We start from the raw sequence: 115343 nt of genomic DNA, 5'->3' as shown, positions 1-115343 counted from the left end.
AATATGGTGAAAAAACCATTGAGCAAATCAAAGCAGATTTTCTCAGTTATACCAAAATCAGCTATAAAGAGCCTGTGTTATCGCAATTAAATAATCTATGGACACGTTATATCGATTACAGAAGTAAATTAGGCGATTTACCAGCACCCACTGCAGATAAAGAAAGTGCAAAGTACTATCAGCAGATCTTGGTCAACACTCAAAACTTAAGAAAAAAATTCTTCTCAAATTATGAAATTCAAGGCTTATTCGGTACACAGGACACCTATGACCAATATACCGTAGACCGTCTAGAAATTATGGATAATCAAAAATTATCTACGGCTGAAAAAGCGCAAAAACTCAAAGAACTTTTCGAGCAACTTCCAGAAGACTGGAAAGAAAACTTAAAACAACTAAATCAACTTGAAGACTTAAGAAAATTGACAGCGGAGATTAAGGCACGTGGTGGTTCTGCGGAAGAGCTTCGTCAAATGCGCACCAATCTAGTGGGACCAGAAGCGACACAACGCTTAGAAACACTTGATGTACAAAGAAGTGATTGGAAAGGCAAAGTTAATCAATACCTTGCTGCGCGTGACAACATCCTCAAAAGTAATCTGAGTGACTCAGCCAAACAGCGTGCTGTAGAACAATTAAAAGCACAACAATTTGCAAATCAGCAAGAACAACTCAGATTACAAACTTTCGAAACAGTGCATGACCAAGGAGGCAAACTACCTTTTGCGAATTAGTCTATAAATATTTAAAGCAGCCATAAAATGATAAAAAGGCAGAAACAAAAAATATTTAATTCTGAGTTTATGCCACATTCTACGTCTTTGATTTTAAATCTAAGCGTAAGAATTTTATGGAATTTCACATATCAAAGATGCTGTTAAATTTGATGGTATAAATTTGAAAATAATATTTATGACAATCTCATAGGAGGGTTAACAAAGACTAGAAATTTGTTAGGGATTAACAAAGCTTTAATGCAACTCGCACTTTTGGTTTCGGGTAATAATGAAAATGATGACATACCCATTGCTTGAAATCATAAGGGTTGTAAGCAAATTTTAGCTTGCAACATAGACTACTTGTTGATCAATAATTCACTTAAAACAAAAAGAGTATTTTAAAATGAAATTTAACATCAATATTCTCGCCCTAAGTTTAATCATTGGACTCAGTTCGATGACTGCATCTGCGTCTGGATTACAAACGGTAAACCCACGTTATGTTAGTTCAGACTATGCAAAAACTAAATACCCCATTGTCTTTAATCATGGAATGTTCGGTTTTACCCGTCTTGGAACCTCATCCTTTGGCTTAGATTATTTCTATCAGATCCTCCCTGATTTAGCCCGTAATGGCGCAAAAGTTTATGCGACTCAAGTTTCCCCATTGGAATCGACACAAGTTCGGGGTGAACAGCTCTTACAGCAAGTCGATGAAGTGATCGCACTGACTGGCTCGCCCAAGGTCAATCTTATTGGGCATAGTCATGGTGGACCAACAATTCGCTATATAGAAATCGTTGCACCAACAAAAGTCGCCTCTTTAACTGCTGTTGCTGGAACAATTAAAGGCTCTAAGTTCGCTGACGATATTGTAAATAATCGAGGTGTAAATGCGCTTCTCACAATTCTCGGTCAATATATCTTAGCACCTGTGATTACACTGCTTGAAGGTAATCCTTCCCTTTCTATAAGCCTTAATAACTCTTTACAAAGTATCAGTGAGAAAGGCTCTGCTGAGTTCAATGCAAAATATCCAAGTGCTGCAATTCCAAAAGACTGTGGCGATGGTCAAAAAGTGACAGCCAATGGTATTTATCATTATTCTTGGACGGGTACGGCTCAATTCACCAACATTTTGGATGTTGTTGATGGCGTAATCTCTACGCTGGCACCGTTGTCTTATAAAAATTTAGATAATGATGGTTTAGTTAGTCGTTGTAATAGCCATTATGGGCAAGTAATCCGAGACAATTACCGACAAACTCACTTGGATGAAGTCAATCAAATTTTAGGACTACATGGCCTATTTTTTGCGCCAAACCCGCTTGATCAATACCGTCAACATGCCAATCGTCTGAAATTACAAGGCTTGTAAATATTGCCGATGAGAGGCGATAAAATGTACTGTTCATTCAGTCTATTTTATAGTTGAATAGTTAATGATTCTGGAACCATTTTTGATACTCAACATCGTATTGAATTTCGAATTCCAGAATCTGATTTGAACTTAGATTTAAAAACCGAAGAAACCAAAGTTACAATCCCAAAAAACATGATCAAAATTAATATATTACACTCAATAAATTTAAGATTGAGGTATTAAAACCCCCAAATAATAAAATAGATGGAGCTTTAAAATGAAATATGGACGTATTATCGCCAGTCTACTTCTGACGAGTACATTAACAACTGCACATGCATCTAATGCGCAACAAGTGACTGTTAGCAAAGTAAATTCTGAGTATGCAAAAACCAAATATCCTGTGGTATTTGTGCATGGTATGGCTGGGTTTATTCGTGTTGGCGATGTTTTAGGATTAGACTACTGGTATCAAATTTTACCAGATTTGGCTCGTAACGGCGCCAATACGTGGGCCACACGAGTATCTCCTTTTAATTCTACCGAAGTGCGTGGTGAGCAATTGGCACAACAAGTGGAAGAGATTCTAGCAATTACTGGCAGTCAAAAAGTCAATCTGATCGGACATTCTCATGGCGGTCCAACCAGCCGCTATGTCGCAGGTATTATGCCTAATCAAATTGCTTCTGTCACAGCTGTTGGCTCTCCACAGAAAGGCAGTCCTGTTGCAAACCTAGTCTTAAGCGTAGAAGGCACACCGATCCAAGGCCCATTGGTAAGTATCGTAAACTTATTTTCAAAAGCAATTGTCTGGGCACAAGGTCTTAATCCCAATGAACTCCCTCATGATGCCTTGGCGGGTGGGAAAAGCTTAACTATTGAAGGTTCTGCACTCTTTAACAGTAAATTTCCCATGGGTGTCGGTAACACAACTTGTGGTGAAGGGGCATATCAAGAAAAAGGAATTCAATTTTACTCATTTACCGGCAATACGGCTGTTACAAATCTTCTAGACTTGGATTCTGCTCTACTTGGTACAAGTCTATTGATTAACGCTGGTCGTGATAATGATGGTTTAGTCTCACGATGTAGTGCTAAATTTGGTAAAACTATTCGGGATGATTACCGCTGGAACCACTTAGATGAGGTCAATCAAGTTTTAGGATTACGTGCAATTTTTTCACCAGACCCAGTGCAGGTCTACCGTGAACATACCAATCGTCTAAAATTACAAGGGCTTTAACAGAAGCAAGTAATAAAAAAATGCGCCATTTGGCGCATTTTTTAGCTGTAAAGCAAAGTTAAAATTAACCTTGTTTACGTGCTGGTAATTTTTCACGAATACGAGCAGCTTTACCAGACAATTCACGTAGGTAATAAAGCTTAGCACGACGAACGTCACCACGACGTTTCACTTCGATTTTAGCAACGATTGGAGAGTGAGTTTGGAATACACGCTCAACACCAACACCGCTAGAAATTTTACGTACAGTGAACGCAGAGTTCAAGCCACGGTTTTTCTTCGCAATTACTACGCCTTCAAAAGCCTGAAGACGCTCACGCTCACCTTCTTTTACTTTTACTTGAACGATAACTGTGTCACCAGGAGCAAAAGCTGGGATATCAGTTTTTAACTGTTGGTTTTCAATTGCTTGAACTAAAGGATGTTTACCACTCATTGTGGGAATCTCCGTTTTGCGGGACAGAAGAGGTCTGCACAACCGCTGGGGATAGAGGCTAAATCGCGTATCAACCCGTTTATCTTTCCCTTTACTTCTGATGTTACTCAGATCAATAAAGAGCCTAATATAAGTACTTAAAAATAAGTATTTTCTCGAAGCCGACTTCTTATGGAACTTAAATTCCTCAGGGCAATAATCATGAATTATTGCTATTTCCTGACTTAGAAGTACAGCTTCTGACTCGCGTTCAAACAAACATAATCAATGCTTGCCTACCCTCGCTCATCTTTTAGCCATTTTTTTTGCTGCTTGGTCAACTCAACTTGTTCCACCAACTCAGGTCGGCGTTCTAAAGTGCGTTGATAGCGTTGCAAAAACCGCCATTTTTCAATATTGGCATGGTGCCCTGACTTAAGTACTTCAGGAACATCCAAACCTTCAAAATGATCTGGCTTGGTATATTGTGGGCAATCTAAAAGACCATCCACAAAAGAGTCCTGCACTGCAGATTGTTCATCTGACATGGTATTCGGCAAACGTCGAATAATACTGTCTAATAAAACCATCGCAGGGAGTTCGCCACCTGATAATACGTAATCACCTATTGACCATTCCTGATCAACATATTTTTGGATCAAACGCTCATCAACACCCTCATAACGTCCACACAGTACAATTAATCCATCATATTCAACAAATTGCTGTACTGCTGGTTCATTTAAGGTCTGTCCTTGCGGTGACATATACACCACAGGAACCTGAACTGCACCTGCTTGCTTTGCAAGTTCTTTCGCATGGTGGATGGCTTTTGCCAATGGCTCAGCCATCATCACCATACCAGGACCACCACCAAATGGACGTTCATCCACTCGTTTGTAGTTACCTTCAGCAAATTCTCGCGGATTGATACAATGAACTTGTACAATGTCACGCTTTGCTGCTCGCCCGCTAATTCCGTACGCTGTAATCGCTTCAAACATTTCAGGAAAAAGCGTAATGACTGCAAAAAACATCGCAGACTCCTCTATTTTCCTGCTGCGCCAATCCTTATCGGATTAGAAATCTACGCCCCAATTGACATAGATACGACCAGCTTCGAGATCAACGCGTTGTACCACATCTTTATGCCATGGAATCATTCGCTCTTCGCCATCGATGCTATCTGCTGTTGCACGAACAACCATGACATCATTGGCGCCTGTTTCAAACAATTCATGGATTTGACCAAGATTTACTTCCTGCTCTTCATCATTCAGACCTAATACGATTAGACCCTTTAAATCAGACCAGTAATACTCGTCCACGCCTGCTTGAGGCAGTTGCGATTTTGAAATCCAAACATTAGCACCAACTAAGTTATCTGCTGCAGTGCGATCACTCACACTTTTCAACGAAACAACCAAGCCTTTGCCATGTGGTTTCCAACGTTTTACGTCTACAATTTGCCAACCTTCTTTGGTCTCAATGTACCAAGGGAGGTAGTCAAATATGTTGCTCATAGGTTCTGTATTGGAATAGACCCAGAGCCACCCATTTAATCCATATGCTGAACGTAGCTGTCCAATCTGAATACGATCTTCGGGCACATTCTGTGCTGGTGTCATGGGCTTACTGCCTAATTAAAGGTTTAATTATGCAGTAGCTGCAGCTTTCTTAGCTTGAGCAGCTAAAGAAGCAACACGTTCAGACGGTTGAGCGCCTTGAGCAACCCAGTGAGCAAAACGGTCAGCATCTAAACGAAGTTTTTCTGCTTTACCTTGAGCTGTAGGGTTAAAGAAACCAATACGTTCGATGAAACGACCGTCACGCGCATTGCGGCTATCAGTTACGATTACTTGATAGAACGGACGTTTTTTAGCACCACCGCGTGCTAGACGAATTACAACCATGATAGAACCTTATAGTTTTTACGGATTATCCTTGTACCGACCATCGATACATTTCAAACCCCTTTCATAGAGGGCAATATTTTACGTTATCTTTGTCATGAAAGAAAGATCAAATTTTATTTATCCACAATTTTGAATTTAATTTTTATTTGCCGTCCCAGTTTGTGGTTGCTGATGGAGTGCAAGTGGTGCCTTTGCTCCAACATTTTTGGCCTTGGCTATCTAATCCGACATCACCATTTCCGGCTTGCTGAGAACCCGCTATTGGAGCAGCATTTAAAGACCAAGTTAAATTATCTTTAGAAACTTCTAATTTAACTTTATATTTTGCTTCTCCAACACTTGGATAATCTTCTTCAAATGCTCCATTTTCCAATTTGGCATCTTTAAATGTCCCTTTCGCCATTTTATAATTGGATAAATTTCGGGCAATTTGAAGCATTTCACTTTGTGCATCAACTCGGTTTGTTCGAACAATATATTCTTGATATGACGGATAAGCGATTGCAGCTAAAATTCCTATAATTGCCACAACAATTAATATCTCAACTAATGTAAATCCTTTCTGCTTCATACTTTCACCATGATGTAATCTCACTACCTGTACAAGCTGTAAAAGTAACACTGTCTTTGGTTTTACAACGCAGTCCCTCACTCGTCATAAGTAGATTATAGTTTCTAACATCAGTACTTTCAGCTTTGATTGCCCAATTTCGACCTCTATTTGCATCATCCTTTAAAGACAATTGTTTCCCACTTATTGGATCTTGTAGGGTGATTGTGTATTTTACCTGATCACCACTTGCTCCTTTCGGTAAAACAATTTCAGTCATTGCCCCAGACACACCATAAATATAATTTGGATCAAAACCTTTATAAGTGAAATTTTTGGCTTTATACCGCTCTAGCTGCTCAGCAACTTTCTGCATTTCCTGCTGAGCAGCTGATGTAGAAGCTTTCCGGGTATACTCCGTATAGGCTGGAAAGGCTACGGCAGCTAAAATGGCAATAATTATGACAACGACCATTACTTCAATCAAAGTAAAACCAGATTGAGCACTTGATTGCTTACTGTAAATGTCAGTAGGCAAATTAGTTTCGAACTTAGCTTGCTGAAACATATTTTTCATACCACCGTATCGGATTTAGAATGCGGGTACATTCCCATTTACCAGAGCCTTGAATATTTCCAAGCATGGTTAAACTTCCACAACTATTTGGTTTATTTGAGTTTTCACCAGGTCCTAAAGTAATCCCTCGGATACCCGCCCCAATAACATTTGTATTTTTACCATTCAGAATTTGAAAGCCTGACTTTTTATCTTCATCTATATCCTTTGTACCATCTAATTTCAAACATACACCATATGGCAAACAGAACTGTTGGGTATTACTTTCACCGACAATGCGTGGTTTGCATGGATCTTGTTGTGCCACACCAGTTCCTTCTGGATCATATGTAGGTACAAATAAATAGTTAGTTAAAGCAATAGGTTCTTCTTCAAACGCCTTTATACCACCTGATGTTCTTCCTGATACATCATTTCCCGTATAATCGCTAGAAAGAGAACGATACCAACCTTGTAATCCTGTTTTATTATATGGAAAAAAGCTTGATGCAATTGCCCCAGATAGCGTTTGCGGATTTTTCTTTAAATCTGTCAGGACTAAATTAACTGTTTTTAAATCACTATCTGCAATCGTCATTAATGCCTTATTACTAAAATCACGATCAATTAACCCATAAACATTATTCATAGGTCTGTTTGGTATTGCTTTTGCAGGTAAAATTCCTTCTCGTCCAGTTAATGGCGTTACATCTAAAGGTGTACTACGATCACCTGAAGCAATCCCAACTAGAATAAAAGTGTCTGAACCTTGGGTATGCTTTGTTAAGGTTGGCGGTTGATAGAAGCGTGGTTGGTCTCCATCCATTACTGTTATACTGCCTAGATTTGCCAATCTTACAACCCGTTTACCAAATCCAGAAGCAGGTGTTCCTTTTGCATTATTTAAATCCGCTCTAAATACTTGTCCACCTAAATCACCAAAATAAAGATGATCAACCAGACCATCACCATCACGATCAACGGTACTTATACGACTCACAATACTATGCGTCATAGCTGCATTATTAGAGTCTGCGCCTGCATTACTTGCATACCACAGAACAGAACCATCATTCGCATCTATCATATAGACAGCATTACCATCTGCTTGTGCTTTCTTACAGGCAGCGCCACCATACTCCGCTGGATTTGCAGTATTTAATTTAAATCTTGGATTTTCATAGCACATATCATAACCACCGCCGATGATCATCACACGTTTGAATTTATCGCCATAACGTACATTTGCAAGTACAGGTTTAGACCAGGTTTGCCCTATGCGTGCATATTTTCCACCTAAATCAGGTCCAATTCTAAATAAAAATTTTGGTGAATTAGGATTCAGTACATTTAATCCGTAATAACTTGTCCCCCCCATCCGCATACCACCATACACATTCATTTGCTTCGCTCTTACAGATGTTGTGTTTGAGCTTGTGCCAAATTCATATGCCGGATCGGCAACCCATGCACCATCTATTCCATAAGTGGCATCACCGGCTTCACTTCTGCGTAAGGCTCTTGAAGCATCATCTTTTTCTAAGATATCTGCTGGAATAAAAACCATTTGTTCAGCACCTGTTGATCCATCAACAACACGTAAGCCCCCTTCCATACTTGAATAGAGTACAGATTGTGAGCGTACTGCTGTTAAATCACCATCTGCATCTAAATCACCAGAATAAGTCAGTTGAACAGGGAATGAGTGAATACTTGCCCCCATAGCAGTGAATGGGGAACTTGGTGGTGTTAATGTATCAGGTAAAGTTGTCGTTGTTGCCAAATCTAAGTCATAGCCAAGATAATTTAATATTTTAATCTTAAGTGGAGTTGAAAAATCTTTTACAACAGCTTGTGTCTTAAACCCTGTCAATAATGCTGCATTATTTGTAATTGGTTTATTTGTAACAGCCAATAAATTGCTATCTTTTGCAGAGATTTTTACAAGCTTCCCATTACTTACACTAGATACGTCTGTAAATAATGGTCTAAATAAATTAGGATTATCTGTTGTTGGCAAAGCTAATTTTGAATAAACTCCGCCTTTTTCAACAAGACCTAAATCAAATGAATTTGAAGCATTAAAAAGGTCTTTAGTATTTTTATTTAATGCACCTAGGTCATTAAAAATTGTTGTTGGTCCATCTTTTAAGGCTCCGCCATTAATTCCATACTTCTTTAAATTACCTTGCCAGATTAAATAATTTTTTCCAGGATCAGGTTTTAAAGCACGTAAATATCCATATGGTTGAAAACCATTTGGATTTAATGCGTCGACTGGCACAGAGATAGCACCTGTAGATAAAGGATCTGGTGGAGTATCTCCTAAAGAGTTGATAAACTGAATAACACTTAATGTAATATCTGTTGCTTTTGAGGCTTGGAAAAATCCGCCATTGCCGAAACCACCATCATAGTTATAGCCATCACTTCTTCCTGTTCCTAAGTTATTTTCAGTCGGTTTTGCAACTGATAAACTCCCAGCATATCCAGGTGAACACTTATCGTTAGGTTCTGCACCTGTTGCTGCATCTTTATATGCACGAGAGCTTATTCGACAAGCATTTTGAATATCTGTAGATGCATTCAAAGGATCACCAGCAAACTCTGTACCAAACCCAACAAAAGCTGTTTGAATAGATACCCCTTTAGGATTCGTTACAGGATTAAACAATGACTTCGCAAATGCTCCCATACAACGCCAAGCACTGCCATCTGCAGTGTTTGATAAGTCATTAGAACAAGAAAATAAACTTCCTTTATCATTTAAAGCTTGCTGCATTAAGGCTGCAGCACGTTCATCGCTGGAACTATTTGGCTGTCCATCTGATAAAAAATAAACCCCCTGACCATCACATGATGCACTCTTATTTGCATCTGGTAATGGCGATTTATATGATGCATTAACATTTTCTGCTGCTCTATCAATTACGATATCAGGGTATGTAGCATCTTTTATAATTGAGTTTGGTATACCACTATCAGCATTTGGTATTATATAGTCGTAATAATCCCCAGAATAAAAAGTATCTGTATAGGTATCGAGCCAACCACCATTTGGTTGAATATTAGGTTGATTTTCCCAAACGGGTGAATTATTAGTTATTGCTCCATTGGTCCCCCCATAAGTCGTCGTAGCGCCACTCCAATACTTACATGTTTGCGCTAACGTATTAAGGTTTAGAGCATTTAGAGACTGACAATAGTACGTTTTATAAGTATATGTATAATTATATCGTCTGGAAGAACCGGAGCCTGTTGATAAAACTGTATAACTCCTAGTCATATATTGCATATCTCTTTTTATTCTATATTTTTTTTCTGAATATGTCGTTGTACCCATTAAATATGAAGCTGCTTCAGCATAAGCGGGTGCAGAAGGTGTACCACTCCATGCAGTCAATCCAGCAATTGCTGTTTTAAGAGCTTTACGTTGATCGCTTTCATTCTCTCCTAGTTTTTTAGCAGGGACTAAAATTTGTGCAGTTCTACCATCTCCTCCAGCTGAAAAGTTGCCAACACCAACATAAGCTGTTGAAATTTTTGCACTACTGCCCTTTAACAAACTTTGTGCAGCTGAATCAGTACTATCTAAGAACTGAAACATTCCATCTTTTAATCGAGTTATTCGATCATAACAACGGTATGCACCATTGGATTGTAATTCACACCCAGTTACTGTATTTGTGACTTTTGGATTCGTTGCGGCACTGTTTTTAGTTATATAACAAAAATTACGAGCATATTGAGGCGTTGTATTTGATAATACTGAATAAATTTTACCATTGGTGTAATTACTACCGCTATTCATGGTATTTGTATTACTACAAACACCATAATCCTGAGCCAAACTCATATCTTTGATTTGACTTGAAGCATATCCATCCCCATACCCCATACTTCCAGATGTATCTAGCATCATGATAATTGTTTTTTGCCCAGCTGAAGGTGCAGCATAAATCTGCAAGTCAGTCGCTTGAACAACACTAGATGAAAACAGGAAGGTACAACTGAAAGCCAAACTAAAAGCTGTAAAGTTTTGTTTTTTTAAATACCACACTTTTTTTATCAATGAGGTACTTTTAATTGAGTTTCTCATGTTAATTCCCCCAAGAATTATGGTTTTTCCGTTTGTGTAAATAAAGTTTGCAAATTGAATTCTTGCGTTTGGCTATTTACAGGAACACCTAAATCAACTAAACAATTTGCAATAGTTTTAAAATCTTTCGTTTCCACATCAGTATTATCACTAATATAACCAGGATTAGCGCTATCAATGCCTACACAAGCTTGGGCAGCTTTAATGTCTTTAGCGAATGCTGGAAAAATAGAAGTTGTCGTTACTCTTACTCTTTGTTGCTCGACTACATTTTTGGGTAGAATCGTTCCCGCACTTACGTTTGTTCCTTCACCCAATAAAGCACCTGGTGGTAAATCGGTGACTGCGTCATTTGGAATTTTTATTGCAACTTGAGTGACCACAGCCTCCCTATTACTCCCAAAATCTTTTGTTAAATCACAAAATGCAGCTGAACCACCTGAGGCAACTGTTGGTTTTGCAGTTTTATTTGCTGGTGGGCGAAGTGTTGCGACACTTTGTGATGCACCAAACTTTACTTTTGAGGTAGGTCTATAACAAAAAATATACTCATTGCCTGGCTCTAATTTACTATCTTGCAAGGCAAAGCCCACGACCCCGCTTAAGTCCACCATTTTGGATAAATCTGATGTATAAAATTGATTTAAAGGAGTATCTGCAGTTTGACTTAAGAACTGCCCCACCTGTGTATTTGTTGCAATGTTCAATGATGTCATTGCAGTACGAATAGCAAAAACACCAATCAAAGTAATAAGTATCAGCATGAATAAAACAACAATCAAGGTTGCCCCTCTTTGGGACGAAGCCAACAACATTTTACTCATAGTGGCTCTCCCATCGCATTTCTTAATGCTATTGTTGTTGTGTATTCACGTCTTAAATACTTGCTGCTTGTATTTTTTAACTTAACCGCTTCATTTAAAAAATTTATACTTGCTGTAGGATCAATTAACGTACTTTTCGTATCATCTTTTGAACGGACTAGTACTCCAACTTTAATTGAGACAACTCTTGGTGGTTTTTTATTTGCAGCTGTTGCAGTTTTGGCATCACTCATATATTTATCAATCGAGTAATAGCTTAGATTTGTTTTATTATTATTTTGTGTACCTAAATAAAATCTTAAATGATCTACACGGGGCATGATGATTTGACTACGTTCACCCATCCCCTTAATTTGAGCAATAGATGTCGCTGGTGGTGTATTTGCATCACAAGCCAGTGCATAGTCTGTATCATTCTGACCATTATCATCCTTACGTAAAAAATAACGTTGAAGAATATATTCCCCTGCTGCAACTTCAGCCCCTTCACAATTAAACATTTTATTTGGCGCTATGAATAAAATTGTTAATTGATCACTTGCCGCATTTACATTTGATACCCCACCTGCAGTCGTTAAAAACTTTGTATCCAAAGCAATAGGTAAATTAACGTTTCCAGTTGCTCCACTGGTTAAAACAACACCACCTTGATTAGTTTTATCATTTAACTCTGGATTATTTATGTTCCCATAATTCGCAAGTCTTATATCATGCGCCATATATTCCAACCCAAAAACACCACTATCTTGCAACTCAGCACCTGCTTGTTGTAAGCGAGTCGTGATCAGGCCACCTGTAAATAGTTGTAGAGCAGCAGCACTAATGATTAATCCTAAAGCTAGGGCAACGATAAGTTCAACTAAAGTAAAACCTTTTTGTAATTGATTTTTCATACTAATAAGCCTCCATCATGAGGCATTTGGCATTATTTACATATATTCCAGAAGAATCCATACAGGCTGTATAATTCCCGGCAGAGAATTTTGTTCCATTCCAACCCGCGAATAGACACTGCCGGTTTGTAGATTGAATACCAGGGCAAGTCGCCATCGTTATATTTATTCCAACATTAGAAGCAGATCTTGCAACTAAAAATGCATCATAAGTAGCCATTTGTTCAGCAGTGCATGTTGTATCAATACATGATTTGGGCTCACTTGGACTACTCGTAATCCCTGCATAACTTTGTACTTTTGCAGGGTAAAAAGATTGACCATTTGGATTAGCGCGAATGCTTTCAGTTAAACCTCTCAATAATAATGTCGCTTGAGATCTAAGCAGCGCTTCTTCACCCGCCTCTACCGCTTTGAGTTGTAAAGCAGCAAAACCCAAAACACCTATAGCAAGTAACACTAAAGCCACCAATACCTCAACCATTCCAACACCTGCTTGCTTATTTATAATTTTCATGAACAAGTTCCTAATGAAATATCAGATGCACCAGTAGAAGCGACAGTAATACTTTTAGACTTACTTTTTGCACACAAAGTAAATGTTTTTACACTTTCAACATTACCCATGGGTAAAAAAACTACTCCTGATACTGTTGATGTTACATTTGTACTGTCTGCTATATTTGCAAGAATTACTCTATTTTGAGCAATAAATTTATCACTATCCGCATTAGCAATAGTTTTTGTTACACATTGTTTTGCCGTAATTTGCGTACCCGCATTGTCTTTATTTGGGCAGACAACAACAGTTGAACGCAACGCAATAGCCCTACTTCTCCCCTCATTTAGAGCAAAGAGTATTTCTCTAGCACTATTATCTAAATTTTGTCTGGTAATATTCTCTGAAAATGAAGGCGCTGCAATCGACGCAATAATCGCTAAAACAGCAATCGTCACCATCAACTCAATTAAGGTGAATCCTCGATTTTTTTGCATTGCTCCCCCCATTGCAACAAAACTTTACCCTATTAAAAATCATAGCTTAAATACTTACAAAACCAATACAAGTTGGACGAAAGGCATAAAAAAGCAGATAACTGAAATCTCAGCTATCTGCTTAAAAAATAAAGTTTAAATTTAAGCTTGAGTTACATGAATCCGTAGCTCTTTTGGCAAACTAAATGTGATGTTTTCCTCACGACCATTTAATTCTTGTGGCGCGGTCGCACCCCAGTCCTGTAAACGTTGAATTACTTGCTTAATTAAAATCTCAGGTGCAGATGCTCCTGCTGTCACACCAACCTTATGATTTGAGTTAAACCATTCTTGCTGTAACTCATCTGCATTATCAATAAGATAAGCATGCTTGCCCATACGTTCAGCCAACTCACGTAAACGATTCGAATTTGATGAGTTTGGAGAGCCAACAACCAACACCACATCACATTGTGTGGCTAAATCTCGCACAGCATCTTGGCGATTTTGTGTGGCATAGCAAATATCATCTTTACGAGGCCCTTGAATTTGAGGGAATTTATTGCGTAAAGCATCAATCACTTTGGCCGTATCATCTATAGATAAGGTTGTTTGGGTCACAAAGGCTATTTTTTCAGGATGATGTACTGTTAATGAAGCAACATCATCTTCATCTTCAACCAAGTAAATTTCACCACCATTTTTTTTGTCATATTGACCCATGGTACCTTCAACCTCAGGGTGACCTTCATGACCAATTAAAATCGCTTCAGTTCCTTCACGGGCATATTTCGTGACTTCAATATGTACTTTGGTGACCAATGGACAGGTTGCATCAAAGACTTTTAATCCACGGCGCTCTGCTTCTTGTTGAACTGCCTTAGATACGCCATGTGCACTAAAAATAACAATATTATCGTCAGGCACTTCATCCAACTCATCCACAAAAATTGCACCACGCTGACGTAGATCGTCAACCACAAATTTGTTGTGAACCACTTCATGACGTACATAAATAGGTGGATTAAAACATTCAAGCGCACGATTGACGATGGCAATTGCACGATCTACACCTGCACAAAATCCACGCGGATTAGCCAATACAATTTCCATAAAACCCTCAATGCTCACTTCAATGGTTGGATATATTTTATCGATTAAACACAAACAATGTGTAAAAACAGTTTTGTTTGTGTTCGCTCTACTCTAAAATAGAGAAGATATTTTATCATATCAGGAAAAATATCATGTCGGGTCTATTGTTTGTCGTTTCTGCGGCATCAGGAACAGGCAAAACATCTCTCGTTAAAGCGCTGCTTGAGCGTGTGAGCAATTTACACGTTTCTGTTTCACATACGACTCGTGGTCAGCGACCTGGCGAACTCGACGGTGTTCATTATCACTTTACCTCTAAAGAAAACTTTCTTGATCAAGTGAATCAAGGTGGTTTTATTGAATATGCAGAAGTTTTTGGTAATTATTATGGCACTGCGCAAACAACGGTAAGAGACCAATTGGCGAAAGGCCATGATGTGCTACTTGAGATCGATTGGCAAGGTGCAGAACAGGTTCGTAAACTTTTTCCTGAATCTAAACAAATTTTCATCCTCCCTCCTACTCAATTTGATTTACGTCAGCGTCTTTCAAATCGTGGTACAGACTCGGTTGAAGTCATTGAGCATCGTTTAAGTTGCGCGGTGGAAGACATGCAACAATATGTCAATTTTGAGTACATCATTATCAATGATGATTTCAATAAAGCGTTACATGATTTGGAATCTGTGATCAATGCCAACCGCTTAAAAATAGATCAACAGGCAAATCGTCATCAAGCTTTAATTACCAAACTGATTACACCCCAGTCTTAATCGTATTTCAATGCTTTCTAAATAAGCTTCGATTAAAACTTGAGTCTATAGTGAAAGCATTTTATACTGCACAGTCTATTTAAAAAATTTGTATTCAAACGAGAACTCTTATGGCACGCGTAACCGTTGAAGATTGTTTAGACCATGTGGACAACCGCTTTGAGCTTGTACTAGTGGCAAGCAAACGCGCGCGTCAATTGGCACGTCAAGGCATTGAACCGACTGTTGAGTGGGACAATGACAAGCCGACTGTTGTTGCATTACGTGAAATTGCGATTGGTCATGTGACTAAAGATATCTTGAAGCAACGTGATCAAGATTACCAAACGTCTAGTCTTGACCTTGCTTTATCAGCAAACAATCTTAATCTTGAAGGTTTTTCTTTCCAATAAGCTAAGCCTTTATAAAAAGCCTAGTTTTTCAACTAGGCTTTTTTATTTCAGTTATTTTGCAAAAAGTTTTGCCAATCAATCGACAAAATTCAAATTATTTGTTAAAAAAAATAGATATATTTGATGTCTAGAAATTGACAAGCGGCTCAATATGCTTTTCATTAAAGCATTAGGAAAAATATTTCAAATTTGTAATTTAAGATAGGTGTTCTATGCCAGGCCAACAGGTCAGCCAATCCAAGCAACAGCTGAATGTAATTATCGACGCTTACTTAAAACCAAGCGATGTCGAGCGAGTACTTGTGGCTTGTGATTATGCTGATATTGCGCATGATGGTATTACACGTAAAAGTGGTGAACCCTATATTTTACATCCGATTGCAGTGAGTTGTATTTTGGCACATATGCGTATGGATGCTGAAACACTCATGGCAGCACTATTACACGATGTAATTGAAGATACTGATTTTACCAAAGAAGATATCTCTGAAAAATTTGGTAAAACCGTGGCCGAATTGGTCGATGGAGTTACCAAACTCAGCCATTCCAGTGATAAAGAATATAATAAAGCAGCATCTTTTCGTAAGATTCTACAAGCCACCTTACAAGACCCACGTGTCATTATTATCAAACTCGCTGATCGTTATCATAATATGACAACACTGGGTGCTCTACGCCCAGATAAACGAGCACGAATTGCGCAAGAAACCTTTGATATTTTTGTTCCCATGGCACGCCTTGTCGGTATGAATGAGATGGCGGATAACTTAGAACATTTGTGTTATCAAAATCTCGATCTCGATATGTACAATGATGTACAAGAAAATTTACTCAAAACCAAACCAGAGCGCTGTAAATATCAATCGGTTTGGGAACAAAACTTAGCTGAACTGCTCAATAATTATAATATTCAAGGACGCATCAAAAAGAAAAATAACAATATCGAACTATTACGCCACTTTGTAAAAAACGAAATTGACTTACAAGAACTCACCCACAGCCACGCTTTCGAAATTATTTTACAAAGCATTGCCGATTGTGACCGATTGGTTGATGCCTTACGAGAAAATTTCCAAGTCATCGACTATGAAGACCACATCCGTCGGCCATTACCAGGCGGAAACCAATCTTTGATGATCAAACTCAAAGGTGAGCGCACAACATTGTCTTTAACCATTCAAACCGAGCTGATGCGCAAAGCTGCGCGCTTTGGGGTGGTTCTTGGTGAAAACGCTCCACAGGCATGTCGTTCAGCGATTCAAGCGTCGATGAAAAATTTAGATATCCTTGTCGGGGGAGAGTGTGCAAAGACTACATTTAGTGACCTCCTTGATTATCTACATCAAGAAAAAATCTGGGTCTATACACCACACGGACAGCTACATGAATTGCCTCAAGGTGCTACAGCAGTTGATTTTGCATATTCAGCAAGTCTGTTTTTAGGTAACCATGCTGTTGGTGCTAAAATTAATGGTGAAATTAAACCCCTTTCAACACCTTTAGTCAGTGGTCAGGTGGTTGAAATTATTACCGATGTATTGGCAACACCAAATCCAGACTGGTTAAGTTTTATTAATACCCAAAAAGCACGTCGTGCGATTCAGAACATCTTGCGTGACCAAGATCCCGATGAACAACGTTTAGTGGGGCAACAAGCGCTTAACCGTGCTTTAAAATTATTTAGTCGCTCAACTAAAGACTTGTCTGAAGCTGATTGGAAGGATTTATTAGAGTGGCGCCACGTAACTAATAAAGACACCTTATTTGAACAAATTGCAGTCGGTGACCTGCTACCGCAACTGGTCGCCAATCATTTATTTGCTCAATCCAAAGCCACTGAGGAACACGCTTCTAAGCGCTTGATTCAAGGTACCGATGGTGTCGATGTTAAGTATGCACACTGTTGTAACCCTGTATTGGGAGATCCAATTCAAGGACATTTATCTCGTCGTGGTTTAATTGTACATCGTGCACGTTGCCATAATTTATTGCATGAGCAACATTTACACCCAGAAAACATCATGTCTTTGCACTGGACGTCGGAAGAAGAAGACGATGTTAACTTCAATGCTTATTTGAGTATTGACCTTGTTTTAACTGATGAACAAATTTCAGAATTGATTTACTTATGTCGTAAAGCAAAAACTGGGGTTGAATCAGTCCGTTCTCATGAAGATAAAACTTATGTGAATATCGTGGTCAATAATCGTAAACAAATTGCGCAAATCATTCGTGAATTACGTATGCAATTTGGTTTTCCTCGAATTAGTCGGATGTCCATGCCCGTTTCAATTAACGAGGCGCTAAAAGCAAAAGCGTGCTAAATTAAGATCTGTAATGTTTATCGAGAGTCTTCGATGCACTTTGCATGCTATTCATCCTTTATGATGAAATGATTTGAAATCAAGGAGAAATCAATGTCCCGCCAAGTGATCCATACTGAAAATGCCCCTGCTGCAATTGGTACTTATTCACAAGCTATTTTAGTAGACAATACATTATATCTATCAGGGCAAATTGGCTTAGATCCGTATAGCATGGAGTTGGTTGAAGGCATTGAAGCGCAAATTCGACGTGTTTTTGATAATTTAAAAGCAGTGTGTGAAGCCGCAGGTGGTTCTTTAGCAGATATTGCAAAGCTCAATATTTTTCTGACTGATTTATCAAACTTTCAATTGGTTAACCAAATCATGGGCGAATATTTTGCTCAACCTTACCCTGCTCGTGCAGCATTAGGTGTTGCATCATTACCTAAAAATGCGTTGGTTGAAATGGATGGTATTGTCATTATTCCTCAATAATAGCAGTCAAATATTAAACATTTGATTTTAAATAATTTAAAAAATAAAACTAAATACTACCGATCAGGTAGTATTTTTTTATTCAAAAAGCCAATAAAGATTAATGATATTTCAAATTAATTCCATTGACAAATGATAACAATTATCAATAATATTAGATATCGCATTTAACCTTAGGGTTGAGTTTCATGTACGTTTGTTTATGTCGTGGTATTACAGATCAAGATATCAAAGATGCAATGGCAAATGGTGCAGAGAGCTACCGTGAAGTACGTGAATTATTAGACTTAGGCACGTGCTGTGGTCGCTGTGCTCCTGAAGCAAAAAGCATTATCAATGAAGAGCTATCACTTATTGCAGCACGTATTTCTGTTGCCGCATAGTTTTAAATCCAAAGATTCAATCATAAAAAGTTTATATAAATAACGACAATAAATAAGTTTTTTAATGATCCCCAGATCATTCTCCTCCCCCGCTTCGACTCAAGGCGGGTTCGTTTTTTAATCAATCTCTTTTAGCCAAAACGACATCCCTACTGTTTTTGATTGCGATTTTCATTTGCCGTTCCATAAACTACTCGTAACCCTCTAAAAAGTTGATTAATATAGAGCCATATCGAATTACCTTAATCATTAAATTTCAATGACTCAGTTTAAATTCACATTAAGGTACACAATTAGAATGGAGTTTTAGCCATATGCAAGGCAATCGAGATGTAATTAATCAACTCAATCAAGTGCTTTACCATCACTTGACTGCGATTAACCAATACTTTCTACACTCGCGTATGTTTAATGATTGGGGAATCGAAAAACTTGGTTCGGCTGAATACAAAGAATCTATTCGCCAAATGAAGCATGCGGATAAGATCATTGAACGTATTCTTTTTTTAGAAGGCTTGCCTAATCTTCAACATTTAGGAAAGTTGTATATTGGTCAACATACGGTTGAAGTTTTAAACTGTGATGTACGTAAAGTAAAAGAAAACATAGATGCATTGAAAACAGCTGTTGAACTGACTGAAAGCAACTTAGATTATGTGACTCGTGATCTTGTTCAAGAAATTCTTGAGAAAGAAGAAGAATTTTGGGATTGGACAACGACCCAACTAGATCTCAGTGAAAGTGTTGGTATCGAAAATTATATTCAAAGCCAACTCTAATTAATTTTTAAATATCACAAAAGAATCCCCCAATTGATTGGGGGATTTTTTATTTTATTTCAAAATGTAGCGATGCAAACACTACAGTCATCACAATTCACTTTTATGAAAAGGTATTATTTTCCTGCAACAGATACAGGTAATAGATCCTGATATGATTTCTCTTGCCCATGCAGTGTCTTTAGAATCCATAACTGATGTTCAGCTTCAGCTTTTTTACCATTAAAAGCCAAGACCTGTGCATATTTCTGAATATCATATGCCGAAGCTAAGTTTGCCACCATACGCCCCATATATTGCAACTGCTGATCCGACATTTTGCTATATGGATTTAGACCAATCCACCAGACACGTTCTTTAAATTGCGTCAGCAACAAAATATCTTGATTCATCACTGCTTGCTGTGAAGCACTTAACGGTGTTTTCTTATTTACGAATACACTTTGTTGGCGGTATAAAATATAGTCTCGATAAATCACTCCCACCAAGACCAAACCAATCACAATAATACTCACTGTAACCGCAGACTTTAAGTTCTCTGTAGGCAAACGAGCATACTGAGCTTGGATGATCCCCAATAAAAAACCTAAAGGAAGTAAGAAATATGCATAGTGAATTGGATATTCCAATAAAGCATGAATCAAAATGGCACAGACCATCAAACCCGCTGCAATTGAAACCGCATCTTTAATGCCTTTATTTAACCAATACAGCCAACATGCGACATAAACAATAATCAATCCACCAATCGGGATACCATTCCAAATCAGTAAATCCAAAATCACGTTATGTGCTGTTTTATACCATTCATGTGATGGATATAAATCAAAAGCGGCGATTTGCGCCATCCCTGTTTGATTCCAACCGTACCCAAACCACGGCTTTTCTAAAATCGCGACTAGGGCTTGATTCCACATATCTAAACGGAGATAACCTGAAGATGCTCGCTCGACTACTGAAGCTGTCTGTGTTACTTCTTGTGTTGATACAGATACAATCCACTGATTCAGCATGGGTAAGCATGTAATCAACGCAATAAATACGCCAGACCATGCGAGTAATTTTACAAACCCAAAGCGTTTAGTTTGACCGAATTGCTTAATGGTCAAATAAATCAATGTGAACAAACATACCACCCAGGCAGTACGAGATTGGGTTAATGCAATGGTCAATAGAAAAATAAAAGTTGATGGCCCGAGTATGTAGTTTGGTAGTATTTTCTTTTCATAAAAATATAAACATGCAAATACCCCCATACACATAAACGTTGCCAAATTATTCGGCTGGGCAAAGTTTGCATATGGACGGTTTTCGCGTAACCTATTCATTAATGGGCTAAAATAATCGTTTATATTTAACCATTGGCAAATTGCAATAAAACTTGAAAGCATCGCACCCGTAAAAACCACAAGACAAAACAATTTAAAGACTTGTTCTCTTTGACCTTTTTCACCTACGGCTAAGTTATAACCGACAATCAGCATCATCCAAAACATGACAATATAGGCTGTACAGAGCAATGCATTACTTAAATACAAAATCTCGCCAAAGCCCCATTGAATCAATGGAATTGCCAATACAGGTAATATAAGCAATTGCGGTTTTGGAATTTTTAAGTCTTTATTTAGAAAAGCACTGAGCAACACTAAGGTCGATAGAAAAGTAAGTGCTTCACTACCAAAGGTTGTCCAAGGCATTTTATGGATCGGTAAAAGCCAAGCAAGTAAAAGCAATAAAGCTGAAAGAAGATAAGGGATGGCTTTCATAGAAAAAGTGAATAGAAAAACTGAGCCTATTATAGCGTTTCTAACATTTTTTGTTTAAGGAATGATTGTACAGTTTGCACATTTACTTATGCGATATTCACTCCTGCAAAGAAGATTCTACATGCTATATTGGTTAAGGCTGTTGAGTTGATTGCAATTGATGTAGGGCTAGATACTCTTTCTCTTGCGCAAAATGTTAAAGAAGCAAAAAAAGGACCAAAAAAATCAAAAGTGAATATGAGCATTTAAAGTAAGATTATGAAAAATTAATGGAAAAAGCAAATTTATTGTTATTGAAAAATTTTTGAGTTAAAATAAAAAACGCACCTATGTTAGATGCGTTTCAGCCTTGTTTTCTATTATGAGGTTTTTAGAACACATTTACCAGTCGCAATAGTACATTCAGCTGTTTTACTTAAGCCCTTACCTACTGCTATTGTACCAACAATAACTTTTGCGTCATCTGCAGGTTTAGCAACTGTACAATGATTTGTCGAAAAATCATCTGCATCTGGTTCTGGGGTTGCAGTAGCTCCAGTTTCTGGATCATTTTTCCAAAGATTATATTGACTAGTGTAGTTTTGAGCCGATGCAAGACATTGGTTGTCAACAGCACGTTTCGTATAGTTTTGATACGCAGGAATCGCAATCGCAGCAAGAATACCGATAATTGCAACAACGATCATTAATTCAATTAGGGTAAAACCTTTTTGAGCATTCATAACATTTCTCCAATGTTTTAAAAATTTTTATAGCTTTTAGAGCAATTTATATGGCTGTTCTTTTTGTGGAAAAAATCAACAACCAATCGAGACTCTTTGATTTTAGAGAGAATGTAATGCTTTACAAGGTTTTTTTTACTGCTTATATTTTTACGTAATTAAACGTAAAAAAGTGACATTTATTGTCACCAAAAATAAAATTAATTCACAATGATTGGATTGTTTGATAATTCATTTACATTATTAATTTGACTATATTTATTCCCATAAAATAAATTTAAAATTTGACCAATTTCTAAAACACCATTACTCACTGCAGTTCGATAATTTTTGTTTTTAAGTTCAGCAATCATCACATCACAAATCTGTTGCCACGTTTGCTGTGTAGTAGCTTGATAAATACCACGATCTATCACAATTTCGACTGCCTTTTCACATAAGTTTAAATACAGCAATACACCACTATTATACTCAGTATCCCACACGCCCAACTCAGCAAACAATTGGTGTGCCCTTAACCGTGTATTTTGATGATATGCCTGATGACTTGGAATATGCCCCTCGATCACCACTTGTATTTCACCGACATGGCCTTCTTCTGCTTGCTTCACCGTTTGTGCAATTGCATGCTGATCTTGCTTTGAAAAATAGCGTTTCGAGGCAGGCATATATAAAACGTGCTTTAACCAACGTTTAAAGCTCGGTTGTACCTGTTCCTGTAACTTCGGTTCAGTCACAATTGCTGTTGTATCTGTTTTTGTTACCATGAGCCTGATGCTCCTCCACCGCCGAAACCACCACCGCCGCCACTATAGCCCCCACCACCGCCAAAACCACCACCGCCACCGCTCCCACCACGTCCACTACCAGATAAAAACATTTGGAAAATGAGTTGTGCCAGTGATGTAATCAACAAAAAGAATATACCAAAACCCAAAACTAAGCTCATTACAATCCCTGAGCCATAAATAAGACCCGCAGCGGTTGCTGTTACACCTGCAACTGCTGCACTTAAACGATTACCGACGATAAATGATGCAAAGATACCAATCACCAAAATCACCATAGCAGTGGTCAAGGTTCGATCCTTTGCTTCTTGTTCTTGCAACGCTTGATTTTGACGCTCTTTTAGCTCATCTGCGGCTTGTTTGGCAATTTCAGGGTCAAGGTTTAAAATACGCTCAATTTCATTGACAGCCGCCAGTAAACCTTGAGCATATTGTCCTTGCTTAAAATCCGGTGTGATCTGATTGCGTATAATCCGACTGGCCACAATGTCAGGGAGTACACCCTCCAAACCATAGCCTGTTGCAATATGGATTTTATGATCATTGACTGCAACTGCGATCAATAAACCATTGTCTTGTTTTGCTGAACCTAACTTCCATTGCTCAGCAACACGCATTGCAAAATCAAAAATACCTTCTTGCCCTGTAGTTGGAACAATGATAATCCCAATTTGTGCTTTACCTTGACGATAAATATCACGAATTTGTTGTTCTAAATTTTGCTTTTCAGCTGCCGATAAAACATTGGCTTGATCAACGACAGGCTGGTTTAATGTGGGAATATTTCGAGCACTTTCACCCTCGGCCATATCATTGGCAACTTGTGGTAAGTCTTTTGAGGAAGTTTGAGGTGCTTGCTGTGTGGTAGTTGTTTGTTTTTGAGCATCTGTGGGTTTTGAGCCGATCACATTGGGCAAATTGGCATTGGGTACAACTTTACCCAAAACAATTGCGTCTTGTACCTCTTGCTCATCTGTGGCCGTAGCTGTTTCAGCCCAAACACTCGATTGAACAGAAAGCATCAGTCCCAAAAATACAAATAATATTGTACTCATGTTTTTCATTACTGATTTTTCTCGCCATTCAATCATAGTTCACCTTTTATTGAATAATGAAAAATATTCTCACTATCTTTTATCTCAAGCGTTAAAGACAGAGAAATAAAATCACATCATTAATTAAAATTAACTGTTGGCGCTTTCGATGCACCTGCTTCAGCACTAAAGTTCGGTTTAGCTTTCATACCAATCACTTTAGCAGTCATTGCCTGAGGGAATTGACGCACATAGGTATTGTAATCTTGAACAGATGCAACATAACGTGTCCGTGCAGTACTAATACGGTTTTCAGTCCCTTCCAATTGAACCTGTAAATCACGGAATTGTTCATTGGCTTTTAAATCTGGATAATTTTCTGTCACCGCTAAAAGACGTGATAATGCACCTGTCATTTGTGATTGTGCTTCTTGGTATTTTTTAAACAATTCAGGATCGTTCAATACTTCTTTGTCTACTTTTAAACCTGCGACATTGGCACGTGCCTCAGTCACCTCAGTTAAAACTTTTTCTTCGTGGGTTGCATAACCTTTGACCACATTCACCAAGTTAGGGACTAGATCTGCACGACGTTGATATTGGTTTTCAACTTCAGACCATGCCGCATTTACAGACTCATCTTTAGCTTGCAAAGTGTTATAGCCACAACCTGAAAAAGCTAAGGTGCTTGCCAGTGTAAGTGCAACTAAACCTTTTTTCATTGAATTCATCGCCAATTCCTCAAAGATATTTATTTGTATTTGTTGATATCTCTGCATTCTATACAGTTTAAGGCAAAGTTTTGTTTAATTTCTGCTACCTAGCCAAAGACGAGACAATTAAATTTTTGCATGTTTGATAGAAATTGTTGAAGAATGCCTTAAACCAAAACCTTTTTAAATGTTTAAAATTATCTAGACCTGACTAAATTAACTTTGCATTGCTATCGCCCAAATATTCTGCGGGTTGATCAAGCTGATCTAGTGTTTTACTCATGAGATTATAATCCGATCATCAGCAGATAAATTTTTAGCTTTATTTTTTTTATTTTTTTTATTTTTATTTAAATTATTCACTTAGAATTTAAACATCTTTTAAAGATACAAAAAAGCCACCCTCAGGTGGCTTATTGTTTAAGTTTACTTTTCTTCTTCGTCTTGTTGCTCAGGCAAATCTTTCACTGCTTCTGCAATTAAACCAAACATATAGTTACCATAGGCATTGGTTTTATCATAATGAAAGCGCAAACGAGGCGTTATACGAGTTTTGATACGACGACCTAATTCGTGGCGTAAGAAACCAGATGCTTTATTTAAGACATCTAAAGTTTCTTTATTTGCCACTTCACTTTGCTCATCGCCAAGTTCACGCCCCATCACGGTAACGTAAACTTCTGCATAACCTAGATCTGGACTCACTTTCACCGCAGAGATGGTCACAAGACCACCTAAGCGAGGATCTTTAAGCTCTTGGCGAATCAGTTCTGACAACTCACGTTGTACCGTATCCGCCATACGCTTAAGACGTTGACTACCCGCCATTAAAGACTCCGTTTAATCAACTGAACATCATACACTTCGATTTTATCCAGTGCTTTGATGTCTTTATAACCTTTCACTGCAAGACCACATTCCATACCAGCACGAACTTCTTCAACCACTTCTTTATAGCGACGAAGAGATTCAAGCTCGCCTTGGAATACCACAACATCATCACGTAGTACACGGATTGGTTTATTACGATGCAATACACCTTCGAGCACCATACAACCTGCAGCAGCACCAAACTTACTTGAGTGGAATACTTCACGAACTTCTGCAACACCTAAAATTGTTTCACGGTGTTCAGGTGCAAGTTTTCCGCTCATTGCTGCTTTCACATCATCAATAAGTTGATAGATGATTGAGTAGTAACGAATGTCGATACCATCTGCATCTGCTTTTTGACGCGCGGTATTGTCTGCACGTACGTTAAAGCCAAGAAGTACTGCTTCTGAAGATTCAGCAAGGGTCACATCAGACTCAGTGATTGCACCCACGCCCGAACCGATTACACGTACTTTAACTTCGTCAGTTGCAAGATCAGCAAGTGCAACATGTAGCGCTTCCAAGGTACCTCGTACATCAGTTTTAAGAACAACATTCACAATCGGCACATCTTTCTTGCCCATTGATGCCATGATGTTCTCAAGACGCATTGCGCTTTGACGTTCAAGACGTTTTTGACGCTCACGGTCCATACGCGCATCAGCAACTTCACGTGCTTTTTTCTCGTCATTAACAACAAGAACTTCATCACCCGCCATTGGCGCTTCTGGAAGACCTAAAATTTCAACTGGAATTGAAGGACCTGCAGATTGAATACGTTGACCATTCTCATCGGTCATCGCACGAACACGGCCGTAAGATGCGCCAGCAAGAACCAAGTCACCTACTTTCAGTGTACCGTTTTGAACAAGAATAGACGTTACCGCACCACGGCTATTGTCTACACGTGCTTCAATTACAACACCTTGTGCCGCACCTTCTTCAGACGCTTTCAACTCTAACATTTCAGCTTGAATTGAAATCAAATCTAGAAGTTCGTCGATACCTTGACCTGAGTGTGCTGAAACCATTGCAACTGGTACATCACCACCCCATTGTTCAGGCACGATTTCTTTGGTTGTCAATTCATTCAATACGCGATCTGGATCAGCTGATTCTTTATCCATTTTATTGATTGCAACAATAATTGGAGTACCCGCCGCACGTGCATGATCAATTGCTTCCGCAGTTTGTGGCATTACACCATCATCCGCTGCAACAACAAGTACCACAATATCAGTCGCTTTAGCACCACGTGAACGCATTGCAGTAAATGCAGCATGTCCTGGCGTATCTAGGAAGGTAATAATTCCTTTATCCGTTTTAACGTGATAAGCACCAATATGCTGTGTAATCCCGCCCGCTTCGCCTTGCGCAACTTTGGCACGACGAATCCGATCCAGTAACGATGTCTTACCATGGTCAACGTGACCCATGATTGTCACAACTGGCGCACGTGTTGTTTGCGCACCACGTGCTTCTTCAGCTGCTTCAAGTAAGTTATCTTCAGCTTGTGTATCAGATACACGAACTGGGTTGTGACCCATTTCTTCAACAATTAATGCCGCAACTTCTTGCTCAATGGCTTGGTTCTGAGTAACAAGCTCACCCATTTTCATCAGTGATTTAATTACTTCACGAACTTTAACTGCCATTTTTGCTGCAAGGTCTGCAACAACAATAGTTTCTCCAATTTCAACGTCATAAACTTGCTTTTTAACTGGTTTCTCAAAACCATGTTTATTCGCTTGACTGGTTTTTAAACCACGTTTATGCGGGTTATGGCTGAAAGATTGCTCTTCCTGACCACGACGACCACCTTTCTTAGGAGAACGTGTATTTGCAGTATTGGTACCACGTTTGATTTCACGGTCTTCTTTTGCAAATGAGTCTTCATATGCTTGACCAACCAAACCTGCAGCCAACGGTGAATCATCAACTACACGAATCGTTGTCGCAGTTTCATCAGAAGAATACTTAGACGCCATTTGACGCATTTGCTCAAGCGTACGCTGTTGAGCTTCTTCTGCCGACTTACGACGAGCGGCTTCTTCAGTCGCTTTCAGTTGTGCTGCTTGAGCTTCACGTGCACGTTTCTGCTCAGGGGTTTCAATTGTTTTTACTGTTGCTTTAGTAATCGGCTTATTGGTCGATTTACGTTTTACAACAACAGCTGCTTTTGGTGTTTCTTTTGCAGCAGTTTGTTGTTTAGCAGCAGCACGCATTTTTTCTAAATTCGCTTTCGCTGAGCTTTCAGTCTTTTCAACTCCAGCCACAACAGTATTTTGCTGTACTTTTTGAGTTGACGTCGCTTGAGCATTTGCTTGAGCTTTAGCCAAAGCTTCCGCTTTGATTTGTTCAGGATCTGGCTTAGTAAACGTATGTTTCTTGCGAACTTCTACGTTAATTGTCTTCGCTTTACCTGAAGTACTCGCAACTTTAGCCGTACTTGTCGTTTTACGTTTCAACGTGATTTGTCCTGCTTGTCCCGTATCTTGACCATGTGCTTTTTTCAAATGGTTCACGAGAACATCTTGCTGTTCAGTAGAAATTTTATCTTCAGCCTGTTTTTGTGGCAATCCAGCTTCACGCACCTGATCAAGGAGCTTTGCAACAGGAAGTCCTACGCTGACCGCTAACTCTTGAATTGACTTATCCGTCATGTATTACCTCCTAGTTAAACCATGATTCACGTGCTTTCATAATCAATTGACCTGCTTTCTCAGCGCCTAAACCGTCGATATCAGAAATATCATCCGTTGCTTGGTCAGCTAAGTCATCGATTGTTACCACACCACGTGCTGCTAAAGCATGCGCAATTTCAGAAGTCATTCCTTCCATAGCAACAAGTTCTGGACTTGGGTCCTGAATATCTTCTTGTTGCTTTAATGCATCAGCCAAAGCTGCTTCTTTTGCACGACTTTGTAGCAATTCAACTGTATCTGCATCTAATTCGATTTCATCGAAAGTTTCCGCAGGCACATAAGCAATTTCCTCAAGTGAGGTAAAGCCCATTTCTACTAAAGCCATTGCAAGATCTTCTTCAATATCAAGACGTGTTACAAACATGTCTAAATACTGTTGAGCTTCACTTTGTTGACGAGCACGGTACTCATCTTCAAGCATCATATCTAATTTATAACCCGTAAGCTCTGATGCTAAACGGACGTTTTGACCTTGTGATCCAATTGCTCGCGCAAGTTGATCACTGGTTGCAAAAATAATGTCTGCTGTACGTGCATCTTCATCAATCACAATCCCGGATACATCCGCAGGCTCTAAAGCACTTGCGATATATTGAGCCGGATCATCAGACCACACAACAACATCTATACGTTCACCATTTAATTCAGACTGAACCGCTTGGATACGTGTACCACGCATACCAATACACGCACCGACTGGATCGATACGATGATCGTTGGTCTTAACCGCAATTTTTGCACGTACACCTGGTTGACGTGCTGCTGCTTTAATCTCAATGATTTCTTCAGAAATTTCAGGAATTTCTTTTTTCATTAATGCAATCAGCATTTCAGGTTTAGCACGTGACAACAATAATTGCGCACCACGACCTTCACGGTTCACATTATAAAGAATTGCATTCATACGCTGTTTAGGGCGAAGAATTTCTTTAGGAATCATTTCTTCACGTGCTAAATAGGCTTCTGCGTTATCACCTAAGTCTATAATGAAGCCATCTTTGGTTTGTTTTTTCACTTCACCGTAGATCAGTTCACCCACTTTAGCTTCATAAGCATCCGCCACTAAAGCACGTTCAGCTTCACGAATTTTTTGCACAATTACTTGTTTGGCAATCTGTGCTGCAATACGACCAAAATCAATTGATGGTACTTCTAACTCACGGATATCACCAATTGACCATTGAGCAGGATCAACATCAGAAATCGCATCTTGACATGCTGGCATTTCATGATCTTCATCAGCAACAACTTCCCATTGACGGAAAGTGCTGTAATCACCTGTCTTACGATCAATTTCTACACGTAACTGAGCTTCTTCCGAATTCGTTCCTTCGTAGAATTTCTTTTTTGTCGCTGCAACCAAAGCCTGTTCAAGCGCTTCAAAAATTGCTTCACGACTTACACCTTTCTCATTACTTACCGTTTCAACGACGGTGAGAATTTCACGTGCCATAAGTCACCTATTTATTCAGATTTCTATTTCTGGATTAATCCTGAAAGATCAAATTCGCTTTGTCTATATTGTTGCTATCGATCTCAAGTACGTGCTGTTGTTCAACTTCAACTTGAATGAATTCATTTTCTAAATCTACAGCAATTAATTTTGCTTGGAATTTACGGCGATTTTCAACTGCAGCAATCAAACGCAATGCAACTTGTTGTCCGATGTATTTTTCTAACTGTGCCAACTGGAAGAATGGTCGATCCCAACCTGGAGATGATACTTCTAAAGCATATTCGCCTGAAATTGGATCATGTACATCTAATATTGCACCAACTTGCTGAGTCACACGTACACAATCTTGTACGCCAATACCACGACCCAATTCTGCTTCACCATCTTCATTAATCGTTGGTTCAGCATTTTCCACCACATCTTTATCGATATAAATACGCAATAAAGAACGCTTACCTTGAGGAATAAATTCGATCCCCCAAAGTTCTACATCACAAGCTTGCACTGCAGGAGTGATTAAGTCTTGAAGTGCTTGAGTTTTATTTGATAGCTTCATTTACTCTCGTCATATTTGTGCGATTCAATCGCTCATCGGACTAATTCAAACTTACTATAGTGAAGCATGTCTTTTTGACCAATTGATGTCCACACCACACGATAGCCAATAAAAAAGGGCGTAATCGCCCCTATTATCGCACAGTAAACCGAAGTTCACTATGCAAAAAAGACCCACCTATCTGTGAGCCCTTTTAGAAACTTGGTAGCGGGAGCTGGATTTGAACCAACGACCTTCGGGTTATGAGCCCGACGAGCTACCAGACTGCTCCATCCCGCATCAGCGTTGCAAAATTATACACAAGAAATTTAATTTTTTCAATCCATCATTGACAGATACATTGAATTTCTTGCTTGATTAAGTTGCACCTTAATCAAAATGGTAGCGGGAGCTGGATTTGAACCAACGACCTTCGGGTTATGAGCCCGACGAGCTACCAGACTGCTCCATCCCGCAACAACATTGCAAATTCACACATAATATAAATTTTTCAACTTACATTATCATTAACTAAGTTGCATCTTAATTAAATTGGTAGCGGGAGCTGGATTTGAACCAACGACCTTCGGGTTATGAGCCCGACGAGCTACCAGACTGCTCCATCCCGCATCAATGTTTTTTTCAGCTGCTAACACCAACAATCTGGTTCATTGTTGGTGCGGAAGGGGGGACTTGAACCCCCACGCCCGAAAGCACTACCACCTCAAGGTAGCGTGTCTACCAATTCCACCACCACCGCAGCTGTGACGCATTCTAGTCGCATCATTCAGAAAAAGAAAGAACTAAATGGCATTATTCGCCAGTTTTTGGTGCAGTTGGTGAAGTTTCACCCGTATTGGCGGGTGCAGGTGCTGTGGTTTGAGAACTGCTCTGTACAGATTTTAAACCATAGGCATCCGATGTTTGTTTTTTAGCAAACACCGCTAAACTTAAACTGGTGATAAAAAACAAAGCCGTGAGAATTGCAGTTAAACGGGTTAAAAAGCTTGCAGAACCCGAGGCACCAAATACAGTTGCAGCACCACCGCCACCAAATGATGCACCTGCATCTGCACCTTTACCGTGCTGAACGAGGATCAGCCCGATCATCAAAACGGCCAAGATAATATGTACAACCAGCACAAATGTATGCATGCTGAACTCCTATTCTTCTGTTTGAGCAAATGCTTGAGCAATTTTATAAAATGACTCAGCATTAAGTGATGCACCACCAACCAGTGCACCGTTGATATCTGGACATGCAGCTAACTCTACTGCATTTTCAGGCTTGACACTACCACCATACAAAATCGCAGTATGTTGAGCTTGAGCCGTAATTTGAGTTAAACCTTCACGAATTTTTGCATGCATTGTCTGTGCATCTTGCGGAGAAGCAGTCTTACCTGTTCCGATTGCCCAAATCGGTTCATAGGCAATCACAATATTGTGCCATTGTTCTACTTTTACAACTGCTGCGAGATCGCAAATTTGTTGTAAAACCACTTGCTCTGCCTGCCCTGCTTCACGTTGTTCTAAGCTTTCACCCACGCAATAAATCACGCGAAGCCCTGCATTTAAAGCACTGGCTACTTTAGCTTTAATTTTTTGAACATCATCGCCAAAAATTTCTCGGCGTTCTGAATGCCCAATCAATACATAATCAATATGACTGTCTTTAAGTAACTCAGCACTGACTTCACCGGTATAAGCACCTGTGCCTGCCATTTGAGAAAGATCTTGTGCGACAACTTTGATGGGTGAATCTGCATCGTTAATTAATTTTTGTACAGACAATAAAGCAATAGAAATAGGTGCAACACCAATATGACATTGTTGTTCTGTAATCGGTGTTTGTTGTAAATACTGATTTAAATCTTGAATGAGCTGTTGCGAATTCGCTTGCATTGGGTTCATTTTCCAATTGCCGACAACCCAAGGAGTAATAGTCGAACTCGACATACATCTAACCTTTTATCGAAAATGTGCACATTCTACACGGAATTTATATTTTTAAAGTATTTTTTCTTTATCAATTCAGTCATCCTATTTAAAGTCATGTTTTAATAACAACGCAAGAAACATAAAACATTTCAAAGATAATGCTAAAAAGCCTCATTGGCTCAAATTATTGTTAAATATGTTTCTATAAAAATACGTTTAATTCTAGATATTTCTAAGGATCATCGTATAATTTTCGTATTCCAATTATAAAATGAAATTTAATGTGTTTTGGGGATGTCTATGCAAAATGGTTCACCTAAGTTTTCGGGGTATATCCGTCGCTTAGTCGACGAAGGTTTTTTATCTGCCCAGCAAATGAAAGATGCGTTCAGTAACGCTCAAAAAAATAAAGTGAGTATCGTTGCCTATCTCAGTGAAAAATTAAATATACCACCACTGATCATTGCCGAAATGATCTCCGTTGAGTTTGGAGAGCCTATTTTTGATCTGGACAGCTTTAATCCTGAAATGCTGCTCAAAGAGATTGTTGATCCAAATTTAGTCACCAAACATAAAGTGATCCCTTTGATACAACGCGGTAATATTTTATATGTCGCCACCAGTGATCCGACCAATATAGAAGCATTGGATGCCATTCGTTTTAACTGTGGTCTGAATATTGAACCGATTATTGTTGAGCACCATAAATTAGAAAAACTATTAGAAAAACACTTTACGGTAGAAGAAAGTTTTAACTTTGGCGATGAAGATTTTGATGTTGATGTCATTGCTACCGATGACCAACCTCCATCTGAAGATGATGATGAAGCATCTGAAGAAGAAGCACCTATTGTTAAATATATCAATAAACTCTTGGTCGATGCGATTCGCATGGGAGCATCAGATTTACACTTTGAGCCTTATGAAAAAAGTTATCGGGTACGTTATCGAGTAGATGGTGTGCTTAGAACCATTACCAATCCGCCCTTACAACTGGCAAGTCGTTTGGCATCACGCTTAAAAGTCATGTCCAGAATGGATATTTCAGAAAAGCGTGTCCCGCAAGATGGTCGGATCAAATTAAAACTCTCAAAAACCAAAGCAATTGATTTTCGTGTAAATTCATTACCTACCTTGTTTGGTGAAAAATTGGTACTGCGTATTCTTGATCCATCAAGTGCCATGCTGGGTATTGATGCGCTCGGATATGAGGAAAAGCAAAAAGCTTTATTTATGGAGGCTTTAGAGAAACCTCAAGGTATGTTACTGATTACGGGGCCAACAGGTTCTGGTAAAACTGTTTCCCTCTATACTGGCTTAAATATCCTGAATACAGAAAGTTCAAATATCTCCACGGCTGAAGATCCAGTTGAAATTAACTTGGAAGGCATCAATCAAGTCAATGTCAACCTCAAGGCCGGTCTCACTTTCTCAGTCGCACTAAAATCGTTCTTACGTCAAGACCCTGACATTATCATGGTCGGAGAAATTCGTGACCTTGAAACTGCTGAAATTGCGATTAAGGCTGCTCAAACGGGTCATATGGTGATGTCTACGCTACATACCAACAGTGCGCCAGAAACGTTGACCCGTTTACGCAATATGGGAGTACCCTCATTTAACATTGCCACTTCGGTGAATCTTGTGATTGCACAACGATTGGCAAGACGCTTATGTAATCATTGTAAAGCACCTGTTGAAATTCCTAGACAGAGTTTGTTAGAAATGGGCTTTACTGAACAAGACTTAAGTAATCCTGAATTACAAATTTTTCAACCTGTAGGCTGTAGTCAATGCCGTGAAGGCTATAAAGGGCGTGTCGGGATCTATGAAGTCATGAAAGTAACACCTGAGATTTCAAAAATTATCATGGAAGATGGCAATGCACTTCAAATTGCAGCGGCATCAGAGAAATTGGGGTTTGATAATCTAAGACGTTCAGGTTTAATTAAAGTCATCAATGGCTTAACTTCTTTACAAGAAATTAACCGTGTGACCAGCGAATAAATATAATCAATATTCAAGGAAATTATGATGGCAGCTAAAAAAGCTCAAATGATGCCTACATTTGCTTATGACTGGGTTGATCGCAAAGGGATCAAGGTTAAAGGAGAATTACCTTCACGTAATATGGCACTTGCCAAAGTCACCCTGCGCAAACAAGGCATTACCATTAAAACCATTCGAGAAAAAAGGAATAATATTTTTGAAGGTTTAATGAAAAAAGGCATTTCTACTTTAGATATTACCATTTTCACTCGTCAACTCGCCACAATGATGAAAGCAGGTGTCCCGTTAGTACAAAGCTTTGAAATCGTTGCAGAAGGGCTAGAAAACCCCTCTATGCGAGAAGTGGTACTGGGAATTAAAAATGAGGTTGAAGGAGGCAATACTTTTGCTGGGGCTTTAAGAAAATATCCACGCTATTTTGACAACTTGTTCTGTTCATTGGTTGAATCCGGAGAGCAATCCGGTGCCTTAGAAACCATGCTTGATCGTGTGGCGATCTATAAAGAAAAAAGTGAATTACTGAAGCAAAAAATTAAAAAAGCCATGAAATATCCAATTTCTGTGATTGTCGTCGCTCTTATTGTCACGATTATTTTAATGGTCAAAGTGGTACCCGTTTTTCAGGATTTATTTAGCTCCTTTGGTGCAGATCTCCCCGCATTTACGCAAATGGTAGTGAATATGTCCAATTGGATGCAAAAATATTGGTTTATTCTGATTCTCTTTATCGCTATTGTGATTACTGCTTTTTTAGAAGCAAAAAAACGCAGTCAGAAATTTCAAGATTTTCTAGATCGGACAACACTGAGACTGCCTATTTTTGGCGATCTGGTCTATAAAGCCATCATTGCACGTTATAGTCGTACACTTGCAACAACGTTTGCTGCTGGGGTACCACTCATTGAAGCGTTAGAATCAACTGCAGGCGCGACCAATAATGTGGTTTATGAACAAGCGGTAATGAAAATCCGTGAGGATGTCGCCACTGGACAGCAACTGAACTTTGCCATGCGCGCAACAAATAAGTTCCCTTCTATGGCTATCCAAATGGTGGCGATTGGTGAAGAATCTGGCGCATTGGATGCAATGTTAGACAAAGTTGCAACGCATTTTGAAAATGAAGTCGACAATGCTGTGGATGGATTAACCTCAATGATGGAACCGTTAATTATGGCGATATTAGGGGTATTGGTTGGTGGCTTAGTCATTGCCATGTATCTGCCAATTTTCCAAATGGGTTCAGTGGTTGGTGGGTAATGATGAATATGTTCCATGATTTGTTAAATTTTGTGATTCAATCACCAACAGCACTCTATCTGACTGTTGGTATCTTAGGGCTTTGTATTGGTAGTTTTTTAAATGTGGTGATTTACCGCACACCCAAGATAATGGAAAAAGAATGGCGACAGGATTGGCATGCTGAGTGCCAATTACTGGGGGGTTCACAACAGATTGTGATTGATGAAGAAAAACTCAGTCTCAGCCAACCAGCCTCTACCTGTCCCAAATGCAAAACCTCGATTCGCTGGTACCAAAATATACCCGTCATCAGTTGGTTAGCTTTAAGAGGGAAATGTGCTTCATGCCAAAATCCAATTGGCATGCGTTATCCATTTGTTGAGCTTTTAACTGCGGTGTGTTCATTGACAGTCGTTGCTGTTTACGGCCCAACACTACAAATGGTTTTTGGTGTACTGCTGACTTGGGTGCTGATCACGCTGACATTTATTGATTTTGACACTCAATTACTTCCAGACCGCTTTACTTTAACCTTGGCTGCCATAGGTTTAGGTATTAACTCATTTCATCTTTATACAACAGCAAGTGCTGCTATTTGGGGGTATATTATTGGTTTCCTCTGTCTCTGGATTGTCTACTATCTATTTAAAATAGTCACAGGCAAAGAAGGCATGGGTTATGGTGACTTTAAGCTACTTGCTGCACTTGGCGCTTGGATGGGACCCTTGATGTTACCGTTAATTATCCTACTTTCTTCTGTGGTGGGGGCGATCATTGGTATTATTTTACTTAAGATTCGTAAAGAAAATGTCCCTTTTGCTTTCGGTCCTTATATTGCCATCGCAGGATGGATTGCATTTCTATGGGGTGAGCAAATTATGAAAGTATATTTGGGTCAATAATTTCAACACAGTATTAGGAATGCGCAATGACGTTTATCTTGGGTTTAACAGGTGGAATTGGTAGTGGTAAATCCGCAGCAAGTCAGTGGTTTGAAACCCAAGGGATTACAGTGGTTGATGCAGATATTGTAGCAAGAGAAATTGTTGAAAAAGGACAACCTGCACTTCAAAAAATTAAACAGGTTTTTGGGGATTGGGTGTTATTAAGCAATGGTGAACTTGATCGTCGCGCATTGAGAGAACATATTTTTAAAGATCCACAGGCACGACAACAGCTTGAATCGATTACTCATCCAGCAATTCGCACTGAGATTATTCAACAATTACAAGCAGCAACCAGTCCTTATGTGATTTTGGTTTCTCCCCTGCTTTTTGAGACCAACCAACATGAACTCACTCAACGCACGCTATTGATTGATGCCAGTGAAGACATGCAAATCTTACGTGCTTCACAACGAGATGGACAATCCATCGAACAAATTCAGAAAATTATTGCAGCCCAAATGCCACGTCATGAAAAGCAAAAATTAGTAGATGATATTGTGCTCAATGATGGGCATATTGATCATCTATACGCAAAATTAGAGTCTTTACATCAACAGTATCTCAAACTCACAACAGCTTAGTAAATAATTGAAGCTTTCTGAATCAATAGACTACTTGCATCAGTCAAAATGAGTATTCAATACTTTTAAATATTGATGAAACATAGATGGGGTATCTATCGTGAGGCGACATTTATGTCGCCATACTGGCTGGACGTACCGGGCGTACAGAACGCTCCCCTTACCCAACATGAGTAAAAACAAAGCACGGCTTTGTTTTTAGTGCAAGGTTTAGCATCGCCTACACAAAGCGATTTAAGCTTTAAATGTTAAGCGTGGCAATGCAAATTTGATATTCATGCACTTAATTTCAATGTAAGGGTAAAAGTTTCATGCTTGATAAAGCTTAATCACATTTAAAAATCATCCCAAAGCTTATTTTCGTAAGCTCTAATGATGATTAATTAAAAATGGCTTATTGATTTGGTTTATTCTCATCCAACTGCTGCTGCAAACTGTCTTTATGGGTAAACCAACGCCAGGGCTGTAAAGCGCCAATGCCCATACCAATCAAACCACACATCATTGCGAGGCTTATAGGTTCATTTAATAAAGGTACGGCGATAATTGCGGCAATAAAAGGCGCAAGTGTGACAATACTGCCTGTTTTAAAAGCACCTAATCTTTTAATTGCTTCAACATACGCCAAAGTCGCAATGATCACCACAAAAATACCGTGAAAAAGCGTTTGCATGACCAAATGTGGTGTGGACACTTGATCTAAGTTTTTAGGTAAAAACAACAAATAAATCGGGACATAAACGATCGCCGACCATATCGCAACACCTGCCATGGCGTGCCATGCGGAAAGTTGCCATTGACGCAGTAATACAGTGAAACTCCCCCACCAAATTGCACTGATAAAAAACAATAAATCCCCAATACCGAAAGCAACACCTGTTTCGGTATACATCAGAAAACTCATTGCAGAAATGGCAGCCAGCATGATGCTTAAACTGATCCATATATGTTTATCAAACGGCTGACGATAAAGTAAAAAACCAGCTAAAGCTGTGCACAATGGAATGCAGCCATTTAAAAAAATGGCTGCATGTGCCGCGGGCACAAAGTGAAATGCGCTATATGAAGTTAAACAATATGCAACACCACCAATCATCGCCAAAATGAAGGGTTGTTTGTTCAATAGAAAAGCTGTGTCTTTTTTATAGATTAATATCGGCATCAGTATACAAAATGCCAATGAAAAGCGTAATGCCGTAATATCCCATGGGCTGATATGCCAGATTGCATTCAGTCTTGAAGTAATCGTAAAACCTCCCCAAATACACATTGTGATGGCTACATAAATGTAGCCTTGAGTACGGGAGGTCATCATGATGCTTCTCTAATTTTACCGATACAATTTAAACTAAATCATTCACTTTGTTGACGTTGACGGCATGCCTCATATAACGCCATACCAGTAGCCACGCTGACATTTAAACTTTGTAAATTTCCAGCCATCGGGATAAATACGGTTTGATCACATTGTGATTGAGTAATTGGACGTAACCCTGTGTCCTCTGCGCCCATCACGATACATACTGCTGTTCCGGTAAAATCAAACTTCTGGATAGGGAGGGCTTTTTCATCAAGCATGGTCCCCACCACACGAACATTATAATTATCTTTGATTTGTCCAAGCGTACGCGCCAAATTGGTCACTTGAATAAACTTCACCTTTTCAGCACCACCTGCTGCAACTTTGCGTGCAGTTGGAGTTAATGTTGCCGCACGGTCACGCGGTACAATCACCGCCTCTACACCCATAGCTGCTGCTGTACGGATACATGCACCTAGATTATGTGGATCTGTAATATGATCCAAAGCCAATATCAAAGGTTGCTGGGTTGACTCTAAAAGCTGATCTAAATCTTTTTCATTCAATACAGGATGCGGGCGAACAGCTGCGACCACACCTTGGTGAAAAGGTTGACCTGCCAACTTTTCCAAGCTATCTCGGCTTGCTTTTTGCACACTGATACCAAAAGGCTCTGCAAGCTGAAGAATACGTTGTAAACGTTGATCATCACGACCTTTTAAAGTAAATAAGGTTAAAACACGTTCAGGTTCTAACTCCAATAATGACTCCACTGAATGAACGCCATAATAATATTCGGACTTCGCCATGAACAACCTCATTAACAACAGGATGATAGAAATGAAAAATCCTGCAAAGCCAACTTTACAGGATTTTATGTGATGCTCTAGTTTAACCGATTTAGCGCAAAAATTCTTTGCCTAATTTAAAAACAAAAGCATAGCTTTACTTTAAGCAAAGCTTTTTAATTAACCTTCTAAATGGCAAACGTAGTCTAAAACATCATCCGTTTCAATCTTAAAACGACTATTACCAGGCACATAAAATGACTGACCTGCACGGAACAACTCACTTTCTTCACTGTCTGCGATTTTAACGCGACATTCACCAGAAATAATTTCCATGCGTTCAGGCACATGTGTTTCAAATGTTAAAGCTTCTTCTGTTGGAAGAATGACCCCTAAAGTCTTTTTGGTTCCGTCTTCAAACTGCACAGTGTGGCTAATACATAAACCGCCAAAATATACATTAGATTTTTTAACTACTGATACATGATCGTACTGAGCTGACATGCGTATTCTCCAGATAATGCGCATTTATAAAAATTATGTTCGATGTAGTTTAATGTTGCTCTGCAAACTAATCAATCTATGTTTTTACTGTTGAGCTGTTTCTATTTTTGTCTGCTTTATCAGACCGCTTAGATCAAAGCTTAAGCTTCCTTAACAATAAAGACCAAAACCACAATACTTGTCAGCAAAAATGCCACCCTATGTATGCTCAATTTATTTCCTACTTAGAGTGAAGAAAAGTCTTGTTTCAAGATTGGCCCATCTCTATAAATTAAAATTACGTCTTGCTTTGGAGGAAAACGAGGATGAGCATATGCTGATTTATGTATTAGTCAAAATGAGCATTCAATACTTTTAAATATTGATGAAACATAGATGGTCTTTCTATCGTGAGGCGAGATGGATGTCGCCATGTTGGGTGGAATTACAGGACGTGCCTTTCACCCAACATGCACAAAAACAAAGCATGGCTTTGTTTGCAGCACAAGGTTTGGAACCTCCTACAAAGAGTGAGGCATCGCCTACGCAAAGCGATTTAAACTTTAAATGTAAAGCGGGGCATTGCAAACTTGATCGTCATACACTTCATTTCTATGCAATGGTAAAAGTTTCATGATTCATAAAGCTTAACCACGTTGAATAAAACATCCAAAAGATTATTATCAGAAGCTCTAATGTATATGTCTAAAATTCAAGATACATTCAAATATAAGCTCAATGCAGGATAGACTGTGACGTTGATAAAAAATGTAGATATTTGCATCATTTTTTTATTTTATACAATAACCTTTATCTATTTTGATGTTTTTACTGGCATATTCAGCAAAGGAAATTACATTTTCATATTAAAATTATTTAGAATGCTTAAAATTACTTCGTATTAGAATACGTTCTGACTTGTGACCACAACAAAACTTCACTATCTTAGAACTTCACCGTTCGCAGCTTGGATGCGTTTATGCTGACACACTTAAATCTGATCAATTTTGCTTTAGCCGATAACCTTGCTATTGATATCGAGCAAGGGTTCAACGTGCTTACAGGTGAAACAGGTGCGGGTAAATCATTATTATTAGATGCGTTGTCAGCCTGTTTAGGGGAACGTACTGATACCAATTATGTGCGTTATGGTGCCGAAAAAGCAGATATTACCGCTGTTTTTAGCTATCAAGCACAGAGTCCAGAAGCAAATTGGCTCAACACCCATGAATTAGATGATGAATCTGGTGAAATTCATTTAAGACGGGTGATCTTTGCAACAGGTCGCAGTAAGGCATGGATCAATGGTCGTCCCAGCAGCCTCGCTGAATTGAAAGAACTTGGACGTCTCTTGGTACAGCTATACAGTCAGCATAGCCAACAACAACTGCTTGAGCCACCCTACCCGAAGCATTGGTTAGATCGTTATAGTAATTTTTATCAACCTGCTCAAGATGTGCGGGATGCATATAGCACTTGGCAAAAAAATATTCGTACACATCAAGCGGCGATTGACGCACAAGCCAATCGCCTACAACGCATTGACACTTTAAAATTACAACTTGAAGAACTCGAAGATGTCATTCGTATTGATTATAAAGAAATCGAACAAGAGTTTGATCGCTTAAGTCACCATGAACACATTATGCAAGACTGCGGCTATAGCTTAAATGTTCTTGATGAATCTGAACAAAATATTACCCAAGAAATTTCTTCGATTATTCGACGTTTAGAATCCCATGCTGGACGTAGTGAACTTCTGTCTGAAATTTACAATTCATTGATCAATGCACAAAGTGAAATTGATGATGCGACGGCAAATTTACGTCAGTTTATAGACCGTCAAAGTTTTGACCCTGAACGTATGGATGAGTTAAATACGCAACTTGAAGTCTTTCATCGCTTGGCACGTAAATACCGTATTCAACCCGATGAACTCAAACAGCAATATGAAACATGGCAAAATGAATTAGAGCAACTACACCAACTTGAAGATCCTGAAACCCTCGCTGAGCAAGTTGAACAATCTCATCAAGTGTTTCTCGAGAAAGCACAACATCTAGATCAGATTCGTCGTGATGCCGCTGAACCTTTAGCCAAGCAACTGACTGAGCAAGTCAAACAACTGGCGCTACCAGAAGCACATTTTGAATTTAAATTTGAACCGCTGGAACAAGTTTCTGCTGAAGGTCTAAGCTTTATTCAGTTACTCTTTACTGCCAATAAAGGTATTCCACCTCAACCACTGGCACGTGTTGCTTCTGGTGGAGAGCTGTCACGTATTGCACTGGTCATGCAAGTGATGAATGCTGAAAAAACTGAAGCAGAAGTCTTAGTGTTTGATGAAATTGATGTCGGGATCAGTGGTGGTACCGCTGAAATAGTCGGACGCTTATTGGCAGGCTTAGGACAACATGTTCAAATTTTATGTATTACCCACCAAGCTCAGGTTGCGGCCCAGTCTGATCAACACCTATTGATTAAAAAATTACAAACAGATCCTGCTAGTAGTACCATCGTTGCACTAGAGGAAGAGCAACTTATTTTAGAATTGGCACGAATGACAGGTGGCATTGAAATCGGTGAAACCACCTTGCAACATGCTAAACAATTAAGACAGTTGAAATTTCAACATTCTTAAGACATTTCATAAGAAAGAACACTCAGTTAAAAGCCCTATTCGCTGGCACAGTTGTCAGCGCTTTTATTAGGGTTTTGAGGCACATTTTTATTTGGATACCATTTTGTTCATATTTTATACATATTGATTGAAAACTTAGGCTGTTTTTGCAGGCTTTTGAAATATTCACAACCTATTGATATTAATTGTGCTATTTATATAGATATAGATTTTATTTGAACAATTAAAATTATTTAAGCGGATTGAAAAGGAGTTGCATATCGGTGCCAAAACAATATCTTTCTCATCGCTGCTTGATTGCACCACCTGATCTTGCTGATGATTTCTTTGCCAATACAGTAATCTATCTTGCTCGTCATGATGAAGATGGTGCGCAAGGTATTATTATCAATCGACCTTCAGGTATTCAAGTCAAAGAACTTTTGAATGACTTAGAAATTGAAGCAGATAATGTGCATCCGCATGAAGTCCTACAAGGTGGCCCATTACGCCCTGAAGCGGGTTTTGTGATTCATACAGGACAACCAACCTGGCATTCATCGATTGCCGTAGGTGAAAATCTGTGTATTACCACCAGCAAAGATATTTTAGATGCGATTGCACACAACGAAGGTGTCGGTCGTTATCAAATTGCATTGGGCTATGCCAGTTGGAGCAAGAATCAACTTGAAGACGAAATTACCCGTGGTGATTGGCTGATTTGTGATTCAGATATGGATTTGGTCTTTAATTTGCCTTATACCGACCGTTGGGATGCGGCTTATCGTAAAATAGGGATTGATCGTACTTGGTTATCTTCTGAGATTGGACATGCCTGATTTAAATTCCCCACAACTGATTATTGCATTTGATTTTGGTACACAAAAAACGGGGATGGCTGTAGGTTCTTCCATTATTGAAAGTGCAACACCACTTGCACTTTTTCCAATGAAAGATGGCATCCCCAATTGGGATGAACTGCTGAAGATCATCAAACAGCATCAACCGAACTTATTTCTAGTCGGCTTACCATTAAATATGGATGATTCTGAGTCAGAATTATCCACACGCGCACGTAAATTTGCACGACGTTTACGTCATCAAACCAATATTGAAACATTCATGGTCGATGAACGCTTAACCACACGTGAAGCACGAGATGAACTGGATCATTACCAAGCTCAAGGACGAGCAAAAAAATTAGCAGCGGATAGTATTGCAGCTGCTTTATTTATTGAAAGTTGGTATCGAAATCCTGAAGGAATTACCCCTTAAACTGAGCATTAAAATGTCTAAAACCTATGTCATCTACGGTGTAAGCAAAGGCTTGGGGCAAGCCATTCTACGCGCAGTACCTCAAACACAAGATCAGATTTTTGGTATTTCACGTTCTCAACCTAAGTGTGACCTTGCTCATTTTAAATGGATTTCTGCTGATTTATCAAAACCTGAGCACGCTCGGGATTTAGTTAAAAATCAAATTCAAAATCAGCGTATAGATTTTCTGATTTACAATGTCGGGATCTGGGAGACAAAAGCCTTTCAAGCAGATTATGACTTTGAACAATGCACTGACCTTGAAATATCAAATTTGATTCATACCAATATTCAGTCCTGTATTTTGGCAATTCAATCCTTGATTGAGAATCTTAGACTGTCCCCAAATGCAAAAATTATCTTGATTGGTTCAACGTGGGGACTAGAAAATCATAGTGGCAAAGAAGTGGTTTTTTCAGCCAGCAAATTTGCCCTCAGAGGCATTGTCCACGCTCTCCGAGAAAGTTTACGCAAAGACCAGATTGGGGTGAGTATATTAAATTTAGGCTACTTAGCGACTGAGTTTGATCTGGATACATCTGTAGATGAAGTTTTACAACAGAGTGGTCATGAGTTAATTCCCTTACAAGATGTTATTCTTGCGATTAAATTTATATTATCGACCAGTCGAGCCAGCTGTGTTAAGGAAATTCATATGCCCGCTATGGCAGACCTAAACTTATAAAAAACCCATTTTTCAATGGGCTTCAAGATCAAAGTTTAACGATGGATGCTAGTTATTTTTTTACTTGTTCTAAAATATGTACCGTCACGGTACGCCCTGCGACAAAGGCTAATGAATCATGGGGCACTTCATCTAAAATAATCTTCACAGGTACCCGTTGGGCCAAACGTACCCAGCTGAATGTTGGATTTACATTGGCCAATAGACCCGATGAAGTGGTACGTTCACGATCTTCAATCCCTGAAGCAATCCCTTGAACATGGCCTTTATATTTCAAAGAATCGCCCATGAGTTGGACTGTTGCAGGATCACCTAGATGTATTTTATTGAGTTTGGTTTCTTCAAAATATCCCACAACATAGAGATGTTTACGATCAAGTAAAGCGGCAACAGCCTGCCCAACTTTGACATAATTCCCTGCACGCAAATCAAAATTTGATAATGTTCCATCTGCAGGTGCAATCACTTCTGAACGTTGCATATTCAATTGAGCCAAATGCACACTACTGGTTGCTGCCTCAATCAAGGCTTTTTGTTGTTTGATATTGGCTTCTGCTTGTTGTACTGCAGCTTGCAATTGCTGATGCTCTGCATGAGACTGATCTCGTGTAGCAAACATTTGATCTTGTTCTTGTCTAGAGATCGCACCATTCATCAGGTCTGCATATCGATGTGCATTTTTCTCCGCAAGGTTAATATTGGCTTTTGACTTCACAATATTGGCTTTTGCCTCAGCAAGCCCCGCTTCTGCCTCTGCCAGTCCTGATTGAGCCTTTGCAAGATCTGATTTTGCTTGTTCCACATCTAAAGCTTGACGTGCTAAATCTATTTTAAAAAGTACCTGCCCTTTTTTTACCGTTTGGTTATCTTGAACCATCACCTCTGTGACTAAGCCTGCAATATCAGAAGACACTTGAATGACATCACCACGTACACGTCCATCACGTGTCCAAGGTTCTGCGTTGTAGTAATTCCAAATATGAAGCGCACAAAATATCGCAATAATCACCACGATAGCCAATGATATAGGCCGTATTGCCTTACGTATATCAAACGTATTCATTTCAATTTTCCAATCATTAAACTTAAAAGTAAATCAGCTATACTCAATGACTAAGTGGTCACCTGAATAAACACCCAATGAATCGACCATAATAAAATCAAATAGATACAGATATTAAAAATTCCAGGTAATGCAATCCATTCTTTTTCAACTAAACGATCTGTGCCAATACAGACCACTTTCCAAATCATGAATGCCAAAATTGCTTGAATTAAAAATATTGGGACATATACGCCATAAATGTTGAGCTCACCCATTTTTATGCTCCCAATAGAACAGTTGAAGGTTGGGCATCAACCAGATGAATATGACAGATGCTATTGCGAATATTATTTACAGAAATCTCTATGCGCTGTCGAATATCTTGGTCGCCTACCGCTTGAGCTTCCTCTAGGACATGAGCAAATTGCTGAATCAGTGCTTGTCGTAAGTTGTTATCAGGCTGAGCTAGTGCTTTTTCAATTAACCACTGATTGAGTAAGCGCTGTAATTCAAAAATTGCACTGGTTGTTGCAGATTCAGGAGACAATTTTTTGACCAACTCCTGCAAACGGGTTAAATCAATAGCAGCACTTGATTCAATCAAAGCATTATTAATTTCAATTTTGAGTTGTTCTGACTGAATCAATTTGGTATTTAACACGCCAATACGATCAAGCATACTGCGTAAATGAATTCTAAAGCCTGTTCCATAAGACATCGCAATACTTTCACGCAAAGCTTTATAGTGTAAAGCCAACATCCGCTTTACTGTCATTTCTGGTGACATTGAACGTACCATTTGCATGATACAAACCGTGATAATCGGCCCAATCACGGTCGCAATTGAAGCATCAAAAAATGTGATCTGGTCCATTAAATAGCGATTTTGTAGATTTAATCCCATGATGGTACTCATAATCAGAGGTAAACCCAGTACATGTAAAGGCGGATGCAAATACAACATCACGCAGAACATAATAAACGGTGCTAATACAACGGCCAATTCCCAAAATGCTGTGATATGGGGGAAAATCCCATAAGCATAAATAAAAACCAAAATAGCGGCATAAATACTGGAGCGGATAAATACTTTTAATGCAGGTACTGGGTCATCTAAAAAGGTCAAAATACATGCTGTAATTGCGGCCATTTCTGCCACCATAAACCCCATTTTCCAACCACTTAAAATCCAAAATGCACAAGCAATATTGGTTGTTAAAAATGCCGATACTCCGCCACGCACGGCTATTCCATAGTCACGATGCAAACTTGGATAGGTCGTGGTTAACGGTACTATTGACTCAGGTAAGCTATGATTGCCTTGTTGCATACATTGCCAAATAAACTCCACTGCACGAACATTTTGAATAAAATGGCGAATATCCATTTTTAAACTGCCCAACATTACCTGTTGTTCAGCTGTTGCATGCTCAGTGATCGTTTGAAATTCTTGGTCAAAATATTCAGGCAGATGCTTAAGTTCATTCTCAAGAATGGCATGTTTATTTGCTAAAAAGTCATCAACTTTTTGGTGAAACTCAAGCAGATACGGACGATAATTTACATCAATTTGATCCAGTTGCTTTATTCGTTCTGACATTGCGACCAAGTTAGCCACTAACATGGTCACTTGATGTAGCAACTCTTGTAGTGGCTTGGTTATGCCTTTAAATTTTGAAGTTTCATAACTTAAATGCACAGCCATACTATGAATATCTGTCGTATCACGAGTGATATTGGTCAATAGTTGAGTGTAATTATCCGAATGTGCAGGATCAGACAAGATTGAGTCAAAAGCCTGTTTGGTATCTTGCATAGTTTTAGTGACACGTAGCTCCACCACAGGCCCGATATGCATAGGAAATATGGTGGCAGATACCACTGCACTACACACAACACCCAATGAAATTTCTAAGAACCGCCCAACAGCCATGTCAAAAATGGACACTGTCTCAATATAAAAAATTGAGTTAAAGCAGATAATCACTGCGGTATAACCCGCTAACATCACCACATAACTGCGTGGTGATCGATCAATTAAAGATAAATAAAGACAGCCCCCCACCCAAGTTGCCAGTACAAAAGTAAATAACCAAGGTGTATTGACCAAGTGGGGCATCACTGCGATGGCAAAAATTGCTCCGATCAAGGTTCCTAAAATTCGATAGATACTTTTAGACGCCATCATCCCTGAGTAAGGATTGGCTATCACAAAGACAGTACCAATCGCCCAAATCGGATAGCTCAAATTAAGTTCAAATGCAATATAGAGTGCCAGCATTCCTGCAATGAAAGTTTTGCTCGCAAAAATCCAATCGAGTTTATTGGGTCTAAAAGCCAATAAGGGTTTGATCAGTAACATGCAAGCAACTCACTATAAATTCAATTTCATTGATTTTCTCTTTCATATCTAGCTCTGTAAGATCTAGAAAGCTAATATTCACCACTTTTATGAGGGTTTGTTGTGTACATCACATTTCTTTTCTTAGCGACCAAAAAACCGCACTGCTTAGTCAAATAAACAGTGTGGTTTAAAAAAAGATGTGAATAGAAGAACAAATTTAGGCATTTGTTCAAATACAACGATTGAGTAGAGAAGGACTCAATTTATGATAAAAATTTACACTTTTAAAAAAAGTATAGATTCATCATTGGATATTCATATGAGCAATAATCTCAAAAAAAATGCAATTAATCAATAAAAATATCCCATATTGATAATTTGTTAGAATAAAATTTATTTTAATGTTTAAATATAATGCTTTTTCTCAAAATAGCTACTAAAGTTAAAAATGTAGAATCATTTGCATTTACAATGCAAATTCCGCTGTTTTTTCTTGAACAATTTGTTATAAAGTAACATTCATTATTTATTTTTTTTTGATTCTCACTAATTGAGTAGGTCATCAATGGCACTTTCCAGTTTTGGCAAAATTCTCACCGTATTGGATTTATTTTCGGTGTCTCGCCCAGTAATTAATGTCGATGTGATTTGTGAAGAGCTTGGTTTATCAAAACCAACTAGTTACCGCTATCTGAAAGAGTTAGTTTCGGCTGATATTTTGCAACGCTTAAATGGGACTTCAGGTGATTACACCCTTGGACCTAAAATTGCTGTGATGGACTATATTTCTAGAACCACAGATCCACTGGTTCAAATCAGCAAACCGTTTATGCAAGAAATTTCAGAGCGCACAGAACTTTGCTGTTTACTAACACATTTAAATGATGACTATTGTATTGATGTTCATCATGAAGTGTATCGTGATGAAACTTTACTATCTTATGGTCGTGGTTGCCCTCGTCCCGTATTCATGGGCTCTTCGCCTAAAGTGATCATGGCGCATTTATCTAAGCAGAAAATTCATGAGTATTACCTTCGCTTTGCAACTCAATTAACTGAAGTTGGTTTTGCTGAAAATGAAGAAACCTTTGTCAATAAAATGAAAAAAATAAAAAAACAAGGATATTATTTTTCACAAGGCGAACTTGATCCAAATGTTTCTGGCTTATCTATCCCAGTGAAGTTTTCAAGTAAAGAAGCTCCTTTAGCGCTGACCGTGCTTGCTTCAAAAAATCGTTTTGAATACGTCAACACTCCAAAATTGATTGAAACACTGCAAGAGTCTGCTGCGCAGATTGAAAAACGCTATCAGGCACTCTCTGCAAATGACCAATTATCTGAATTTCACCCATAAATGAAATAGGGTTGATAATTTAACATTTTGTAATGTTTTTATATCTTGATAATGTTTTTATATTCTCATAATATGATTATGTTCTTCAGTAACCCATGATTTTTGGATATTGTTTTTACGGAAACAATTCCTCCTCAGAGTAAAAAAGCCTATGTGTTCATACATAGGCTTTTTTATTTGCACATCTTTTATCCATCAAGTTTACTTTTGAGCCACTAAAAAAATAATTAGAGTAATTGGCGAATCATTTTCATTCGGGAATAATCTAAAGCATCCAATAACAATGATGCATAATTTTAATTAAGGAATGCTATGAATATCCTCATCGTGCATGCACATCCCGAACCACTTTCGTTTACTACGGCCATGAAAGATCATGCTGTTGAGGTCTTGGAAAAATTAGGACACCACGTTGATGTTTCAGACTTATATGCCATGAACTTTAATCCAATCGCATCAGGTGATGATTTTTTAGAATTGAGTAATCCAGAATATATGAATTATGCTTTGGAACAACGTCATGCTTGTAAAAATAAGCAGATCTCTGAAGATATTCAAATTGAAATTGAAAAAGTACAAAGAGCAGATTTAGTCATTTTCAGTTTTCCCATGTACTGGACATCTGTACCTGCAATTTTAAAAGGCTGGATTGATCGTGTATTCGTTTCAGGTATTTTCTATGGTGGCAAACGTTTTTATAACCACGGCGGCATGGTCGGGAAAAAAGCCTTATTAAGCTTTACCTTAGGTGGTCGTGAACATATGTTTGGTGATCATGCGATTCATGGTTCAATTGAAGACTTATTACTGCCGATTCAACGTGGAACTTTAGCTTATGCAGGCTTTGACGTACTGCCTCCATTTACGGCTTACCATGTCCCATATATTTCTAACGAAGCACGCCAACAAATCCTGCTAGATTATCAGCAATATTTAGAGAATTTAGAAAATTTACCTGCTTTAGTGTTCCCTAAACTTGAACAATTTGATGACAAACTTTACCCACTTGGATAAAAATAACGAAAGGTCAAATTTACACGAGGCGCTAAAATTCGCGTGGATTTAGCGAGGGTATGTTTCCAATAACGTTGGGTCTGCCCTTGCATCACAATCAACTGACCACTATGTAAAAGTAAATCTACTTTTTTAGCTTTCCACTTGTGCTTAAAACTGAATTTTCGAGTAGCACCTAAACTCAATGAAGCAATCACCACATTGTGGTTGGGCGCTTCCAGTGATGGCTCATCATCACTATGCCAACCCACGCCTTGTGAGCCATTTTCATATAAATTTGCCAGACAGGAATTATAAGTGTGCCCTGTGAGTTGCTCGATATGCTGTTTGAGTCGATATAAAGCAGGATTCCAGATATGGGCTTGTTTTGCCATACCTGAATAATGATATTGGTAATCCTCATCGCCATACCACACCACTTTGCGCTCAGTTTTATAATATTGACCATGCAAATAAACTTCATCATGTTGCCAAGCCAAATGCTGTAGAAAATAATTTAAATATTTTTGACTTTGTTCATGATCCAAAACTAAGCCAAAGTCTTTTACTACCCCATCATAAGGCAGTAAATTATCTTGTGCTTCAGGTTCAAATAAATCTAAATTCATTGTGTAAAATGAGCTACTGGTTCATCCAACAATGAATCAATATTGAACATGAAACAAGTCATTTTTAATCAAAATTGAACAACTTTAATATGAAGAATAGCAGTTCATATCAAGGCGTCTAAGCCTATTTAGCCAAATATGGCGAAGTCCCACCTCCATGGAATTTGCACTAAAATACCATCCTTATTCAATAGGATGGAGAATGGGAAAAAGAGAATCACATATGATGTATTTAGATGAATTGATGAGTCAGCAAAAATGAGCTTTGCTGAAAAAGTCAACTATTTGTATGGTTATCCAGTAGCACCAGGTTGGTATCAATGGCTTTCACTTTTTATGGGATGATCATCCATATGATATGGAAGATGAAGACTATCTCAAGTATTTTGAAAAGCTTAATCAACTCGGATTTAAATTAGCAGATCAATTTCAAGAGGATTTTAATCGTGAAGATTTGGACTAGTATAAGACTAGCATTAAAATCTTTCACAATTCAAAACATAGCAATCACTTGTAGCAAAGTTTATTCAGCTTTAGACTAAAACCAAGCTGATAAAAAGCAAAAACCTATGAATTTATGGCAATTATTTCAAAAATTACGCCCCTTTGTACGTCCCTACCGCTGGCTTGTCATCGTCACCTTAGTGTTAACGTTGATTGGTTCACTCACCGCTCAGGTCAATGCGCTCACACTTAAATATGCTGTAGACAGCATTAACCAACTGATCCAAGCAGGACAAGGCCTAGCGGATGGATGGCACATTATCATTACCATTACCGTGGTTTTATTGGCCAAAGAAGTCATCAATGCAATTGTTCAATTTGGGCAAAAATCATTCGGTGAAAAACTCAGAATTTTAATTTCACAGGACCTATCTCAAGGCATTATCGAAAAATTTATTACCTATCGATTGGCCTTTTTTGATCAGAAAAATAACCAAGCAGGAAAATTACAAACTCGTATCGACCGTGGAGTTAGCTCACTCACTCGACTGGTGCAAATATTTTTTATTGATATTTTACCTTTATTTACCAGTGCAATTATTGCTTTAGCCCTAATGTATTATGCCAATTTTTGGGTAGGTGTGGTTGCGACAATCATTGTACCAATTTACTTTTGGCTGACCTTTAAACAATCACAAAAACTTTCTGGCAAACGTCGAGCCTTGCGCGATAACATGGAAAAGAAGAATCAAGGTATTTTGAGTATCATTAACTCAATTACAGTGATTAAATCTTTTAATAAAGAGGCTGTTGAATCCACTAAGCAACTGAATTTACAAAAGTCACTGACTGAAAATCAGATGCAAACTCGACAAACCAGCTATATTTTTGATGGTCTAAAAACCTTTATCGAACAAGTTGGTGTAGTCCTGATCATTATTTTAACTGCTTATTTTGTTTTAGATGGACAAATGAGTATAGGGATGATCATGTACCATGTATTGCTGTTCAATAACGTGTCTGCACCGATCCGTTCTTTGCATCGTATTTATGATGAAATTAACTCGGCAATGATCTACTCAGAAAGCTTCTTTGGCATCTTAGAAGCAGATCATGAAATCGAAGCCAGTGGTTTAATGAAACCTCAAATTCATGGCAAATTTGAATTGGAAAATGTTGATTTTATCTATCCCAATGGTCATCAAGCCTTACATCGGATTAACATGACTATTCAACCCAATAAAATCACGGCCTTAGTCGGCTTATCAGGTGCAGGGAAATCAACCTTAATCAGTCTACTGGATAAATTTTATGCCCCGAATTCAGGCTGTATCAGACTCGATGGAATTGATCTAGGGCAACTCGATACACACTATCTAAGAGAACATATTGGCTTGGTATTGCAAAAGAATCATATTTTCCAAGGCTCAATTTTAGAAAATATTCGTTATGGTAAGCCCCATGCAAGCAATGAAGAAGTCATCGCAGCTGCAAAAAAAGCCTCGATTCATGAGCAGATTTTGAAACTCCCACATGCCTATGAAGCAGATGCCTTGCTGTTGTCTGGCGGACAACAACAGCGTATCGCACTTGCTCGAATGTTCCTCAAAAACCCGCCAATTATCTTTTTAGATGAGCCCACAGCGAGTTTAGATGCCATCGCTTCAGAGCAAATCAAACAAAGTTTAGATGAGATTAAGCAAGGCCGAACTGTGATTATGATCTCGCATAGCCTTTCACAAATTATTGATGCCGATTACACCTATGTGATGAAAGAAGGACAAATCGTTGAGCATGGTGAACATCATGATCTTTATCATCAAGATGGTGCTTATAAGGAAATTTTTGATGCGATGGCTAAAAGCTTAAATATCGAAAAAATTGCACGAACTTTTGAAGATGATAGTGAGGAAGAAACCCATAGCTAGGGATTGTTGGCATTATTTTATACCAGCTCACACATTAACGTTAACCTAATTTCGATGTAAATTTTTTGATCAAATATGATACTCGGAAACGTCATTCGCAACTGTCTGAGGCAGGACTTCATCCTTAAAGCGTTGTTTCTGCGATTCATTGAATGCATTGCGGGTTGTCTTCGAGTTTTGCGGTGAGCAGCGATGTAGCTACGCAAGATAGTTGCCCTTGTGGAGCTTAGCTCCTCATGTTAAAACCAAAGTGGGGCGAGCCTAAGGCTGATCCTGAAATTGAATGAGCACTTAACAAGACTCCGCCAAGAGCATTGCTTTTCAATAAGTTAAAGACAGAGTTAGGTCGAACCCATGTTAAGGTTATACTCTTTCAATCACTTGCACTTTTGGTATCGCTAATCATTCAACATAAGTCTATCAGATAGCGATATACATTATCTTTTATGGACTGTTATTCTCTCATACAAATAAAAAGCCATTCTATGTTCTAGAATGGCTTTTTTCTTTTTAAAGTAATGTGTTTAGAGGCAAATCATTTCCATTTTACTGCTTGGACTTCAACCTTTTTAGGATTATCCGTTTCAGCACTACTACAACCACAACCGCCACCACATCCACTCACCATCGCAGGCTGAATCCATTTGGCTAAACGAGTCCAACCTTGCGACTGACAAAATTGAGCCAGCTTAGAAAACACCGAATAGGCTGACTTTGGGAAGACTTTCTTAAATACAAAAATTGCACTCCAAATCACCAATACCGCAATAATCAATAATTCAATCATCTCTAGCTCCTTTGCTTCAAGATTTTGGCTTATAGACCAAAATAACGTGATGCAATTTGATAAGTGAGAAAAGCCATTAAATAAGCCAAACCAAATAAATAAACCGTCATACCCGCAACAGTTTTCCAAGAACCTGTTTCACGTTTCACTGTTGCCAATGTTGCTAAACAATGTGGTGCATAAATAAACCACACCAACAAGGATAAACCTGTTGCAACTGACCAACTTAAATCACCCTGACTGATCAGATGCGATAAACCCTGCGCCACTGCATCATCATCAGTTGCAGATAAAGCATAGACAGTCCCCAATGCCGCAACCACAACCTCACGTGCTGCCATCGCTGGGATTAAAGCAATACAAATTTGCCAATTAAACCCAAGTGGTTCAAAGATTGGGTGCATCACATGCCCCAACATCCCGGCAAACGAATAGTCAATTGCGGGTAATGTTGCACCTTCTGGCGGTTGAGGGAATGTACATAAAAACCATAACAAAATAGATAAAGCGAAGATAATTCCACCAACACGCTTTAAGAAAATTTTGGCACGGTCCAGTAAACCAATCCACACACTTTTTATATCTGGGATGCGGTAACTTGGTAATTCCATCAGTAAAGCATGTTGTGATTTATCTTTCTGGAAAAATTTCAGCACAGTCGCAACAATGAGCGCACTCACAATTCCCGCCATATATAAACCAAAGAGCACTAAACCTTGTAGATTGAGAAATCCCCAAACCATTTTTGATGGAATAAATGCTGCAATCAGTAAGGCATAGACAGGCAAACGCGCTGAACACGTCATCAATGGCGCAACAAGTATGGTCACCAAACGATCCCGTGGATCACTAATACTTCGAGTCGCCATAATTCCAGGCACAGCACAGGCAAAGCTGGATAATAAAGGAATAAAAGCACGACCACTTAAACCAGCTTTAAACATTAATTTATCAAGTAAAAAAGCTGCACGCGGTAGATAGCCAGATTCTTCTAAAACCAAAATAAAGAAGAAAAGAATTAAAATTTGTGGCAAGAATACCAGCACACTTCCTGCGCCTGCAATGATCCCGTCAACCACTAAACTATTGAGCAAAGGTTGGGAGATAAATTGCCCAATCCATCCACCAAACCAGCCAAAAAACTCTTCAATACCGTCCATAAAGGGCGCAGCCCAAGCGAATACTGCTTGGAAAACAATAAACATCATCAGCGCAAGACTGAGAAGTCCTAAAACAGGGTGTAAAAAAATCTTATCGAGAAAATCAGTCCGTTTATCTTCATGATCTAAAAAAATCACCACATCTTTTAAAATTTGGTCAATTTTTTCATGATTAGAACCTGAAAGTTTAACATCACTCAATTCTGTGCTTGGGGTATGGAATTTTTCATTTTCCAAAGCACTCATCAAATTTTCAATACCAGTATTTCGTACAGCAACCGTTTCCACTACGGGAACACCTAAACGCTGTGATAATTTTTGTGTATTGATCTGCATACCACGACGACGTGCTTCATCCATCATGTTTAATACAAGCAGAATCGGTTTGCCTTGTTCAATGATTTCAAGGACAAGCCCCAAATGTAGTTTTAAGTTGGTAGCATCTACGACACATAAAATCGCCTGCTGATCTTTCTCTTCAGCAATTTTACCCAAAACTACATCACGGGTAATTGCTTCGTCAGGACTGGCTGCATTGAGGCTATACGTCCCTGGCAAATCTAGAACACGAACTGCACGACCAGAAGGTAAGTTAAATGTACCCACTTTACGTTCAACAGTTACCCCGGCATAGTTAGCAACTTTTTGACGTGTGCCTGTTAAATGATTGAAAAGTGATGTTTTACCGCAGTTAGGATTTCCCACTAAAGCAATACGTAAAGTTTCGCTCATGCGGGAGCTCCTTCTAATGCCTGATGTATCTCAATTTTCTCGGCTTCAATCTTGCGTAAAGCAAATCGAGTAAAACCGACTTGAATTAGAATCGGATCACCACCAAAAATACCTTTTGTGATCACTTGTACACGTGTGCCAGGCACAAAACCTAGTGTTTCTAAACGACTCGCCACTAAATCTGGCTGATTGACATTATCTTCTGAGGTACGATTGACCTTTGCGATAATGGCAGTTTGCTTTACTTTCAAGTCTGACAAACGCACTGCAATTAACCCTAAAATTTACACGATAGACAGATTATTATACATACAAATGAGAATAATTACCAAGTAAGGTTCGATTACAATTCTCATTCAAACAAAGTATTCGACTTATGTTTTCTTTTAATCTACATTCCATCAACAAATAAGTTTTAAACTTCGCTTAAGGCCATGCTAAATAAGAAACCGCGTATCCCTACTGCTGTTACTATTCCTGAAAATTTAGGCTTTTTACAGGGATTCCGTGATTATTTAATTGCGCAAACGGTCAGTCCCCATACAAGAAATGCCTATTTATCCGACTTAATTCAATGTAGTGAATGTGTAAATTCTTACTTACCTGATTGGTCGCATGAAGACATTTCTGATGTTCTTATTGAACTCACCAAACAAGGTAAAAGTCCTCGGTCAATTGCACGTTCGCTTTCGGCATTACGTTCATTTTTTAAGTTTTTACGGGAACAAAAAATTCGCTTAGATAATCCTGTGGCGATACATAAAACCCCAAAAATCGGACGAGCCTTACCTAAAGATTTATCTGAACAAGACGTTGAAGCCCTGATTCAAGCACCCGATGTTACTACGGCGCTTGGTTTACGTGATCGCGCTATGTTTGAAGTGCTTTATGCTTGTGGTTTACGTGTTTCAGAGCTACTTAATTTAAGATTAGATCTGATTAATTTAAAACAAGGCTATTTAAGAATTACAGGTAAAGGGAACAAAGAGCGCCTAGTTCCTTTAGGCGGGATAGCTTGTGAATGGGTGGAAAAGTATTTAACTGAATCTCGTCCACAACTATATAAATCATCTACCGATTATCTATTTCTAACTCAACATGGCGGTATTATGAGTCGTCAAAACTTTTGGTATGCCATCAAGCGTTATGCCTTACAAGCCGGGATCCAAGCAGAACTATCACCGCATACTTTACGTCATGCTTTTGCAACGCATCTTTTAAATCATGGCGCTGACTTACGGGTTGTACAAATGCTTTTGGGTCATAGTGATTTATCAACTACCCAAATTTATACCCATGTTGCACAAATCCGTATGCAACAATTACATGAAAAATATCATCCTCGTGCTTGAAGACTTAGAATGAAACGTATATCGGCAATTTACATCCCTTAATCAAGTTTTAAAGTACAGTATTCAAAATTTTGTTATGCTAATTCCCTCAAATCATGCTGAAGAAACATAAAGAGTTATTTATGCAATTGAATCGTTCAAAATTGATGTTGGCTTGTCTTATTGCAAGCACGATGGCAGTGAGTGCTTGTTCAAAAAACTCAGACTCAAAAAAAGATGACACTTTAACTGCGACAGCACCTGCAACAGGTGAAGCATCGAATTTAACTGAGCGTGATGCAAAACAACGTTTAATCCAAACATTACAAGCCAATTTCAAAAAAGCAGGCGTAAAAGCCAAAATTTTAGATGCTAAATCAACAGAGATGCCAAATCTTTATTGGATCAGCATGGAAGGAATGAGCTCCGTCTATGCAACATCTGATGGTAAATTTCTGATCCAAGGCGATGTGATCCGTTTAGGTGGTGATAAACTCACTAGCATTGGTGACAAAATACAAGCTACAGAAAACAAGAAATATCTGGCTGACTTAAATATTAAAGATCTCTTGGTCTACCCTGCTCAAGGCAAAGTTAAACATGTGATTTATGTATTTACCGATGCAAGTTGTCCTTATTGTCATAAACTTCATGAACATATCAGTGAAATCACCGCTAAAGGTATTGAAATACGTTATATCGCATGGCCACGTGGTGAACAATTTATACCGACTATGGAAAGTATTTGGTGTAGTGCAGACCGTAGTGCTGCATTTAATCAAGCCATTGCAGGTACTGCGCTTCCACCAGCTAGCTGTAAAAATCCAGTTCGTGATCTCTATGCTTTAGGTCTAAAAATGGGTGTGAATGGTACACCTGCAATCTACAATGCAGAGGGTGAATATTTAGGTGGTTACATGACTGCTGATGAAATTGAAAGCCGTTTAAATAAATAATTTTTATCAGTAAATTTACTATTATTTATAGCTCAATATAAAGATGCGCCAGACTCTAGAGTCTGGCGCATTTTTTAGCTATGATCTAAGCTTAATATAATTTATATACATAATTGGAGTGTGACGTGAAACCAGTTCGTCTGGCAATACTCGGTCTTGGAACCGTAGGCGGTGGTGCCCTTAAACTACTACAAGAAAACGCTGCTGAAATTAGACGTCGCACCGGTCGAGAAATTGAAATTACCCACGTAGGCACTCGTCGTCCACGGCCAGATCTAAATTTACCAGCTAGCATTAAACAAAGTGCCGATCTCTTAGACATTGTCCGCCAGCCTGATGTTGATGTTGTTGTTGAAGTCATGGGCGGTATTCATCCTGCTTATGAAGTCATGATGGAAGCCATTAAACATGGCAAACAAGTCGTAACAGCAAACAAAGCATTACTTGCAGAACATGGAAATGAGCTATTTAAAGCAGCCGATGACCACCATGTCCAAGTCGCATTTGAAGCAGCAGTTGCCGGTGGCATTCCAATTATCAAGGTCATTCGTGAAGGTCTAGCAGCCAATAAAATTGAATGGCTTGCGGGTATTATCAATGGTACAGGCAATTTCATTCTGACTGAAATGAGTGAAAAAGGCCGTGCCTTTGCGGATGTACTGACAGAAGCACAAGAGCTTGGTTATGCCGAAGCAGACCCAACTTTTGATGTTGAAGGTATTGATGCTGCACACAAGCTGACCATTCTTGCATCATGTGCATTTGGTATTCCTTTACAGTTTGACAAAGTTTATACCGAAGGTATTACCAAGATTACTGCACAAGATGTGAAATACGCTGAAGAGCTTGGCTATAAGATCAAACATTTAGGTATTGCGCGTCGTTCTAGCAAAGGTATCGAACTTCGTGTACACCCAACCCTGATTCCAGAAGAAGAGCTTCTTGCCAATGTAAATGGTGTGAAGAATGCAGTTTTGGTTCAGGCCAATGCGGTTGGTCCTACATTGTATTATGGTGCGGGCGCAGGTGCAGGCCCTACTGCTTCTGCAGTCGTGGCAGATGTGGTCGATATTGTCCGTGATATCATTTACACAGAAGATGGTTCAGGCACAATTCCTCAGCTTGCCTTTGAAGCACTTTCCGACTTACATATCTTGTCGAGTGATGAGATGACTACAGGCTATTATTTGCGTTTAAATGCTGAAGACCAAACTGGCGTACTCGCAGATGTAACAACAATTTTAAGTCGCACGGGTATCAGTATTGATGCCATCATGCAGCAGCCCCGTTTAAAAGATCTGATTCCTATCGTGATTTTGACTGATCCGATCGTAGAATCGAAGATGAATGAAGCGATTGCACAAATTCAGGCCTTACCTGCTATACATGGCGAAATCGTACGAATTCGTTTAGAATTGCTCGATAACTAATCGGGTTTTTAAACTCCTCTAAATTTGCAGCAACTGCATGCAAAGCGTCATTCAATGAATGGCTCAGCCTCTCAGAATAGAGGCTTAGAGGTTAAAAGAATATCTTATTTGCTCTACACTACACACAATTGGAACACCATCATGTCTAATGCCAATCGCTATACAGGACTTGTTGATCGCTATCGTGACCGCTTACCAGTATCGAAAACTACACGTGCTATTTCTTTAAATGAAGGCAATACACCTCTCATTAAATTAGACAATATTCCTGGTATTATTGGTAAGAATGTTGAAATTTATGTGAAGTATGAAGGTTTAAACCCGACAGGTTCGTTTAAAGACCGTGGTATGACCATGGCAGTGACCAAAGCGGTAGAAGAAGGCTCTAAGGCGATTATCTGTGCATCTACAGGTAATACCTCTGCTGCTGCTGCTGCATATGCTGCTCGTGCTGGCATCAAAGCATTTGTGTTAATTCCAGAAGGCAAAATTGCCATGGGTAAAATGGCACAAGCGATGATGTACGGTGCAATCACCATGCAAATTCGCGGTAACTTCGATGACGGTATGCGTTTGGTCAAAGAAGTTGCTGACCAAGCGCCTGTAACGATTGTTAACTCAATCAACCCATACCGTTTACAAGGTCAAAAGACCATTGCTTATGAAATCGTAGAAGCTTTGGGTCGTGCACCTGACTACCATTGCTTACCTGTAGGTAATGCAGGCAATATTACTGCGCATTGGATGGGTTATACCGAAGCAGTTGCTAACCAACCAGTTGAAGCATTTGAACAAGTGGTTTATGACCCTGAAACGGATAAGTTTACAGGTCCAAATCCTGAAGGTCGTCCGATCATGGTTGGTTATCAAGCTTCTGGTGCTGCACCATTTTTACGTGGTGGCCCAGTTGAAAACCCTGAAACCGTTGCAACAGCAATCCGTATTGGTAATCCTCAAAGCTTTAATCATGCTAAGGCGGTCGTTCGTGATTCAAATGGCTGGTTTGATGAATTAACAGATGCTGAAATTTTAGAAGCGCAACGTTTGCTTTCTATGTATGAAGGTGTATTTGTTGAACCTGCTTCTGCGGCATCTATTGGTGGTGCAATCCGTGACATCAAAGCCGGTAAAATTGCGGAAGGCTCTGTGATTGTATGTACAGTGACAGGTAATGGTCTAAAAGATCCTGATACTGCAATCAAACAATGTAAAGATGCCATTATGTTGTCTATTGATGCGACAATGAATCAAGTGAAAGACTCTATTCTTTCAAATATGTAAAACAGACTTCAAAATAAAAACCAGTTGTTCGCAGCTGGTTTTTATTTGCGCAATTTAAAAATTATTATTCTTCTTCATATGAGTCATAGTTCAGATCTGATCCGCTCGCACTATAATCAAGCTGTCAAAAAACTCAGACGCAAGAATATAATTTCTCTTAATTAATATTATCAATTAAATCATTTATATAGAAAAATAAACTATTTGATTATAAAAAGACCTGCAATGCCACACCTTACATTCAAAGTTTAACCATCTTTGCGTAGGCGATGACCCACTTTTCATAAGAGAGGCCAAACCCTGCGCTGCAAACAAAGCTGTACTTTGTTTTTGCTTATATTGGGCGCGGGTACGACCTATACTCCCGCCCAACGGCGACATCTATGTCGCTACACAGTAGGATAACCATCTATGATTCAAAAATACAAAATATGAGCTTTTTTTACGATCAATAACTTGACAGAAATCACTTATATGGATAATTAGGTGGTTTGACTACTTCTGTCTTTAATATCAATTGCTTTGTCTGCAGGATTTGTAAAGCGCCACCCAAACTCTGGCATTGCAAATTTACACATTTCATAATCTATTTTTTATGCTTAATTTAAACAAAAAAAGCGCTCCATATTTTGAAGCGCTTTTTTAATTTGGATGGATAACTTCAGTGACAAACTGATTAGATACGTTTCGGTAAATTACTCACCCAGTTCAATAAATTGGTTGCATCATTGGTACGTGCCTGAGAAGAGCTTGCACCTAATAATACCACCACAGCCGGACGACTATTTACAGTGGTATGCATGACCACACAACGCCCTGCTTCATTGATATAACCCGTTTTGGAAATATTAATATTCCACCCACCATTACGTACTAGAGCATTGGTGTTGTTTGATTTCAGCACGCGATAACCCAAATTAAAGTCATAATGCGCTGTTGTTGAAAATTGGCGGATCAAACCATATTGTGATGCAGCACTGACTAAAATCCCTAAATCTCGAGCAGAAGAAACATTACGTGGATCCAAACCAGTAGATTCAACATAATGGGTTGAATTCATGCCCAATTGACGTGCTTTTGAATTCATTGCAGCAAAGAACGCTTGGCGACCACCTGGATAAGTACGCGCTAAAGCTGCTGCAGCTGGATTTTCAGATTTCATCAATGCCACAAGTAACATTTCAGCACGATTCATAGTATCGCCAACTTTTAAAGTTGAACTTGAATTCTTACCACCAGCACCCGCAAAATCGATTTGTTGCAAGGTAATGTCTTCAGACATATTTAAACGGGCATCTGCGGTAATCACTGCTGTCATCAATTTGGTAATTGATGCGATAGGTAACGCCATATTGGTATTTTTACTAAACAGAACTTCACCTGTTTTTGCATCCATTACCAATGCAGCACGCGCATTTACCGATGGTTGGCTATTATAGGTATTGGTGTCATAAATCTGTACAGACTTATTGGTCAATGTTGTCGGTGCAGCATTTGATGCACGAATTGTTGTGGTTAACGTGGTTGAGCCTTTTGGAGAAATATCTTCGCCATCATCATCCAGAGAATCACCATTGAGTAACTGGCTGGCATCTGAAGAAGACCAATTTACAGTTGCTTGTCCGCTCCCCCCCGATGAGTTCATAATGATTTCAGCAAAACCAGTCGAACTCAAACTGAGTAGTACTGACAAACTCAGCACATGCATTAACGTTTTTTTTGGTTTTTTCACGATAACTTACTCACCTCAAGGAGGTATTCACAAACTTGCTAATTACCTCAAATATGACTTACATTTACACTCAAACGTGACTATATTAAAACAAATATTTCAATCACGCCGTATTATGCGTAAATATTGAATGGATATTAGGAATAGGATTGCCAATTTTGTTATGTCTTTGCAAGTCTTTTTTGCTTTATGTAACAAAAATGTCGATATTGAGAAATTTAAGGAGGTGTAAGTGATTACTGTTTTAATGGTAGATGACCATGAATTAGTAAGAACCGGCATCTGCAGAATGTTAGAAGATCAGACCGATATTCAAGTCATTGGACAAGCAGAATCTGGTGAAGAAGCAATTACGATTGTAAGGCAACACCATCCCAATGTGGTTTTATTGGATGTCAACATGCCTGGAATTGGTGGTGTAGAAACTACCCGTCGTTTGTTACAAACCGCACCTGAGACCAAAGTACTCGCTGTGAGTGGTTTGGCTGAAGAACCCTATCCGTCGCTGTTATTGAAAGCTGGTGCTCGTGGTTATATTACCAAGGGCGCACCAATCACTGAAATGGTTCGTGCAATCAAAAAAGTCATGCAAGGCGGTAAGTATTTTAGTGCAGATATTGCTGAACAACTTGCAAGCTCTTATTTATCCGATACACAAACCTCACCTTTTGACGCACTGTCAGAACGTGAAATGCAAGTTGCCATGATGGTGGTAAATTGCGTAAGCGCACAAGAAATTTCTGACAAACTTTTTGTCAGTGTAAAAACGGTCAATACTTATCGTTATCGTATCTTTGAAAAATTAGGACTTGATAGTGATGTAAAACTCACTCACCTTGCGATACGTTATGGTTTAATTAAGCCATAAATTGATTAAAACAATAATTTATCTTGAGTACGATTATGTCGCCTACGGTAACGGTTCCTATTTATCAAACAATTTACCGTCTAGGCACACTGTATTCAGGTTATAGATTGGTTATTGCTTTTTGCTTAGTCATTATTTTTCTGATTACTCTTGAAAACCAACCCGTACATTACGAATATCCCAGTTTATATTTTTATTCTCTAACCGCGTTTACTGTAATCGCAGCATTACAAATGATGCTGCTCAAATTCTATCCGCATGGTGTGGGGCAGCAATTTATTGGTTTTTTTATTGTTGATATTCCATTTCTAAGTACCTTGGTATTTGCCCTCAATGGGCCAAATTTAGCCATCAGCATTTTGTTTGTCATTGCCGTTTTTACCGCGAATTTTCTGCTTAGTAAAAATAAAGCGCTATTCGTAACACTGGTTTCTGTGATTGCAATTATTTACCAACAGTTTTTAGGCAGCTTCTTCGATTTTTCAAATTTAAATAATATTAGTAACAGTGCCTTATTGGCTTTTTTATTTTTTATGGTTTATGGCATTGGGCAGATTGCAATTAATCGCTTCCAAGTTTTAGAGTCGTTAAATACCTATCAATCTCTTGAATTATTTAAGTTACAGAACATTAACCGCTATATTTTAGAACAGATTGAAGTCGGTTATTTGGTGCTCGATGAAAAGTGCAAAATTATCGTCAGTAACCCTGCAGCCTGTTTACTTTTGGGCATTTCACCACTTTACGCACATGAGCAATATCATTTATCCAGCTTTCAACCGGACTTATATGAAATTTTAAAAGATGCCATGTTACGTGATGGTGAACGCTTTCAATTTGAATCCCATCAATCCTCGTATACAGTCGATATTCGCGTACAAAAATTGATTGTTCCGCATCAAGCACTCACGCTTTTAGTCCTCGAAGATGCACAAAAAATTAATCAAAAGGTACAACAACTCAAACTTGCCGCACTGGGTCAATTATCGGCCAGTATTGCCCATGAAATTCGCAATCCGCTTGCCGCCATTGCCCAGGCCAACGACCTGTTTATCAGCAGTGACCCAGAACAGCAAACCATTTTAAATCAAATGATTACCAAACAGACCATCCGTATCAATAATATTATTAAAGATACCTTAGATATTGCAAAAAATAAAAAGATCCATACCTCAAAAATTAATTTTCAAGAATTTGTTGATGACTTATTACGCCATGATTTAGGGGATGCTCAGGAAAAAATCAAATTAGAAATTCAAGCTGATGTTTGGATCTATTTTGATGATTCTCATCTTCGACAAGTTCTAATCAATTTAGTGCGTAATGCATTACGTCATAATGATCAAAATGCTGAACACATTTTAGTACAAACGTTTAAAAATGAATCACACGTATATATCGATGTGATTGATTATGGGAAAGGCGTCACAAAACAAGATCTTTCGCAATTATTTCAGCCATTTTTTAGTACCGAAATCAATGGAACTGGTTTAGGATTGTACCTATCGCAGACGATATGCGAAGCGAATCAAGCGAAACTAATTTACGTAGAGCAAAAACAACAAGGGGCATGCTTCCGTATCGAATGCCCACTCATGGATTAGATTAGGTTTTTGGGGATATGACTACACGACAACCATTGGTTTTACTTGTAGATGATGAACAAGATTTATGTATGTTAATGCAAATGAGCCTTTCTCGAATGGGCATCAAAACGCATATGGCACACCATTTACAACAAGCCAAATATTTTTTTAGTGAATATAAATATGATGCCTGTATTACCGATTTAAACCTCCCTGATGGCAGTGGTTTAGATTTGGTTAAACATGTATCGCAGCATTATCCTAAAACGCCTATTGCAGTCTTAACTGCATATGGAAATATGGAAATTGCGATTGCCTCTCTCAAAGCAGGTGCTTTTGATTTTGTCAGCAAACCGATTAACCAATTACATCTGCAACAGCTTTTACAAAAAGCTTTGCATGTACCACAGTTAAGAGAAACGATCAGCGATGCGCCGCTTGAGGAATCAATGCTCATCGGCGATTCACAGGTGATACGTAAGTTAAGAGAATCGATTAAAAAAATTTCCCGTTCACAAGCACCTGTGTTTATCACCGGTGAATCTGGAACAGGCAAAGAGGTTGTTGCTAATCTCATCCATCTACTCAGCAACCGCAGTGATAGCCCTTTTGTTGCGATTAATTGTGGTGCAATTTCTGAAGACTTGATGGAGAGTGAGCTGTTTGGGCATAAAAAAGGCTGTTTTTCAGGTGCAACTCAAGACAAACAAGGTCTTATTCAAGCTGCCAATGGTGGTACTCTGTTTTTAGATGAAATTGCAGAACTTTCTTTGGCCATGCAAGCCAAACTGTTACGAGCTTTACAAGAAAAGAAAATTCGTCCTTTAGGCAGTGATACCGAAATCGAAGTTGATTTCCGTATTATCAGTGCTACACATCAAGACATTGAAGCATTCGTTGAACAAGGCAAATTCCGCCATGATCTGTTCTTTAGAATTCATGTGATGGATATTGTCCTGCCACCATTGCGCGAACGTGATTGTGATATTCTGATTTTAGCCAACCATTTTCTTCAGCAAATTTGTACAGAGTGGCGTATTTCAACCAAGTCTTTTACTGAACAAGCCAAAGCTTTTCTTTTACAACAACATTACTCAGGCAATGTTCGTGAATTACGCAATATCATTGAAAAAGCCATTACCATGAGTGATGAAGACTATATTGATATTCAACAGCTACAACCTGCTCCACATCGTGGTATCAACAAAGTCGAATCACGTGATCCTATCCAAAGTCAAGTCTTGCCTATCGTCACCGCGAATAAAGCCCAAAACATTCCAGAAGAAGGGTTGGAGCAATATTTGGAAAAAGTCGAAAAAGAAGTGTTGTTATCTGCATTAAATCAAACCCATTGGAACCGCACTTTAGCTGCTAAGAAATTGGGCATGACATTTCGCTCTTTACGCTATCGTTTGAAAAAGTTTGGTTTAGATACCGATGATGATGAATAGAAGCAACCTATAGCCATCAACATCATAATATCAACCAACTCAAGCGCTTTTGCTTTTTACATGGTTACAGCGTGGCGACATGGATGTCGTCGTTGAGTAGAAGTACTGAATCCAGCGCTTACTCAACATAAGATTTGGTCATGTCCAGTCTGAGCAACAAGCAAGTATTTGATTAGTATACAGTACAAGCTAAAGGATCACCGAAACAACGTGATTTAAATACGTAATGTCAGATGTAGTAGCACAAACTGCTACAGTGTTATGAATTCACTTTTACATTCAACTTTATCTATCACGATGTTTTAATAGTTGATCTGCAACATTATTTAGATAGGTTTCTTCTTTTTGATCTAAAGTCCATGGATATTCCAAATTAGGCCGAATACCCTGCCCATCAATCATATTGCCATTTGGCGTATAATAATGCGAAACCGTCATTTGCAAAGCAGCCCCATTTGGCAATGGAAATAACTTCTGTACAACGCCTTTTCCATAGCTTTTTTCACCTATAACCCAAGCACGTTGATGTTCTTTCATTGCAGCGGTAAAGACTTCAGCTGCAGATGCTGAACGACCATTAATCAAAATACCTAATTTAGTATTGGACGACTCATCACCCGGTAAGGCTTGGAATTGTTGATTGCCTTCTGAACGACTTTTGGTAGAAACAATCGTTCCCTGAGTTAAAAAAAGATCAGCCGTTTCAACAGCGGCTGAGAGTAAACCACCTGGATTATTACGTAGGTCGAATAATACAGCTTTCATTTTTTGGGTACTGTATTCTTCAATTAAACGTTTAATTTCATTGGCTGTATCTTGTTGAAAAACTTTAACTTTAAGCACTAAAACCTGATTATGCAACATAATCGGCTCTATATCAGCCACTTCTAATTTGCGATTTCTAACCACCGTGATTGCTGGGCTTTTTTCATTCAGTTGCAACTGAAAAGTTGAACCAATTGAGCCATGTAATAAATCTTCGACTTGTTGGGCATTTAAATTTTTAAGTTCTTGATTTTCAATTTTAAAAATGGTGAATCCATTTTTTAAACCGAGTTTAAATGAGTCTGAATTATCGCGTAAATTCTTGACTTTCCATTGATGAATATGACTATCAAAAGCCAATTCAAAGTCAGCAGTCGCAAGGTCACTTTCCGTATATTGCATCAACTGTTTATATTCTTCAGGACTTAGATAACGCGAATAGCGATCTAAACCACCCACCAGCCCTTTGATTGCCTGCAAAAACAGAACATCATCAGGTTTTTCCTGAACATAATTGTCTTTGACGATGCCGTAGATTTGTACAAATTGCTCAATCGATTCAATGGGCACTTCAGCAATACTTTCTTCGACATCACCATCAAAATCAAGTGCGGCAGCATTTTCTGCTGCCCGAACGGAATGGCTTCCACAGGCCAACAATCCTGTTAATACAGCAATATATTTCCAAGCTTGAGCCATTCACACACCTAGTTTTTAATAATGATAATTTTATGCTTTCAATGTAATCAGATTACGGCCTTGCATTTCTGTCGGTACAGGGAGATGCATTAAACTTAAAATAGTCGGTGCAACATCTGCTAAAACCCCACCTTCAGCAATCGTGGCTGAGGTTGGTCCAACATAAATGAAAGGTACAAGTTCAGTGGTATGCTGCGTATGTACTTGACCACTTACATAGTCCTGCATTTGCTCTACATTACCATGATCAGCAGTAATCAACATATGACCATGCTTTGCCATCACTGCTTCATATAAACGACCAAGACTGATATCAACAGCTTCAACAGCCTTCACTGCTGCATCAAACACGCCAGTGTGACCTACCATATCGCCATTGGCATAGTTCACCACCAAGAGATCAAACTCACCTGAATTGATTGCATCAACCAACTTGTCGGTGACTTCTGGTGCGCTCATTTCAGGTTGTAGATCATAAGTTGCAACTTTTGGTGATGGGATTAGAATCCGTTTTTCACCTGAATACTCATCTTCACGACCGCCACTAAAGAAGAAGGTCACATGTGCATATTTTTCTGTTTCTGCAATACGTAACTGAGTTTTGCCTAAAGAAGATAAGTATTCGCCAATTGAATTTTTTAAACCTTCTGGCATATATGCCACTGGTGCATCTATCGTCGCTTGATAACGCGTTAACATCACAAATTTAGATAGATGGGGTACAACTTTGCGTTCAAAACCTGCAAAGTCTTTTTCTACAAATGCTTTAGTAATTTCACGTGCCCGATCCGCACGAAAATTCATAAACACCACACTGTCGCCATCTTGGATTTTGGCCATTTCACCAATACGGGTTGCTTTAACAAATTCATCATTTTCATTGGCTGCATAGGCTTGCTCTAAGCCCTCAACGGCTGAATCAACAACACGTAAAGCTTCTCCTTCAGTCATCAGGCGGTAAGCTTGTTCCACACGATCCCAACGATTATCACGATCCATTGCAAAGTAACGTCCAATCATGGTGGCAATACGCCCCTGATTTGGATACTGTGCAAATACCGCATCGAGTTTTTCTAAAGAAGGTTTTGCACTCCGTGGTGGTGTATCACGACCATCTAAGAACGCATGTAAATAGACTTTTGCCCCACGCTTCAAAGCAAGCTCACACATTGCAATAATATGATCTTGGTGAGAATGGACACCGCCCTCTGACAATAATCCCATAATGTGCAATGCACCATTTGCCGATTTGGCTTTTTCTACAGCATCAATCAGAATTTCATGCTCGAAAAAATCGCCGGTCCGAATATCTTTGGTAATACGAGTAAAATCTTGATACAGCACACGACCTGCACCCAAGTTCATATGACCAACTTCAGAATTACCCATTTGTCCATCTGGCAAACCGACATCTTCACCTGAACCAGAAATTAAACTATGCGGATGCTTGTCTTGCATCATGGTTAGATTCGGCGTTTTTGCTGCTAAAAACGCATTATCTTCGACCGCTTCACGATGACCCACACCATCCATAATCACTAGAACGTGAGGGATTTTGCCAGCAGTTGCATCCGTCATGATTTACACTCTTTACTGTTTACAAATTAATCGTTACATCTTACCGTTTTTTTACGGCAGACTCTATCCTCAGATTATGGCAAAAACAAGTTGCCATGATCTAAACTTCTTATCTATCTGAAAGATCATTGTTCAAAAAAACAGATCCATTAAGTTATCTTGCTCTATACAACAAATAACTTCCGATGCCAAACATCAATATAATTGGTAAGAATACAAACCAAGCAGGAGAAGGTGCATAGACCAAACTTGCATAACCCAAGAAGTCTTGTATGTAATAAAAACCTAGACCAACAAATAATGCGATCACTAAGCGAAAGCCCATCGATTGTTGACGTAATGGCCCAAAAATAAATGAACATGCAATCAAAACCAATGCAAGCAAAGCAAATGGTGAACCGACATTTTTCCAAAAAGCCAAAAGATAAGTCTTTGGTACTTGACTGTATTCATGCATATATTGCATAAAACTCAATAACTGAGTGGGTGCTAAGTCTTCTGGATTAATGGTCACCATATGCACATATTTAGGTTGCAATGCGAGCGCTAAATCCTCTTGATTTTTATTTACAACTTGAGCTTGACCATTGGCCAATAAATTGACTTGAGCACTTTGTTTTAAATTCCATTGTCCTTCTTTTAAGAACTGCCCTTCTTCTGAATTTAACAAAGATTTCATTCGATAATTATCGTCAAAATCGACAACTTGAACTTGTTTTAATGTCCCTTTTGAATTGGCATAATCAATATAAATAAAGCGTTGTCCTTCGCGTGTCCAATAGCCTTTCACCTCTCCTAGCGCTGCTACACTACGATGGCTTTTAATACTTTTCGCCTGTTCATTGGTATAGGGAATAACGAATTGAGTTAATAAAAACGAAAGGATCACCAAAAGCATAGCAGAACGCATGACCCAACCGACAATACGCCATAAGCTAATGCCTGCTGCTCGCATCACAATTAATTCACTGTTCGAAGCCATTGAACCTAAACCCAGTACAGCACCGATCAATGCTGCAATAGGAAGAATCTCATACAAATAACGAGGTGCACCCCATAAAACATATTGCAATGCATTCCAAGCCGTATAGCCTTGTTTTAGATCACCTAACTCACCCAAATAGGTGAATAAAATCTGTAAGCTAGCCAGTACTGCCGTAGCACCCAACATGGCAAGCAATGTGGTTTTAGTCACATGTTTTGCGACAATTCTACGTGCTAACATTATGATTTTACTCGCTGTATTTGCTTTTTAATTTTAGGTGCTAATTTCTGCTTTCTTGAAAATAGAGCGGCAGCGGCAGCATAGAATAATAACACTGCAGGATATGCCCAAACACCCACCTCATCTTTACTAATACGGGTTCGTATTGCCATGAGCGCCACAATTAAACTGGCAAAAATTAATAATGCTGGGAAAAGTTTGAGATAACGACCTTGTCTTGGGCTTACTTCACATAGTGCTGTTGCTAACATTAAGGCGACAATGATAGAAAACGGAACAAATAAGCGCCATCCCAATTCACTTGCCACAACAGGGTCATTTTTATTTTCAAGCAATTTACCAAAAGTTAGCCCTTCTACTTCATCACTTTCAAACTTAGCTTCTTTATTATTTTCTAAACGCAAACGATAAGTTTGGAATTCAGTTTGACTGTATTTTGGTGTTCCAGGGTAAATTTCATAACGGCGGCCTTGAACTAAATCGACAACACTTGCTGTTTCATTGGCAATTTCAATTCGTGTTGCTTCCTTCGCCAAAATCATAACATCAGGTTTACCTTCTTTTTCAGCACGTTGATAAAAGAAAATATCTTTAAGATTTTTGCGATCTTCGGATAAAGAGCCGGCATAAATTGTATAAGCCCCTGAGGAAATAAACTCACGTGGCCGAACCAAATCAAAGCCCGTTCGGACTGCTTGGGTAGAAATCAGTTGCTCATATTGACGGATTCCCCACGGAGACATCCAGATCATTAAAACAGTTTGTACACACAAATAAATAACAGTCAGTGGAATCAATAATCGAGCGACTTGAATACGGCTAATACCACTACCGTTCAGTACAGCCATTTCATGATCGACATATAATCGGCCAAAAACCAGCATCAATCCAATAAAGAAACCCAAAGGAAGAATTAAAGTCAAAAACTCAGGTAAACGAAAACCGATAATACTCAACAGAATACTCGGATCTACACGCCCCATAGCAGCTTGACCAAATCGTTTAATCAATTGCCCACCCATCATAATGACTGTCAATAATGTGACAACCACAAGAGAGGTCGAAACGACTTGTTTGACAAGGTAACGTCGAATAATCAAATTAATCTTCCAAATAAGGGTAATATCGTGATGTAGCGCTAGTTTACCCGAAGTTAAAATTATAAAACTAGATTGAAATTCTACCATTTGAAGTGGTTCAATGGTTTAATGATTTGAAATGTACAAAAGGCACAAAGACAACACATGAAACTTACGATCAATACGTCATTTTCAGCGTCTACATCTAGCCAGTCGTTATTTATTCTGGTGGATTCTGAAAACGCTAAACAAGCTCAAGAAATATATAAAATCAATGACTTGAGCAACATAATTGAAAACACTCAATTCAAAGCAAGTTTAAACGAAACTCTACCACTTATCGGAAAGCTAACTCAAGTTACGCAATGTACTTTAGTCGGCATAGATAAAGCCTCCGAAATTAAAGCCGCGAAATTAGCAAAAATCGCACAAACCATTATCAAAGCTTCACAAAAAAAATTCCAAAAAATCAGCATTGATATTTCGGCTTTGCCGTCTGAGTTACATTATCTATTTGCATTAAATTTGACGCAAGCTGCGTATGCTTATGATGAATTCAAATCGAAGAAGAATGAATTTACTTTAGAAAATATTGAATTTATTGCAACGCAATCGAGTCTGAGTGCAGAGCAGATCACGCTTATTCAAGCTGTTCAAAAAGGACAAAACTTTGCTCGTGACTTAGGCAACTGCCCTCCTAATATTTGCTTCCCTGAATATTTAGCAGAACAAGCACATGCTTTAGCAGCTGAATTCCCTGAGCTTTTACAAGTGACTGTACTTGAAGAACAACAACTTGCTGATCTAGGCATGCATGCTTTTCTTGCGGTAAGCAAAGGTTCTGATCGTCCAGGACGTGTGATTACGCTTGAATATAAAGCCAATCCTGATCAAGCACCGATCGTGCTCGTGGGTAAAGGTGTGACTTTTGATACAGGTGGTATTTCATTAAAACCAGGCTTAGGCATGGATGAAATGAAATTTGATATGTGTGGTTCAGCATCTGTACTGGGTACGATTCGTGCACTTTGTGAAGCGAAACTCCCAATTCATGTTGTCGGTGCAATTGCCGCTGCTGAAAACATGCCTTCTGGTCATGCAACTCGCCCTGGTGATATTGTAACCACCATGAGTGGGCAAACGGTTGAAATCCTGAATACTGATGCCGAAGGGCGTTTAGTCCTTTGTGATACCTTAACCTATATTAAGCGCTTTAACCCTGCATTAGTGATTGATATTGCAACACTGACTGGTGCTTGTGTGGTGGCTTTAGGTTCAGTCGTTTCTGGTTTATTTACACCAGATGATGAACTTGCAGAAGAAATTACAGCAGCAGGACACACTGCATTTGACCGTGTATGGCGTATGCCCGTATATGACGATTATCAAGAACAACTTGATTCGCCATTTGCCGATATTGCCAATATTGGTGGTCCAAAAGCTGGCGCAGTTACAGCAGCCTGTTTCTTACAACGCTTTACCCGTGACTATCGTTGGGCGCACTTAGACATCGCTGGTACAGCATGGAATTCTGGTGCAAATAAAGGTGCAACCGGCCGTCCAGTACCATTGTTGATGCAGTTAATAGCCAACCGTGTACAAAAGAATGGCTAAAATTAGCTTTTATTTATTTGAAAAAAGCCCTGAGCGACAGGTAGAAAGTGCCTGTCGTTTATGTCGTAAAATTTTACGAAATGCAGCCAAAGTTTGGTTGCATTGCCCTGATGTAGAAATGCAGCAACAACTGGATGAACGTTTATGGAGTTTTGATCCGACCAGTTTTATTGCGCATGGAATTGATCAAATTGATGCACCGATCTGTATTTCTTCAAGATTACCTGAGTCTTTAGACTGGATTGTGTTTAATTTTAACAATCAAGCACTTGAACAAGTGACACAATTTAGTCACATTATAGAAATTATTGAAAATGCTGAATCAGCAAAACAAATTGGTCGAGAGAAATATAAAGCCTATCGACGAATGGGTGTTTCGCCTCAAACATTTAAACTTTAATTCTTCATTCTCATTTTATATCAAGGAGATGCGTGGTGACATTAAATGTCGGTCAAGATTTTAAAAAGCGCTGGTTAGATACGCCTGAAGCCGTACGCCAAACTTTTGTAGATGACCTTAACCGCATCTGTGACCTTCTCAGCCCTACAACAAATGTACAGGACTGGCTAAGTAATGACCAACGCCAAATGCAAGTGGCGCAACTCCAAGTTGAACAAGCCTATGCTGAGCTAAAAGCCCAGCTGATTGAAGAAGCACGTATCCGTAGACAATTGGCACTTGAAAAATCTTTAGCTGAAAAAAGAGCATTACAGCACGCATATAATTTAGAACTACAACAAGATGAAATTCAGCAGTTTGAACATCAAAAATTGACCTTACAAAATTTACGTCAACAAATTGATATTGAAATTTCAGAATATAGTGAAAAATACACTAAAAATCCTGATTATCCAGCAATAGATTATGCCAATGGGCAATTCCGCATCACAGATGCACAAATGACTTCAGAGTTGGAAAGTGTTCGTCTACGTCTTGAGTTAGAAGCAGAAACGCTAATCGAAGAGAGCTTAAATGCTTTACGTAGCAAACTGCAAACTGCGGCAAAAGAAGAGATTGAATATATTTTGGCAAATTCGAATTTCTCGGCAGACAAAAAATAATAAAGTTTATTTATTTTAATCGGATATCCAAGTTTACTTGTCACGAAAATGCAATATTAATGTCACATGATAGTCATCTCGGATGGCTTTAATGCTTATGTGTACAGGTTAAAAATATTTTAAGTGATCAATTCAGTGAATTTTTATTTTCAAGATAAAAATTTCCAATCACTTGAATCAGGATGAATAAAATGGATCTGCTTAACCATATTTCGAACCAAATTGCGCGACTACATTCAGGTGAAAAATGGACTGTTTCTATACAAGACTTACTGATTAGCCGTGTAGATTTTCAATCACTTTCAGTATTTCTTTCTCGGGAGTCTGAAAAAGGGATGTTCTCACTGACAGATACACACAAACTAAAATCACGCTTTGAACATACCTCTTTGACCATTATCAAAAACTAATTAAGCCTGATACTTTGTCTCTTTCTCAAAGCAAATTCTAAGATAAACCAAAGTCTCATTTCGGCTTTGATTTATCTAAATGTAGTGTGGAAAAACAAGACCTCAACAGATAATTTTTGAAATTAGCTTTGCTTCAACCCTCAAGGTCTCATTGTTGTTTTGATCAATTTCAACCAAATATTTTCCATTGGAATAAAAAATAGAATTGTCTTTTAAAGCAAAACTCATCACACCTTTTTTTAATACAATCATTTCACCAGAAGCTGTCATTTTGATCAACTCCCACGAATTTGGAATCATCCCAGGATATTTTTCGCCCGCCTTCTGATTACGTTCTAAATTTTGCTGAGCCTTAATCAAATTACCTTCAACAAATAGTTCTTCTTCTGACTTTTGCTGCGATTTGGCTGGATTATTTCCAGACGTTGTTTTTAATGATTCACCTGTATAGCGTTGAGTAAAGAAATCTAACCACCCTACAATCGCACGAATAATTTTAAAAGGAGCAACAATAATATCTTTAAATGTCGTTAAGGGAGATTGAGGAGAACCATCACGGGAATAGGGGCGTTTAATAAAATACAAATTACCCAGCCCATCCATTTTTGGTTTAAAGAAATCAAACTTTGGATCTGAAGCGATTGTTTGCAACGCGCCTGTTGCCATATCCAAATGAAAAATTTCTTTGGGACTATAGGCAATACGGTATTCACCATAGGCTAAACCACACGAATCATAATATAACTGCATGGTATCTCGTGGATCAAAACATGGATTTGAATCCTGACAATCTCCTTCGGTCAAATACTGTGTTCGATTGGCGTCTAAAGGTAGAATACAAATATGTCGTTCATAGCCCTGTGTGTTAACAGATAGTGCTAAACGCTTTTTGGACTCATCATAAGCCATGTCCTGCACCACAAAATCATTCTTTCTTAACACTAAGCCTTCGGTTTCTTGTAAATCTGTCAATGATTTGATGTTGATCGAAGTGCCTTCTTGCAAACAAGCAGTATAAATCATTTTATGATCAGCGGTCAGAGCTACATCTGTTGGGAAAATATGGGTTAAATCCACCTCATCATCTTGTGAAGATGTTCGCATGAACTGTGCACCCGTACCTTTGGTTTTCCAATCTTTACGTTGTTGAATCTCAACTAAATTCTTTTTATATAAGTCAATGGATTGGCATTGAACCGTAATACTTTTATTTCCATCCAATAAATACAAATTTTGATTCGATAAATAAAGCAATGCTGCCATGTATATTCCTTAATTTTACCTGCACCTGCAATGACGTGTTTCTCAATATTCCAGTTACAGTGTTTCTTGTAATTTGATTAATTTTCAATATAGCACAAGGTGATGTTTAGCGATTTGTATTGGTTTTCATCAATCTTTCTATTGTACTAACTTTCAAGCGCAAAAAAAGCCTTTCACGAGAGAAAGGCTTTGATCTATATACTGCATTATATTGCGCAGATTAAGGCTGTTTTAAATATGGCCACGCTGCTTTTAAATAAATAAACATCGACCAGAGTGTCAAAATGACAGCGGTATATAACAAAGCATAAGCCAATATTTCAAGCGGTTGCCAATTTAATAAAAACACCGTGATCGCAATCATCTGAAAGGCTGTTTTATATTTACCTACCGTGGAGACTGCTACATTGGTACGCGCACCTAATTCAGCCATCCATTCACGTAGTGCTGAAACTGTAATTTCACGTGAAATAATCACAATTGCAGCAAATGCCATAGTGATTGATGGTTGCCACTGCACTAACACAATCAGTGCTGCTGCCACCATTAATTTATCTGCAACTGGATCTAAAAACCGCCCAAAAGCTGAGGTCTGATTTAAAGTTCTTGCTAGATAACCATCAAACCAATCTGTGACTGCAGCAACAACAAAAATTGCAGTCAAGATAATATGACGCGTCATACCACCTGTATGTCCAGCCACTCCAATTGCAGGTGGCCAATAGGCAATAATTAAAAAAACAGGAATTAACGCGATTCGAGCAAGCGTCAAGATATTTGGAATATTCAGGATACGACCTGTAGTCATAGACACCGCCAGTGAGTCCCCTACTTACCCGAATGAAGGTAAATAATAATTTAGAGTAAAGCTCTATTTCCTTAGTACTTTAAACGATTCACATTAAACTGTCGACTAGGTAAATACCGTAACCGTCTGTCTTGCAATCGCAATGAGTCGATTTTGTTCATCCCAAAGATAGGCATGTTCAGTTGCATATCCATGCTCAGCAAAGTCTGTAAACACTTTATACTTAAACCAATCATTCAACTGATTTTGTAAAGGATGGATAAACGTCACATGCCAAGTTAGTGTACTTGCAGGTGCTGGCAATTTAAACATCGGCAATACACCAGGTGGCCAAACATCCATTAAGGTCATGATATCTGAAACATTCATTGCTCGATTGGCATGTAGCTCAGGGTCAAAACGACACCAACCTGAAAAATCAGGCTGCTTACTGCCTGACATTGGATAATTCCCTTCAGTCCATGCCAGCTGGAAGTTCTTTACACACTCAGGAAAGGGTAAATATTTAGGGACAATATTAATCTGGTCAAGTGGCGGAAAATCAGGGGCTTGAGGCTCTAAAGATACTTGAATTTTAGAATCGCGTTGGCTACCAAAACTTGCAATTAAAATACTTTGCACAGCCTCATTCTGCCACAGTCTGACTTCAATTGTAGTGACTGATTTACCCTGTCTCAAGATTTCAGCAGTTAATTTCACTGGTGTTTCTTCAACAGGCCCAGCAAAAGTGACACTACAACTCAACAACTTTTTAACTGGATCGTGAATGGTTGCAATTGCTTTATAAACCAACATACCCGCTACAAGACCGCCAAAGATCGTGCGCCCCTGCAACCACCCTTGAGGAATATCAATCCACTCTTCTTGTTCAATCTGCTGAAATAGTGATTCTAATGACATGATCCGTCCAATTTTTCGATCTTTGCTGTACTGTTTCATATTTGACGCGAGATGAAAATGATCAGTGACTCATGCGTCAATGGTTGTTTTGGCAAATGCTACTCATCATCGAGAACAATAACGACGTTATTCATGCAACACTTTATAAATCATTCGTGCCATAACATCACCCAAACCTGGAACATTTTTTAAATCATGTTCAGAAGCTTTAAGTACCCCCTGAATCCCACCAAAATGAGTCAGTAAATCACGACGACGTTTTGGACCTAAGCCCGGAATAGCCTCAAGTACCGATCCTCCACGACGTTTATCTCGCTTAGCACGATGCTTGGTGATTGCAAAACGATGCGCTTCATCACGGACTTGCTGAATCAAATGCAGTGCTTTATGGTCTTCGGGAAGCTGAATCTTAGTGCCGTCGGTAAAATGTAGTGTTTCTAAACCGGGTTTACGTCCTTCACCTTTGGATACACCCACCATAAATGCATCTAAGCCAAGCTCTTGCATAACATCCATCGCCATATGAAGTTGCCCTTTGCCCCCGTCAATCAGTAACAAATCGGGTAACATGGCTTTTTTATAACGGCGTGTTAACGCTTGCCGCATCGCGGCATAATCATCACCACCTGTAATATCTTCAATTGCAAATTGACGATAATCTCGCTTACGTGCTCCGCCTGCATCAAAAACTACACATGATGCAATGGTCGCTTCGCCCATCGTATGAGAAATATCAAAGCATTCAATACGATCTATAGGACGACCACAGACTTGTTCTAGTTGATGAAAGCGTTCATTTAATTCTAAATGATTGGCTAGTTTTCCTTTAATCGCATGCTGAACATTCATCTCAGCCAATTCCAGCCATTCAGCACGAGTTTCTCGAACATTATGTTTAATCTGAATTTTCTTTTCAAATTGCTGATGTAAAGCTTCTTCCAATTCTTTTCGATCTGTAACATTTACATTAACAATGAGTTCGGCTGGAACCTCGTCTGCAACTTGGAAATAGAAATTGGCGATAAAATCAGACAGCATTTGACTCAAATCATCATCCAACATATCTGGAAAATAACTTTTCCCGCCCAGCATTTTCCCATTACGTACATGCATAATCTGTACACATGTCACACCCGCTTGATAGGCAATCGCAAGAATATCAGCTTCACCTTTGACTTTATAAATGGCTTGTTGTGCTTGTACATCACGGAGTAAGGCCATACGATCCCGAAAAAAAACTGCTTTTTCAAATTCTAGATTTTCTGCTGCCTGTTCCATTTTTTGGATCAATTCTTGGTTCAGCTCTTTGGTATCACCATTTAAAAAACGAATCGAATTTTGTACATCTTCATTATAGGCTTCAGGTGAAATCAAACCCACACAAGGCGCAGTACAACGTTTAATCTGATATTGTAAACATGGACGTTTGCGTTGTGAAAAATAGCTATTTTCACATTGCCGGACATTAAATAGTTTTTGTAGTACTAAAAGTGTGTCTCTTGCATTATAAGCACTTGGATAGGGTCCAAAAAACTTACCTACTTGATGTTTGCCTTTGCCTCGTCCTGAAGCAATCCGTGGATAAGGTTTATCTGCGGAGACAAAAATATAGACATAAGATTTATCATCGCGCAACATAATGTTATACGGTGGGCGATGCAGTTTTATCAGATTCTGTTCGAGTAATAAGGCTTCAGTTTCAGAACGGACTACGAGAGTTTCAATATTATAAATACGTGCAACCAAAGCCTGTGTTTTCGGGTGTTCAATGGTTTTTACAAAATAACTCAGTACGCGATTTTTTAGATTTTTGGCTTTTCCGACATATAATAATTCACCATCTTTTCCCAGCATTTTATACACACCAGGTAGCGTCGTCATATTGGCTAGAATCTTTTCGATATTTTCACGTGCGTTTTCGTTCACAGTAGGCTTTTAAATTTGGACTATAAATGGATGATGTAGTTAGATCATGCATTTTTCAAGTCTACTTGAGTGAATTACTTTTTCTTTCTATTGAATAAGATCTTGATTTTTATTTTTCAAATGACTGATAGATAAGCAACTTATCCTTAATATTGCAACTAAAATCTAAACAATCGTATTACTGTTGATCTGACAGATTAGATTATGAATATCTTTTGTGATCGATTCACATAAAACATCAACTTTCTTATAGAAATGAAATAAAACCAAAATTTCGAGAAATATAACCACTCTATAAATATTTGAGTTCTTCAGTATCAAATGTTACTCATCCACTAAAAAATATTTCATCCAATGACCAAGGAGCATAAATATAAGAACTCCCTCTCTAGTCAGATAATATTATGCAGCTCCTTCTGTAGAAGTACTATTAACCAAAAGCTTTCTGCCATTCATATTGTATTTTTCCGCTATTAAACCTTCATATCGGAAATGTTTTGTTTGGTATATTTATGTGCAAGATTCAAAAAAAGGATTATTTACAACCTTACTGAAAGCCTGCTGATCTCTTGGAGAAACAAGGACCTGTTTAATTTTCCCATCCTTGATATATTCAATTTTCAAACGATCTAAAGATAATGCAGGTGATGAAATCGAATTATTAGTTTTACTTATTTTCTGAATATTTGCCAATGGAATACGCCATTTTAAGAATAGACTATGAATCGTCAGTATTTCATCTTGAATGATATAACGTGTATTTAAAACTGGCCACCAAATCACCGCAATGGTTAAAATATAAACGACCGAATGCTCAGGATATTCAACCATTGTGCCCTTAGCATACATGGTAAAGAGTAACTGAATGAGTAGGCCTGTCATCGCGATTATAAAGCCTAAAATCCACCAATCAATTTTAGTATGAAATTTTTGCATAATGTGCTTCAAAGTTCCCCCATACAAAATACTATTTTACCTGAATTCTGACTAAAACATGACTATAAAATCATTGATTTACATAATAGAAAACGCCCTTACGAGCGTTTTAATTCTTGACTAAATTTATAAAAAATCAATTTTTCAAATAACGATCAAAAATTTCAGAAAAATCATAATTTTCGATTTGTCGAATACGCTGATTCGCATAGTCTTCAACTTGTTGTGCAGTCTGGTTAATGATTTCAGGTAAATTTAAAATTGCCTGCTCACTGAGCTCTCGCAAGTTAAACATTTTCTGAACATTGTCAGTACTTTGTAATAGTACATTACGTTTACGATTGATTTCTTTGCAGGTCTCACCAATGGTGAATAATGCTTTATATAGATCACGAATTTTCTCTATTTGCTTTTTATCAATATCAATAGAGAAGTGCTGATCACCTAACTGGAACTTAATTTCAGCATCTAAATCCACGGTACCTGCTGTTTCTAAAAGAACATTTTTCACAGGATTATGTTTGTACAAATAGCGGTACAACATGCGCTTTTTACTGATTGCACTTTTACCATCGAGATGCATAAAGGCGACATTAGTAAAGCAATATTCATCTGTTTTACTTTTGATTACAAAGAAAATTTTCTCGTTATCTTCATGAAAAATATAATCATCAATATCTGTTTTATTGAAATCATGCGGTTCAATAATTGTTCCAATATCACTCATACCCATCATTTCTGAGGCTAAATTTTTAAACATTTTGTGTTTTCCAGCACTTTTATAAATTATGAAAGTAAATTAAAAAAATCGAGCGTTAAACTCAAGTCAAAATTTGTTATTAAAAAACGCCCTGACGGGCGCTTCAAATCAAATCATTTTTTCAAAAAATGCAATGATCTGTGACATATATGGTCGAATAAAAATCAGGAAGAAAATCCCTAACATCAAGAACCACTTTAAAAAGTAATACAACTGACGATTGGATTTTTTCAAGGCTTTGGCTTTAATACGAATTTGATACACATAACCAAAAACTTTGTTTAACCCTCCTGTTTGATCCCCTGCTTCATTTGGAGAGCTGGCAGCAGTCATCACTTTTTTACCGAACCAGTGATTAAAGCGCTGCATAAATCTTGTTTTTAATGGGCGCTCTACATCAGCAAAAAAGATAATACGATTTTGGTCTGTAGTATTTTCTGCATAATGAATATAAGTTTCATCAAAAACCACACTTTCACCATCACGCCATGAATAACGCTGACCATCTACATCAATAAAGCAACGATCATCATTTGGCGTAATGAGCCCCAAATGATAACGTAATGAACCGGCATAAGGATCACGATGGCGTACTAATCGACTATCAGGTGCAAGCTCCGTAAACATTGCCGCCTTGATAGTTGGCAAATTTTTCAGCAATTCAGTTGTTTTTGGACAGAGTTCTGTTGCTGATGGATGCGCTGAATCATACCATTTTAGGTAAAAACGCTTCCAACCTGTTTTAAAAAATGAATTAAAGCCTAAATCATCATATGTACTTGAAGCCTTAATTCCACCTTTGGCATATAACGCTTGCGCCTCTTCACGAATCATTTCCCAGTTTTCATCTAACACTTTTAAATCTTTAAAATGTTGCGTGTCGATATACGGTTGATTCGGCACTTTTGAAAACATATACATGAGAAAGTTAATTGGTGCGAGTATCGTTGAATGGTCAAAAAATTGACGATAAAACGAATGTCGCACTTTACCGCGATTTTGGATATACAAAGCAGAAATCACAAAAATCGCCAATATGATCCATTTAATCATACAGCACTCTTATCATTAATCAGGTTAATCAAGCAACATGTGCTGATAGAATTTTAAATCTCAAAAAGGGAGAATGTTTCTACAAATTATAACAAATCTATAAATCAAAAAGCCAATCGCATTAAAGCCTAAACTTTATAAACTACCTTACACAGCTTAAAATTGTTTAATAAAACACTCAATTGACCAAAATGACTAAAAATTCATTGGTAAAACCAGTCTATTACAATGTTCTTTTTCGATATAAAAGTCTTATCTTATGATTAAAAAAATTAATTTAAACATATGCTTCATTACATCATTTGAAATAACTACCTATTCAACACATAAATGGATAAGTTTCTGCAACAAAAAAATTGATGACCCTTGCGTCACGGCTTGATACAACTTGTTAGGTTATTTTTAGATATAGTTATCGTAAGATTAGTGAAGTCGAAATGTGTGCGGGAATTGCATACACACTTCAAAACATCAACTTAAGAAGTCCTCCAAAAAAGGAGATCAGGGCATGATCCACGCTGGCAATGCCATTACCGTCCAATTGCTTTCGGACGGAATTGCAGAATTCCGCTTTGACTTACAAGGTGAGTCGGTTAACAAATTCAACCGTGCAACGATTGAAGACTTTAAAGCTGCTATTGAAGCTGTAAAAAATAACAGTGAAGTGAAAGGTCTAATCGTAACCTCTGGTAAATCAACATTTATCGTTGGTGCAGACATCACTGAGTTTGGTGAAAATTTTAAGCAAGGTGAAAGTGCAATTGTAGAATGGGCAATGCCTGTTCACGAGATTTTTAACGCTTTTGAAGATCTAGAGATTCCTAAAGTTGCTGCGATCAATGGTATTGCATTGGGCGGCGGTTTTGAAATGTGTTTGGTATGTGACTACCGCGTAATGTCAAATGCTGCAACAGTTGGCTTACCAGAAGTTAAACTGGGGATCATTCCTGGTTTCGGTGGTACTGTTCGTCTAAGCCGTTTGATTGGTATTGACAATGCGGTTGAGTGGATCGCGACTTCAGCAAACAAACGTCCAGATGCTGCACTGAAAGACGGTGCTGTAGATGCAGTGGTTGCGGCTGACAAACTCCAAGAAGCTGCGATTGATCTTGTTAAACAAGCAATCTCTGGTCGTTTAGACTGGAAAGCAAAACGTCAAGAAAAATTAGAGCCTGTTAAATTAGACATGCTTGAACAAATGATGGCGTTTAACTCATCTAAAGGTGTAGTCCTTGCGAAAGCAAACCCTGCTCAATACCCAGCACCAAAACTTCTTCTTGATTCACTTCAAGCTGGTGTAAGCCAAAAACGTGATGAAGCGTTAAAAATTGAAGCCGAAGCGTTTGCTAAAGCTGCTATTACCCCACAAGCTGGCGCATTGATCGGTTTATTCATCAATGACCAAGTTGTAAAAAAAGCATCTAAAAAACATGAGAAAGGTGCTCACCCGGTTAACCAAGCAGCTGTTTTAGGCGCGGGTATTATGGGTGGCGGTATTGCTTACCAAGCGGCAAGCAAAGGCACACCAATCATCATGAAAGACATCGGTAACCCACAGCTTGCTTTAGGTATGTCTGAAGCAAATGGCTTATTGACTAAACAAGTTGAACGTAAAAAGATGACACCTGCAAAAATGGGTGAAACACTTGCACGTATCCGTCCTACTTTAAGCTATGACGAGTTTAAAGAAGTCGACATCGTGATTGAAGCAGTCACAGAGAATCCTAAAATCAAGGAAGCTGTGTTACGTGATACAGAAGCAAAAGTTCGTGAAAATACGATCATTGCTTCAAATACTTCTACGATTTCAATCACGCGTCTTGCAAATGCATTGACTCGTCCTGAAAACTTCGTAGGCATGCACTTCTTTAACCCAGTTCACATGATGCCTTTGGTTGAAGTGATCCGTGGTGAGAAAACATCTGAAGAAGCAATTGCGACAACTGTTGTTCTTGCTCAAAAAATGGGTAAAACACCAATCGTTGTAAACGATTGTCCTGGCTTCCTTGTAAACCGTGTATTGTTCCCTTACTTTGGTGCGTTTGACCTTCTGCTTAAAGATGGCGCAGACTTCCAACAAGTTGACAAAGTCATGGAAAAATTCGGCTGGCCTATGGGACCTGCTTATTTGATCGACGTTGTGGGTATCGACACTGGTGTGCATGGTGCTGAAGTTATGGCTGAAGGTTTCCCAGACCGCATGAAGCCTGACTACAAAGGCGCGATCGAAATCATGTACGAAAACAAACGTCTTGGTCAAAAAAATGACATCGGTTTCTACAAATACGAGCTTGATCGTAAAGGTAAGAAAGCGAAATCTATTGATCCAACTGCGTATGAGCTTGTTGCAACGATGGCAACAACTGAAAAGCACGAGTTTGATGCTCAAGAAATTATTGACCGTATGATGCTCGCGTTCTGTAACGAGACTGTTCGTTGCTTAGAGGACAACATTGTTTCTACTGCTTCTGAAGCAGATATGGCAATGATCATGGGTGTAGGTTTCCCTCCATTCCGTGGTGGTCCAGCGCGTTACATCGACCAAACAGGTGTTGCTGAATATGTTGCGCTTTGCGACAAATATGCGCACTTAGGTAAGGCTTATGAAGCGCCACAAATGTTGCGTGACATGGCTGCAAACAACAAAAAATTCTACGGTTAAGGAGCAACGTGAATGGCTACTTTAAATCCACGTGACGTTGTCATCGTTGATGGCGTACGTTCTGCAATGGGTAAAACCAAAAACGGTATGTTCCGCAATGTACGTGCTGACAGCTTATCTGCTGAATTGGTTCGTGCTTTAGTTGCTCGTAACCAGTTTGATGTCAACGAAGTTGAAGATTTGATCTGGGGTTGTGTGAACCAAACCCTAGAACAAGGTATGAACATTGGCCGTAACATCGTGTTATTGGCTGACTTGCCGAAGACTGTTGGTGGTCAAACTGTAAACCGCCTCTGTGGTTCTTCTATGCAGTCAATCCATACTGCTGCGGCGCAAATTGCAACCAACCAAGGTGATGTATTCATCATCGGTGGTGTAGAGCACATGGGTCACGTTGGTATGATGCATGGCATCGATCTTAACCCAGAAGCATCTAAGCATTATGCGAAAGCATCTAACATGATGGGCTTAACTGCTGAAATGTTAGGTCGTATGAACGGCATTAGCCGTGACGAACAAGATGCGTTTGGTGTTGAATCTCATCGTCGCGCTTGGGCTGCAACTCAGGAAGGCCGTTTCAAAAACGAAATCGTGGGTGTTGAAGGTCATGATGCCAATGGCTTCAAAATCCTTTGCGACATCGACGAAGTAATTCGTCCAGATGCAAACCTTGAAGCATTCAAAGCGTTACGTCCAGTATTTGACCCTAAAGGTGGTACTGTGACTGCTGCGACTTCTTCTGCATTGTCTGATGGTGCATCAGCAATGTTGTTGATGTCGGCTGAACGTGCTCAAGCTTTAGGTCTTAAGCCACGTGCTGTGATTCGCTCTATGGCGATTGCAGGCTGTGATGCTGCGATCATGGGTTATGGTCCTGTTCCTGCAACACAGAAAGCGCTTAAACGTGCTGGCTTAACGATGGAAGACATCCAAACCATCGAGTTAAACGAAGCATTTGCTGCTCAAGGTCTTTCTGTAATGAAAGGCTTGAACATCTATGACAAGCAAGACAAGATCAACTTAAACGGCGGTGCGATTGCATTGGGTCACCCATTGGGTTGTTCTGGCGCACGTATCACCACTACATTGTTGAACGTGATGGAACAACAAGATACGCAAATCGGTCTTGCAACCATGTGTATCGGTCTTGGTCAAGGTATCGCGACAATTATCGAACGTGTTTAATTCTTAATTAAATACCAAGATATAAAATCCCCGCTTAATGCGGGGATTTTTTTATTCATAAAATTATTCCCAAATTGGGAATTTTGTTTTACTATATTCCCAAATTGGGAACTTATCTTTAAGGGTTGTATGAGATTACTGGGGAGAATCAATAGAAACCATTTATCTGAAATAGCACTTAAGTGGATTTCTATTTTTGAAAATGAAGTCTCACAAACTTCATGGCGCCAACCCGATGACATTTTTAGAATGTACCCTCGCATGGAGCACCTCCAAAATAATCTTTATAAAATTTCCATTTTGGATACCAATTTATATGTGATTCTTAAAATATGTCTCACTAATGAAATCGTTATTATTAAAGAAGTTAAGAGTTCTGATTAATGTCTATAGAGATTAAAGTCATCCGGACAATCGAGCAATACAAGGCTTACTTAGAACAAGTTGAAGCTTTAATAGATGTCGATACATCTAAAGATCAAACTGCCAAAGATCATTTAGACCTATTATGTTTATTAATTCAAGATTATGAAACAAAACACTTTCAGCTAGATATTCCTGATCCAATCAATGCAATTACTTTCCGTATGAAGGAATTAAATCTTAAACAAGCTGATCTAGCTCCTTATTTTGGGACAACAAGTCGTGTTTCAGAAGTGTTAAATGGAAAACGAAAATTAACTGTTGAAATGATTAGAGCTATCTCTATAGGTTTAAATATACCTGTTGAAACTTTAATTTCACCAACACATGCAAGATCTTCTTCTAATTCAGAAATTGATTGGAAAAAATTTCCAATCAAAGAAATGGAAAGTAGAGGATGGATTAAAATTCCAAACAAAGAAAAAATCGCAGAAATAGTTGGCGAATATTTAAACAAAAGTGGTTTAAATTTTTCATCTACTTCATATAAGAGAAACTTAAATGGTGAAGCATATTCCCCAAATACAAAATTTGCTTTACATGCCTGGTTATCTGGAGTGGTTCAAAAAAGTAGATCACATAAATATTCTACTAAAGTTTTTAAAAAAGAGTTAGTCACTAGAGATTTTTTAAGAGAAATAGCCCAACTAAGCTGGTTGGAAAATGGACCCGTATTAGCTGTTCAACATATCGAAGATATTGGAATCTCTGTTGTTATAGAACCCCATTTAAAAGGTACTCGTGTGGATGGGGCTTGTTTGAAAGATTCTGATGGAAAACCAATTATTGCGCTATCTCTACGTTACGACAGACTCGATAATTTTTGGTTTACCTTACTACATGAATTAGCTCATGTAATGAAACATTTAGATGATAATGACACATTCATTGATGATCTCGAATATAACTCTGTAGATAAAAAAGAAGCGGAAGCTAATAGATTAGCTAGAGAAGCTTTCATACCAAGGGGCATTTGGAAAACAAGTGATGCTTTCTTAACCCCAACTAGAGACAATATATATTCTTTAGCAAAAGAGCTAAGAATCCATCCTGCAATTATCGCAGGTCGTCTAAGAAGTGAACTAAATGATTACACTATCTTTAATGATCTTTTAGGACAAAATGAAGTGAAAAAATTTTTTAATGCGGAATTAACCCATATGGAGTGATTACATGAATCCCCTACATACTTATTTTCCTATTTTCCCCGCAAAACGCGGTGAATTTACTGCTTTAAAACATCTCAACGATAGTGTTAAAAAGCATATTATGCCAATTTTTGAAATTCCTGTAGGGGATTGGAAAAAAACATCTAAAGAAATTTTTATTAATAAAAAAATTAAATCTTTAGAAAATTTAATCAGGACTACCAATATTTCTTTGATAGCTATTGATACTTATTACTACAGTACAAATGACCAGACTTTAGAAAATGGTCGACATGTATTTGAATATAGTTATAACTCTTTAATCCAGCTAAGTATTAATGTCGTACCTATTATTGGATACGATAGATGGTTCAATAGCCTAGACTCCACTTATCGAACAACTTTATCAAAAATTGAGTTTAAAAATGCCCCATATTTTATTATCCGTTTGGATGGTGAAGCATTAGATGATAGTGATGACCCAGATTATTTTTTAGAGCAAATAGAAGATATTCTGTCTGGTATTAAAGCGATACCACAAAAATGTTTACTTTTAGTAGATTTAAAAAGTATTGTTAAAAAATCACTTCCGGAATTATTTGATAAAACACAGAGAATTGCTGAAACTCTTTGTAAATTAAGTCCTTTATCTATCGTCATAAGCGGTTCAAGCATCCCCGAAACTATTGATAAGGCGGTAGAAGAACCTGACAGTTGTGGTCTATTATTGAGGAAAGAGTCTTTAATTTGGCAAAATTTAATAAAAATCTTTCCAAATTATTCATTCAAATATAGTGATTATGGTGTTAAAGCGCCAAGCGGTAAAGAAAATATTCCAGCTGGCGATAATGCAAATGGAAAGATTCGTTATACCACAGATAATCATTATTATATCGCACGTGGGCATATGATTAAAATTGATCACAACTTTTCTCAAATGCATACATTAGCGACTAAAATAGTTAATTCAACATATTTTGAGGATGACCCCTCTAGTTGGGCAGATTCTGAAATTAAAAAAGTAAGTAACCGAGAAAGAACCTCAGGAGGTCATGAAACGTGGATAACCATCGATACAAATCGACATATCCAGCATATTCTTGAAGAAATTAATCATAAAATACTCGTATAAATGCAATTTTGTTATTTATTGGGCACTATAATAGGTGCCCAACTATTAATATCTCAAATTTTGTGATTCTTCTTTAATATTAGTACACTATCTAGACAATAAATATATATTCACCTGCTAACAAGTATTAAAAAGCATATCCCCAAATTATATAATTTTTCTTATCTTTAACTTTATTCACCTATGTGCTTTATCTCTCTTAAGAAGAGTAAAGAAAGTAATAAATTACCTATAAAAAACTCATGTTATATTTATCTATTTCTTCCATTTATCCCCAAACATTAGCTGTAAACGGTCAGCATCGATATTCAACTTAAAAGTTCCATTACGAACTGCTTCTAAAGCTTTCTCGCGATTCATACCCATCGAAAGTGGTTCCATCATGGTAAACAAACCTGATGTCGGGTCAGAAGACTGCAAACCAGCAGCCACAGCTAAAACATACTCTCTAAGTAATGGTGAAGAAATTTGATTTATATTCGGTTCAGAGGCTTTGGGCTGTATATCAAGCGTAGTAAAATTATCGCCAATCACATAATTTTGGATCTCATTATCTTTTTTAATGATCTGATGCTGTAACGCCTTACGTACATCTTTATCTTCTTGATAAGGAACAACACCTACAGCTTCTTGACGCAGTTCAGAATCCGCCATCACTTTAATCGTAGGCAATGAGGCAACTTCTTCTGCCTGTACAGTGGGTAACCAAACAGAAAGAGCAGTTACAAGTATCGAAACTTTGATAAAGTTCATACATTTCACCTAAAAAATAAATCATCGTATATATTCAATAAAATGATTCAATACATTTAATATTGTCTATTAAACAGGCTATAACAAATTATAGCGAGATTCACTAAAGCTCAGATAAACGGTAAATACTGTTAAAATTCTGAAATAAAGATTAAATAGGTTTTGCTCATTCAACAACTTAAATAGAGCCACCAATAATTTTTTTTCCAACTGGTCCGTTTTAGTTTATAAGAGGTCTATTATGAATCTTGCTAAAGTTGCTGAGATAACTCAAGTAAGCCCGCGTATGTTACGTTATTACGAAGAGCTAGGATTAATTCGCCCGCAACGAACAGCGAATCACTATCGAGCTTATAATCAAGCAAACATCGAGGATATTCAAAAAATTAAAGTTCTCAATGATGCCGGCATGCATTTAAAAGACATTAAATTATTATTGCCATGTTTCGATTTGGGTGAGGAAAAATTTACCTTATGCCCTGTTGCCAAAGAAACATTAAAAATAGAGTTAGAACATATTTCAGAAAAATTAGTCAAACTCAAAAAATCTCAAAGCCTATTAACATCTTTTTTAATGCAAGGAAAAGTTGAAGAAACCAAGCGTTAATCGAGATCAATCTTATTGAAGCGCCTGGACCCGCTCTTTTTCTTCACTATTCATATCTTTCCAAGCTTTTCGATTATTCCAAAACCAATAGCCATTTTTATCCTGTGCAACGCATCCCATATCAGATTTGGTTTTAAAACTTGCATAATCTGCACCCTCAAGTTCGCCAAAACGTTCTTCATAAATATGCTGCTTGTCTTTTGCGTAGCAATCTCCGAGTAGTTCAAAACTACTGGCATCTGCACCCTCTAAAATCGAAAACATGCCCCCATCCAGCATGCTAAAGTAGTGATAAACATGCCGTTTATCTTTATACAAATTAGAAGGGTTTAACTGCTTAAAGCTCGCTAAATCTATAGTGTCATTCAATGAAGGCCCATCTTCACCACCAAAACCCAAATGTCGATAAAAACGCTCACCCATGATCGACAGGCTTTTGCTGGGCAGAACATGTTCAGATAGAAACACGCTACAACGATTTGCATAAGGAAACTTTAACGCCAATTCTCGTTGAGGATTGATATATAAATTGTCCCGCACAAGGCTCCATTGCTGTTTTTCCTGCTCAGCATTTAACCCCGCTTGCTTTTCCTCCACGACACATTGGTCATACTCAATTTGTTCAGCACATAAAATAGGGGATAAGCCTAAAAAATGCTTCCATCCATAAACCTTTTTATAAGTATCGGCATCCAGCATTGTGTCTTGATCAATTTGATAAACACCAAAATGATAGCGATATAAAGCAACGCTTTTACAATCTTGCTGAACGAGAAATGGCGTCTGGTAGACATAGCCAATCCCACCCAGCAATAGCAGTATAAACATTGTAAAAAGCAAACATATTTTTATATTTTTCATTCATCTACTTCTAAAATTTACAAGGCTTCTTCTAATACTTCCGCATTTTGCTCTTTTTTCTGATTGATTTGGCTATTCAATTTCAGCACATCCTGAAACAACTGGTTAAACTGTTTCACTTGAGCATCGTCTTTAAACAAAATTTGATTACCCTGCTTCTGCCACTCATATTTTTTTAACAAATCAAACATGGTTTCAGCTTTACCTAAAATTTGTAGCTCATTTAGGATTAGGGTATTTTCAGGGTCAAGTTCAACATTCTGTTCGAGCTTATCCTGTAAGGGTTTCTTGAGGTCCTTGCGCAAATCTATTTTTTTTAATTCGTTTAAAGCCTCGGTTTTATTTTGTCTATTTTTTTGCTGATATTGCTGCATTGCTTGTCGTACAGTCACCAGCATCTGTGTTGTTTCTACATAGTTCTGTTTACGGTCTGCATCCAAACGATTTACATCTAAAAAATGATCCCATTTGGCCGCTGCGAGCTGATTTAAATAAGTGTTCCGTGTATCAACATTCTTGGCCCAATATTTCAATAAAAACTCAGACAAGGTTTTGTAATCACCTTTGAGCCGATTATCATGAATATCAATATTTACGGGTTTAGAACGGTCTTGGGCTTGTTCAGAAAGTTGCCGCATTTTTTCAGTCATCACCAAATCAAATGCTTGGCGATTGGCGTCTTCATTCTTTATTGAAGTATGGTCATAGTAGAAAAATCCAATAACAGCCAGAAAGATGATACCGAAAACAATCAAAAGTCGACGCATACCAAACTCCGAACATCCTTATAGATTACTTAGAATATCCTAAGCGACTCTTTTTTGTATATTAATTATGCAAAATAACAATAAATAACCTTTGTTGAATCACCTTAAAATAAGACTGCTTAAAAGTTTCACTTTAAATTTATGCAAACAAACCCCATCATAATCCAAAATTAGATTGTAGAGATTTCCCATGCGCGTAGATATTTGGTCAGATGTGGTTTGCCCTTTTTGCTATATCGGTAAAAAACGTTTAGAAGCTGCTGCTGAACAAGCAGGTATTGAGCTTGAAGTCCATTGGCACAGTTTTGAACTTGATCCTGAAGCACCTACGCGCCAAGAAGTTTCAAACTCTGAACGTCTTGCGCAAAAATATGGGCGTAGTATCCCTGAAGTCGAAGATATGCAACGCAATATTGCAGCAATGGCAAAAGAAGAAGGCATCCAATTTAACTGGGAAAATGCCAACTCAGGAAATACCTTTAACGCCCATCGGATCATTCACCTTGCACAAAGTAAGGGTTTAGGTTCAGAAGCAGAAGAAGCTTTTTTCTATAGCTATATGACTCAAGGTTTACCGATTGGTGAACGGGAAACAATTGAAGATGTCGCATCTCGTATTGGCTTAAATCCAATAGAAGTTGATGATGTTCTAGACTCTGAAGAATATGCTGACTTTGTAAAATTCGATGAACAAGTTGCTCATGAACAATTAAAAGTAACAGGCGTACCATTCTTTGTCTTTGATCAACGTGTGGCTTTAGCGGGTGCTCAACCACGAGAAGTCTTTGTACAAGTGTTAGAAAAAGCCCTTGAAACTGCGAATGATGCTGAAATCGAGCAACAGGATGGCCCTGTTTGTGCTGATGAGTCTTGTGAAGTTCCCAACAAATAAAATCAGCTACTGGAGAAATTCCTTGAAGGAGTTTCTTCAGTATTCAATAAGCATAATAATATTTAAGAAAATGATTAAAAAACCAACCGAAACAGATCATAAAAAATATACTGAATGATTTCTATGTCTTATTTTTAATGAGTCATTTTTTAAATTTTACGTGCCATTTTTGCAATACAGCGTTGCAGAAAAGCAACTATTCATCACCTTTTTCTTAGACTAAGATCAATAAATATTTTTCGTTCCCACGAAATTCATGCGCTGTAGTTTCTTTTTTAATTTTCTTATTTTTTAAGACACAACACCTCCTCTTTTGGAGGTGTTTTTGTTTATGCCGCAATAAAATAGGCTTTGAGGATAAAATTAAAGTTATCCACAACAGCGTATAATTTTTCTTCATTCTCGCTTTTCAAAAGTGCATTGCTACTATAGTCAACCTGTCAAAAACTCATACACAAGAATATAATTTCTCTTGATTAATATTTTCAACTAAATCAATTGCCTTAGGAAATAATTTGTTTGATTATAAAAAGCTTGCAATGCCGTACCATACATTCAAAGCTTAAATACCTTTGCGTAGGCGATGCCTCACTTTTCAGAGATGAAAAGATGACAAAAATCTTTCGTTTAACAGGGCTCTTGCGCTGCAAACAAAGCAGTGCTTTATTTTTGCTCATATACCCCCGCCCAACGGCGACATCCATGTCGCCACACTGTAGGGCAACTATTTATGATTCAAAAGCACAAAAAATGAATTGATAACCCATAGTTTTTAAAAAGTTCATAAAAGATACATGCTTCATGTCTAATCAATGACTTGAAGCAAATCACTTGCATGAATAATTATGCAGTTTGACTATATTTAAAATCGCTTATCTATTCTTGGATAAGTGTAGATTTTGTCTCCAAAGAATTTTTAGCGTAAAAGCTTTACCATAATTGAGCTTTGGATAAAAAAGCGCTTATTTATTAAAAAATAGCTTAAGTCACGCTTTGATTCGCGATAATGTGGATAGAATACGCTTCATTTTAAATAAATTTATGTTTTTTGTACTTAAAATAGCGATTCCATTGAAATTTAGTGTTTTTTTAAGGCATAGTTATATCGAAAATGAAGTACTGAATGACTCAAAGTTTAAGAAGTGGGCATATGAATAAAATATCAATCTTCTCAAAACTACCTTATGTCTTAATATTAGGCGGTTTTTTTGGGAACACTGCGTTTGCAGAAGTAAATAGCAGTCTTGAAGCGAATGCTAAAACGGGGAAAGTCGATCAGCAACCTTCTTTAGCCAGCGCCAAAGAAAATGAGATGGGCTTGCTCAACTATATTCCAAAAATTGTTGACTCAACACCGACCATTTTCCCAGAACAATCTAATCAAGTTATTGTTCCCCCAACGGATGCAACAGAAGATCAAACTTGGGCCGACAAAAAGCAGAAAAAGATTAGCAATTGGGCAGACCGTACAGCCAATAAAATGGACAACTGGTTTGGAAAAACTGATCCTGCACATCCAGCGTCAGCAACGTTGCGGATCATTGTTGATAATCAATGGAATAAGCATGATGGTTATGATGTCAATCCTCGGATACGAGGAAAAGTTAAATTACCCACACTTGAAAACCGTTTAAGTGTGGTCTTTGGTGATGATTCATTAGATGATGAAATTACAAATAATATAGCGATCAACAATAATCATGCTGATGGCGATCCAGATAAACGAGTGGATGGTAAACAAATTCGTGATGATAACAGCTCGATTGCTTTACGTTGGTCACAGCTTTCTAAACGCTTACCTTTTGACTTAGATGCAGACCTTGGTATTCGTTCAGGTGATGATATCTATGCACGTTTAAAGGCTCAAAAGGATTGGAAACTGGGGAATGATTTTACTTTTCATGCGGAACAGATTTACCGCTATGGGATCGACAGTGAAAACTATTTGAGAACCAACTTAGAGCTGACCCATGCTCGCCCCAATCAGCCCTTTATTTCCAACCAATTCTATGTGACGTATGCAGATGAACAAGACGATGATTTAACTTGGGATAACCGTACTTATCGACAACATCAGTTCTTTAAAAATAATCGCTTTAACTATGGTATCTATACTGGCGGTTATTATAATAATAATGACCTTAAGCTCAACAGTTGGGGGCCTTTTGTTTCTTGGCGACAACCTGTTTGGCGTGAATGGTTTTACGTACAAGGCGACTTAAATTATTTTAATGATCGTCGTGAAGATCGTAGCCATTTCCCAAGCGCTTTGGTACGTTTAGAAGCGTTATTTTAAGCATAAGCTGAATCTTTAAGCTGAACTGTGGATAAGTTTCGACTTATCCACTGATGTTGGTAAAATGCCTGCCACACCCTTTTAATTCAATGGGGCAATTGAAAACAATTCAAAAGTAAAACTATAAGCGGGACCAAAGTCGCTAGAATTGGGCATATACATTGTTTCATAAGTCATTCGCCCAATCGCCCTAACTTCTTTATCGACTAAAGCATCGTCTATTTTAAGGCTTGGATGTACCGCTATCGGTAACGCCATTCCCCCTTTCCCATCGCTAGCAGCAAGTTCATAGTTCTGGCCATTTTTTTTCAATATACCCATCACAGCAGCCTGTGTATTTTGTCTTAAGAACATGGCGTTATGTACTGAAATATCTGTGGTATTTGCATTACGCTTTTCAACTGGTGGAAGTTCATATGCCATCACAACTGTTGTAGCTAAACTGAGCAATACAAAACAACCTATACATTGAATTCTTTTAAAATTATTCATTGAATGTGTTTATATAAAAAAGCCTATCTTAAAGATAGGCTCTGTTAAAACAAATTACGACTTATTTAAGCAATAAATTGTTAATACGTTTTACATATTCAGCAGGATCATCAGGTAAACCACCCTCAGCAATTACTGCCTGATCAAAGATCACATTGGCTAAATCATCAAACTGGGCTGAACTTTCAAGTTTTTTTACTAAAGGATGTTCAGGGTTAATTTCCAGAATTGGTTTAGATTCAGGTACAGCCTGACCCGCTTGTTTTAACATACGAATTAACTGCGGCGAAAGCTCACCATCGCTGGTCACTAGACATGCTGGTGAGTCCACTAAACGCGTTGTCACACGCACTTCTTTGGTCTTGGCTTTTAATGAATCAGAGAGTTTTTCAACCACAGGTTTAAACTGTTCTGCGGCAGCTTCGAGTGCTTTTTTCTCTTCCGCATCTTGTAAATCACCAAGATCGACTGCACCCTTTGCAACATTTTGCATAGGAGTTCCATCAAAGTCATGCACAAACTCCATCGCCCATTCATCAACACGATCTGCCATAAGCAAAACTTCAATGTCTTTTTTACGGAATAATTCAAGTTGCGGAGAGTTTTTCGCAGCCGCTAAGCTATCGGCAGTCACATAATAGATAGCTTTTTGCCCTTCTTTCATACGTGCTTTATAAGCTTCCAATGATGTTGATACCTCATCATTGCTCGAAGTAGAGAAGCGTAAAAGTTTTAGAATACGTTCACGATTACCAAAGTCTTCACCTAAACCTTCCTTGATCACTGAACCAAATTCAGCATAGAAAGTTTTAAATTTGTCTTGATCAGCTTGATCTTCTGATTTTGCTAAAGCATCCAATGTTGTCAATACACGACGTGCATTACCTTCACGGATGGTTTTCACATCACGGCTTTCTTGTAGAATCTCACGGCTTACATTAAGCGGCAGATCAGCACTATCCACCACACCTTGTACAAAACGTAGATAATTTGGAATCAGATTATCTGCATCATCCATAATAAATACACGTTTTACATAAAGTTTGATGCCTGCTTTAGCTTCACGCGTGAAAATATTACTTGGTGCTTTACTTGGAATATAAAGCAATTGGGTATATTCAGTACTGCCTTCAACTCGGTTATGTGCCCAAGCCAATGGTGCATCAAAGTCATGAGTTAAATTCTTATAGAATTCTACATACTGCTCTTCAGTAATTTCGCCTTTGCTACGTGTCCACAAGGCACTTGCTGAGTTAATCGCTTCCCATTCATCTGTTTTAACATAATGACCTGGTTTTTTCTCTTCACCTTCAGCTGCTTCTTCTTCCTGCCAAACTTCCTTCTGCATTTCGATAGGTAAGCTGATATGGTCTGAGTATTTATTGATAATTTGTTTAACTTTATAAGATTCTAAATAATCCAGTGCGTCATCACGTAAATGTAAAATAATCGACGTTCCACGTGAAGCCTTCTCAATTTGTTCGACTTCAAAGTCACCCGTACCACCACTGATCCAACGTACACCTTCTGATGCATCTAAACCTGCACGGCGAGATTCAACGGTAATTTTATCAGCAACGATAAAACCAGAATAAAAACCTACACCAAACTGGCCAATCAGTTGTGCATCAGCTTTTTGGTCACCAGATAACTTTGACATAAAGTCTTTGGTGCCTGATTTAGCAATCGTTCCTAAGTTATCAATTGCTTCTTGTTGGCTTAAACCAATACCGTTGTCTGAGATGGTGATTGTTTTCGCATCTTTATCTAGGCTTACACGAACATGTAAGTCTGGATCATTCTCATAATATTCAGGATGGTTAATTCCTTCAAAACGTAACTTATCACATGCATCTGAAGCATTTGAAATCAGCTCGCGTAGGAAAATTTCAGGGTTAGAATAAAGTGAATGCGTCACTAAATGTAAAAGCTGAGCCACTTCTGCTTGAAAGCTATGCTTTTTTGAACTGTGTTGTACGTTCTGTTCACTCATAAAATCACTCCGTAAATTCATAACGCTTTTTTATTGAATGCATTAGAAATGGAGTGGTTTAAGCATATTTCAATAGGCAAATTTAATTTTTTTTAAAATGGACCTTGTTGGTAAACTCGATTCATATAAATCTCTAGTTTTTGCTGGCGCATCTGATACGCATCGGTTAAACAACGTAGATTGTCCTGACATTGATTGCGCAGTTGTAACCATTTCACTTGCTGATCCTGTATCACACCCCGTGTTCCCATCGGAACAAGTTTACGGATAATGGTATAGGTGGTCGCCATTTTGACATCTGCATCGTTTAAACTGCGATGCTCACAAATGGCATGTTCGCTTTTGGTCTGAGCATGCTCACAATTAAAACTTGCTGCATTGGCTATTGTGCTGCTACTTAACCCTACCAATATTATAAAAATTAAATTTTTCATATCATGTCAAAGTCTTATTGATGTTCTGATAGATTAAATGGATTTAATCAGCGCTTATATAGCTAAAAATAACTATTTTTTATTGCTTCTTGTTTCAATATATAAGGCTCTGTAAAAATAAAAAAACTCGGTAAATTTACCGAGTTTTTTATGAGTCTAAAGCGAACTTAGAATCTATAGCTATAACCCAAAGTATAGATAACTGGATCAATATCTAAATCAAATTTTGCAGCAGTAGTATTACCCGCTTTAACAGTCACTTCTGGGCTTAATTGAGCATAACGGGCATCAAAGAAAACACCCCAGTTTTTTGCATCAGCAGGTTGGAAGTTAAAACCGATTTGACCAGCAAAACCAAAATCATCTTTAACTTTAACCTTAGTGCCCGCCAATGCCCCAGATGATTCCTCATCCCATGCAAGGAATGCTGTACCACCAACACCAATATATGGTGTAAAACGTGTAGAGTTTTTGAAGTTATATTTAAACGTTACAGTTGGTGGTAAGTGTTTAAGGTTAACTGCTTTTTCACCATCTAATTTCACATCGTGGCTAATTGGTGTAGCTAATAAAACTTCCGCAGAGAAAGGTGTTTCACCAAAGATATATTCTACAGAAGGCGTAAAAGCATATTCATGGTCTGCTTTCACAGTACCAACACCAGCAACTTTGGTGTCTTGTGTTGGTGCAATCACCGAACCACCAACCTTGACTTGCCAATCTGCAAATGAAGCAGAAGAAATTGCCATTAATGCAATAAGAGCAGTTTGCTTTAACATTATAAATACCCCAGCGTTGTTATTAATAAACATTAAACATAGGTATTAATAATATTGCAACATTTATTTAAATTAAGAATTAATATATATTTTCAAGTAACTGTTATACAATAAAATTTATTTTAATCATATCAAAACAGTTGGTTTTAAAACCCAACCAAATTAATCAGGATTATTGAGTGAAATTTAATATAAAATGGATTCTTTATTATAAATTAATAATATCTATAAAATAAATTTAAACCTCATTTTCAGGGCTGTATCTTCAGAGAAAAATCTTGCCTCCATGTCCTAGATGATAGATTCAGCCAATCAGATTGGCATCTCTGAATTTTTTATCGAGAAAGATAAAAGTGTATTGAAAACAGAGAGTTCATCGAAAAATTGGTTTTTTGTTATTTTTATAAATTAGGAAATTAAATCAACCTATACTGTCAATAAAACATCAATATAAAGTTATGTTACATAGTCTAAATCATATTGTTTAAAGATAAACAGTTCATTTTAAGATAAAAGAATTAAAGTATTTTAATCAATAAAAAAATATAGTAATTTATATATACAAACGAATTTCATTATAACCTTTTGGAATCATAGTACCTTGCTTAATATCATTTACTAAATTATTCCATTTATTTTCAACACAGTTCTCCAAAGGTTCTGGATAATTTCCTGTTCGATTAAAATTTTCCCATCCATCTATTGAAACCCCTAAAAACTGTTCAATTGACTGTATCGCTTTATCTAATGATTCATATTTAAGATTAATATCTATCCCTGTATCCTCATCACTTTCATCATAATAAAAGTAGGATATTAATATTTGTTCTTTGTCCAAAAAACCAATTACTCTCATATAATTCCCATACTCTTCTAATAAAACTCTATCTACTACAACAGGTTTGGTCATACCAACTTCAATATAACTCACTAATTCACATATATTCATATTTACTTTTTCCAATAATTACAATGATATCTTATTACCATCAGGTATCTCTATGCAGTGATCCTGAAGTATTTTTATGAATTGAGGCAGTATGATCACAAAGGTTTATAACTCACCTTTATATGTATCTCTTTGATCAGCCAAATCCCCACTCACCTTATTATTTAGGCTTAGATAATTGATAATCTTGATCTGCTGATCTTAATTCAGGCATATTATTTAAGATTTTTCCTGCTGTTTAAATATCAAAAACTAGAATACTCCCATTTTTACAAAGAATATCAACCCATCTATTTAAATGATTTTAGTCGAACAGATATAAAAAAGGCTGTTTAGATCTCATCATAAACAGCCTTAACTAAAAAAATAAACGCTACAGCACCATCGCAGCAATCCAACCAAACACCAATAATGGAATATTAAAATGGATAAATGTTGGAACAACCGTATCCCAAATATGATCATGTTGCCCATCTACGCCCAAACCAGCAGTAGGCCCCAAGGTCGAATCTGAAGCTGGTGAACCCGCATCTCCTAATGCTGCCGCAGTACCAATCAGAGCAACGGTTGCAAGTGGAGAGAAGCCGAATTGTACACATAAAGGAACATAAATGACTGCAAGTACAGGCACACTTGAAAATGATGAACCAATTCCAATCGTTACAAATAAACCAATAAATAACATCAAGAAAGCAGCTAGCGCTTTATTGTCACCAATCAAATGAACAACACCGTTGACCAACTGATTAATATCCCCAGTATGGGTCATCACGGATGCAAACCCCGCAGCAGAGATCATGATAAAACCGACCAATGCCATCATACGCATCCCTTGTACAAAAACATCATCCGCTTCTTGCCATTTAAAAATCCCTGCGGCAGATAAGACAGAAAAGCCCACTAATCCGCCAAGGATCATTGAGCCTGAATACAATTGAGAGATCAGGGTTAAAATGATTGCCAGCAATGCCATAAGAATAGTTTTCTTGGCAATCACAGGGGCTTCTTGCTTGGCTTCTTGCTCTAAGGCTATGCCATCAGCTTTTAATACCTCAACATTTACCGCACGAAGTGGTTTATCTAAATCAATTGTGGTAATTGGTGCAACATTACGATCAACATAAATACGCGGTTTACGATAACTGACAAAAACGGCAAATAAAGTACCAATCACCATACCCAATACAGGAATAGCCATCCCCATAGGCATCATGCTTCTTTCAACATGCAGATGATAAGCAGCGCCAATTTTGTTGATATTCCCCATCAGAATTTGTTCAAGAAAAATTGCACCAAAGCCTACAGGCAAGAAGATATATGTGCCGACTAAACCTAAGGTCAGTACACATGCTGCGGCACGACGGTCGAGTTTCAAGTGATTCATCACTTTTAAGAGCGGTGGAACAAGCACAGGAATAAACGCAATATGCACAGGAATTAAATTTTGTGAACAAATCGCGGCAATCAGTAAAATACCCAATAATAAGAATTTTACTTTGGTTGCTTGTTTCTGCGTGGCTTCCATACCGAGTAAGCCGATCAGTTTATAGGCCAATAAATCAGGCAAGCCTGACTTTGAAAGTGCCAAAGCGAAAGCGCCTAATACCGCATAGGCCAAGGCAACTTCTGCACCATCACCCAAGCCCGCATTAAATGCTGTAACAGTATCTGACAAGCTTAAACCTGCAACCAACCCACCTATAATTGCTGAAATAACCAATGTTAAAACAACAGAAACTCGTGCCAGTGACAAGATAAACATCACGGCAATCGCAATAACGACAGCATTCATGGAGAAATTTACGAAAATTTGAAAGCCGATATTTTATCAGATTCACTTCAATGAAGCTGTAATTTAGTCGAACTGGTCATAAAATGAATAGGCCATGTGAAAACATGGCCTATTTTTATAAGAGCTCACATCACTTTAAGCGAATCAACTCTCACTATTTTTGAGTGCAAATGTTTCAATATATTGTGCAATCTCTTGTGGTTGACTAAGTACTGCCCAATGGTTTGCATCAACTTCTACACGTTCAAAATCTGTTGCCCATTTAGGCACTTCATCAATCAATTCTGGACTTACAAATTTATCTCTTAACAGTACAACCGCCTGTACAGGACATACTGCATAACGCTCACGTGGACGAGTTAAACGTGGAAGAAAGTTAGCACGGTATAGTCCGATACCATGTTCACCATCTTTTGCAATATTTTGGTTTAAGGGTAAGCCTTTCTTTTTCTCAAGTTGCGTTAAAATTGCACCCCAGCGTTGTGGGCTAAAAAAATGCCAAACGGTCGGGGCAAGAAATGGTAACTGGAATGCAACGATATACCAAGATTTAAATAACTGCTTAAAAAATTTAGGCTTTTCATGTAAAAACTGTTCACGCATCCAAAAAGCCGCATGATCTAAACAAGGTCCAGACATAGTGGTATAAGACAAAATACGATTTTTAAATTTAGGTTCAGTCACAGATTCCCACGACTGAATCGAGCCCCAATCATGCGCTGCAAGATGAAAATTACGATTGGGCAGTAGCTCATTTACCACGCACTCTAAATCCAAAGATAAGCGTGCTAAAGCATAATCACGAATTCGTTTTGGTACAGAAGACTGTCCTGCCCCACGTACATCATAAGTAATGATGTAAAATTTTGAGATCAATTGTTCAATAATCGGTTCCCAAACTTCTTGATTATCGGGATAGCCATGCACCAAAACCAACGCAGGGTTTTCAGCATTACCCCATGTTTTTGCATAAAGTTTTTGTTTGTCTTGGGTGGATATCCAATAAGTTTGCACTTGCATTGAGTCACCTTTTATTGTTTTACCATTGGCTGTGATTTCGTTGTAAAGGGCATTTAGATCAATGCCACATTCCATTCTGTTCTTTATTATGGTTTAAAAATCGATAACTAGAATTGACCATGAATGCGCTAATCAAAAAACTACAGACAATCCCATTTGTTTCCAAATTTATGTTGAATCATTTTTCTCCATATAAAGGTGCAGGGATTGAAATCGAAAAAATTGATCTAAAAAACTATCACGTTCGGGTCAAAATGCCACTGACGCATAGCAATCAAAATATTGTTGGCGTGCACTTTGGCGGTAGTTTGTATTCAATGGTTGATCCATTTTATATGCTTCTTTTAATGCATCATTTAGGCCCGAAATATATGGTTTGGGACAAAACCGCAAACATCAATTTCCTTTCCCCTGGTCGCAGTACGGTTTATGCAGATATCCGTTTAGATGCGATTGAAATCGAACATGTGAAGAACTTGGCCGAAAACTATAGTCCAGTCTATCGTAACTATACAGTGAATATTTTTGACGACTCGGGCTTAAGAATTGCTGAAGTACAAAAAACGGTGTATATCCGTCGTAAAAACCCTCACCCATTAAAACGCTGAAGTCTGTTTGAATGAGCCATTTTAAAGCCAAATAGTCAATAAATTGTGTAATAGTGAAGAGATGCTGAACTCTTCTAAAATTAGATATTGATAAAAAAATAAGCGCATGACGTTATAAACGTTGCGCTTATTTTGATTTGGTTTTAACGACTATTTATTTTGCTCAATTGCAGCACCAGCACCACCACCGATCGCACCACCAATGGCAGCACCGGCATCACCGCCGAGTACACCTTTACCAATGACTGAGCCAATACCTGCACCTATACCACTATATGTTGCATTACGGTTTGAACCATTGTTGGCTTTGCTTCCTACAGCAGCACCACCACCTGCACCAACAGCAGCACCCACACCATTACCAGCATGATTACCTATACCACCACCAACAGCACCACCAAGTGCCGCGGAAGTAATACGCTTATCATTTGCTGACATGTTTTCACAACCTGTAAGCATCACAATAGGTAAACTCACACACATCATAGTCATTACTATTTTTTTCATGTTATTCATCCTTTCTATCTGAACTTACAAATGCAATTAATTACAACTGAATTTATGAAAACACTAATTTATGGATTAAATTAAATTTTCATGTTGCTATTTGTAGTCTTTAATTATCAAAGATGCACAGTCGAATTTAAATAACATTCATGTTAATAAGAAATTATCATTGAATGACGATTTCCTCATAAAGCATTAACTTAATCACAAGATTTTTAAAACTAAAAGCATCATTCTATTCGTTTAAATTTTTCTTTGAGAAAATGATAACTTGCATAAACAAGCATTAAGATTGCCAGCTGGCTGAATACCAAGAAAAGCATAAAAAAGAGTTCAGCAAAGACAACACCAAGTTGATAGTGATACAAGGATTGGAATAAATAACCATTTCGACCTAAACCTATGGTCATATCTTGTTTCGCGAAATGCCATTGCATCATCGAAAAACTAAACCAGATAAATCCAATAACACATACAACCATAATTACCCCATCCAACAACTTAAATTGCACTGTCTGAGTGGTTGTTTGAGGTGCAGTTTCACGCTCTTCTTGCCAAATCATACAAAATAAAAAAACGGCCCAGATGCTGCTCAATAGCGAAAAATATGCAGTAATCGATACTGTATAAAAACCCAAGGGGCCAAACATTCCCGTTTGAACCTTTAATTTTTCTGTGATGAATTGAAATACATTATGCTGCCAATTCATTTCTGGCTGAGCTGGTAAAAACATCAACAAACAGGCGGGAACGAACATGACTGCCAGTAAAACCATCAATGTATGTCTAATTTTTATTGCCATTTTAAATGCTTATGTGTTGAGTCCACTCAGTATATAAAAAAAGACGCCCTAAGGCGTCTTCTTCATTTCAAAAGCTGTTTAACTTAGAAAGTATCTTCATTTAAAGCTTGAGAGAATGCTTGATCAACTTCAGAGAAGTCATTTACAAGCTCATGCTCTGCAGCTTCTGCTTCTTGACGACGACGTTCTAAATGGTATGCAAGACCAGTACCAGCTGGAATCAAGCGACCTACAACAACATTTTCTTTCAAACCACGTAACTCATCTTCTTTCCCTGTTACAGCAGCTTCAGTTAACACACGTGTTGTTTCCTGGAACGATGCAGCAGAGATGAACGAATCAGTAGAAAGCGATGCTTTCGTAATACCCATCAATTGACGTTCATACTTCGCAGGAAATTTGTTCTGAGCCAATACTGCTTGGTTTTCGCCCACAACGCGGATGTAATCCACTTGTTCACCTTTGATAAAGCTTGTATCACCACCGTCGGTAATGTCTACTTTACGCAACATTTGACGAACGATTACTTCGATATGCTTATCGTTGATTTTTACACCTTGTAAGCGGTAAACGTCTTGAACTTCGTTCACGATGTAGTTGGTTAATGCAACTTCACCTTTCAAACGTAAGATGTCATGTGGATTTTGTGGACCATCAGAAATGGTTTCACCACGGTTAACATGCTCACCTTCAAACACGTTAATGGTACGCCATTTTGGAATCAACTCTTCATAAATTTCAGAGCCATCATCTGGTGTAATCACTAAACGGTTCTTACCTTTGGTTTCTTTACCAAAGCTTACAACACCTGAGATTTCAGCAAGAATTGCATGTTCTTTCGGCTTACGTGCTTCGAACAAATCAGCTACACGTGGTAGACCACCGGTAATATCACGAGTACGTGAAGTTTCTTGTGGTACACGACCAATAACGTCACCAACACCAATCGTTTCACCATCACGAACAGTAACGATCGTGTTCTGTGGCAAGAAGTAGAACTGTTCGCCGCCATCTGTTGTATCCAACACGATTGCAGGACGCAAATCTTTACCAGAAGCAGGACGCGCTGTTACAGGTAAGATTTCAACAGTCGTCATACCCGTTGCATCATCAGTTTTAGATGTTGCAGTTACGCCATCCGAAATTTGGCTGAAGCGTGCTTTACCAGCAACTTCTGTCACCAATGGATGTGTATGCGGATCCCAAGTCGCAACAATACCGCCGCCTTCTACAGGTTGACCATCTTTAATCAAGATAGACGCACCGTATGGAAGTTTATAACGTTCACGTTCGCGACCTAAGTCATCTGCAATACCGATCTCACCTGAACGTGAAACAGATACCAAATGGCCTTTAGCATGTTGAACAGTTTTAACGTTATGAAAACGAACCGTACCTTTATTACGTACTTGTACGCTATTTGCAGCAGATGTTCGGCTTGCAGCACCACCCACGTGGAATGTACGCATGGTTAACTGTGTACCAGGTTCACCAATTGATTGTGCAGCCATAACACCAACAGATTCACCTGGATTTACCAAGTGACCGCGAGCCAAGTCACGACCATAACATTTCGCACATACACCGAAAGTGGAAGCACAGTTTACAACTGAACGTACTTTAACTTCATCAACACCAGCATCTTCAATATATGCAGCGATTTTTTCATCAATCAATGTGTTACGTGGAAGAACAACTTCATCTGAACCCGCTTTTTTCACGTCTTCAGCAGTTACACGTCCTAATACACGTACACTTAATGGCTCAATAACGTCGCCACCTTGAATGAACGGAGTCATTACAAGACCTTCAAGCGTACCGCAATCTGGCTCTGTAATAACCAAGTCTTGTGCTACGTCTACAAGACGACGAGTCAAGTAACCAGAGTTCGCAGTTTTAAGTGCTGTATCGGCCAAACCTTTACGTGCACCATGTGTTGAAATGAAGTATTGAAGTACTGTCAAGCCTTCACGGAAGTTCGCTTTAATCGGCGTTTCAATAATCGAACCATCTGGTTTCGCCATCAAACCACGCATACCCGCAAGCTGACGAATCTGAGCTGCCGAACCACGGGCACCTGAGTCAGACATCATGTAGATACTGTTGAATGATTTTTGCTTCTCGTCTTCGCCCTGTTTATTTTTAACAGTTGTGAAGGACAAGTTATCCATCATCGCTTTCGCAACTTGGTCGTTGGTACGCGCCCAAATATCGACAACTTTGTTGTAACGCTCACCTGCCGTTACGAAACCTTGCTCAAATTGTTGTTCAATTTCACGAACTTCAACTTCTGCTTTTTCGATAATTGCTTGTTTTTGTGGTGGAATCAACATGTCTTCCATACCTACAGAAACACCTGAACGTGTTGCTTGACGGAAGCCCAAGTACATCAATTGGTCAGCAAAGATAACAGTATCTTTCAAACCTAATTTACGGTAGCAAGAGTTAATCAATTTAGAGATGTTCTTTTTCGTCATCTCAACGTTGATTTGTTGGAAATCCATACCTTCAGGCACAACTTCCCAAAGTAAGCAACGACCAGGCGTCGTATCTACAACAATTGTTTGATGCTCACGGTTACCGTTTTCATCAATCACTGTTTGGTGTACACGTGCTTTTACACGCGCATGTAAGTCAACTTGACCAGTTGCAAGTGCACGGTTTACTTCATGAGTATCCGCAAACACCATGCCTTCACCTTTGGCATTGATTGCATCACGTGTGATGTAATACAAGCCCAAGACAACGTCCTGAGAAGGTACAATGATCGGCTCACCATTTGCAGGTGACAAGATATTGTTAGTCGACATCATTAACGCACGAGCTTCTAATTGAGCTTCAAGTGTTAATGGAACGTGAACCGCCATTTGGTCACCATCGAAGTCGGCGTTAAACGCAGCACAAACGAGTGGATGTAAACGGATCGCTTTACCTTCAATTAAGATAGGTTCAAATGCTTGAAGACCTAAACGGTGAAGTGTTGGCGCACGGTTCAACATGACTGGATGTTGACGAATTACAGATGCAAGAACGTCCCAAACTTCAGGGGTTTCACGCTCAACCATTTTCTTCGCAGCTTTAATGGTTGTTGCTTGGCCAGAAGCTTGTAGCTTAGCAAAGATAAAAGGCTTGAATAATTCAAGAGCCATTTTCTTTGGAAGACCACATTGGTGTAAACGTAAAGTTGGACCTACAGTAATTACCGAACGACCAGAATAATCGACACGCTTACCAAGTAAGTTTTGACGGAAACGACCTTGCTTACCTTTGATCATATCTGCCAAAGATTTAAGCGGACGTTTGTTCGAACCAGTAATTGCACGACCACGACGACCATTGTCCAATAACGCATCCACAGACTCTTGTAACATACGTTTTTCGTTACGTACGATAATGTCTGGTGCAGCAAGGTCAAGAAGACGTTTTAAACGGTTGTTACGGTTGATCACACGACGATAAAGATCGTTCAAGTCAGAAGTCGCAAAACGACCACCTTCAAGCGGTACCAACGGACGAAGATCAGGTGGAAGTACAGGAAGTACATTCATCACCATCCATTCAGGCTTGTTGTTCGACTCTTTGAACGCTTCCATCAACTTCAAACGTTTAGAGGCTTTTTTAAGCTTCGTTTCTGAAGTCGTGTTCGGAATTTCTTCACGTAAACGAGAAATTTCAGCTTCAAGATCGATGTCTTTCAACAAATCTTGAACTGCTTCTGCACCCATTTTCGCGCTGAATTCATCACCATGTTCTTCTAACGCTGTGAAGTATTCTTCATCGTTAAGAAGTTGGTACTTTTCCATTGGCGTCATGCCAGGATCAGTGACCACATAAGATTCGAAGTACAATACACGTTCGATATCACGTAAAGTCATATCAAGTAATAAACCGATACGGCTTGGTAATGATTTCAAGAACCAAATATGCGCAACTGGAGAAGCAAGCTCGATGTGACCCATACGCTCACGACGAACTTTTGCAGTTGTTACTTCAACGCCACATTTTTCACAAATGACGCCTTTATATTTCATACGCTTGTATTTACCACACAAGCATTCGTAATCTTTTACTGGACCAAAGATTTTGGCACAGAATAAACCATCACGTTCTGGTTTAAACGTACGATAGTTAATGGTTTCTGGCTTTTTAACTTCACCGTGAGACCATGACTTAATCATTTCTGGTGACGCAAGACCAATACGGATACGGTCAAACTCTACTGGAGCGTGACCATCTGAATCCGTCTTTTTGCGCATGATATCGAGCAAGTCTTTCAATTTTTTTCTCCGTGTGTCGAAGCACTTTTCAGGCTACGACTGGGTCACAAATATTGTTTTTTCACTGAGATTTGGCATCTCCCCTACCCCCTCTTTCTTAAAGAGGGGACATTCCCCCCTTTAACAAAGGGGGAATGGGTGGGATTTAGTCACCATTTTTCAGTTCAATGTTGATACCTAAAGAACGGATCTCTTTGGTCAATACGTTAAACGATTCAGGCATACCCGGATCCATATAATGGTTACCATCTACAATATTCTTATAGATGCGAGTACGACCTTCAACGTCATCCGACTTCACAGTAAGCATTTCTTGAAGTGTATAAGCAGCACCATAAGCTTCTAGTGCCCAGACTTCCATCTCACCGAAACGCTGACCACCGAATTGTGCTTTACCACCAAGCGGTTGTTGAGTTACAAGTGAATAAGAACCAGTAGAACGCGCATGCATCTTGTCATCAACCAAATGGTTCAACTTGAGCATATACATATAACCAACAGTTACTGGGCGGTCAAAACGCTCACCTGTACGTCCGTCATACAATACTGTTTGACCTGTACGTGAGATACCACCAAGCTCAAGCAACTCTTTGATCTGACTCTCTTCTGCACCATCAAATACTGGCGTAGCTAAAGGAACACCTTTACGCAAGTTACCTGATAACACCAAGATTTCTTCATCGGTCAAGCTATCAAGATCTTCTTGCTCGCCACCAACTTTGTTATAAATCTTGTCTAAGAAATCACGAAGCTCAAGAACAGTACGTTGCTCTTTCATCATCTTGTCGATCTTATCGCCAAGACCTTTTGCAGCCATACCTAAGTGAGTTTCAAGAATCTGCCCCACGTTCATACGTGATGGTACACCCAATGGGTTAAGTACGACATCAACTGGAACACCATGGATGTCATGCGGCATGTCTTCAACAGGCAAGATGTTTGATACAACACCTTTGTTACCGTGACGACCCGCCATCTTATCACCAGGCTGGATACGACGTTTTACAGCTAAGTAAACTTTAACAACTTTCAAGACACCTGTTGTAAGCTCATCACCTGTAGAAAGTTTGCGTTTTTTCTCAGCAAATTTCTCATCGATCTCGTAGCTCTTCTCTTTCAAGAACACTTGAATTTGAGTTAAGCGTTCAGCAATACCTTCATCTGTTGGTTGAACTTCTAAAAGATCAACAAGCTCTAAACCAGACAATACATCTTCAGATAGCTTATCACCACGCTTCGTAGTACCGCCGCCATTCGACTCTTGGCCTTTTAACAAACGGATAATACGTTCACGAGCAGCTTCTTCGAAAATTTTGAATTCTTCTTTCAAGTCTTTACGGTAAGCATCAAGTTGCGCTTTCTCAATCGCTTGAGCACGTTCATCTTTCTCGATACCGTCACGTGTAAACACTTGAACGTCGATGACTGTACCTTTAACGCTTGAAGAAACACGTAAAGATGAATCTTTAACGTCTGCCGCTTTCTCACCAAAGATTGCACGAAGTAATTTTTCTTCAGGAGTTAATTGTGTTTCACCTTTAGGTGTCACTTTACCAACAAGAATATCACCCGCTGCAACTTCAGCACCGATATAAACAATACCTGATTCATCAAGTTTAGATAACGCTGCTTCACCTACGTTAGGAATATCGGCAGTGATTTCTTCCGCACCTAACTTCGTATCACGTGCAACACATGATAATTCTTGAATATGAATTGAAGTTAAACGATCTTCTTGAAGAACACGTTCAGATAATAAAATCGAGTCTTCGTAGTTATAACCATTCCAAGTCATGAACGCGACACGCATGTTCTGACCTAGTGCTAATTCACCACCATCAGTTGATGGACCATCAGCAAGAACGTCACCACGACCGACTTTATCGCCCATGCTCACAAGCACTTTTTGGTTAATACATGTGTTTTGGTTTGAACGCGTGTATTTGATCAAGTTGTAGATATCTACACCTGCTTCACCCGCAATCATTTCATCTTCATTGACACGAATAACCACACGTGATGCATCTACAAACTCAATGCGTCCACCACGTTTCGCAATCACACATACACCAGAGTCGTGCGCTACGTTTGCTTCCATGCCGGTACCCACAAGTGGTTTATCAGCAAGCAATGTAGGAACAGCCTGACGTTGCATGTTTGAACCCATCAAGGCACGGTTAGCATCATCGTGTTCAAGGAATGGAATAAGAGATGCAGCGACAGAGACAACCTGTTGAGCCGATACATCCATATGCGTCACTTTTTCAGGTGGCATACGAACGAAGTCACCTTGGTGACGTACTGAAACGAAGTCTTCAGTTAAATGTCCATCTTTATCCAATGCAGAATCGGCCTGTGCAATCACAGTACCAACTTCTTCAATTGCAGATAAATATTCAACATCATCTGTTACACGACCATCAACAACGCGACGGTATGGTGTTTCCAAGAAACCGAAGTTGTTCGCTTTTGCATAAACAGAAAGCGAGTTGATCAAACCAATGTTTGGTCCTTCAGGCGTTTCAATTGGACATACACGACCATAGTGAGTTTGATGTACGTCACGTACCTCAAAGCCCGCACGTTCACGTGTCAAACCACCAGGCCCAAGCGCAGATACACGACGTTTGTGTGTAATTTCTGACAATGGGTTGTTTTGATCCATAAACTGTGACAATTGGCTTGAACCAAAGAATTCTTTGATTGCAGCAGCAACTGGTTTCGCATTGATCAAATCTTGTGGAGACAAGTTATCTGTTTCAGCTTGGTTTAAACGCTCTTTAACAGCACGCTCAACACGAACCAAACCAACACGGAATTGGTTTTCTGTCATTTCACCAACAGAACGTACGCGACGGTTACCCAAGTGATCGATATCGTCGACTTCACCTTTACCGTTACGAATTTCTACCAATGTTTTCAGTACATCGATGATGTCATCGTTAGAAAGAATACCTTCTACTTCACGAGACTTCTGATCTGTACCCACTTCGTAAGGACGACCCAAACGACGGTTAAACTTCATACGACCCACAGGCGATAAATCATAACGCTCTGTAGAGAAGAATAAGTTATTGAATAAGTTTTCAGCCGCTTCTTTCGTTGGTGGCTCACCTGGACGCATCACTTTGTAGATTTCTACAAGTGCTTCTTCACGGCCAGATGTTGTATCTGCACGTAAGGTGTCAGCAACAAAAGAACCGCGATCGATGTCATTGGTGAACAGGATATTAAATTGTTTAATACCACCTTCAGCAATTCTGACCAAAATCTCATGACTTAATACAGTGTTAGCAGTAATCACTTCACCATCTTTAAGCACGATATCTTCAGCAGTAATACGCTCATACAAATATTCATCTGGAACTGGAAGTTTAGTTAAACCAGCAGCTTCCATTTGACGTACATGGCGAGCATTAATACGTTTACCTTGTTCAACAATGGCTTTACCATCATTGTCCACGATATCAAATTGAGCCATTTCACCACGAAGACGTTCAGGCACAAGGTCAATCTGATAGCTACCCATATCAAGATATACAGGTACTTTTTCGTAGAACATATTCAGAATTTGTTCATTGCTATAGCTCAATGCACGTAACACAACAGTCGCAAGCAATTTGCGACGACGGTCAATACGTACAAAGACTAAATCTTTAGCATCAAACTCAAAATCTAACCATGAACCACGATAAGGAATAATACGTGCTGAATAAAGCACTTTACCGCTTGAATGCGTTTTACCTTTATCATGGTCAAAGAATACGCCTGGTGAACGGTGTAATTGAGATACGATTACACGCTCAGTACCATTGATGACAAAGGTACCATTCTCCGTCATGAGTGGCATTTCACCCATGTACACTTCTTGTTCACGTACGTCTTTAATAGATTTCGTTTCACGATCTTTGATGATCAAACGAATTTTAACGCGCATTGGTGCCGCAAAGGTTGAGCCACGAAGAATACATTCGCGAACATCAAACTCTGGTTTACCAAGACTATACTCAACGAATTCTAAAGCAGCATTGCCCGAATAACTTTCAATAGGAAAAACTGAACGAAATGCAGCTTGGAGACCGATATCTTCGCGATTTTTTGGAGTTTTGCCATCTTGCAAGAATGTTCTGTACGAGTCGACTTGAATCGAGAGCAGGTACGGAGCATGCATGACTTGGGGCAATTTACCAAAATTCTTACGGATCCGTTTCTTTTCGGTATATGAGTATGCCATCTGGAGTCCTCGGAAAGTAAACTAAGTCCGCCTGCAGAACGAACTTAGAAGGAATTACGCAGGTCGATATGACCACCACTTTTATACAAATGCTGCAAATTTCAGTGGTACAAAACGCTTAACAATATTTTTAAAGTGGAAAAATATTGGTAAGCGTTTGATTATGTTTATTTATTTTAAAAATTGATGGTTTTTCTACCAATCAATCTAAAATCGAGCCGGTTATTGTAACGCAAAAAGGCTGATGACCCAAGAGCCATCAGCCAATTTTTGGGGTCAAATTAAAATTCGACCCCTAGCGAAATTACTTAACAGTAACTGTAGCACCAGTTTCTTCAAGTTTTTTCTTAAGTTCTTCAGCTTCTTCTTTAGAAACGCCTTCTTTAAGATTTGAAGGAGCGCCTTCAACTAAGTCTTTAGCTTCTTTCAAGCCAAGACCAGTAACTTCACGTACTGCTTTAATTACAGCAACTTTGTTAGCACCGAAAGAAGTCAATTCAACATTGAATTCTGATTGCTCTTCAGCAGCAGCAACAGCAGGACCTGCAGCTACAGCTACAGCAGCAGCTGATACATTGAATTTCTCTTCGAAAGCAGAGATAAGTTCAACAAGTTCAAGAACAGTTTTTTCAGCAACTGCGTTTAAGATTTCTTCGTTAGTTAAAGCCATGAGAATAACTCCAAATGGATATTGAATGGTGTGTGAAATTTATTAAGCTTATGCAGCTTCTGACTCGTTTTTCTCTTTGAGCGCTGTAATAAGGCGACCCAATTTCGAAATAGGAGCTTGAAGAACATTGGCAAGCATAGTAAGTGCTTTTTCTTGGTTCGGAAGATTCGCGATAACGCTAACTTCAGCACCTTGATAAAGTTTGCCATCAAATGCAGCAGCTTTAAGTTCAAATGCTTTGTTAGTTTTAGCAAATTCTTCAAACAAGCGAGCAGCTGCGCCCATGTCATCTTCAGAAGTTGAAAAAGCTAGAATAGTTGGACCAACAAGGTTTTCGTCTAAGATATCAAATTGAGTACCTTCGAAAGCACGTTTAGCCAAAGTGTTACGCACGATACGTGTCTTAACACCTAACTTACGAGCTTCAACACGAAGTGTAGTCAATTGTTCAACTGTTAAACCTTGGTAGTCAGCAACAACAGCAGCAAACGCGGTAGAAGCAACTTCATTTACTTCCGCAACGATCTGTTTTTTGTCTTCGATAAGAAGAGCCATTGTAAAACCTCCTAACGGTGATTTATGCAATCCACGGACTGCACTCCCAATTCGTAAATCAATCTCTTGACTTACACGCGGAGGAGGAATCAATCACACCACCGCGTCTACTCAGACTGGTATTTTAAGAAGCGAATCCGAAGACTCCCCTCGCCTGAGGTCTTTGACGCTGATAAATTTACATCTATCAATTCAAAGTCCGCCTGATGATTAACAAAGCAATGCTTTATCAATCCACAAGAAGAAAAGCTCAACCTCAATAGAAGTCATCACTTTTTCTTGCGTAAAATTTGAAGTAACACTTCAAATTTCACTCAGGACTTTAAAATTCTTTTATCTCAATATAATTATTGAAAAATAATTATTTAGAAACGTTTTGTACATCAACAACAAGACCAGGACCCATAGTTGAGCTCAAAGTGATCTTTTGGATGTAGATACCTTTAGAAGTCGCAGGTTTTGCTTTCTTAAGGTCAGCGATAAGCGCTTCAACGTTTGAACGAACAGCTTCAGCAGTGAAACCTACTTGACCGATCGCAGCATGGATGATACCCGCTTTGTCTACACGGTAACGTGCTTGACCAGCTTTTGCATTTTTAACTGCAGTTGCTACGTCAGGAGTTACAGTACCCACTTTAGGGTTTGGCATTAAGCCACGTGGACCAAGGATCGTACCCAACTTACCAACAACACGCATTGCATCTGGAGCAGCAATCACAACGTCGAAATCTAAGTTACCCGCTTGAATGCTTTCAGCAAGATCATCAAAACCAACGATGTCCGCGCCTTCAGCTTTAGCAGCTTCAGCAGCAGCGCCTTGAGCAAACACAGCAACACGTACAGTTTTACCAGTACCTGCAGGAAGTGTAGTCGCGCCACGAACAACTTGGTCAGATTTACGAGGATCAACACCTAGATTTACCGCAACATCCAAAGATTCTTTGAATTTTGCAGCAGGTAGGCTGCTAAGAACTTGTACTGCTTCTTCCAAAGTGTAAACTTTGTTTGCTTCAATAGCTGCAGCAATGGCTTTTTGACGTTTAGTTAACTTTGCCATGTCTTATAGCTCCACTTCCAAGCCCATAGAACGCGCAGA

The 115343-nt window shown here is 38.5% G+C and carries 103 protein-coding genes and 4 tRNA genes (2 of these 107 cut by a window edge); 40 read left to right on the top strand and 67 right to left on the bottom strand.

Going from position 1 to position 115343, the window contains the following annotated elements:
- From ACG916_RS02340 to ACG916_RS02330, 3 genes are all read left to right on the top strand, one after another.
- A protein-coding gene (locus ACG916_RS02340) for a lipase secretion chaperone (RefSeq protein ID WP_419327025.1) crosses the window boundary here: on the top strand, positions 1-734 show its 3' portion. Its footprint begins 301 nt before the window's first position; 734 of the gene's 1035 nt are visible here — the last part of the coding sequence; its start codon lies off the left edge, out of view; it ends in the stop codon at positions 732-734.
- A gap of 388 nt (positions 735-1122) precedes the next feature.
- Positions 1123-2097 (top strand): esterase/lipase family protein, encoded by a 975-nt coding sequence (locus ACG916_RS02335; RefSeq protein ID WP_419327024.1) that lies wholly within the window; start codon positions 1123-1125, stop codon positions 2095-2097.
- A 262-nt stretch (positions 2098-2359) separates the two neighbouring features.
- Positions 2360-3325 (top strand): lipase family alpha/beta hydrolase, encoded by a 966-nt coding sequence (locus ACG916_RS02330; RefSeq protein ID WP_336952279.1) that lies wholly within the window; start codon positions 2360-2362, stop codon positions 3323-3325.
- 64 nt (positions 3326-3389) lie between these two features.
- On the opposite strand, the gene rplS is transcribed toward ACG916_RS02330, so the two are convergent.
- The 12 genes from rplS to ispH form a co-directional block, all read right to left on the bottom strand.
- Positions 3390-3761 carry a 50S ribosomal protein L19 gene (gene rplS / locus ACG916_RS02325; protein ID WP_234623337.1) on the bottom strand — a complete coding sequence of 124 codons (372 nt, stop codon included), beginning with the start codon at positions 3759-3761 and terminating at the stop codon, positions 3390-3392.
- Between the two features lie 275 nt (positions 3762-4036).
- On the bottom strand, positions 4037-4777 hold the full coding sequence (gene trmD / locus ACG916_RS02320) for a tRNA (guanosine(37)-N1)-methyltransferase TrmD (protein WP_419327023.1): 741 nt from the start codon (positions 4775-4777) through the stop codon (positions 4037-4039).
- Between the two features lie 42 nt (positions 4778-4819).
- Complete coding sequence (rimM, locus tag ACG916_RS02315) at positions 4820-5368, bottom strand: ribosome maturation factor RimM (RefSeq protein WP_336952281.1); 549 nt, start codon at positions 5366-5368, stop codon at positions 4820-4822.
- Positions 5369-5395: 27 nt separating this feature from the next.
- Positions 5396-5653: a 30S ribosomal protein S16 gene (gene rpsP, locus ACG916_RS02310; protein WP_004718284.1), complete on the bottom strand. Its 258-nt coding sequence runs from the start codon at positions 5651-5653 to the stop codon at positions 5396-5398.
- 145 nt (positions 5654-5798) lie between these two features.
- Positions 5799-6227 (bottom strand): type IV pilin protein, encoded by a 429-nt coding sequence (locus ACG916_RS02305; RefSeq protein ID WP_154129291.1) that lies wholly within the window; start codon positions 6225-6227, stop codon positions 5799-5801.
- A gap of 4 nt (positions 6228-6231) precedes the next feature.
- The gene (locus ACG916_RS02300) at positions 6232-6774 is read right to left on the bottom strand and encodes a type IV pilin protein (protein ID WP_419327022.1); all 543 of its coding nucleotides are present in this window, start codon (positions 6772-6774) and stop codon (positions 6232-6234) included.
- Complete coding sequence (locus ACG916_RS02295) at positions 6758-10861, bottom strand: pilus assembly protein (RefSeq protein WP_419327021.1); 4104 nt, start codon at positions 10859-10861, stop codon at positions 6758-6760. The genes ACG916_RS02300 and ACG916_RS02295 overlap by 17 nt, the downstream gene beginning before the upstream one ends.
- 17 nt (positions 10862-10878) lie before the next feature.
- Positions 10879-11685 (bottom strand): pilus assembly PilX family protein, encoded by an 807-nt coding sequence (locus ACG916_RS02290; protein ID WP_166783032.1) that lies wholly within the window; start codon positions 11683-11685, stop codon positions 10879-10881.
- Positions 11682-12578 carry a PilW family protein gene (locus ACG916_RS02285; protein ID WP_166783031.1) on the bottom strand — a complete coding sequence of 299 codons (897 nt, stop codon included), beginning with the start codon at positions 12576-12578 and terminating at the stop codon, positions 11682-11684. The genes ACG916_RS02290 and ACG916_RS02285 overlap by 4 nt, the downstream gene beginning before the upstream one ends.
- A gap of 1 nt (position 12579) precedes the next feature.
- Positions 12580-13095, bottom strand: coding sequence for a type IV pilus modification protein PilV (gene pilV / locus ACG916_RS02280; protein ID WP_166783030.1), 516 nt, complete (start codon positions 13093-13095; stop codon positions 12580-12582).
- Positions 13092-13574 carry a GspH/FimT family pseudopilin gene (locus tag ACG916_RS02275; RefSeq protein ID WP_166783029.1) on the bottom strand — a complete coding sequence of 161 codons (483 nt, stop codon included), beginning with the start codon at positions 13572-13574 and terminating at the stop codon, positions 13092-13094. Before ACG916_RS02275 ends, pilV begins: the two co-directional genes overlap by 4 nt.
- A gap of 141 nt (positions 13575-13715) precedes the next feature.
- Positions 13716-14666: a 4-hydroxy-3-methylbut-2-enyl diphosphate reductase gene (gene ispH / locus ACG916_RS02270; protein ID WP_336952289.1), complete on the bottom strand. Its 951-nt coding sequence runs from the start codon at positions 14664-14666 to the stop codon at positions 13716-13718.
- Between the two features lie 134 nt (positions 14667-14800).
- Here ispH and gmk point away from each other — a divergent pair, with 134 nt between their 5' ends.
- The 6 genes from gmk to bfr all read left to right on the top strand — a co-directional run bounded on the left by gmk (position 14801) and on the right by bfr (position 19776).
- The gene (gene gmk, locus ACG916_RS02265; protein WP_336952290.1) at positions 14801-15421 is read left to right on the top strand and encodes a guanylate kinase; all 621 of its coding nucleotides are present in this window, start codon (positions 14801-14803) and stop codon (positions 15419-15421) included.
- Positions 15422-15531: 110 nt separating this feature from the next.
- A complete protein-coding gene (gene rpoZ, locus ACG916_RS02260; protein ID WP_004718302.1) occupies positions 15532-15813 on the top strand; it encodes a DNA-directed RNA polymerase subunit omega in 282 nt (93 codons plus the stop codon).
- A 212-nt stretch (positions 15814-16025) separates the two neighbouring features.
- Positions 16026-18137, top strand: a complete 2112-nt coding sequence (locus tag ACG916_RS02255; RefSeq protein ID WP_336952291.1) for a RelA/SpoT family protein — start codon at positions 16026-16028, stop codon at positions 18135-18137.
- A gap of 93 nt (positions 18138-18230) precedes the next feature.
- Positions 18231-18614, top strand: a complete 384-nt coding sequence (ridA, locus tag ACG916_RS02250; protein WP_004718306.1) for a deaminase RidA — start codon at positions 18231-18233, stop codon at positions 18612-18614.
- A gap of 188 nt (positions 18615-18802) precedes the next feature.
- Entirely contained in the window at positions 18803-18997 is a 195-nt protein-coding gene (locus ACG916_RS02245) for a bacterioferritin-associated ferredoxin (RefSeq protein WP_004718308.1), read from the top strand.
- 314 nt (positions 18998-19311) lie between these two features.
- Positions 19312-19776, top strand: a complete 465-nt coding sequence (gene bfr, locus ACG916_RS02240; RefSeq protein ID WP_419327019.1) for a heteropolymeric bacterioferritin subunit Bfr — start codon at positions 19312-19314, stop codon at positions 19774-19776.
- 116 nt (positions 19777-19892) lie between these two features.
- Here the strand turns inward: bfr and ACG916_RS02235 are convergent, their stop codons facing one another.
- The 15 genes from ACG916_RS02235 to tpiA form a co-directional block, all read right to left on the bottom strand.
- On the bottom strand, positions 19893-21542 hold the full coding sequence (locus ACG916_RS02235; protein WP_419327018.1) for a PglL family O-oligosaccharyltransferase: 1650 nt from the start codon (positions 21540-21542) through the stop codon (positions 19893-19895).
- Positions 21543-21901: 359 nt separating this feature from the next.
- Positions 21902-22264 carry a prepilin-type N-terminal cleavage/methylation domain-containing protein gene (locus tag ACG916_RS02230; protein ID WP_419327017.1) on the bottom strand — a complete coding sequence of 121 codons (363 nt, stop codon included), beginning with the start codon at positions 22262-22264 and terminating at the stop codon, positions 21902-21904.
- 200 nt (positions 22265-22464) lie between these two features.
- Positions 22465-23031, bottom strand: coding sequence for a TPM domain-containing protein (locus ACG916_RS02225; protein WP_419327016.1), 567 nt, complete (start codon positions 23029-23031; stop codon positions 22465-22467).
- Positions 23025-24143, bottom strand: coding sequence for a TPM domain-containing protein (locus tag ACG916_RS02220; RefSeq protein WP_419327015.1), 1119 nt, complete (start codon positions 24141-24143; stop codon positions 23025-23027). The genes ACG916_RS02225 and ACG916_RS02220 overlap by 7 nt, the downstream gene beginning before the upstream one ends.
- A gap of 83 nt (positions 24144-24226) precedes the next feature.
- Positions 24227-24817: a LemA family protein gene (locus tag ACG916_RS02215; RefSeq protein ID WP_151802279.1), complete on the bottom strand. Its 591-nt coding sequence runs from the start codon at positions 24815-24817 to the stop codon at positions 24227-24229.
- A gap of 408 nt (positions 24818-25225) precedes the next feature.
- Positions 25226-25627, bottom strand: a complete 402-nt coding sequence (locus tag ACG916_RS02210; protein ID WP_336952301.1) for a ribosome-binding factor A — start codon at positions 25625-25627, stop codon at positions 25226-25228.
- On the bottom strand, positions 25627-28335 hold the full coding sequence (gene infB / locus ACG916_RS02205) for a translation initiation factor IF-2 (protein ID WP_336952302.1): 2709 nt from the start codon (positions 28333-28335) through the stop codon (positions 25627-25629). The genes ACG916_RS02210 and infB overlap by 1 nt, the downstream gene beginning before the upstream one ends.
- A 10-nt stretch (positions 28336-28345) precedes the next feature.
- The gene (gene nusA, locus ACG916_RS02200; RefSeq protein WP_336952303.1) at positions 28346-29830 is read right to left on the bottom strand and encodes a transcription termination factor NusA; all 1485 of its coding nucleotides are present in this window, start codon (positions 29828-29830) and stop codon (positions 28346-28348) included.
- 34 nt (positions 29831-29864) lie between these two features.
- Positions 29865-30389: a ribosome maturation factor RimP gene (gene rimP / locus ACG916_RS02195; protein WP_419327014.1), complete on the bottom strand. Its 525-nt coding sequence runs from the start codon at positions 30387-30389 to the stop codon at positions 29865-29867.
- A gap of 202 nt (positions 30390-30591) precedes the next feature.
- Positions 30592-30668: transfer RNA gene (locus ACG916_RS02190), tRNA-Met, on the bottom strand.
- A 100-nt stretch (positions 30669-30768) separates the two neighbouring features.
- Positions 30769-30845 (bottom strand) — tRNA-Met (locus tag ACG916_RS02185).
- A gap of 76 nt (positions 30846-30921) precedes the next feature.
- Positions 30922-30998 (bottom strand) — tRNA-Met (locus ACG916_RS02180).
- Positions 30999-31043: 45 nt separating this feature from the next.
- Positions 31044-31128: transfer RNA gene (locus ACG916_RS02175), tRNA-Leu, on the bottom strand.
- 53 nt (positions 31129-31181) lie between these two features.
- Positions 31182-31523 (bottom strand): preprotein translocase subunit SecG, encoded by a 342-nt coding sequence (secG, locus tag ACG916_RS02170; RefSeq protein ID WP_336952305.1) that lies wholly within the window; start codon positions 31521-31523, stop codon positions 31182-31184.
- Positions 31524-31532: 9 nt separating this feature from the next.
- Positions 31533-32327, bottom strand: a complete 795-nt coding sequence (gene tpiA, locus ACG916_RS02165; RefSeq protein WP_419327013.1) for a triose-phosphate isomerase — start codon at positions 32325-32327, stop codon at positions 31533-31535.
- A gap of 276 nt (positions 32328-32603) precedes the next feature.
- Here tpiA and pilB point away from each other — a divergent pair, with 276 nt between their 5' ends.
- The 4 genes from pilB to coaE are packed head-to-tail and all read left to right on the top strand — an operon-like array spanning position 32604 to position 37086.
- Complete coding sequence (gene pilB, locus ACG916_RS02160; RefSeq protein ID WP_419327012.1) at positions 32604-34316, top strand: type IV-A pilus assembly ATPase PilB; 1713 nt, start codon at positions 32604-32606, stop codon at positions 34314-34316.
- A gap of 27 nt (positions 34317-34343) precedes the next feature.
- A complete protein-coding gene (locus tag ACG916_RS02155) occupies positions 34344-35576 on the top strand; it encodes a type II secretion system F family protein (RefSeq protein WP_419330198.1) in 1233 nt (410 codons plus the stop codon).
- A 2-nt stretch (positions 35577-35578) separates the two neighbouring features.
- Positions 35579-36460 carry a prepilin peptidase gene (locus ACG916_RS02150; RefSeq protein ID WP_419330196.1) on the top strand — a complete coding sequence of 294 codons (882 nt, stop codon included), beginning with the start codon at positions 35579-35581 and terminating at the stop codon, positions 36458-36460.
- 26 nt (positions 36461-36486) lie between these two features.
- Positions 36487-37086: a dephospho-CoA kinase gene (gene coaE / locus ACG916_RS02145; protein WP_419327009.1), complete on the top strand. Its 600-nt coding sequence runs from the start codon at positions 36487-36489 to the stop codon at positions 37084-37086.
- A 394-nt stretch (positions 37087-37480) separates the two neighbouring features.
- Here coaE and ACG916_RS02140 read toward each other — a convergent pair whose 3' ends face one another.
- From ACG916_RS02140 to ppnP, 3 genes are all read right to left on the bottom strand, one after another.
- Positions 37481-38401, bottom strand: coding sequence for a DMT family transporter (locus ACG916_RS02140; RefSeq protein WP_419327008.1), 921 nt, complete (start codon positions 38399-38401; stop codon positions 37481-37483).
- 38 nt (positions 38402-38439) lie between these two features.
- Entirely contained in the window at positions 38440-39195 is a 756-nt protein-coding gene (rlmB, locus tag ACG916_RS02135) for a 23S rRNA (guanosine(2251)-2'-O)-methyltransferase RlmB (RefSeq protein ID WP_419327007.1), read from the bottom strand.
- 159 nt (positions 39196-39354) lie between these two features.
- Positions 39355-39678, bottom strand: coding sequence for a pyrimidine/purine nucleoside phosphorylase (gene ppnP, locus ACG916_RS02130; RefSeq protein WP_004718357.1), 324 nt, complete (start codon positions 39676-39678; stop codon positions 39355-39357).
- Positions 39679-40081: 403 nt separating this feature from the next.
- Here ppnP and ACG916_RS02125 point away from each other — a divergent pair, with 403 nt between their 5' ends.
- The 5 genes from ACG916_RS02125 to ACG916_RS02105 all read left to right on the top strand — a co-directional run bounded on the left by ACG916_RS02125 (position 40082) and on the right by ACG916_RS02105 (position 44279).
- On the top strand, positions 40082-40294 hold the full coding sequence (locus ACG916_RS02125) for a hypothetical protein (protein ID WP_419327006.1): 213 nt from the start codon (positions 40082-40084) through the stop codon (positions 40292-40294).
- Positions 40295-40636: 342 nt separating this feature from the next.
- Complete coding sequence (gene recN, locus ACG916_RS02120) at positions 40637-42298, top strand: DNA repair protein RecN (protein WP_419327005.1); 1662 nt, start codon at positions 40637-40639, stop codon at positions 42296-42298.
- A 263-nt stretch (positions 42299-42561) separates the two neighbouring features.
- Positions 42562-43116 (top strand): YqgE/AlgH family protein, encoded by a 555-nt coding sequence (locus tag ACG916_RS02115; RefSeq protein ID WP_105714632.1) that lies wholly within the window; start codon positions 42562-42564, stop codon positions 43114-43116.
- Positions 43109-43552, top strand: coding sequence for a Holliday junction resolvase RuvX (gene ruvX / locus ACG916_RS02110; protein ID WP_336952317.1), 444 nt, complete (start codon positions 43109-43111; stop codon positions 43550-43552). The genes ACG916_RS02115 and ruvX overlap by 8 nt, the downstream gene beginning before the upstream one ends.
- Before the next feature lie 13 nt (positions 43553-43565).
- Complete coding sequence (locus tag ACG916_RS02105) at positions 43566-44279, top strand: SDR family NAD(P)-dependent oxidoreductase (RefSeq protein WP_419327004.1); 714 nt, start codon at positions 43566-43568, stop codon at positions 44277-44279.
- Between the two features lie 52 nt (positions 44280-44331).
- On the opposite strand, the gene ACG916_RS02100 is transcribed toward ACG916_RS02105, so the two are convergent.
- Genes ACG916_RS02100 through ACG916_RS02090 form a run of 3 tightly spaced genes read right to left on the bottom strand, consistent with a single transcriptional unit; the run spans position 44332 to position 47686 of the window.
- Complete coding sequence (locus ACG916_RS02100) at positions 44332-45342, bottom strand: HlyD family secretion protein (RefSeq protein WP_419330194.1); 1011 nt, start codon at positions 45340-45342, stop codon at positions 44332-44334.
- A 50-nt stretch (positions 45343-45392) separates the two neighbouring features.
- Positions 45393-45599, bottom strand: a complete 207-nt coding sequence (locus ACG916_RS02095) for a DUF1656 domain-containing protein (protein WP_336952320.1) — start codon at positions 45597-45599, stop codon at positions 45393-45395.
- Between the two features lie 2 nt (positions 45600-45601).
- Complete coding sequence (locus ACG916_RS02090) at positions 45602-47686, bottom strand: FUSC family protein (RefSeq protein ID WP_419327003.1); 2085 nt, start codon at positions 47684-47686, stop codon at positions 45602-45604.
- A gap of 547 nt (positions 47687-48233) precedes the next feature.
- On the opposite strand from ACG916_RS02090, the gene ACG916_RS02085 reads away from it, so the two are divergent.
- Together ACG916_RS02085 and ACG916_RS02080 are read left to right on the top strand one after the other, a co-directional pair.
- Complete coding sequence (locus tag ACG916_RS02085; protein ID WP_004818582.1) at positions 48234-49022, top strand: IclR family transcriptional regulator; 789 nt, start codon at positions 48234-48236, stop codon at positions 49020-49022.
- Between the two features lie 312 nt (positions 49023-49334).
- Positions 49335-50036 carry an NAD(P)H-dependent oxidoreductase gene (locus tag ACG916_RS02080; RefSeq protein ID WP_419327002.1) on the top strand — a complete coding sequence of 234 codons (702 nt, stop codon included), beginning with the start codon at positions 49335-49337 and terminating at the stop codon, positions 50034-50036.
- Here ACG916_RS02080 and ACG916_RS02075 read toward each other — a convergent pair.
- Complete coding sequence (locus ACG916_RS02075) at positions 50021-50644, bottom strand: alpha-ketoglutarate-dependent dioxygenase AlkB family protein (RefSeq protein ID WP_336952324.1); 624 nt, start codon at positions 50642-50644, stop codon at positions 50021-50023. The genes ACG916_RS02080 and ACG916_RS02075 overlap by 16 nt on opposite strands.
- A gap of 569 nt (positions 50645-51213) precedes the next feature.
- Here ACG916_RS02075 and ACG916_RS02070 point away from each other — a divergent pair.
- Complete coding sequence (locus tag ACG916_RS02070; RefSeq protein WP_336952325.1) at positions 51214-53016, top strand: ABC transporter ATP-binding protein; 1803 nt, start codon at positions 51214-51216, stop codon at positions 53014-53016.
- A gap of 535 nt (positions 53017-53551) precedes the next feature.
- Here the strand turns inward: ACG916_RS02070 and ACG916_RS02065 are convergent.
- From ACG916_RS02065 to ACG916_RS02055, 3 genes are read right to left on the bottom strand one after another with little or no spacing between them, the layout of a single operon-like run.
- Positions 53552-53803 (bottom strand): DUF6587 family protein, encoded by a 252-nt coding sequence (locus tag ACG916_RS02065; RefSeq protein ID WP_105714628.1) that lies wholly within the window; start codon positions 53801-53803, stop codon positions 53552-53554.
- 29 nt (positions 53804-53832) lie between these two features.
- Positions 53833-55695 carry a ferrous iron transport protein B gene (feoB, locus tag ACG916_RS02060; RefSeq protein ID WP_336952328.1) on the bottom strand — a complete coding sequence of 621 codons (1863 nt, stop codon included), beginning with the start codon at positions 55693-55695 and terminating at the stop codon, positions 53833-53835.
- A complete protein-coding gene (locus ACG916_RS02055) occupies positions 55692-55961 on the bottom strand; it encodes a FeoA family protein (RefSeq protein ID WP_336952329.1) in 270 nt (89 codons plus the stop codon). The genes feoB and ACG916_RS02055 overlap by 4 nt, the downstream gene beginning before the upstream one ends.
- Positions 55962-56129: 168 nt before the next feature.
- Here ACG916_RS02055 and xerD point away from each other — a divergent pair, with 168 nt between their 5' ends.
- From xerD to thrC, 4 genes are all read left to right on the top strand, one after another.
- The gene (gene xerD / locus ACG916_RS02050) at positions 56130-57047 is read left to right on the top strand and encodes a site-specific tyrosine recombinase XerD (protein WP_336952330.1); all 918 of its coding nucleotides are present in this window, start codon (positions 56130-56132) and stop codon (positions 57045-57047) included.
- A gap of 122 nt (positions 57048-57169) precedes the next feature.
- Entirely contained in the window at positions 57170-57982 is an 813-nt protein-coding gene (locus ACG916_RS02045; RefSeq protein WP_419327001.1) for a thioredoxin fold domain-containing protein, read from the top strand.
- 125 nt (positions 57983-58107) lie between these two features.
- The gene (locus tag ACG916_RS02040; RefSeq protein ID WP_336952332.1) at positions 58108-59412 is read left to right on the top strand and encodes a homoserine dehydrogenase; all 1305 of its coding nucleotides are present in this window, start codon (positions 58108-58110) and stop codon (positions 59410-59412) included.
- A 141-nt stretch (positions 59413-59553) separates the two neighbouring features.
- Positions 59554-60693, top strand: coding sequence for a threonine synthase (gene thrC, locus ACG916_RS02035; RefSeq protein WP_336952333.1), 1140 nt, complete (start codon positions 59554-59556; stop codon positions 60691-60693).
- A gap of 676 nt (positions 60694-61369) precedes the next feature.
- On the opposite strand, the gene pbpG is transcribed toward thrC, so the two are convergent.
- Entirely contained in the window at positions 61370-62425 is a 1056-nt protein-coding gene (gene pbpG, locus ACG916_RS02030; protein WP_004718389.1) for a D-alanyl-D-alanine endopeptidase PBP7/8, read from the bottom strand.
- Between the two features lie 232 nt (positions 62426-62657).
- Between pbpG and gacA the strand changes: the two genes are divergently transcribed.
- The 3 genes from gacA to ACG916_RS02015 are packed head-to-tail and all read left to right on the top strand — an operon-like array spanning position 62658 to position 66330.
- Positions 62658-63293, top strand: a complete 636-nt coding sequence (gacA, locus tag ACG916_RS02025) for a response regulator transcription factor GacA (protein WP_419330192.1) — start codon at positions 62658-62660, stop codon at positions 63291-63293.
- Between the two features lie 35 nt (positions 63294-63328).
- Positions 63329-64897, top strand: a complete 1569-nt coding sequence (locus ACG916_RS02020) for a sensor histidine kinase (protein WP_419326999.1) — start codon at positions 63329-63331, stop codon at positions 64895-64897.
- Positions 64898-64914: 17 nt separating this feature from the next.
- A complete protein-coding gene (locus tag ACG916_RS02015; protein ID WP_336952336.1) occupies positions 64915-66330 on the top strand; it encodes a sigma-54-dependent transcriptional regulator in 1416 nt (471 codons plus the stop codon).
- Positions 66331-66615: 285 nt separating this feature from the next.
- On the opposite strand, the gene ACG916_RS02010 is transcribed toward ACG916_RS02015, so the two are convergent.
- The 4 genes from ACG916_RS02010 to lptF all read right to left on the bottom strand — a co-directional run bounded on the left by ACG916_RS02010 (position 66616) and on the right by lptF (position 71697).
- Positions 66616-67794, bottom strand: a complete 1179-nt coding sequence (locus ACG916_RS02010; protein ID WP_336952337.1) for a S41 family peptidase — start codon at positions 67792-67794, stop codon at positions 66616-66618.
- Between the two features lie 30 nt (positions 67795-67824).
- Positions 67825-69372: a 2,3-bisphosphoglycerate-independent phosphoglycerate mutase gene (gene gpmI, locus ACG916_RS02005; protein ID WP_419326998.1), complete on the bottom strand. Its 1548-nt coding sequence runs from the start codon at positions 69370-69372 to the stop codon at positions 67825-67827.
- Between the two features lie 154 nt (positions 69373-69526).
- Complete coding sequence (lptG, locus tag ACG916_RS02000) at positions 69527-70597, bottom strand: LPS export ABC transporter permease LptG (RefSeq protein ID WP_419326997.1); 1071 nt, start codon at positions 70595-70597, stop codon at positions 69527-69529.
- Entirely contained in the window at positions 70597-71697 is a 1101-nt protein-coding gene (gene lptF / locus ACG916_RS01995; protein ID WP_336952342.1) for an LPS export ABC transporter permease LptF, read from the bottom strand. The genes lptG and lptF overlap by 1 nt, the downstream gene beginning before the upstream one ends.
- Before the next feature lie 144 nt (positions 71698-71841).
- On the opposite strand from lptF, the gene ACG916_RS01990 reads away from it, so the two are divergent.
- The 4 genes from ACG916_RS01990 to ACG916_RS01975 all read left to right on the top strand — a co-directional run bounded on the left by ACG916_RS01990 (position 71842) and on the right by ACG916_RS01975 (position 74762).
- On the top strand, positions 71842-73290 hold the full coding sequence (locus tag ACG916_RS01990; RefSeq protein ID WP_419326996.1) for a leucyl aminopeptidase: 1449 nt from the start codon (positions 71842-71844) through the stop codon (positions 73288-73290).
- Positions 73283-73690, top strand: a complete 408-nt coding sequence (locus ACG916_RS01985; protein ID WP_004718406.1) for a DNA polymerase III subunit chi — start codon at positions 73283-73285, stop codon at positions 73688-73690. Before ACG916_RS01990 ends, ACG916_RS01985 begins: the two co-directional genes overlap by 8 nt.
- 32 nt (positions 73691-73722) lie before the next feature.
- The gene (gene blhA / locus ACG916_RS01980) at positions 73723-74352 is read left to right on the top strand and encodes a cell division protein BlhA (RefSeq protein ID WP_419326995.1); all 630 of its coding nucleotides are present in this window, start codon (positions 73723-73725) and stop codon (positions 74350-74352) included.
- A gap of 191 nt (positions 74353-74543) precedes the next feature.
- The gene (locus ACG916_RS01975; RefSeq protein ID WP_336952344.1) at positions 74544-74762 is read left to right on the top strand and encodes a hypothetical protein; all 219 of its coding nucleotides are present in this window, start codon (positions 74544-74546) and stop codon (positions 74760-74762) included.
- Positions 74763-74864: 102 nt separating this feature from the next.
- Here the strand turns inward: ACG916_RS01975 and ACG916_RS01970 are convergent, their stop codons facing one another.
- The 7 genes from ACG916_RS01970 to lpxO all read right to left on the bottom strand — a co-directional run bounded on the left by ACG916_RS01970 (position 74865) and on the right by lpxO (position 82408).
- Positions 74865-76025, bottom strand: a complete 1161-nt coding sequence (locus ACG916_RS01970; RefSeq protein ID WP_419326994.1) for a hypothetical protein — start codon at positions 76023-76025, stop codon at positions 74865-74867.
- Positions 76026-76245: 220 nt separating this feature from the next.
- The gene (pgsA, locus tag ACG916_RS01965) at positions 76246-76833 is read right to left on the bottom strand and encodes a CDP-diacylglycerol--glycerol-3-phosphate 3-phosphatidyltransferase (protein WP_004718416.1); all 588 of its coding nucleotides are present in this window, start codon (positions 76831-76833) and stop codon (positions 76246-76248) included.
- A gap of 105 nt (positions 76834-76938) precedes the next feature.
- Positions 76939-77733, bottom strand: coding sequence for a thioesterase family protein (locus ACG916_RS01960; RefSeq protein ID WP_336952346.1), 795 nt, complete (start codon positions 77731-77733; stop codon positions 76939-76941).
- Positions 77734-77859: 126 nt separating this feature from the next.
- Positions 77860-79659: an excinuclease ABC subunit UvrC gene (uvrC, locus tag ACG916_RS01955; protein WP_336952347.1), complete on the bottom strand. Its 1800-nt coding sequence runs from the start codon at positions 79657-79659 to the stop codon at positions 77860-77862.
- Positions 79660-80169: 510 nt separating this feature from the next.
- Positions 80170-80595 (bottom strand): PH domain-containing protein, encoded by a 426-nt coding sequence (locus tag ACG916_RS01950; RefSeq protein WP_419326993.1) that lies wholly within the window; start codon positions 80593-80595, stop codon positions 80170-80172.
- Between the two features lie 136 nt (positions 80596-80731).
- Entirely contained in the window at positions 80732-81355 is a 624-nt protein-coding gene (locus tag ACG916_RS01945; RefSeq protein WP_336952349.1) for a PH domain-containing protein, read from the bottom strand.
- 108 nt (positions 81356-81463) lie between these two features.
- Positions 81464-82408, bottom strand: coding sequence for a lipid A hydroxylase LpxO (gene lpxO / locus ACG916_RS01940; protein WP_336952350.1), 945 nt, complete (start codon positions 82406-82408; stop codon positions 81464-81466).
- Positions 82409-82916: 508 nt separating this feature from the next.
- Between lpxO and fadB the strand changes: the two genes are divergently transcribed.
- The 4 genes from fadB to ACG916_RS01920 all read left to right on the top strand — a co-directional run bounded on the left by fadB (position 82917) and on the right by ACG916_RS01920 (position 88958).
- On the top strand, positions 82917-85070 hold the full coding sequence (gene fadB, locus ACG916_RS01935) for a fatty acid oxidation complex subunit alpha FadB (protein WP_004818537.1): 2154 nt from the start codon (positions 82917-82919) through the stop codon (positions 85068-85070).
- Positions 85071-85082: 12 nt separating this feature from the next.
- Positions 85083-86255, top strand: coding sequence for an acetyl-CoA C-acyltransferase FadA (fadA, locus tag ACG916_RS01930; RefSeq protein ID WP_004718442.1), 1173 nt, complete (start codon positions 85083-85085; stop codon positions 86253-86255).
- A gap of 383 nt (positions 86256-86638) precedes the next feature.
- A complete protein-coding gene (locus tag ACG916_RS01925) occupies positions 86639-87847 on the top strand; it encodes an ImmA/IrrE family metallo-endopeptidase (RefSeq protein ID WP_419326992.1) in 1209 nt (402 codons plus the stop codon).
- Between the two features lie 4 nt (positions 87848-87851).
- The gene (locus ACG916_RS01920; protein WP_244014707.1) at positions 87852-88958 is read left to right on the top strand and encodes a beta family protein; all 1107 of its coding nucleotides are present in this window, start codon (positions 87852-87854) and stop codon (positions 88956-88958) included.
- Positions 88959-89213: 255 nt separating this feature from the next.
- On the opposite strand, the gene ACG916_RS01915 is transcribed toward ACG916_RS01920, so the two are convergent.
- On the bottom strand, positions 89214-89711 hold the full coding sequence (locus ACG916_RS01915) for a hypothetical protein (RefSeq protein WP_419326991.1): 498 nt from the start codon (positions 89709-89711) through the stop codon (positions 89214-89216).
- Positions 89712-89952: 241 nt separating this feature from the next.
- On the opposite strand from ACG916_RS01915, the gene ACG916_RS01910 reads away from it, so the two are divergent.
- Positions 89953-90318: a MerR family transcriptional regulator gene (locus ACG916_RS01910; RefSeq protein ID WP_336952354.1), complete on the top strand. Its 366-nt coding sequence runs from the start codon at positions 89953-89955 to the stop codon at positions 90316-90318.
- 12 nt (positions 90319-90330) lie between these two features.
- Here ACG916_RS01910 and ACG916_RS01905 read toward each other — a convergent pair whose 3' ends face one another.
- A complete protein-coding gene (locus tag ACG916_RS01905; RefSeq protein ID WP_419326990.1) occupies positions 90331-91146 on the bottom strand; it encodes a DKNYY domain-containing protein in 816 nt (271 codons plus the stop codon).
- Positions 91147-91196: 50 nt separating this feature from the next.
- On the bottom strand, positions 91197-91946 hold the full coding sequence (locus tag ACG916_RS01900) for a hypothetical protein (protein WP_419326989.1): 750 nt from the start codon (positions 91944-91946) through the stop codon (positions 91197-91199).
- Between the two features lie 190 nt (positions 91947-92136).
- Here ACG916_RS01900 and ACG916_RS01895 point away from each other — a divergent pair, with 190 nt between their 5' ends.
- Together ACG916_RS01895 and ACG916_RS01890 are read left to right on the top strand one after the other, a co-directional pair.
- Positions 92137-92838, top strand: a complete 702-nt coding sequence (locus ACG916_RS01895; RefSeq protein ID WP_004818526.1) for a DsbA family oxidoreductase — start codon at positions 92137-92139, stop codon at positions 92836-92838.
- Between the two features lie 1150 nt (positions 92839-93988).
- Complete coding sequence (locus ACG916_RS01890) at positions 93989-95134, top strand: hypothetical protein (protein WP_336952361.1); 1146 nt, start codon at positions 93989-93991, stop codon at positions 95132-95134.
- A gap of 81 nt (positions 95135-95215) precedes the next feature.
- Here ACG916_RS01890 and ACG916_RS01885 read toward each other — a convergent pair whose 3' ends face one another.
- From ACG916_RS01885 to ACG916_RS01855, 7 genes are all read right to left on the bottom strand, one after another.
- Positions 95216-95626 (bottom strand): hypothetical protein, encoded by a 411-nt coding sequence (locus ACG916_RS01885; protein ID WP_336952362.1) that lies wholly within the window; start codon positions 95624-95626, stop codon positions 95216-95218.
- A gap of 61 nt (positions 95627-95687) precedes the next feature.
- On the bottom strand, positions 95688-97619 hold the full coding sequence (gene htpG, locus ACG916_RS01880; RefSeq protein ID WP_336952363.1) for a molecular chaperone HtpG: 1932 nt from the start codon (positions 97617-97619) through the stop codon (positions 95688-95690).
- A gap of 92 nt (positions 97620-97711) precedes the next feature.
- Positions 97712-98053: a lysozyme inhibitor LprI family protein gene (locus ACG916_RS01875; RefSeq protein WP_336952364.1), complete on the bottom strand. Its 342-nt coding sequence runs from the start codon at positions 98051-98053 to the stop codon at positions 97712-97714.
- A gap of 167 nt (positions 98054-98220) precedes the next feature.
- Positions 98221-98832, bottom strand: coding sequence for an OmpW/AlkL family protein (locus ACG916_RS01870; RefSeq protein ID WP_034617314.1), 612 nt, complete (start codon positions 98830-98832; stop codon positions 98221-98223).
- A 553-nt stretch (positions 98833-99385) separates the two neighbouring features.
- Complete coding sequence (locus ACG916_RS01865; protein ID WP_419326988.1) at positions 99386-99781, bottom strand: hypothetical protein; 396 nt, start codon at positions 99779-99781, stop codon at positions 99386-99388.
- 373 nt (positions 99782-100154) lie between these two features.
- A complete protein-coding gene (locus ACG916_RS01860) occupies positions 100155-101573 on the bottom strand; it encodes a Na+/H+ antiporter family protein (RefSeq protein ID WP_004818515.1) in 1419 nt (472 codons plus the stop codon).
- Between the two features lie 144 nt (positions 101574-101717).
- Entirely contained in the window at positions 101718-102593 is an 876-nt protein-coding gene (locus ACG916_RS01855) for an alpha/beta fold hydrolase (RefSeq protein WP_419326987.1), read from the bottom strand.
- 119 nt (positions 102594-102712) lie between these two features.
- Between ACG916_RS01855 and ACG916_RS01850 the strand changes: the two genes are divergently transcribed.
- A complete protein-coding gene (locus tag ACG916_RS01850) occupies positions 102713-103201 on the top strand; it encodes a PaaI family thioesterase (protein ID WP_336952368.1) in 489 nt (162 codons plus the stop codon).
- Between the two features lie 150 nt (positions 103202-103351).
- On the opposite strand, the gene ACG916_RS01845 is transcribed toward ACG916_RS01850, so the two are convergent.
- From ACG916_RS01845 to rplK, 8 genes are all read right to left on the bottom strand, one after another.
- Complete coding sequence (locus ACG916_RS01845; RefSeq protein ID WP_336952370.1) at positions 103352-103708, bottom strand: YMGG-like glycine zipper-containing protein; 357 nt, start codon at positions 103706-103708, stop codon at positions 103352-103354.
- 230 nt (positions 103709-103938) lie between these two features.
- Positions 103939-104511, bottom strand: coding sequence for a hypothetical protein (locus ACG916_RS01840; RefSeq protein WP_419326985.1), 573 nt, complete (start codon positions 104509-104511; stop codon positions 103939-103941).
- Positions 104512-104594: 83 nt separating this feature from the next.
- On the bottom strand, positions 104595-108788 hold the full coding sequence (gene rpoC / locus ACG916_RS01835; RefSeq protein WP_336952374.1) for a DNA-directed RNA polymerase subunit beta': 4194 nt from the start codon (positions 108786-108788) through the stop codon (positions 104595-104597).
- Between the two features lie 145 nt (positions 108789-108933).
- Positions 108934-113022 carry a DNA-directed RNA polymerase subunit beta gene (gene rpoB, locus ACG916_RS01830; protein WP_004718475.1) on the bottom strand — a complete coding sequence of 1363 codons (4089 nt, stop codon included), beginning with the start codon at positions 113020-113022 and terminating at the stop codon, positions 108934-108936.
- A gap of 304 nt (positions 113023-113326) precedes the next feature.
- On the bottom strand, positions 113327-113692 hold the full coding sequence (gene rplL, locus ACG916_RS01825) for a 50S ribosomal protein L7/L12 (protein WP_004818508.1): 366 nt from the start codon (positions 113690-113692) through the stop codon (positions 113327-113329).
- A gap of 48 nt (positions 113693-113740) precedes the next feature.
- Positions 113741-114247, bottom strand: a complete 507-nt coding sequence (gene rplJ / locus ACG916_RS01820) for a 50S ribosomal protein L10 (protein WP_336952377.1) — start codon at positions 114245-114247, stop codon at positions 113741-113743.
- Positions 114248-114608: 361 nt separating this feature from the next.
- Positions 114609-115304 carry a 50S ribosomal protein L1 gene (gene rplA / locus ACG916_RS01815; protein ID WP_004718482.1) on the bottom strand — a complete coding sequence of 232 codons (696 nt, stop codon included), beginning with the start codon at positions 115302-115304 and terminating at the stop codon, positions 114609-114611.
- A gap of 3 nt (positions 115305-115307) precedes the next feature.
- Positions 115308-115343 carry the end of a 50S ribosomal protein L11 gene (gene rplK, locus ACG916_RS01810; protein WP_004718484.1) on the bottom strand. Its footprint extends 393 nt past the window's final position, so the window shows 36 of its 429 coding nt (coding positions 394-429); its start codon lies beyond the right edge, outside the window; its stop codon occupies positions 115308-115310.

The sequence above is a fragment of the Acinetobacter legionensis genome (genome assembly GCF_048552295.1).
Taxonomy (GTDB): domain Bacteria; phylum Pseudomonadota; class Gammaproteobacteria; order Pseudomonadales; family Moraxellaceae; genus Acinetobacter.
The sequence above is the reverse complement of the archived record's forward strand: the minus strand, read 5'-3'. Positions and strand labels throughout refer to the sequence as shown.

Coding starts and splice junctions, on each gene's coding strand:
- ACG916_RS02335 (WP_419327024.1), top strand. CDS start 1,123: ATGAAATTTAACATCAATATTCTCGCCCTAAGTTTAATCATTGGACTC.
- ACG916_RS02330 (WP_336952279.1), top strand. CDS start 2,360: ATGAAATATGGACGTATTATCGCCAGTCTACTTCTGACGAGTACATTA.
- rplS (WP_234623337.1), bottom strand. CDS start 3,761: ATGAGTGGTAAACATCCTTTAGTTCAAGCAATTGAAAACCAACAGTTA.
- trmD (WP_419327023.1), bottom strand. CDS start 4,777: ATGTTTTTTGCAGTCATTACGCTTTTTCCTGAAATGTTTGAAGCGATT.
- rimM (WP_336952281.1), bottom strand. CDS start 5,368: ATGACACCAGCACAGAATGTGCCCGAAGATCGTATTCAGATTGGACAG.
- rpsP (WP_004718284.1), bottom strand. CDS start 5,653: ATGGTTGTAATTCGTCTAGCACGCGGTGGTGCTAAAAAACGTCCGTTC.
- ACG916_RS02305 (WP_154129291.1), bottom strand. CDS start 6,227: ATGAAGCAGAAAGGATTTACATTAGTTGAGATATTAATTGTTGTGGCA.
- ACG916_RS02300 (WP_419327022.1), bottom strand. CDS start 6,774: ATGTTTCAGCAAGCTAAGTTCGAAACTAATTTGCCTACTGACATTTAC.
- ACG916_RS02295 (WP_419327021.1), bottom strand. CDS start 10,861: ATGAGAAACTCAATTAAAAGTACCTCATTGATAAAAAAAGTGTGGTAT.
- ACG916_RS02290 (WP_166783032.1), bottom strand. CDS start 11,685: ATGAGTAAAATGTTGTTGGCTTCGTCCCAAAGAGGGGCAACCTTGATT.
- ACG916_RS02285 (WP_166783031.1), bottom strand. CDS start 12,578: ATGAAAAATCAATTACAAAAAGGTTTTACTTTAGTTGAACTTATCGTT.
- pilV (WP_166783030.1), bottom strand. CDS start 13,095: ATGAAAATTATAAATAAGCAAGCAGGTGTTGGAATGGTTGAGGTATTG.
- ACG916_RS02275 (WP_166783029.1), bottom strand. CDS start 13,574: ATGCAAAAAAATCGAGGATTCACCTTAATTGAGTTGATGGTGACGATT.
- ispH (WP_336952289.1), bottom strand. CDS start 14,666: ATGGAAATTGTATTGGCTAATCCGCGTGGATTTTGTGCAGGTGTAGAT.
- gmk (WP_336952290.1), top strand. CDS start 14,801: ATGTCGGGTCTATTGTTTGTCGTTTCTGCGGCATCAGGAACAGGCAAA.
- rpoZ (WP_004718302.1), top strand. CDS start 15,532: ATGGCACGCGTAACCGTTGAAGATTGTTTAGACCATGTGGACAACCGC.
- ACG916_RS02255 (WP_336952291.1), top strand. CDS start 16,026: ATGCCAGGCCAACAGGTCAGCCAATCCAAGCAACAGCTGAATGTAATT.
- ridA (WP_004718306.1), top strand. CDS start 18,231: ATGTCCCGCCAAGTGATCCATACTGAAAATGCCCCTGCTGCAATTGGT.
- ACG916_RS02245 (WP_004718308.1), top strand. CDS start 18,803: ATGTACGTTTGTTTATGTCGTGGTATTACAGATCAAGATATCAAAGAT.
- bfr (WP_419327019.1), top strand. CDS start 19,312: ATGCAAGGCAATCGAGATGTAATTAATCAACTCAATCAAGTGCTTTAC.
- ACG916_RS02235 (WP_419327018.1), bottom strand. CDS start 21,542: ATGAAAGCCATCCCTTATCTTCTTTCAGCTTTATTGCTTTTACTTGCT.
- ACG916_RS02230 (WP_419327017.1), bottom strand. CDS start 22,264: ATGAATGCTCAAAAAGGTTTTACCCTAATTGAATTAATGATCGTTGTT.
- ACG916_RS02225 (WP_419327016.1), bottom strand. CDS start 23,031: ATGGTAACAAAAACAGATACAACAGCAATTGTGACTGAACCGAAGTTA.
- ACG916_RS02220 (WP_419327015.1), bottom strand. CDS start 24,143: ATGATTGAATGGCGAGAAAAATCAGTAATGAAAAACATGAGTACAATA.
- ACG916_RS02215 (WP_151802279.1), bottom strand. CDS start 24,817: ATGAATTCAATGAAAAAAGGTTTAGTTGCACTTACACTGGCAAGCACC.
- ACG916_RS02210 (WP_336952301.1), bottom strand. CDS start 25,627: ATGGCGGGTAGTCAACGTCTTAAGCGTATGGCGGATACGGTACAACGT.
- infB (WP_336952302.1), bottom strand. CDS start 28,335: ATGACGGATAAGTCAATTCAAGAGTTAGCGGTCAGCGTAGGACTTCCT.
- nusA (WP_336952303.1), bottom strand. CDS start 29,830: ATGGCACGTGAAATTCTCACCGTCGTTGAAACGGTAAGTAATGAGAAA.
- rimP (WP_419327014.1), bottom strand. CDS start 30,389: ATGAAGCTATCAAATAAAACTCAAGCACTTCAAGACTTAATCACTCCT.
- secG (WP_336952305.1), bottom strand. CDS start 31,523: ATGCATACATTTGTGCTGGTTGTACATATTATCTTGGCCGTTTTGATG.
- tpiA (WP_419327013.1), bottom strand. CDS start 32,327: ATGTCGAGTTCGACTATTACTCCTTGGGTTGTCGGCAATTGGAAAATG.
- pilB (WP_419327012.1), top strand. CDS start 32,604: ATGTCTATGCAAAATGGTTCACCTAAGTTTTCGGGGTATATCCGTCGC.
- ACG916_RS02155 (WP_419330198.1), top strand. CDS start 34,344: ATGGCAGCTAAAAAAGCTCAAATGATGCCTACATTTGCTTATGACTGG.
- ACG916_RS02150 (WP_419330196.1), top strand. CDS start 35,579: ATGAATATGTTCCATGATTTGTTAAATTTTGTGATTCAATCACCAACA.
- coaE (WP_419327009.1), top strand. CDS start 36,487: ATGACGTTTATCTTGGGTTTAACAGGTGGAATTGGTAGTGGTAAATCC.
- ACG916_RS02140 (WP_419327008.1), bottom strand. CDS start 38,401: ATGATGACCTCCCGTACTCAAGGCTACATTTATGTAGCCATCACAATG.
- rlmB (WP_419327007.1), bottom strand. CDS start 39,195: ATGGCGAAGTCCGAATATTATTATGGCGTTCATTCAGTGGAGTCATTA.
- ppnP (WP_004718357.1), bottom strand. CDS start 39,678: ATGTCAGCTCAGTACGATCATGTATCAGTAGTTAAAAAATCTAATGTA.
- ACG916_RS02125 (WP_419327006.1), top strand. CDS start 40,082: ATGTCGCCATGTTGGGTGGAATTACAGGACGTGCCTTTCACCCAACAT.
- recN (WP_419327005.1), top strand. CDS start 40,637: ATGCTGACACACTTAAATCTGATCAATTTTGCTTTAGCCGATAACCTT.
- ruvX (WP_336952317.1), top strand. CDS start 43,109: ATGCCTGATTTAAATTCCCCACAACTGATTATTGCATTTGATTTTGGT.
- ACG916_RS02105 (WP_419327004.1), top strand. CDS start 43,566: ATGTCTAAAACCTATGTCATCTACGGTGTAAGCAAAGGCTTGGGGCAA.
- ACG916_RS02100 (WP_419330194.1), bottom strand. CDS start 45,342: ATGAATACGTTTGATATACGTAAGGCAATACGGCCTATATCATTGGCT.
- ACG916_RS02095 (WP_336952320.1), bottom strand. CDS start 45,599: ATGGGTGAGCTCAACATTTATGGCGTATATGTCCCAATATTTTTAATT.
- ACG916_RS02090 (WP_419327003.1), bottom strand. CDS start 47,686: ATGTTACTGATCAAACCCTTATTGGCTTTTAGACCCAATAAACTCGAT.
- ACG916_RS02085 (WP_004818582.1), top strand. CDS start 48,234: ATGGCACTTTCCAGTTTTGGCAAAATTCTCACCGTATTGGATTTATTT.
- ACG916_RS02080 (WP_419327002.1), top strand. CDS start 49,335: ATGAATATCCTCATCGTGCATGCACATCCCGAACCACTTTCGTTTACT.
- ACG916_RS02075 (WP_336952324.1), bottom strand. CDS start 50,644: ATGAATTTAGATTTATTTGAACCTGAAGCACAAGATAATTTACTGCCT.
- ACG916_RS02070 (WP_336952325.1), top strand. CDS start 51,214: ATGAATTTATGGCAATTATTTCAAAAATTACGCCCCTTTGTACGTCCC.
- ACG916_RS02065 (WP_105714628.1), bottom strand. CDS start 53,803: ATGATTGAATTATTGATTATTGCGGTATTGGTGATTTGGAGTGCAATT.
- feoB (WP_336952328.1), bottom strand. CDS start 55,695: ATGAGCGAAACTTTACGTATTGCTTTAGTGGGAAATCCTAACTGCGGT.
- xerD (WP_336952330.1), top strand. CDS start 56,130: ATGCTAAATAAGAAACCGCGTATCCCTACTGCTGTTACTATTCCTGAA.
- ACG916_RS02045 (WP_419327001.1), top strand. CDS start 57,170: ATGCAATTGAATCGTTCAAAATTGATGTTGGCTTGTCTTATTGCAAGC.
- thrC (WP_336952333.1), top strand. CDS start 59,554: ATGTCTAATGCCAATCGCTATACAGGACTTGTTGATCGCTATCGTGAC.
- ACG916_RS02020 (WP_419326999.1), top strand. CDS start 63,329: ATGTCGCCTACGGTAACGGTTCCTATTTATCAAACAATTTACCGTCTA.
- ACG916_RS02015 (WP_336952336.1), top strand. CDS start 64,915: ATGACTACACGACAACCATTGGTTTTACTTGTAGATGATGAACAAGAT.
- ACG916_RS02010 (WP_336952337.1), bottom strand. CDS start 67,794: ATGGCTCAAGCTTGGAAATATATTGCTGTATTAACAGGATTGTTGGCC.
- gpmI (WP_419326998.1), bottom strand. CDS start 69,372: ATGACGGATGCAACTGCTGGCAAAATCCCTCACGTTCTAGTGATTATG.
- lptG (WP_419326997.1), bottom strand. CDS start 70,597: ATGTTAGCACGTAGAATTGTCGCAAAACATGTGACTAAAACCACATTG.
- ACG916_RS01990 (WP_419326996.1), top strand. CDS start 71,842: ATGAAACTTACGATCAATACGTCATTTTCAGCGTCTACATCTAGCCAG.
- ACG916_RS01985 (WP_004718406.1), top strand. CDS start 73,283: ATGGCTAAAATTAGCTTTTATTTATTTGAAAAAAGCCCTGAGCGACAG.
- ACG916_RS01975 (WP_336952344.1), top strand. CDS start 74,544: ATGGATCTGCTTAACCATATTTCGAACCAAATTGCGCGACTACATTCA.
- ACG916_RS01970 (WP_419326994.1), bottom strand. CDS start 76,025: ATGGCAGCATTGCTTTATTTATCGAATCAAAATTTGTATTTATTGGAT.
- pgsA (WP_004718416.1), bottom strand. CDS start 76,833: ATGACTACAGGTCGTATCCTGAATATTCCAAATATCTTGACGCTTGCT.
- ACG916_RS01960 (WP_336952346.1), bottom strand. CDS start 77,733: ATGTCATTAGAATCACTATTTCAGCAGATTGAACAAGAAGAGTGGATT.
- ACG916_RS01950 (WP_419326993.1), bottom strand. CDS start 80,595: ATGCAAAAATTTCATACTAAAATTGATTGGTGGATTTTAGGCTTTATA.
- ACG916_RS01945 (WP_336952349.1), bottom strand. CDS start 81,355: ATGTTTAAAAATTTAGCCTCAGAAATGATGGGTATGAGTGATATTGGA.
- lpxO (WP_336952350.1), bottom strand. CDS start 82,408: ATGATTAAATGGATCATATTGGCGATTTTTGTGATTTCTGCTTTGTAT.
- fadB (WP_004818537.1), top strand. CDS start 82,917: ATGATCCACGCTGGCAATGCCATTACCGTCCAATTGCTTTCGGACGGA.
- fadA (WP_004718442.1), top strand. CDS start 85,083: ATGGCTACTTTAAATCCACGTGACGTTGTCATCGTTGATGGCGTACGT.
- ACG916_RS01925 (WP_419326992.1), top strand. CDS start 86,639: ATGTCTATAGAGATTAAAGTCATCCGGACAATCGAGCAATACAAGGCT.
- ACG916_RS01920 (WP_244014707.1), top strand. CDS start 87,852: ATGAATCCCCTACATACTTATTTTCCTATTTTCCCCGCAAAACGCGGT.
- ACG916_RS01915 (WP_419326991.1), bottom strand. CDS start 89,711: ATGAACTTTATCAAAGTTTCGATACTTGTAACTGCTCTTTCTGTTTGG.
- ACG916_RS01910 (WP_336952354.1), top strand. CDS start 89,953: ATGAATCTTGCTAAAGTTGCTGAGATAACTCAAGTAAGCCCGCGTATG.
- ACG916_RS01905 (WP_419326990.1), bottom strand. CDS start 91,146: ATGTTTATACTGCTATTGCTGGGTGGGATTGGCTATGTCTACCAGACG.
- ACG916_RS01900 (WP_419326989.1), bottom strand. CDS start 91,946: ATGCGTCGACTTTTGATTGTTTTCGGTATCATCTTTCTGGCTGTTATT.
- ACG916_RS01895 (WP_004818526.1), top strand. CDS start 92,137: ATGCGCGTAGATATTTGGTCAGATGTGGTTTGCCCTTTTTGCTATATC.
- ACG916_RS01890 (WP_336952361.1), top strand. CDS start 93,989: ATGAATAAAATATCAATCTTCTCAAAACTACCTTATGTCTTAATATTA.
- ACG916_RS01885 (WP_336952362.1), bottom strand. CDS start 95,626: ATGAATAATTTTAAAAGAATTCAATGTATAGGTTGTTTTGTATTGCTC.
- htpG (WP_336952363.1), bottom strand. CDS start 97,619: ATGAGTGAACAGAACGTACAACACAGTTCAAAAAAGCATAGCTTTCAA.
- ACG916_RS01875 (WP_336952364.1), bottom strand. CDS start 98,053: ATGAAAAATTTAATTTTTATAATATTGGTAGGGTTAAGTAGCAGCACA.
- ACG916_RS01870 (WP_034617314.1), bottom strand. CDS start 98,832: ATGTTAAAGCAAACTGCTCTTATTGCATTAATGGCAATTTCTTCTGCT.
- ACG916_RS01865 (WP_419326988.1), bottom strand. CDS start 99,781: ATGAATATATGTGAATTAGTGAGTTATATTGAAGTTGGTATGACCAAA.
- ACG916_RS01860 (WP_004818515.1), bottom strand. CDS start 101,573: ATGAATGCTGTCGTTATTGCGATTGCCGTGATGTTTATCTTGTCACTG.
- ACG916_RS01855 (WP_419326987.1), bottom strand. CDS start 102,593: ATGCAAGTGCAAACTTATTGGATATCCACCCAAGACAAACAAAAACTT.
- ACG916_RS01850 (WP_336952368.1), top strand. CDS start 102,713: ATGAATGCGCTAATCAAAAAACTACAGACAATCCCATTTGTTTCCAAA.
- ACG916_RS01845 (WP_336952370.1), bottom strand. CDS start 103,708: ATGAAAAAAATAGTAATGACTATGATGTGTGTGAGTTTACCTATTGTG.
- ACG916_RS01840 (WP_419326985.1), bottom strand. CDS start 104,511: ATGGCAATAAAAATTAGACATACATTGATGGTTTTACTGGCAGTCATG.
- rpoB (WP_004718475.1), bottom strand. CDS start 113,022: ATGGCATACTCATATACCGAAAAGAAACGGATCCGTAAGAATTTTGGT.
- rplL (WP_004818508.1), bottom strand. CDS start 113,692: ATGGCTTTAACTAACGAAGAAATCTTAAACGCAGTTGCTGAAAAAACT.
- rplJ (WP_336952377.1), bottom strand. CDS start 114,247: ATGGCTCTTCTTATCGAAGACAAAAAACAGATCGTTGCGGAAGTAAAT.
- rplA (WP_004718482.1), bottom strand. CDS start 115,304: ATGGCAAAGTTAACTAAACGTCAAAAAGCCATTGCTGCAGCTATTGAA.